The organism is Nannocystis sp. RBIL2, from assembly GCF_026626745.1.
Classification (GTDB): Bacteria; Myxococcota_A; Polyangia; order Nannocystales; family Nannocystaceae; genus Nannocystis.
Window position 1 is genome coordinate 5,418,885 of sequence record NZ_JAPNJW010000002.1, and the last position, 115,343, is coordinate 5,534,227.

A 115,343-nucleotide genomic window follows, 5' to 3' on the forward strand; every position below is an offset into this window, starting at 1 on the left:
GCACAGCGGTAGGAAAATTTCCTCGAGCGAGGCGTCGAAGGTCAGCGGCGCGAACAGCAAGAAACGATCGTCGGGGCCGACGTCGAACCGCTCGCGCACTGTTTTGATGTAATTGCCGACGCCGCGATGACTGAGGACCGAGGACTTCGGCGCGCCGGTGGTGCCCGAGGTGTAGGCGAGATAGACGGGGTCGTCGGCGTGCACCGGCACGCCGACAGCGTGGCGCGGGAATTTTTGCCAGTGCTCGCGCCGCACAGAGGCGACGGCGCCGGTGAAGCCCTGCAGCTCCGCGACCGAGACGGTGAGGAGATGCCGACAACCGGCGTCGGCGAGCACGCCTCGCAGGCGCTCGTCGGGAAGCTCGAGATCGATCGGCACATAGAGCGCGCCGAGCTTCAAGACAGCGAGGATCGCCAGGATGATGCTCGCGTCGTGTCGCGCCTCCACGCCGACCGGATCGCCGGCGCGAATACCTCTCGACGCCAGATGATGGGCGAGCTGGTTGGTGGCGTGGTCGAGCTCGAGGTAGCTGAAGCGCTCCTCGGCCGAGGCCAGCGCGAGCTCCGAGGGCTGCATCGCGACCTGCAGCGCGAACTGGGCGAGCAGGGTCTCCGCGCCGCGCTTGCGTCCCGCGGCGCGCGGGGGCGTGACGGCTGGCCGCTGCGGCGGCGCGAACGGCAAGCCGTGCACGGGCCGCTCCATGTCGGCGACCGCGGCCTCGAGCAACGCGCGGAAGCCCTGCCCCCACGCCGCGATCGCCTCGGCGTCGAACAGTTCTGCGCGGAAGGTGCACGACCACACGAGCCCGTCCTCGCCCTCGGCGAGGGTCACTGCGAGGTCGGCCATCGGCGCGTCGACGTGCTGGGCGAGGGTTTTGATAACGAGGTCGCCGCGCTCGGCGGCGAGAGTCGGCCGCTGCCGCAGATCGAACATGGTCCGATAAAGCGGCTCGTCGCCAGCGACGGTGTGCTCGGCGATCCGCTCGAAGGACAGCTCGTGATGCCGATGGACTGCAGCGAGGTTGTCCCGCACTTGCGCGAGCAGCTCGCGGAAGCTCGAGGCGCGGTTGAAGCGGATGCGGATCGGCAGGGTGTTGACGAAGAAGCCGACGACATCCGCGAGCTCGGGCCGACCGCGCTGATGCATGGGCGTGCCGACGATCAGGTCGGTTGTCCGCGTCAGTTGATACAGCCAGGCGACGTGCGCGGCGAACAGAATTGTCAGGAGCGACAGGCCCTCGTCGCGGGCCCGGGCACGCACGCGGGTCGACAGCGCCTCGCCGAGCGCGAGCGAGCGAGTCTGGCCCGCCCCACACTCGACCCCCGGCCGGGCGTTGCGCGGCAGCGAGGCGGGCGTCGGCCGATCGCGCAAATACTCGATCCAGAAGGCCAGCAGCGCGTCCTCGCGGGAGTGCAGCCTCCGGGTGGCCCACGCGCTGTAATCCGCGTAGTCGACGGACAGCTCGCGCAGCTCGGGGGCCTGTCCGCGCCGCGACGCGTGATAGAACGCGAGCAGGTCGCGCTGCAGCACCGCCATCGACCACTCGTCGACGACGATGTGATGCACCGCCACCGTCAACACGACACGATCGTCGGCGAGCGCGAGGCCACCGAGCCGCAGCAGCGGGCCGCGCTGCAGATCGAAGCGCTCGCGCGCCAGCCCAGCGATCGTGTCCGCGAGGCGGGCGTCCTGCTCGGCGCGAGCCATCCCGCGGAAGTCGTCCCAGGTCCACACGCGCGCGACGAAAACCTCGTCCGCGTCCATCACCAACTGACAGGGCTCGCCGTCGATCACCTCGATGCGGCTGCGCAGCGCGCCGTGCCGCGCGAGCAACTCCGCGACGGCCCGCCACAGGGCAGGCAGGTCGATGACGCCGGCGAGCTCGAGCGCTCCGACGACGTTGTAGGCGACGCTCTCGGGCTCGAACTGCTGGATCAGCCACAGCCGTCGCTGCAGCGGCGAGAGCGGGACTCGCTCGCCCGGCGTCATCCGCGGGATCGGCAGATACGCCGCCTCCGCGTCGATCGCCGCCGCCAGCTCGGCCAGCGTCGCCGCTGTGAAAAAGGTCTGCAGCGGGCATTCCCGCCCGAGCTCGGCCTCGATCGCCGCTGCCGCCCGGGCCGCGAGCAACGAGTGGCCTCCCAACGCGAAGAAGTTGGCGCTCGCGTCTTCCACCGCAGCGCCGAGGAGCTGCGACCAGATCGCTGCGAGCGATCGCTCCGTCGCAGTGGCGAGCGGACGCACTGCCGGCCCCGCGTCCCAGCTCGGCAACGGCAGCCGCTCGACGTCGACCTTGCCGTTGCTCGTCAGCGGCAAGCCTTCGAGCACGAGGATGAAGGTGGGCACCATGAAGCCGGGCAGCGAGCGGACCAGGGCGTCGCGCAGCTCGGCGACGTCGATCGTCTCGCCGGGCCGGGCGACGACGTAGGCGGCCAGGTGCAGGCCCGTCGCCGGATGCTCGACGGGTCGCACCACCGCGCTCTGCACTTTCGGCTGCGCGCTCAGCCTGGCGACGATCTCGCCCGGCTCGATGCGGAAGCCGCGAATTTTTAACTGCTCGTCGGCGCGACCGACGAACTCGAGCTCGTCGGCGTCGTTCCAGGCCACGCGATCGCCGGTGCGGTACAGCCATTCACCGGGCGCGAACGGGTCGGCGATTCGCAGCCGCCGCGTCGCCTCCGGATCGTTGCGATACCCGAGGAACAGCGACGCGCCGCCGAGGTAGAGCTCGCCGACGATCCCCGGCGGCAGCAGCTGGCCGTCGCGGCCGAGCACCCGCGCCGCGACGTTGTCGATCGGCCGACCGATCGCCGGGGAGCGCGTCCCATTCAGCGCGACGGCGTCGGCGGTCGCTACCACAGTGTTCTCCGAGGGGCCGTAGTGATTGACGAGTCGGTACCTCGCGCCCGCGAGCGCCCGGCTCGTCAGTCGCTCGCCGCCAGTGAGAATGAACTCGAGGTCGCTCGATCCACACCAGCCGTCGCCGAGCAGCTCGTGCGCCAGCGGCGTGGCCACGAACGCGTGCGTCACTCGAGTCTCGGTCAACCACCGCGCCAGCGCTCGCGAATCAGTGCGCACCGCGTCGGGTGCGAACCACACGCTCGCGCCGGTCAGCAGGTACGGCCAGAGCTCCCACACCGCGGCGTCGAAGCCGATGCCCGCCGTCTGAGCGGCGCGGATCGCTTCGCCGCGCTCGAGGCCGTAGGTGCGCGCGTGCCAGTGGCACAGATTGACGAGGCCCCGCTGCGGGATCACGACGCCCTTCGGCGCGCCGGTGGTGCCCGAGGTGTAGACGACGTAGACGGGCGCCTCGGCGTCGGTGCGGACGCCGAGCGGCGCGTCGGAGCAGGCCGGCATGCGAGCTGCGAGGCCGGACCACCCGTCCTCGGTGATGACGATCGGCGCGCGGCAGTCGGCGACGATCGCCTGCCTGCGCTCGCTCGGATAGCGCGGATCGATCGGCGCATAGGCAGCGCCGAGCTTGAGGATCGCCAGCGCCGAGAGCACGAAGCGCGGGCCCGGCGGCAGGCAGATCGCCGCGACGTCGCCCGCCTTCACGCCTGCCTCGCGGAGCGCCCGCGCCAGTCGGTTGGCGCTCGCGTCGAGCGCCCGATAGCTGAGCCGCTCGCCGTCAGCCGAGACCAGCGCGGGGCGCTCGGGGTGTGCGCGCACGCCGGCCTCGAAGCGCTCGACGAGCGAGCCGGCCGGGAGCGCGTGCTCGGGGCCCACGCCGCGGCGGAGGAGCTCGGCCGCGGTCGCGTCGTCGACGAGGCGCAGCGCCGCGAGCGGGACCGCGGGGTCGACGAGGACCTGGCGCAGCAGCGCGACGTAGGCCGCGAGCAGGCCCTCGATCACGACGCTGCCGTAAATCTTCCGGCGATAGTTGCAGGCGATCGTCGGCTCGTCGCCGCCGATCCGGCAGCGGAAGGTGAGATCGAACTTGGCAGTGCTGTCGTGCCGCGCGACGACGACTGCGTCGACGCCGTCGAGCTCGAGGCGCTCCGGGGTGAACTGTTCGAAGTCGAACATCACCTGGACCAACTCCGACGCGGCGCCGTCGCCTCGCGGGCGAGCCAGCTGCACGATGTCCTCGTAGCTCGCGTCGCTGTGCGCCATCGCCTGCGTCAGGTGGCGCCGCACGCGAGCGAGCAACGCGTCGAAGCCCTCGTCCGTCGCCATCTCGGCGAGGATCGGCAGGACATTGACGAAGAAGCCCACCGCGCCCTGCAGCTCGGCCCGGTCTCGGCCCTCGTAGGCGATGCCGAGCAAGAGCCGCGGCTCGCCGCTGGTCTTGCCGAGCAGCAGCGCGAGAGTCGCCAGGTAGATCGAGAACTCGGTGGTCTTCCACGCCATCGCGCGGGTGCGGACCTGATCCACCAGCGCGAGCGGCAACGGTCGCCGCAGCTCGCCGCCGTCGCGCTCGTCGCTCCCGGGCGGCAGCGACGGGACGGACAGCTTGGGCGGCAGCGACGTCAGGTGCTGCTGCCAATACGCGCGCGCAGCCGACTGACGCGCGCGCGCCTCCTCGCCGAGACTCGCCAGCGCGTGGTCGACGTATTGCGCGACCGGTGCGAGCTCGCCGATCTCCTGCCCGGCCCTCGCGGCGCGGTAGAACGCGGCCAGCTCGGCGAGCAAGATCTGCAGCGAGCGCCCGTCGGCGACGATGTGATGCACGCTGAGAAACAGCAGGCCCTCGTCGGGCGCGAGCGCGAGAAAGCGGGTCCGCAGCAAGGGCCCCTCGGCGAGCGCGAAGGGCTCGGCCTCCCACGCTCGCAGGATGCGCTCCACGGCCGCGTCGCGCTCCTCGTCCTCGCGCGAATCGAGATGCACGCATTCGAGCGAGACGGTCCCGTGCGCCAGCACCTCCTGGTACGGCTCGCCCTCGTGCTCGGGGAAGCGCGTCCGCAGCGCGCCGTGCCTGGCGACCACCTTTGCGAAGGCACCCTCGAGCGCCGCGAGATCGAGCTCGCCGCGGACGCGGACGACCCCGGTCATGTTGTAGTCGGTCGAGCGCGGATTCAGCCGCTGCAGGAACCACAGCCGCCGCTGCGCAGGGCTCAGCGGCACTCGTTGCAGATCGGGCCCAAGCACCGCCGGCTCGGTCGTCCCGCCACGCGCCAACAAGAACGCCGCAAGCGCGTGGACCCGCGAATTATTAAAAATGTCGGCGATGCTGATGCGGAGCCCCAGGCGCTCGCGCACCCGCTGGACCAGACGGCCCGCCAGCAACGAGTGACCGCCGAGCGCGAAGAAGTCGTCGTCGCGGCCGACCTCCGCCGCGCCGATCAACTCGGCGAACAGCAGCGCGACCTCCTGCTCGAGCGGACCGTGGAACGGCGTCGGCGCCGACCGCTCGGCGCTCGGCTCGGCGATCGGCGGCAGCTGCTTGCGATCGATCTTGCCGTTGGCATCGACCGGCAGCGCGTCGAGCCAGCGAAACGCGCCCGGCACCATGTAAGCGGGCAGCCGCTCGTGCAACCACGTCCGCAGGTCCGCCTCGAGCTCGGGTCCGTTGCCGCTCGGCGCGCTCACGTACGCCGCGATCCAGGGACCTATCGCCGCCGACGACTGCAGCGTCACCTTGCACTGAGAGATCTGCGGGTGACGCAGCAGGACCGCCTCGAGCTCGCCGAGCTCGACCCGATGGCCGCGGATCTTCACCTGGTCGTCGTTGCGCGCCACGAAGTGAATGCGGCCCGCGCCGTCGAGACGCACCACGTCGCCGCTCGCGTACATGCGGCCGCCCGGCACGAACGGGTCGGGTACGAAGCGCTCCGCGGTGCGCACCGGTTGGCGGTGGTACTCGCGCGCCAGCCCCTCGCCGCTGATGTGCAGCTCGCCGAGCACGCCGAGCGGCGCCTCGTTGCCGTGGCGATCGAGGATGTAAAGCTCCTGACCGGCGATGGGCTCGCCGATGTCGGGCAGGCCGTCGCCGTCGGGCTCGACGCGACCTGCGGTGGTGATCACCGAGTTCTCGGTCGGGCCGTAGGCATTGATGCAATGGAACGACTGCCCGGGCCGCGGCCGCACGCGCAGGCGATCGCCGGCGGTGAGCAGGTAGCGCAGCGCGCCGAGGTCGAGCGAGAGATCTTCGAGCATCAGCTCGACCAGCGCGGTCGGCACGAAGCTGTGCGTCAGGCGTTGCTCGCGGATCCACCGCGCCAGCTCGGGCGCCGCAGCCTTGATCGCCTCGGGCGGCTCGAGCAGCGCGCCGCCGGTGCAGAGATACGGCCAGACCTCCCAGACCGCGACGTCGAAGGCCGGGCCGGCGAGGAGCGACGCGCGAGCCGAGGCGTCGACGGCGAAGCTCGCCACGTGCCACTCGACGAGGTTCAGCAGCCCGCGGTGCGGCACCACCACGCCCTTCGGCGCGCCGGTGGAGCCGCTGGTGTAGATGCAATAGGCGAGGTCGTCGCTCGCGAGCGTTGGCAACGCGATCGAGCTCCCGCTCGCGCTCAACTGATCGAGCACCAGCACGGCAGCGCCGCTCGCCGCGATGCGCCCCGCCGAGGCCTCGTCAGCGAGGATCCACGTCGCCCCCGAGTCGCGCACGCAATGACGCAGGCGCTCGCCGGGGTGGCCGAGGTCGAGGGGCACGAACACGCCGGCCGCCTTGAGCACCGCCACCGCGGCGATCGTCTGGCGCGTGCGGTCGGCGAAGGCCAGCGCGACGAATTCCCCACGCCGCAGGCCGCGCTCGACGAGCGCCCGCGCGACGCAGTCGGTCGCGCGCTCGAGCTCGGCATAGGTGAGCGTCACGCCCGCGCCCGCCAGCGCGACCTGCTCGCCGTATCGATTCGCCGCGGCACGGAACCACTCGACGACGCTCGCGTTCGCCGACGGCCTGGCCGAGCGCCGCAAGTGCTTGCGGAGCAGCGCGCGCTCTGGGTCGCTGACGGCAGACAGCGAGCGCGTCTCACGATCGGCGGACTGGACCATCCGCTCGAGCAACGCGACGTAGTTAGCGACCAGGCGCTCGACTGTGTCCGCCTCATAAAGATCCGCGCGGACGTCGACGTGGCCGTGCAGCTCCCCGTCGCGCTCCATGAGCGTGCACGCCAGATCGAACTGCGCCTCCCGCCGCTCGTGCGCGCACGAATGCAGCGTCGCGGCGCCGAGCCGCAGCCGTCCCCCGGCAGTGCCGAGGACGAACGGCGCGAGCTCACCGCGGCCGGCGAGCTGCGACGACAGCAGCGAGAACGAGGTCTGCACCCAGCTCGCGCCCCCGCCGAGCGCCTCGACCAGCCGCGCGAACGGGATCGCCTGGTGACGCTGACATCCCTCGAGGCTCCGCTTCGTCTGCCGCAGCAAGCCGCGGACGTCGGTGTTCTCTACACCTCGCACACGCACCGGCGCCAGGTTGACGAAGTAGCCGAGGTCGCGCAGAGAATCACCGTGGACGCGCCCGAGCAGCGGCGTACCGATCACCAGGTCGTCCTGCCCGGTGTACTTGCTCAGCAGCAGGAAGAACCCGCCCAGCAGCACCTGAAACAGGGTGAGCTCCTCCGCGCGAGCGAAGCCCTGCAGCGCCGCCAGCGACGCTCTCGACACCACGAAGCGCTGCCGCCTCGCCCCGCGAGCCCGCGTCGCGTTCGCGGCCGGAAACCGCGACGTCGGCGGCGCCCCTGCCAGCGCCTCTCGCCAGTAGCCGAGGTCGCGCTGGCCCGCGGCCGACGCGAGGTGCTCCTCCTGAGTGCGCGCCCGCTCGAGCCACGCCGCCCCCTGCTCGACTGCCGGCAACGGCAGCGGCTGATCCGCCACGCACGCGCCGTAGATCGCCCCGAGCTCCGCGAGGAACACCCCGAACGACCACATGTCGAACACGATGTGGTGGACCGCAAAGGCGAGGTAGCTGCCCTCCGGGCCATGAATCACGCGCCAGCGCCAGGCCTCGCGCTCCAGCTCGAACGGCGCGTCGAGCACGGCGCGCCCGGACGCCAGCGCCTGCTCCGTCGACGCGGCCGACTCGACCTGCAGCTCGACCGCGGACGCTGGCGCGACGCGCTGCCAGAGCTGCCCGTCGCATTCTTCAAACGTGGTGCGCAGAGCCGGATGACGCCGCGTCAGAACCTCGAGGCTCGCACGCAGCGCCGCCAGATCGATCGGCCCCTCGACGCGCGCCATTAGCCCCTCGTTGTAGGCAGTGGCGTCCCGCTCGCGCTGCTGGATCGCCCACAAGATCGTCTGCGAAGTCGTCGCCGCGAACCGCCCCGAGCTCGGCGCCGAGGACCTCGCCTCGCCCCGCTCCTCGTCCCGCGACATCCTTTTAAAAATCTCGGAGGCCAGCGTCGCGATCGTCGTCTCGGCGAACAGCAGCTCCGCCGGCAGCTCGATCGGCAGCTCGGCCTCGACGCGGTCCTTCAGCTGGACCAGCGCGAGCGAGTCGAGCCCGAGCGCCGTCACGCTCTTGTGACGCGACAGGCGGTGTAGCGGCAGCCCGAGCTGCTCGGCGAGCAGGCCGAGCAAGAAGCCGCCGAGGATCTCCTGCCCGTCGTTCTCGTCCGCCGCCTCGAGCAAGCGCTGCAGCTCCGTCGCGCCGGCGCTGACGTGGACCACGTGGAGCTCGTCGGCCGCGAGCGCGCGCCGCGTCTCGCCGCGCTGGATCTTCCCGCTCGAGGTCCTGGGCAGCGTGCGCTCCTTGACGAGCACCACGCGCTCGACCTGGAGGCCGTACGTCTCGGACACCGCGGCCACGATCGCCGCCTCGAGCGCCAGCGGCTGCGTCGCGTCCTTGCGCAGCTCCGCGACCACGCACAGCCGCTCGTCGGCGTCGACGAACGCAGCGGCGCCGCCGGCGACCAACTGCGGGTGGGAGGCCGTCGCAGTCGCCTCGATGTCGTTGGGATAATAGTTGGCCCCGCGGACGATGATGAGATCCTTGATCCGCCCCGACACCACCAGCTCGTCGTCGTCGAGGTAGCCCAGGTCGCCGGTGCGCAAGAACCCGCCCTCGCCCTCGCCAGTGACCGCGCCGAAGGTCTCGCGCGTGGCGGCCGGGTCGTTCCAGTAGCCGGCGGCGACGTGCTCGCCGCGCACCCAGATCTCGCCGACATGTCCCGCAGGACATGTCCTTCCGCGCTCGTCGACGACGCGCACCTCGCAGCCGTCGACCGGCAGCCCGCAGGCGATCCGCGCGACCTCGCGGCCCGCCTCGCTCAGGACCTGCGTCGTGATGCGCGGCGCCCCGCCGGGGCGACGGCCGGTCACCAGCAAGGTCGCCTCCGCCAGCCCGTAGGACGGGAAGAACGCGCTGCGACGAAAACCGCAGGCCGCGAAGCGGCGTGCGAACGCGTCGAGGTTGGCGGGCGAGACCGGCTCTGCGCCGTCGATCGCGGTCACCAGCGACGACAGGTCGAGCTGGGCCAGCTGCTCGTCGCGGATCTTCTCGACGCACAGGCGATAGGCGAAGTCGGGCGCGGCGGTGGTCGTGCCGCGCAGCTCGGTGATCGCCTCGAGCCAGCGCAGCGGCCGGGTGAGGAACTCGAGCGGGCTCAGCAGATGCGACGAGTAGCCGCTGTACACGCCCTGGATCAGGCTGACGAGCCCCATGTCGTGGAACAGCGGCAGCCACAGCACCGCGGTCGTGTCGGGCCCGTGGCCGAACGCGCGCCGGATCATCGCCTGATTGGCGAGCATGTTGCGGTGCGAGACCATCACGCCGCGCGGCGCCTTCACCGAGCCGGAGGTGTACTGCAGCAGCGCGAGGTCGTCGGGCTCGATCGCCGGCGGTACCCAGGCGTCCGCGGTCGCCTCGTCGCTCGCCGGGTCGTCGACCACGATCCAGCGCAGCGAGGCCAGCATCCCCTGCTTCTCGTCGATGCTGCGCACCGCCCGGAGCTGCCGGCTGGACAGCAGGACCACCCGCGCCTGCGCGCTCTCGACGATCGTCTTGAGGCGCTCCGCGTGATGGCTGTTGCGCGGCGCGTAAGCCGGCACCGCGATCAGGCCGCTGTAGATGCAGCCCCACAGCGCGGTCACGTAGTCCATGCCTTGCGGGCAGATGATCAGCGCCCGATCGCCGCGCGCGCCGACCTGCTGCAGCCGCGCCGCCAGCCCCACCGCCGCGTCGCGCAGCGCCGCGAAGCTCAGGGCCTGCGCGTCGCCGCCGTCGCGCAAATAGCGGTAGGCGAGCTTGTCGCCGTGGCGCTCGCGGCTGGCCTCGCAGACCTCGACAAGGTGCTTGTGTTCGTGCATCGAGGGCTCCTCGGCGCAGCGCTAGCGGTGGGCTCCGGCCGACAAGATCGAGCGGACCGCGGCGGCGGCGGCCTTGACGTCCTCGTCGCCGATCATGTAGTGGACGACGGCCCGGACCACGCCGTCGCGCAGGGTCCCCATTCGCACGCCGCGGCGCGACAGCAGTGCCAGGAAGTCCGCGGTCGACAGGTCGTCGCGCTCGACGCGAAAGAAGAGCATGTTGGTCTCGATCACCGGCGGCGTGAGGCGGACGCCGGGGACCTCGCGCAGCAGCTCTGCCAACCGGGCCGCGCGCCGATGGTCCTCCGCCAGCCGCTCGACCATCGTCGAGAGCGCGACGATCCCCGCGCTCGCCATGACTCCGGCCTGGCGCAGGCCGCCGCCGAGCAGCTTGCGGTAGCGCTTGACCCGATCGATGAAGGCCCGGCGGCCGCACACCATCGAGCCGAACGGCGCCGCCAGCCCCTTCGACAGGCAGAACTGCACCGAATCGGCGTCGCGGGCCAGCTCCGCCGCGCTGCGCCCCGTCGCTACCGCGGCGTTGAACAGGCGCGCCCCGTCGAGGTGAATCGGCAGGCCGTGCTCGTCTGCCAGCGCCCGCACTGCTGCGACGTAGGCCGCCGGCAGCACGCGCCCGCCCATCTGGCAGTGCGGGTTCTCGAGCACGAGCACCCCCGCCGGCGCGCATTGATGATCCGAGCGATCGCGGATCGCCGCCCGCAGATCGGCCAGCGCCAGGGTCCCGTCGAGCTGCGTGGCGACCGGGTGCAGCGGCAGGCCGCCGACGACCGAGACGCTGCCGGCCTCGAAGTCGTAGAGATCGGTGCGGTCGCCGAGGATGACCTCGTGGCCGCGCGGGCAGTGGGCGAGCAGCGCGGTCAGGTTGCCCTGCGTCCCGCTGCACACCAGCGCCGCGTCCTCCTTGCCGAGCATCTCCGCCGCCAGCGCCTCGAGCCGCGTCACGGTCGGGTCCTCGCCGTAACAGGCGTCGCCGACCTCGGCGTTGAACATCGCCTGGCGCATCGCCGCGGTCGGCTGGGTCACCGTGTCGCTGAGCATGTCAATCATCGGATCCTCCCGCGCCCGGGTCAGTGACTCGCGCGATCAAGGCCTGGACCGCCGCGCTGCGCCGGCGCTCCGCGACGCTCCAGCTCGAGCTCCGCCGGTGAAACTCGTCGGCGTCCCGCCGCAGCGCGCCGCGAGCCTCGCCGAGCTGCTCGCCGACCACGCCCGGGCCGCCGCCGTGACGCAGCGCCCGGGCCGCGGCGCCGACGTCGGCGAATGTCTCTTGGGTCAGCCCCGCCAGCGCCGCCAGCGGATCGCCGCCATCGTCGATGGCGCCGGCGATGCGCGAGCCGACCGCGCGATGAGCCTCGTGAAACGTCATCTGTCCCGCGCGCACCAGGGCGTTGGCGACCTGGGTCGCTACCACCACGCCGCGCCGCGCGAGCGCCTCGCCGCGACCCGGCCGCGGCGTCAGGCCCTCGATCATCAGGCGCAGCAGATCGCAGCTGTCCGCCAGCGCAGTCGCCGACGCTCCGCACTGCGACACGCCCTCGGTGCCGACCTCGATCGCGTTGCTGAAGGGCGTCTTCTGCATCGCGTGCAGCGCGAAGCCCAGCGCGCTCGGCAGCGCCACCAGCTTGCCCTTGACGATCTCGAGCAGGTACGGGTTCTTCTTCTGCGGCATCAGCGACGAGCCGCCGGCCAGCTCGTCCGGCAGCCCGAACAGGCCGACGTCCGCCATTGTCCAGAGCTGCAGGTCCTGGGCGAGGCGGCTGAGGTTCGTGCTGCACACCGCCCAGGCGCCGAGCAGGCGCAGGGCGAGGTCGCGGCTGGCGACTGCATCGAGCGCGCTGCGGTGGCTCGCCGAGAAGCCGAGCAGCTCCGCAGTGACCTGCGGGCGGATGGGAAAGTCGGTCCCCGCCCCGGCGCCTGCCCCCAACGGGCACACCTGCAGATCGTCGAAGAGCTGCGCGAGCGCCTGCTGGTCGCGCGCCAGCGCGGCGTCCAGCGACCACAAGTAATACGCGAGCACCCCGGGCTGGCCCGGCTGGAATTGGCTATACACCGGCAGGACCACGTCCAACGTGTCCGCGGCCTTGGCCAGCAGCGCGGCCCGCAGGCGCCACAGCGCGCGGAAGGTGTGCGTCAACCACTCGCGCGCCTCGAGCTTGAACAGGCACGCGTGGATGTCGTTGCGCGAGCGCGCTGTGTGGACTGCGCCGGCGACCTGCGGCCCGAGCCGGGCGATCAGCGCCTGCTCGTACAGCGAATAGATGCCCCGCGGCGCCTGCCGGTCGACGAGCTCCGCGAAGCGAGCGGCCCGCATCGCCGCGATCTCCGTCAACACCGGCGCGACCGCGGCCGCGTCGAGGATGCTCGCCTCGACCAGCATGAGCAGGTGCGCCTCGTCGATGGCCGCGAGGCGCTCGAGCTCGGCGATGCGCTCGGTCGGCGGCGGCAGCTTGCGGACGATCTCGAGCGCCTCGGGCGTGAGCAGCTTGCGGATGCGACCTCGTCGCCCGCTCGCGGCGCGCTCAGCTGCACCACCTCGTGCGCGAGCATCGACCGCAGCGCCTGGTCCAGCACCTCCGGGCGCTCGCTGGCGGCGATGACGTAGGCCAGGCGGTCGCGGAAGTCGCCCTGCGGCTCGACGTGCGTCCCGACCGGCTTGAGCGCGGCGAACACCGCCTCCACGTCGTCGGTCCGCGGCTCGCCGAGCGGCGAGTGCAGCGCCTCGACCACGCCCGCTCGCTCGGCGGCGAAGAAGCGGATCGCAGCGCAGCGCTCGCGCACCGGCGTCAGCTCGACCTCGCGGCCGGCGAAGAAGTCGACGACCGCGCCCAGGAGGTCGACGCCGATCGCCATCTCGACGACCTTCGGGATCATCCCGCCGGCCAGGCGCGGGTTGATCTCGATGATCGCGGGCCGACCGTCGCTGCCCAAGCGGCACTCGACGTGGGACGGGCCCGCGCGGTAGCCGACGGCGCGCAGCGCCTCCGTCACCAATGATTGCAGCGCGCGCCCGGTCGCCGGGCCGACGCGAGCGGGGAAGTCGTGGCCCATCTCGACGAAGAACGGCGCTGCCCCGAGGTGCTTCTTGGTGATGCCGACGACGTGGTCGCGACCGCCGACGCTGAACACCTCGACGGAGAATTCCTCGCCGGGTAGAAACGCCTGGATCAGGATGTCCGGCGGCACCGCGATGCCGCGTTCGTTGCGCGGCTCGCCCAGCATCTTCCTGCCCACTGCCAGCAGCTCGGCCGCGGTGGCCACCAGGCGCACGCCGACGCTGCCGGAGCCGAAGATCGGCTTGACCACCACCGGGAACTTCAGCTTCGGCGCCAGCTGCTCGAGCAGCGCCGGCGCGTCGACCTGGAAGGTCTCGGGCGCGTTCACGCCGGCCCGCTCGAGCGCTCGCGCGAGCCGGCCCTTGTCGCGACAGTTGCGCACGCCCTCGACGTCCGGCCCCGGGAGCGACAGGCGAGCGGCGACCTGCGCCGCGGTCTCGATGAAGTACTCCGACGTCGACATCACCCCGACGACGTCGCCCTGCTGCGCGAGCAGGCGGCAGATCGCCGCGACGTCGCCGGTGTCGACCACGTGCGGGGCCACCATCTCCGCCGACAAATAGGGGTAGAGCTCCGGCCGCGCGCTCAGGAACAGCACGCGAAAGCCCCGCTCGCGCGCGCGTCGCAGGCACAGCTGCCCCGTGCCCGTGGTGTTGCTCTCGATGAAAACGAAGCTCCCGTTCTCACCGCGCGAGGGCGTCGCGCTCACCACGAGGGCCTCCGACCGAGCTGCTCCATCACCGGGACCACGAGGTGAGGCTGACCGGTCACCTCCGCCAGAGTCCGCCGATCCCACTCGATATAGGCCCACGGCCCGCTCGCCTGCGCCGGGTGGCTCACCCGCGTCGGCGCCTCGGTCGGCACCACGCGGTCGAACTCGTTGGCGGCCAACCACTGCCGATTGAACACAGTGTCCATGTAGCGATAGCCCTCGTCCGGCGCGAGGAACACCACGGTCTTCCCGGGCGCGTGCAGCCACCGCGCCACCTGATACGCCGCGCCCGAGGTCGGGCCGCAGAACAGGCCGAACTCGCTGTGGAGCCGGCGCGTCCACGCGAACGCATCACCGGCCGAGACCCAGTGGACCTCGTCGAAGCACGAGTGATCGAGGTTGCCCGGGTGGATCGAATTACCCAAGCCACGCAGCTTGCGCTTGCCCACCGGCAGGCCGAACAGCACGCTGCCGAACGTGTCGACCCCGACCAGCTTGATCGACGGATCGATCTCTCGCAGCGTCTTGATCGTCCCGCACGACGACCCGCCCGAGCCGACGGTCGCCACCACCACGATGTCGGTGCCGAGCGTGTTCAGCAGCTGCTCGGCGAACTCGCGGTAGGCCCGCTGGTTGTCGAGGTTGTCGTACTGTCGCGTCCAGAACGTGCGCGGGTTGTCGCGGATGAGCTCCTGCAGCGCCTCGAGGCGCATCACCTGGATGTTGTTGTCGGTGCCGAGCCCCGAGCCGACGATCTGCACCTTGCCGCCGAGGTGTTGCAGCAGCTCCTCGAGCCGGTCGTCGATCGCCGCGTCGCTGACGATGTGGAACGGGATCCCCTTCTCCGCGCAGACGATCCCGATCCCCAGCGCGAACGTCCCGCTCGAGCTCTCCACGATCGGCACGTCGCGGTGGATCTCCCCGCGCGCGATCCCGCGTTCGATGATGTACTTGGCCGGCAGGATCTTCATCAGGCGAAACGACGCCACCACCAGGTTCGGCCCCAGGCCGATCAGCGACGGGTCGCACAGCGAGCTCGACCTGTTGTCAAAGATCTTGGCGTTCATGTGCTGACCCTCCGCGAACGGTCGCGCCGGCGGATCTCGGCGAGGAAGGCGTCGATCCTCGGGCTCAGCCCCGCGCACTTGCGGGTCATCTCGCCCCATTCGGCCTCGGTGAACGGATCGGGCTCGCCGAGCAGCGCGCGCTGGTAGTCCCACTCGAGGCCGCGCTCGACGAGCGTCGCCATCTCGGCGGCGAACTTGCTGCGATCGAGGGTGTGACGCGGGAACGACTGGAACGACGCGGCGTCGCGTTCGGGGCGCTCGCACACCTCGTCGAGGTGGAGCTGGCCGTGGTCGCACTTGCGGATCCGCAGATAATGGCGGCGGCCGCCCGGCGCCTGGATCGCCAGCGAATACAGCCCCGGCTCGACCCGCCCGCCCCCGCCGATCCGGGCCCCCGGCAGCCGGTAATAGCCGATCTCGTCCGGAGTGACGTGGACGACCTCGAGCTCCGAGTATTTGACCATCGAGCGGTGGCGGAAGCTCGACACCAGATATTCGCGCGCGTCGAGCCGATGCACCCAGTAGAGGATCACGGGGTGCAGGCGGACCACGCAGGCGAAGGCTTCGAACAGCGCGGTCAGCTCGGGCGGATCGAGCACGTCGAAGGCGTCCTCGCGGTAGAACAGCCGGCGCAGGAACGGACGCTGGCGCCGCTTGCCCGCGAACGGAGACGCGTGTGCCTCAGGTCCGGTCAAAGCTGCTCCAGTCCAGAGTGCTCGGCGGCCGCATCGGCGCCTTGAGGGCCGTGTAGACCTCGACCTGCCCGTAGGGCCGCAATTCCGCCTGGGCCCGCTCGCAGCGCGCCGCGTGGTCGGCCTCGGTGCGGTCGTACAGGATCCCGAGGCACGTCCCGCTGTGCGTGGTGATGAGGCCCGCGCCGCCGGTCTGCTCGCACACCGCATGCATCAAATCGAGGTACTTCTTGCGGTTGAACCGCTGATTGACGTACGCGCTGGTGGTCGACACCTCGCCCACCGCGTGCAGGTCACCGCGCTGGAACCCGCGGCGGATCCGGTCGAGCATCTCGCGGAACCGTCGCTTCTCTTCGAGCGAATAGTGAGCGGCGCCGCGCCGGTGGTACTCGAGGGTCTCGATCTGCCCGCCCTCGTCGAGCGACAGCACCTCGACCTGCGGCAGAAAGCCGAGCCGCTCGAGCAGCGCCCCCTTGACGTGGAAGTAGGCCACCGACTCCGAGAACATCACCCCGTCGGTCGGCTCGACCTCGCTGAGGCTGCGGCACAGCTCGTCGACCGGCAGCTCGAAGCCGAGGTGGGCCTCGATCGCCCGCGCGGTGGCGACGAGGTCGGCCGACGAGCTGCTGAGGCCCTTGCCGCACGGGATCTCGCTGGCCAGGAACAGCTGGCCGCCGCCGCTCTCGCCGTACTTGCGCAGCAGGCTCTGGGCCAGCCGCTGCGATTTGGTCTTCCAGCGCGGGCACACCTCGAGCGTCTCGCTCTCGTCGGAGCGGTAGAAGTGGGCCACCGCGTGGCGCTCGATCGGCAGCGTGACGAGGAAGTCCTCGCCGTCAGGCAAAGCCCCCTGCAGCAGCTCCCCGAAGGAACCAAAGGAGACGCCGGAAGCTGCGGTTCCCTCGGGTAGCGACCAAGACACGTTCGGCTCCGATCGAATGGCAAGGGTGAATGGGCGCGCTCTCAACCTGCGTCGCGCCCCCGTCGTGATTCGTAGTCGTCGAGCAGCTCCCCGAGCTCCTGCAGCAGGGCCGGCAGGGCGGCGTCGCCGCAGGAGCCGACGGAGTTCTTCTTCGCGGCGATCTCGCGGACGCTCATCGCCTGGATGTCCTCGTCGAACAGCTCGCTGGCGTCGCGCAGGACGTCGAGCGGGAGCTCCGAGACGTCGACGCCGTCGGCTTCCGCCCGCTTGACCAGCCCGCCGACGAGGCGGTGAGCGTCGCGGAAGGGCAGGCCCTTCTTGACCAGATAATTGGCGTACTCGGTGGCGAGGATGTGCCCGCTGCGGGTCGCGGCGGTCATGCGCTCGGCCGACGGCGTCATCGTCTGGACGACGTCGCCGATGAGCGCCAGCGAGGACATGCAGTTGTCGAGCGCGGAGAACCACGCCGTCTTGTCCTCCTGCAGGTCCTTGTTGTAGCCGAGCGGCAGCGACTTGCAGATCACCAGCAGGCTCGTCGCGTTGCCGACGACGACGCCGGACTTGCCGCGGACGAGCTCGAGCACGTCCGGGTTCTTCTTCTGCGGCATGATCGAGCTGCCGGTGCACAGCGCGTCGTCGAGCGCGAGGAACCCGAACTCCTGGCTGCTGAAGGTGATGATCTCCTCGGACAGCCGCGACAGCGTGATCATCAGGATCGCCGCGTGATTGACGAACTCGAGCAGGTAGTCGCGGTTGGAGACGGCGTCGATGCTGCTGCGGGTCGGCCGCGAGAAGCCGAGCAGGCGGGCCGACAGGCGCCGGTCGATGCCGAGGCTGGTCCCCGTCGAGGCGCAGGCGCCCAGCGGGCACTCGTCGGCCCGCCGCAGGGCGTCCTCGAAGCGGCTGCGGTCGCGCTCGAGCATGACGACGTAGGTCGCCAGCCAGTGCGCATAATGGGTGAACTCCGCCCGCTGCAGGTGCGTGTACGACGGCATGATCAGGTCGGCGTGCCGCCGGCAATGGGCGTACAGCTCGACCTGGCAGGCGTGGATCGCGTCGATCAGCGCGCGCGTCGAGCGGCGGAAATACAGCCGCTGCGCGGTGGCCTGCTGGTCGTTGCGGCTGCGCGCCGAATGGGTCTTCTTGCCGAGCTGGCCGACCTTGTCGACCAGCAGCGCCTCGAGGTTCATGTGGATGTCCTCGAGCCGCGGCGCCAGCTTGATCGCGCCGGCGCGCCACTCCGCGAGGACCTCGTCGAGCGCCTGCTGCAGCGCCCGGTGCTCGCCGTCGTCGAGCAGGCCCACCGCGTTCAGCATGCTGACGTGCGCCTTGGTGCCCTCGACGTCGCACTCGAACAGCCGCTCCTCGATCGGCAGGCTGGTGTTGAACGCGGTCAGCCGCGCCGACATGCCGCGGGCGAAGCGGCCCGACCAGGGGTTCTCGTGCGAGCGGTCTGCCGGGTCCATCGCTACCTCACCCCTTCCGCGTCGCCTCGAGGCGGACCCGCATGCTGATGGTGTTGAGGAACCCGGTGGCGTCCTCGCCGCGGATGTCCTCGCCGCGGTGCAGCGTCACCATGTCGCGCGAGTACAGCGAGCGCTCCGAGGCCACCCGCGTGGCCCGGTGCGAGCCCTTGTAGAGGTCGACCCACACGTCGCCGCTGACGAACCGCTGGCTGGCGTCGATGAGCGCCTGCATCACCCGCCGCTCCTCGCTGAACCACAGCCCGCGGTAGACCACGTCGCCGTAATCGTCGGTCAGCAGGTTGCGCAGGCGCTCGACGTCGCGGCCCAGAGTGACCTTCTCGAGGTGCTCGTGGCTGGTGTGGAGGAGGACGAGCGCCGGGTTCTCGAAGATGCCGCGGACCTTGAGCCCGTTGATGCGGTTCTCGACGATGTCCTGCAGGCCGACCCCGTTGCGCCCGCCGATCTCGTTGAGCCGGCGGACGAGCTCGACCGGGCCGAGCTCGTCGCCGTTGACGGCCGCGGGCACGCCCTCGCGGTAGGTGATCCGCACGGTCTCGACGCGGTCGGGGGCCTCGGTCGGCGGGGTGATCCACGCCGCGTGCTCCCAGCGGAACGGGTTCTCGACGTGCTCGAGGTAGCCGCCCTCGGTGGTCCGGTGGGCCAGGTTCTCGTCGTGGCTCAGCAGGTCGCCGGCGCTGTGCTCGAGCGGGACGCGGTGCCGCTCGCAGTACTCGAGCAGGTCCTCGCGCGACTTGAGCGACCACATCCGCCACGGCGCGACTGTCCGCAGCTCGGGCGCGAGCGACTGCGCGGCCAGCTCGAAGCGCACCTGGTCGTTGCCCTTCTGCGTGCAGCCGTGGGCGAGGACGTCGACGCCGTGGTCACGCGCATAGCCGACGAGGCCCTGGACGATCGCCGGCCGCGCCAGCGGCGTGCCCAGCAGGTAGGTCCGCTCGTACCGCGCGTTGGCCTTGAGCGCCGGAAACACGAAGTCGCGGATGAAGGTCTCCTTGAGGTCGGCGAGCACGAACTGGTCGGCGCCGGCGGCCAGAGCCCGCTCGTGGATCCGCGCCCAGTCCTCTTTTTGCCCGAGGTCCGCGCAGTAGGCGGTCACCTTGCAATCGAAGTGCTGCTTGAGGAAGTGGAGCCCCGCCGAGGTGTCGAGCCCTCCGGAGTAGGCGAGGAGAATGTGCTTCGGCTTCATGTTCGTCACCTCGATGTCTTGGTCCTGAGGGGCTCCCGCGTGCCGGGAATGACCACGGTCTGCTCGCCGACCTCGTTCAGGCTCACGGCCACGCTGTAGCGCTTGCCGTCGAGCTCGATCGTGCAGCCGCCGCGCTCCCCGAAGGTGAACACGCGCAGCAGGTCGACGAACTCCCGCGCCGTGTAGCGCTGCTCCGGGTCGAGCTCGCGGATCGCGTTGGCCTGCGCGATCTTCTTGAAGGTGCCTTTGTGCCGCTGCGGGAACACGTGGTACGACTGGTCCTCCAGCGACGGCCAGGTCGCCTGAAACAGCCGGATCGACTCCTGCAGGTGCTTGTCGTAGATGACGACGCCGGTGTCGGCCTTGTCGACGCGCACGCGGCTCTGACTGATGATAGGCCCGGCGTCGACCTCGGAGACCATGCGGTGGATGCTGACCCCCGCCGGCGTACCGTCGAGCTCGGCCCAGGCGTAGTAATAGAAGCCCTTGTTGTAGGGCAGATAACCGGGGTGGAGGTTGATCGAGTCGCGCCTGGCGACCTGCAGGAAGCGCGCGTCGAGGATGTAGTCGAAGTAGATCGAGACGACGAAGTCCGGCGCGAGCGGACGGATCCGGGCGTCGAACTCCGCCCGCGCCGTCTGGATGTCGATCATCTCGACGCCGTGCTCGCCGCACAGCGCCGCGATCTCCTCGCCGCACACGACGTTGTGCGCGGGGTGGACGATGACCGCCGGCACCCGCACCTTTTCGCGCCCAAGCAGGTAGCGGAGCGCCTCCAGCCCCGGCACGTTGTCGATGCAGGGAAGCACGATGATCGGCGTCGCGTCTGGCATGATTCAGCGCTCCTTCCTGGCTACTCCGCGGCGGGCTTGAGGACGTAACAGATGCCGAACCCGGTCGGGTCCGCCTTGGCGCTCGTGACCTCGCGGATGACGATCTCGTAGCCAGACTCGGCGAAGATCTCGTCCCAGCGCTGTTTGGGCAGCAGCAGCTGATTCGTGAAGGGGTGGAGCAGAAAGTACGGGTTGTAGTAACCGAGCCCCACCGGCGACTGCATGGCCTCGCGGTTGTCGATGTCGTAATCGACCTCCATCACCATGAGGTAGCTGCGGGCGAACTTGGTCCGCATGCGGCGGAGATAGGCGACGAGCGCGTCGTGACCGATCTGGGCGATGATCTCCTGCAGCACGAAGCCCATGAGGATGAAGTCGGGCTCCTCCTCGATCTCGTAGTCGAGGGCGTCGACGTTGACGAGCCGCACCTGCCCCTCGAGCCCGAAGTCGGCGATCTTCTGCAGTCCCGCCTGGTAGGCGTCGCGGTCGGGCTCGATGCCGACGGCCCGGATGCCGCCGAGCTCGCGCGCCAAAGTGCACAGATACAGGGCGTTGCCGCAGCCGAAGTCGACGATGTCGGTGGCGTCGGGCTTGACGCGCCGGATGAAGTCCTTGGTGATGGGGATGGTGTCGTACTGGGAGATCTCGCAGCTCCCGGTGCCGACCCACTTGCCGTTGCGCGCGTAGGCCCCGGCCCCCTTTCGCAACATCGCGCCGACGTTGGCGAAGATGTTCTCGTAGCCGCCGACGAGGATCTTGAACCAACCCTCGTAGTGCTCGAACCGCTCGCCGTACTCGGAGAGGCGAAAGCTCGGCGCGTCCGCGGGCCCGTCCTTGTTCAAGATGCCCTCGACCGCGAGGTACTCGAACACGGTGCGCAGGAGGTAGGCGTCGAAGCCGCGCTGGGCCGCGATCTCCTCCAGGCTCCGCTGCTCCCGGAGGTCGTCGAAGACGCCCTCCTGCATCATCTGCCAGATCACCTTGGCCCCGACGAAGCCGCGGATGTAATCGAGGGTCTTGCCGAGCCCCGGCTGGAACCAGGGGGCGTCGAGCAGCTCGGCGATCGACGGTGTTGCACCTGCAGTCATGGCTCGCGCCCTCCCGCGTATTCGCTCATCGCCGCCAGCAATCGGTCGTTGTCGGCCGTCAGCCCGACGCTGATGCGGACGTGGCCTGCGAGGCCGAAGCGCTCGGTGTTCGAGACGCGGATCCGCCGCTCGCGGAGGAATGCGTCGATGGGGTGATCGGGTCTGTTCTTCACCAACACGAAGTTCCCGGCCGAGGGGTAGACGCGCAGGCCGAGGCGCGCGAGGCCCTCGCGGATGCGCTCGCGCTCGGCCACGGTGCGCTCGACGTGCCGCGCGCGCAGGCCGTCGTGGGCGAGCGCCGCCTCGAGCGCGTGCAGCTCGAGCACGCCGACGTTGCAGTACCACTGCTTGCGCTTGATGGAGGCGATGACATCGGCCTCGCCGAACACCGCCCCGAGCCGCGCACCGGCGAGGCCGAACGACTTGGAGAACGAGCGGAACACGAACAGGCCGCCGCCGAACGCGGGGCAGCCGGCGCTCTTGCCGGCGTAGTCGACGTAGGTCTCGTCGATGCAGACCTTGCCGGCCCGCGCCCGGATCGTCGCCAGCTCGTCGGAGGACAGCGGCCGCCCGGTCGGATTCGACGGATCGGCGAGGAACACGAAGTCGTCCGAAGTCAGCCGCTCGAGGTCCTCCGGGTGCAGCGCGAACTCCTCGGTGAGGCGGATCTCGAGGTGGCGACAGCCGTGGATCCGGATCCGTCCGATGTACCCGTCAAACCCCGGCCAGGCGGTGGCGTATCGCATGGCCGGGAATTCGTGGCTCAGCCGGTCGAAGGCCTCGTCGATCCCCCGCACCAGCGCCAGGTTCGCCGGCGAGCACTCGTAATAGCGCGCCAGCGCGGCGAGGACGCGCGCCTCGGAGTCGAAGGGGTAGCGGTTGACGAGCTCGGCCCCGGCCTGAATACCCGCCTGGATCGGCTGGGCGACCGGCTCGGGGTTCTCGTTGAACGCCAACATCAGATGTCGTGGATCTGCGCTCATGTTCGGCCGTCGGCGTTTCGCGGCGGGGCGTTGACCCCGGCGCGCTCGTTGACTTGATCCCAGCCCCGCCCGGCGCGCAGCCGGCTCCACGTGTCGCTCACGTACTCCGGCAGCAGCTTGAACAGCTGGCCGTAGGTGATGAAAAACGACGAGATCGAGATCGAGATGTCCAGCGACCGCACCGCGTGCCCCCAATTGCGCGGGATGTGCAACATCTCGCCGGGCTCGATGACCGTGCGGTACGGCGTACAATCGCGGTAGTTCGGCCAGGCGTCCAGATCCGGCGCCTCGACGTCGACCGGGCTGAACGACGGTCGCTCGAACTGGCCGATATAGAGGTTCTTCCGCGCCTGCTCCGGCGGGAACAGGTACACCAGCTTGCGACCCGTCAGCTGGATCAGGAAGTTCGGCATCGGGTCCTGGTGGAGCGGCGTCATCGTCCCCCTGGGCCCGATCCACAGGTACGAGTCCATGTGGGCGCCGGGGATGTACTTGATGCAGTGCCGGAGGTACGGGTTCTCGTGGATGTCGGCGCGCAGCCCCTTGAAGCACCGTCGAAACGGGTGCTGGGCCATGTAGTACATGTGATCGGGCTTCTCCTTGAGGATCCGGATCAGCTCGCCGACCTTCATGTCCTGGAATTTGAGGTGCTTGACGTACTCCTGGGGGCTGTTCTTGCCCTCTCCCCGCTCCCCAGGCTCGAAGCGCTCGATGCCCACGGTCTCGTGGCCGAAGTTGGCCGCGAAGAAATCGAGCGTCCACTTGTTGTGCTTGAAAGCGGGCCAATCGTCGATGGCCCCGGAGATCTTCACGGGCACCTGCGGGCCCAAGAACCGGGCGCGAAAATCCGCCAGGCTCGGCCGTTGCAGCGCCTCGATCTCGAGATACTCATTGTAGGGCATGGAATCCTCCCCGAGGCGATTGCGCGGACGCTGCGCGCCCGTCCCCTCGCCACCACCCGCGACGCCGGCCCAATGGAGCGCCGTCCTTCATCGCTGATCACGACAAAGAACGGATCCGCACCTGACCGATTTGACGTACTGCGTTCCACCAGACACGCTCGAAAATGTGGCTAGCCGAATCGCCCGACCCAATGGAGGTCAGACGCCGGTAGGACCGACGATGACGACGACGCCCCCGGGAGGGCGTGTATCGTTCACGGTGCCGTGATACACGTCTAAAATATGCGAAGCAAGTGCAAAGACGCCCGAATGGCGATTACCGCCCCCAATCATGTGTGAGGTTACACAGTCCAACTGACCACTGTTATTCGCGCATTGCGTGCTCTCGACTCTCTTTAAATTGAACATCGAGGTCGAATGGCCTCATTGGCCATATCTGCGCCGCGCGATCGAATGCCGGCGAACCAGCGGAAATCATCCTCTCGCGCCGCTGGTGCCGAGAGGCCACCATGCCGCGGACGGGCCCCAGGCGCGAATACGCGGTCGCCGAATATGACGTCGGGTTCATCGAGTCCGCCGATTCGGCGCGCGCCGAATCGATCGATCGCAATGCGCGAAGATTCGCTTCGCTTGCGAATCGCAATACGCATTCCGGGAATCGCTGTTCCACCGCGTGGGCGACGGCCCGGCCGCGAAAGCCGCGGCGTGCCCTCCGCGCGGGGCGGAAGCGCCCGCCGCGCCCGGGTGCACGACCGGGCCGCGGTGATACCCTCCCGGCCATGCCTCGCGCCGCCCTCGCGCTGGTCCTGCTCCTCGCCGCCTGCAAGCACGGCGCCTCGACGGCGTCCTCGCACCCGCCGCCGCCCGAGGTGCCGCCGGCCTTCTTCGCCGCCGGCTCGAACATCATCACCTTCGACGACCGGCCCATGGTCCAGCAGGCCGCGGAGGAGCTCGGCAAGCACCCGGACGTCCACGTCCTGCTGATCGGCCGCACCGATTCGCGCGGCAAGGCCGAGCAGAACATGGAACTCGGCCTGCAGCGCGCCCGCGAGATGCGCGAGGCGATCCTCCTCAAGGGGGAGGGCAAGATCGACGCCGCCCGCGTCCACATCGGCTCGCGCGGCCAGGCCGAGCCGACCGGCAACAACGACACGGAGGAGGGCCGCGCCGCCAACCGCCGGGTCGAGTTCTACTTCTATTATCCGGACGGCACCCCGCTGAAGTCGCGCTTCACGGCGCCGATCGTCATCGAGGGCGAGGAGCCATGAAGCTGGCTCTCAAGGCATGTCTCAAGGGACATGCCAGGACCTCGGTTCAGAAGAACACCTGCAAGCCGAGGCTCCAGCCGATCGTGTAGTCGCGGAGCCGCGTGAACGGCACCTGGACCGAGCCGACCAGCGAGCCGCGGCGGTGGAAGTTGTACGAGACCGCCATCAGGCCGGTGCCGCGGGCCGTGCCGAGGTCGCGGTACAGCTCGCCGGCGCGGTTGCCGGGGCAGAACTCGCGGCCGCCCTCCGGCAGGGTGCAGAAGGCCGCGAGGCGGGTGTCGAGCAGCAGGCCGACGCCGAGGTTGACCTTGCCCTTGGCCAGCTTGGCCCCGACCTGGCCGCTGGCGCCGAAGTCGACCGCCACGCCGGCGCGGCGGATGTCGACCGTCGAGATCGCCAGCACCTGCCAGTACCAGGTCATGTACGTGCGCGTGAACACCACGTAGGGCGCGACCGCCACGATCGGCCCCGGGTCGACGGTGAACCGCACCGTCCGCGTCGGCAGCGAGGCGTTGAGCCCGGCCGTCAGCACGCGGTGGATCAGCTTGCTCGCGTGCGGCGTGACGCGCACCTGCACGCGCGTGTCGCCGTAGCCGACCCGCGTCTCGCCCTGGGTGTCGGCCGCGCGGAACATCAGCAGCGGCGCCTGCAGGGCGAACGACAGCCACGGCCGCGGCGCGTACTCGCCGACCAGCGACAGCGAGTCCATCGTGCCCGGGTTGAGGCCGAAGCCGGTGTAGACGAACTCGTTGATCAGCAGCAGCCGCGTGTTGGCCCGCCCGCCGGCGCCGTTGAGGCTGTTGATCGTGCGCACGCCCTCGGAGGCGCCGTGGCCCGGCACGTGATGGGCGCGCGCGGCCGCGGGCGCCAGCGCCAGCCCGGCGGCCAGGAGCCACGCTGCGCCTCGCCCGCGCGCGCGGCTCACCGCGTCCCCTTGATCGCGTGACAGTCGACGCAGCCGCGGCGGTCCTTGGCCATCCAGTCGGCCACCAGCGGCGGGCGGATGACCTTGTTCATCTCGACCATGTGGTGCTCGAGCGTCGCCGGGTCCATGCCGCGCATCCGCCTGGCCATGTGCGACTCGAGCTCGTGGCACTTGAGGCAGGCGCCGCGGGTCGACTGCGACGTCATGGCCTCGTGGTGCTCCTCGCGGCGGATGTTCGGGGCGTAGGCGGTGATGCAGCCTGCGGTCGAGCCCGCCAGCGCCGCGGCCAACAGCAGGGCCGCGGAGACCCCGCCGAGCCCGAAAGGGCCGGCTCCCTGCCGTGGACTGCGGCGAGACATCACCATCTCGCGTGTAGCCGATCCAGCGCCGCGTCGGGCCGGCAAAGCGGCCCGCTGCGACATCGGGTCGCATCGCCGCGGTCCACGCCGCGTGCGACAGGCCGACGCATGTACACGGCCGCGACACCGCGCCTATGTTGTCGGTCCTCGTCATGACCCGCGCCGTCCGCTCGTCCTCCTTCGCCCTGCTCTCCGTCCTCCTCTCGGCCGCCGCCTGCACCAGCGAGAACAGCAAGATCGGCAGCCCCTGCGACAACGCCGAGCAGTGCGGCGGCGACCTGATCTGCGACGTCCACGACGGCAAGGGCACCTGCCAGGAGCCGCACGACCACGGGACCGCTGGCGAGGAGACCGAGGCGCACGAGACCGAGGCGCACGAGACCGAGGCGCACGAGACCGAGGCGCACGAGACCGAGGCGCACGAGACCGACGACCACGGGACCGAGAGCACCAGCCCCACCGAGGCGACCACCGAGCACGGCGAGACCGAGCACGACCACACCAGCACGACCGCCGACACGACGTCTTCGACCGGCTGAGCGCCCGCTCCATCGGACATGTTTTATCGAGCATGTCCGTCGGGCAATGTTCTTTTGGACATGCCTTGAAAGGCATACCCTCGAGCGTCAGCAGCGCGCCGACAGCTGCGCCGCCTGACCCCGAGCCCGGCGCCTCCGCCCCCCGCGCTCGCGCGAAAATCGCGGCAGCCGGCGAGCGGGGGTATGCTGCGAGACCGTGCCGTCCGTCCGCGTCCTCGCCCTCGGCCTCCTGGCCGCGCTCTGCGTGGCCTTCCCGGCCCGCGCCCACGACTACTGGCTCGAGTTCTCGCCGCTGTCGCCGGCCGCTGGAGGCGCGCTCGCGCTCAGCTTGTGGGTCGGCGAGGACTTCGCGGCCGAGGCGCAGAAGGCGATGGAGCGCCGGCGCCTGGTCTCGCTGCGGCAGGTCACCGCCCTGGGCGAGCTCGACCTGCTGGCGCAGGCGCGCGACGGGGCCACGCCGTTCCTCGACCTGCGGCTCGGCGGCCCTGGCGGCTACCTGTTCGGCCTCGAGCGCGACGCGTCGCACATCGAGCTCAAGCCGCTGAAGTTCAACCGCTACCTCCGCCACGAGGGCCTGGACGGCGCCCTCGCCGAGCGCAAGCGGGCCGGCGAGCGCTGGCAGCCCGGGCGCGAGCGCTACACCCGCTACCTCAAGAGCTTCGTGCAGGTCGGCGACGCGGTCGACGGCGTCTCGACCCGCGTCCTCGGCCACCGCCTCGAGCTCGTCCCCGACCGCGACCTCGCCGAGGTGCGCCCGGGCGACCGCCTCGGCGTCCAGCTGCGCTTCGGAGGCGAACCGCTGGCCGGCGCCAGGGTCGAGGCGTTCACCCGCGACCGCGACGGCCGGGTCGCCGAGCAAGCCGCCACCACCGACGCCGACGGCCGCGTCACGTTCACCGTCGCCGCCGCAGGGCCGTGGCTCCTGCGCGCGGTCCACATGCAGCGCTGCGCCGGCTGCAAGGACGCCGACTGGGACAGCTCCTGGAGCTCCTACGGCTTCGCGGTCCGCTGAGACATGTCAGCTCCGACATGTCCCTGGAGACATGTCCCGAATCACATGTCCTGAAGCGCGACCCGCTCAGCCGCCGGCGCGCCAGCCGCGGAGCAGCGGCGGGTGGCCGCAGGTGGCCCGCGAGCGGTAGCGCAGCTTGCCGGCCACCCCGGCGATGGCCGTCTTGTGCGCCTCGTAGTCGCCGGCCGCCAGCAGCAGGCCGACCTGGCGCTCGCCCTGCGAGCGGACCTCGCCGAGCAGCAGCGAGCCGAGCGGCCCGCTCAGGGCGGTCCGCAGCTCGGGCGTGCCGACCTCCGGGCTGTCCTCGGAGACAGTGTACAAATGGACATAAACTTGGGGACAGGTCGCATCGCCGGCCCGCGGGCTGCGACGCGGCAGCAGGTCCTGCTGGGCCGCGTGGACCTGGCCGTCGTCGTACAGCGCCAGCGAGCCCGCCGCGCCGTTGCTGCGCAGGACCGCGTGGTGCGGCGAGGCTGTCCCATCGGCCAGGAGCAGGCGCGCGCTGAGCCACAGCGACCCGGCGGCGTCGCGGCCGATCGCCCGCGGAGACGGCACCAGGCCGGCCACCGGCCCCGGCTCCGAGGCCCACGCGCCGGCCTGCGGGTCCCAGAACCAGCTCGCGGCCACCTGCACCGGCGGCAGCTCGACGCGCTCCCACACGTCCCAATCGCCGCTGGCGTGGATGATCCGCCACAGACTGTCGGCGGGCCCCGCCTCGTCGACGACGGCCAGCAGCGCCGGCTCGGGGGTCTCGACCAGCGACACCACCGAGCCGCGGGCTGGCGGCGGGTCGAGCAGGCGCCACGACGTGCCGTCGAAGCCGGCCACGTACGGCACCACCTCCTCGTCGATCTCCACCCCGTCGCCGATCAGCACCTGCCCGCCGCTCTCGACCAAAGTCGCGACCTGCTTCGGCGCCCGCGACTGGAGCCCCGGCAGCGGCGCGAAGATCCCCTTCGTGTCGCTCGGGCCCCAGCGCAGCATCCCGGACTGCAGCCCCGGCAGCCCCTCCGCGCCGGCCGGACCGGCCGCGACCGACGCGAACAGCTCGCCGGTCGTCAGCCCCGCCAGCCGGGTCGGCCGCGGCGGCGACTGCAGGCCCGCGACCTCGAGCTGCGGCCGGGCCGGGCGCGCGCCGTCGTCGTCGAGCAACACCAGCGCGGCTCGCCCGTCGCCGTCGCTGCGCAGCGCGATCGCATGGCCCTCGGGCCATGTCGCATAGTCCTGGTAGTAAGCCCCCGGAGCGTCGGGGTCGGGCTCGTGGGCGGTCCATGTATTCTCACGCCGCCGGTACACGCGGTGCGCGGGATCGTCCCCGCCCCGCGCGACCGTCAGCCACAAGTCGTCGTCGCGCCCGCCGAGCGCGTGGATCGCCCAGTCCGCGCCCGGCTCGGCCGCGTGCAGGCCGCTGAGCCAGTCTGTCTCTTGGGCCAGGTTGCCGTCGGCTCCGGCGCGCGCCAGCATCACGCCGCCGGCCAGCACGACCTCGCCGTCGCCGAGGCGGTGCAGCGCGATCGGGCCGCGGCGGGTGGCCACGGCCTGCAGATCGAGCTTGACGGTGCGCGGCGACGGTGGGCCGTCGTCGATCGCTTCGGCGGGCTTCGCCGCGGCGGTCGGGCTGGAGGTCGGGGCGGCGGCCTTGGCCGTCGCCGGCGCGTGGGAGTCACAGGCGCACAGGCCGATGGCGAGCAGGGAGGATCGCGCGAGGTGCGGGAGTGACTGGGCAGGCATCTTCGCTCCCGCCCATCGTACCGAAAAAACTCGCCCGCGCGCGCCGCCGGGCCGGGGCTTCGGCGCGCGGACGCACTCAGTCGGCGTGGAGCACCACGCGCTCCCAGTCCGCGCTGCTGTTGAGAAAGTCGGTGCTCCCGCAGCGGAAGCCGCCGTTGATCTGCCCGCCGCCGGTGTGGAAGCACAGCCGCCGCTCCGGATTCACAGCGCCGGTGTCGCAGCTGTTGCGAGAGATCGGGTCGCCCTCGACCGCGAAGCCCCACGAGAACGCGTCGCTGAAGTACCAGCCGGTCCCGTTGGCGTTGGTGGGCGTGTTGCTCTGGCCGGTGTCGGCAGTCACCTGCGCGCGCGCGGCGTGGGCCAGCAGCGAGTACGTCCCGCTGCCGCTCGGGCGGCACGCCAGCATCAGGTTGGCCTTGCCGCACTGCTGGAGGATCTGCGCCACCGACGTGCCCGCGTGGCCGAACTGGTCGACGTAGCAGACCTCCCAGCCGACCAGCGACGCGCCCTGCACGTTCTGCTGCGGGCCGAACGCGGTGTACTTGTTGATCACCGTCTTCTTGCAGTCGGGCTCGCAGCCGTCGCCGGCGATCTGGTTGCCGTCCTCGCACTCCTCGGTGCCGATCCACAGGATGCCGTCGCCGCACACCGCGTTCTTGCAGCTCGCGGTGCAGGCGTCGGTGTTCTCGGCGTTGGCGTCGTCGCACTCCTCGACGCCCATCATCACGATGCCGTCGCCGCAGCCGGCGAGGGCGCACTGGCTGGTGCAGGCGTCGGCGTCGTCGGGGTTGCCGTCGTCGCACGCCTCGAGGCCGACGTGGACGACCCCGTCGCCGCACGTGGCCCCCGTGCACATGTTGGTGCAGTCGTCGCCGTCGATCGGATTGCCGTCGTCGCACTCCTCGGTGCCCGCCAGCACGAAGCCGTCGCCGCAGGCCGCGAACTTGCACGAGTTGGTGCACGCGTCGTTGTTGAGCACGTTGCCGTCGTCGCACAGCTCGCCGGGGTCGAGCTGACCGTCGCCGCACTTGGGCCCTTCGGTGGTGTTCTGGCTGCCGGTCGCGTCGGTCGCGTCGGTCGTCGAGGGGTCCTCCGCGGTCGTCGAGGTGCCGGTCGTCGTCGTCGTCGCGGTCGCCTCGGTGGTCGTCGCCTCGGTGGTCGTCGTCGACGTCGGGCCCGAGGTCTCGCTCACCGTGCCTCCGGTGTCGAGCGCGCTCCCCTTCGCGCAACCTCCCGCCGCCGCCGCGCCGATCAGCAGCGCCCCAAGCCGTGCCCTTCGCATGGCCCAACTAGACCATCCGCGCTCCGGCTTGACAACGTTCGTCGGCGCGCGTGCTCGCGCGCAGGCGCGCAATCATATGTCCCGAGGGACAGCCGCTACCACAACCCGGCCGCGCGCAGGAGCTGCAGGGCCCGCTGCAGCACCTCTTCGGGCGGTCCGCCGCCGTCGATCTCCGCGGCGATCGCCGCGTGCTCGGGGCGCAGCGGCTGCCACGCGGCCCGCGCCTGCAGGTACACCGACACGTCGGCGTCCGAGACGTCTCCTGTCCTGCGGGACAGGCGCTCGCGGATCGTCGGATCGTCGGCGGTGCACACGAGGATCTGCGCCGGCACGCCGAGATCGGCGGCCAGCTCGACGAACGGCGCGCGCTGCGAGTCCTGCTTGAAGTTGGCGTCGACGACCACGCGCTCGCCCTCGGACAGGCGGGCCTCGGTCAGCTCGCGGCAGACCGCGTAGGTGCGCTCGTTCCAGGCCGGCGTGTACACCGACGGGTCGGCCGGGGCCTCGCTGGGCAGGTTGGCGAGCTGCTTGCGGACCGCGTCGGAGCGGACCCACGAGAAGCCCTCGCCGGCCAGGGCGCGGGCCAGCGTCGACTTGCCGGTCCCGGGCAGGCCCATCACCAGCAGCAGGCACGGGGCCAGGGCCGGGGCCTGCAGCTCGCGCAGCGCCAGCAGCAGGTACCGGCGCGCGCGCGCCTGGGCCGCGCGGGCCTCGGCCTCGGGCACCTCCGGCTCGCGCGCCTTGAACGCCTCGACCTTGGCCCGCACCGTCGCGCGGTAGGCGACGTACAGCGGCAGCAGCGCCCGGCCCTCGCTCGCCTCGTCGTCGGGCGTGACCGCGAAGTAGCCCTCGACCAGCGCGTCGGCCAGGTCGCGTCGGCCGGCCTCGCGCAGGTCCATCACCAGGAACGCCAGGTCGGCCACCGGGTCGGCGCAGCGGAACTGCTCGCCGAACTCGATGCAGTCGATCACCAGCAGGTCGTCCGGCCCCTCGCGCTCGGGGAACCAGTACACGTGCTCGAGCCGCAGGTCGCCGTGGGTGTCGCGCGGCACGTGCCGGCGCGCGCGCCCGTCGATCGCCGCGTGCCCGCGCGCCAGCGCCTCCTCGGTGGCCCGCTCGACGCGCGTGAGCAGCTGCTCCGTCACCACCCCGAGCCCGGCCAGCTGCACGAAGTTCTGGCGGCAGTTGCCGGCCACCGCCGCGAACGTCGCCCACGCCGACACCGCCGGCCCGCGCCGCGCCCGCGCGTGGAAGCCGGCGATCGTCGCGCCGAGCCGCTGCATCAAGGCCCCGTCGGCCTCGCCGGCGGCCACGCGCGCGCCGAGCCGCGCCGCGTCGGGCAGCCGCCGCATGTGGACCACCCAGTCGATCACCTCGAGGTCGCCGCCCTCGTCGAGCTCGCGGCCGACCCGCACCTGCTCGTCGACCTGTACGACGGGCAATGTCCCAAAGTACACGTCGGGCGCCAGCCGGCGGTTGAGCTCCACCTCGAGCTGACAGAAGTGACGGCGGCGCGACAGCGTCGAGTAGTCGAGGAACTCGAGGTCGACCGGCTTCTTCAGCTTGTAGACGTCGCCCTCGACCAGGAACACCACCGAGACGTGGGTCTGGACCACCTCGACGCGGACCCCCTCGGCGCGCCCGAAAGCGCGGGGGTCCGAGAGGGCGGCGATCAGCGCGACGAGCTCCATGGCGTCCTCGAAGGCTGCCACGGCCGGGCCCCGCCCGTCCATGTGCGAGTGTCACGATCGCGCCACGGTCGCGATCGCGTATCACCCGATGCCGGCGGCCTCACGCGCGCCGCGCCCGGGGCCTGGCGACGCCTGCGCCCCCGACGCCGCGACGTCACGGCAACAGGCGCAGCGCCTGGATCCGCCGCACCACCCGTTGATTGACGTCGGGCACGAAGCAGGTCGAGTGCTCGTGCGCCCCGACGTCCTCGGCGAGCGCGAGCCGCGGCGGCCCGGCGCCGGCCCACTGTCCGCTCACGCCGGCGTCGAGGCCCTGGGCGCTGACGATCGGCACCGTGCCGTCGCCGCCGCCGGCCACCGGCACCGCGCGGCGCCCGGGCGGCAGGTCCCAGCGGTACGCGGTCTCGGTCGCCATCCCCGCGGCGTACAGCATGAAGGTCCGCGGATGCGCGTAGCCGGCCAGCATGCCGTGCAGCGCCTGCGCGCACGCGACCCCCGACCGCAGCGTCGCGCGATAGGCGTCCCAGCGCCCGAGCGCCCGGGCGGCGCGAGCCCGGTCGGCGCGCAGCCGCATCTCGTGGAACTCGGGGAAGCGGCCGTTCCACTCGTCGTCGAGCTGGACGAGGCGCGCCTCCGAGGCCCGCGTCAACGCGTCGGGCGAATCGCCGAAGCCCTCGCCCAGCAGCGTCTGCAGGTCGGCGACCGGCAGCTCGGGCACCACGCTGCGCGGCCCGCCGTCGAGGTACTCGCCGTAGATGCCGGCCGCGGGGCTCACCTGTCCCGAAGGACCGGTGAGCCAGCCCTCGTAGACCTGGTTCGGCATCAGCTGCAGCGGCCCCTCGGTGCCGCTCATGATCATCGTGTAACCCCACCAGGTCCCGCCGAGGATGCCGGCGAAGATCTTGCCCTCGAGCCCGGTCGCCTTCTCGTTGCCGAGGCCCTCGACGAACCGGCGGTAGGCCACCACCGCGCCGTTGCACGGCTGGACCACGTGGACCACGCCCTTGACCAGGTTCGCCACCCCGCAGCCGGCAGGCGCGCAGGCGTAGCGGGCCACCAGGCCGCCCATGCTGTGCGTCACCAGCACGACCTTGTCGACGCCGTGCTTGTCGAGGACGTGGCGGATCCGCCGGGCCAGCAGGGTCGCGCCGTTGGAGACCGTGCGCCGCCAGTCGTAGCCGAACGCGTACACCGGGTGCTCGCCGGGCGAAAAGGCCCCGCTGTTGAACGCGACCTCGAGCGCCTTGAGGATCTCGTAGTAATAGCCCTGCGACACCCCGCCCCAGCCGCGCTGACGGCCGTAGAAGCCGGGGTCGCCGTTCGGGTCGACCGCGCGCCAGATCTTCTCGAGGTCCTTGTCCCACGCGATCGGGTCGCTGAGGATCTCCGCCATCCCCGTGCGGACGCTGAGCAGCTCGGCGGCCCGCTCGGCCGAGCGCATCGACCAGCCGATCAGGTTCTTCTTGCTGTCGGGGTCCCACAGCTCGTTGTGCGCGACGAGCCGCATGCGCGAGCCCATCACCCCCGGCACGAACACGATCGGCAGCGGCTTGCCGGAGCGCAGCGTGTTCTCCTTGCCCTGCTCGAAGATCCGCGCGGCCTCGATCTCGCGCACCGTCAGCTGGTCCTCCGCCATCCTCCCCTCCTCAGTGCCGCGCCACGCTGGCGACCATCGCCGAAAAGCCCGCGCCGCCGATCGCCTCGATCTCCCGCTCGACCACCACGAGCCGCAGCGACAGCCCCGGCGCCGCCGCCACCCGCGCGAACGTCGAACCCAGCACCGTGCCGTACGGGTCGCAGCGGTCGAGCCGCCACTGGCCCCACGTCGCCTCCGCGCCGGCCAGCGCGGCCGTCCCGGCGCCGAGCGGGTGGACCACCAGCAGCTCGCCCGGGGCCGGCGAGCCCCACGCCTCGAACTCTGTCTCTCCGGGCATGTCCGAAGTGCCCTGGTCCAAGATACATGTCACGCGCTCGTCGGCGGTCGCGAACCGGTACACCCGCGGCGGCCGCAGCCAGGTCGGCAGGGCCAGCGGGACCCCGTGGGCCCGCCGCCCGGCCCAGCCCGGCGGCAGCGAGCCGCCGCCGATGGCCGCGACGAGCGCCAGGAACACGGTGTCGGCCCACTCGCGCGCGCTCTCGAAGCGCAGCGTCCACATCCGCCCGCGATCGTCGCGCAGCGCCGCCACCCACACCCCGCCGACGATCTCCGGGTCGGTGATCGCCAGGGTGTGGGCCGGCCCGAGCCCGGTCATGACCTGTCCTTCGGGCCATCCCGGGTCGCCGCCCAGCGCCCGCGCCGCGCTCTTGCGGTTGGCCGCGATCAGGTCGGCCGGGCGCACGTCGGCCGGCAGCTCCTCGACCTCGATCACCAGGCGGTCGGCCTCGCCGCCGCCGGCCTCCTCGAACACGTAGCCGGTGCGGTCGGCCAGGTCGTCGGGGACCTCCACTGCATACGGGTCACACAGGCGCAGCACGCGTCCACCTCACATCCCGTAGAGCTCGCGCAGCTTGGCCTGCGTCGCCGCGTCGAGCTCGCCGGTCGCCGGCAGGCCCTCGCGCAGCTGCAGCCCCCACAGCGCCAGCGCGGTCGCGTCGTCGAGCTCGCCGCTGACGCGCCCGTGATAAAAGCCGAGCTGGCCGAGCCGCGCCTGCGCCCCCGACACCTCGCCCACCGGGTCGAGGTGCCCGAGGCGCAGCCGGTACATCAACTTGCGCTCGGGGAACTCGACCACCGCCTCCGTCGCGTCGCTGCCGATCGCCTCGACCAGCCGGCCGTCGCCGTCGGTCTTGCCCTCGCGGACAGGTTCTTCCATACCTGTCACAAAGAACCTGTACGAAGCGCCAGCCACCGGCGCGTCGCCCTCGACGAAGCGCAGCCGCACCTCCGCGGCCGCGGGCGCCAGCTTGAACTTGTGCGAGGCGCCGGTCGCCCGCGCCTCCCACTTGGCCGCCGGCTCCGGCACGAACAGCGCGTCGCCCGGCAGCAGCGCGCTCGGGTCGCGCGCCCGCTCGCGCAGCGCCGCGTTGTTCGGGTGGTCCCAGACCTCCCGCCAGTCGACGCCCCGGCGCGCCGCGATGCTGCCGACGCACTCCCCCTGCGCCACCCGGTGACTCGCCATCGCCCCGCCACGGTATCCGCCCGCCCGGGCCGACGACAAGCCGAACCGGCCCGCGCGCGCCCGTGCGCCTGGGCCCACCCGCGCGAGCGCCTCCGCGCCCGGCGAAACCGCGCGACCCACCGCGGGAATTTCACTTCTGTCCCAATAAACATGTCTCCAAAGACATCTCGCGAGACCGCCGCGGCCTTGCGAGATCTCTCGACCCTCGCGTCGCTTGCAGCCGGCGGTCGTGAAGACATCCGCGGCCGCGACGAACCGCTCTTCGCGCTCGCGGCCGAGCTCGCCGCGGGCGCGGCCATTGCGAGCTAGCGACCGCGTGCGCCGCGCGCCCCTGCCGTCAATCGCACGCGGCGCTCGTGCTCACATTCGCCGCCCGCGAGCCGGCGCGACCTATCCACGATCGCCGTCCCCTGCTGCCCACAATCACTCGGCCGCGGACCACATGTTCGCGCCGCGCCGCGGGAAGGTGACCTTGCACGTCCCCGCGGGCAGGCCGCGCACGACCGCCTTGCCGTCGACGCCGAGCGAGCCGCGCAGTTGTCTCCCGTCGGGCAGCTCGATCACGTAGGGCTCCCACGCCACCACCGCGCCGTTCGCGTCGACCAGCTCGAGGCCGATCCAGTCGGTGTCGACGAGCTGCGTGTCGGCCTCTTCGTGCGTCGGTTCGGCTGCGCCGCGGCCCGCCTGACCGGACTCGCGCGCCGGCGCCTCGCGTTCGTGGGCCAGCTGCCCGCGCGTCAGCAGATCGACCAGCACGCGCCGCAGCCCCGCGCGCTCCAGCCGTGACGCGTCGATCGCCGCGGTCGCGTACAGCAGCCCGCGCAGCGCCGCGGCTGTGTCCGGTGTCAGGGCCAGCGCGTCGACCGTGCGCTCCGCAGTCTCGCGCGACACACCCACGCCGCGGCCGGCCGAGAACCACCACTGCTCGCCGAAGCGCCCTGCGATCGCCACTCGTCGCGCCACGCTCGCGAATCTACACCAGCCGCGGATCGACACCAGTCGCGTCGTGCCCGCCGCGATCGAGACCGCGCCGCGCTCTCGCGCGCCTCACTTCGGCTCGCCGGCCGCTCGCCCGCGTGCAACACTGCTGCCGCGCCGCGATGAACGACCACGCCTCGGACGACCGCAGCGGCCTGCTCGCCGCAACGCGCTACAGCTTCACGTGCAAGGGCACCCAGGGGGTCGTCTGGCACGTCCGCCGCTTCGACCTCGTCGAGTCGCTGTCCGAGCCGTACCGCCTGCACCTCGAGATCGTCACCGACGATCTTTCCGTCGATCCGAGCCAGCTCCTCGGGGCCGAGTGCGACTTCTTCATCGAGCGCGACGTCGCCGCGCGGGCCGTCTACGGCGTGGTCGCCCGCATGCAGGAGCTCGGCGTCGTCACCGACCGCCTCGTCCTCGGCATCGACGTGGTGCCCGCGCTCGCGCTGCTCGGCCAGGTCGTCAACACCCGCTTCTTCCAGGAGCAGAACGTCCCCGACATCCTCCGCCAGGTATTGGAGCCCGGCCTCGAGCTCGAGGGTCGGCGCCTGCGCTTCGACCTCGACGCCGCCGCCTACGAGCCGCGCGAGTACTGCGTCCAGTTCCGCGAGACCGACCTCGAATTCGCCGCGCGCCTCATGCAAGAGGAGGGCATCCTCTACTACTTCGAACACCCGGTGAACGGCGGGCCCGAGGTCCTCGTGCTGGCCGGCGAGAGCGACCGCTGCAAGCCGCTGCCGCTCGAGGGCGGCCGCGACAAGGTCGACTACCTCGCGCGTCAGACCGGCACCGCCCTGCGCCAGGCCGTCGACAGCCTCACCCCGACCTGGTCGCTGCGCACCACCTCGATCGCCCAGCGCGACTTCGACTGGCTGCACCCCAGCGATTCGCCGTACCAGCGCGAGCGGCGGTCGAAGGACCTCCGCGGCCGCGACCGCGAGGTGTTCGACCACGACGAATTGCGGCTCCACCGCGACGACGGCGTCAAGCGAGCCAAGCGCAAGCTCGAGCAGCAGGCCGCCCAGACCCGCGTGTACTTGGGGACAGGTGACGTCACCGAGCTGACGCCCGGCTACACCTTCCCGCTGGTCGGCCACCCGCAGGCGCAGCTCGACCGCGAGTACCTGCTCGTGCGCGTGCGCCACCGCGGCGCCGCGCCCGAAGAGGACATGTACGCGAGCACGCGCGGCGAGAGCCGCTACGACAACGAGTTCGAGGCGATCCCCGCCGACGTGCCGTGGCGGCCGGAGCCGACGCTCACGCGGCCGCGGGCCCACGGTCCGCAGACCGCCATCGTCGTCGGCCCGGCCGGCGAAGAGGTCCACACCGACGAGCACGGGCGGATCAAGGTCCACTTCCACTGGGACCGGATCTCCCCGTTCGACGACACCGCCTCGTGCTGGATCCGCGTCACTCAGAAGTGGGCCGGCCCCTCGTGGGGCGCGGTCTTCATCCCGCGCGTCGGCATGGAGGTCCTCGTCGAATTCCTCGACGGCGACCCCGACCGCCCCGTCGTCACCGGTTGCGTCTACAACGGCCAGAACCGGCCGCCCTACGACCTGCCGCTCGAGAAGACCAAGAGCACGATCAAGACCGAGACCAGCCCGGGCGGCGGTGGGTCGAACGAGATCCGCTTCGAGGACGCGGCCGGGGCCGAGGAGATCTTCATCCACGGCCAGCAGGACATGAACACCGACGTCATCCGCGACACCACGCGCAAGAGCGGGCGCGACGACTCGAGCAACGTCGGCCGCCACCAGAAGGACGACGTCGGCGTCGACCGCACCGCGAGCGTCGGCAACAACGAGTCGCTGACCGTCGGCGTCGACCAGACGCTCACCGTCGGCAACAACCAGACGATCTCGGTCGGCACCAATCAGACCCTCACCGTCGGGACGATGCAGAACGAGACAGTCGGCGCCAACCAGACGATCTCGGTCGGCGCCAATCAATCGTCGACCATCGGCGCCAATCAATCGACCACCGTCGGCGGCAGCATGACCCTCAGCGTGGCCGGGGCCATGAGCGTCACCGGCGGCGGCAGCAGCACCACCAGCGTGGGTGGCAGCAGCACCACCACCGTCGGCGCGAGCAGCACCACCAACATCGGCGGCAGCAGCACCACCAACGTCGGCGGCGCGACCACCATGACCTTCTCCGCCTCGCACGACCTCAACGTCGGCGCCGCGCGGACCACCAACATCGGCGGCGGCGACACGCTCAACGTCGCCGGCACGCTGTCGATCACCGCGGCCTCGATCACCCTGTCCGCCGGCGGCTCGACCGTCGAGATCGGCCCCGGCGGCATCACGATCTCCGCCGGTGCGATCGTCTCGATCACCGGCGCGATGGTCAACGTCAACACCTGACGCCGCGACCGGGCCATGTCGGCCCTCTCTCGCTCGTTCTCGCCGCGCTGGCCGCCTCGCTCGTCGGGCACGCATTGCCCGACAATCCATACGACCGCCCGCAGAACGCCCCGAGCCCCGGCCCCCTGTTCCTGGCCCAGATCGGCGTTCTGCGGGAGGATCGGTTCGCCCTCCTGACCCCTCCAAGCGAATCGCAGACGGCGTCGCTATTGCCTCGTCGCGGCCGCTGAAGTGCAGATAGGAGGGGGGCGGCTCATCCCGGTGCGCGCGACGGTGTCGCTCACCGACTTCGTCGGCGGTGATGGGGCGATCGAGCTGCAGCGGACCTGACATTGACGAGGCGGGATATGATGGCGGTCGACGGCGGCCGGTATTCGACCGGCTGCCGCGCGCCACGGAGGAGATCCATGTTCGATCGATATCGATTCACGAGCATCCACCATCGCCAACACAAAAAGCGTATTCCCGCGCTCGTCTGCGCGGCATGCACGATCCTGGCCGCGCTGCCGAGCTGCAACGCGCCCGTCGAGACGCCCCCGCTCATCACTAGCAGTGCGCCTTCCACATCCAACAGCCCGTCTTCCGCGCTCGGCACCTGCGCGCCCTCCGATACACCGTGGTACACGCCGCCCCCGAGCCAGGCAGAGCGCCCGGTGGACCTCGTTCCGCTACCTCTACCGCCCTGGGACTCCGGCCGCGTGCCACCGCCCGCGCCGCCGCCTGACGAGCAGGTGGACGAACGTTCCCCCGCCCGCCGCTCGCCGAGGAGGGTGCCATGAGCTGGTCTCGATGGTTGGGTCGCATGCTGAGCGCGGCCGTGCTCGTCTCGGCCGCAGACGCGCACGCCGGCTTCACGCCGAGCTTCACGCCGAACACGGGCGGCGGACAGACCGCCTCGTCGGGGACGGCCGACACCAAACAGGGGGGTGAAGACCGCCGCGCCATCGGCACCGCTCGAGAGGGCGCAGTCATGTCGTCGGGCGCCTACGCTCGCTCGATCCCGATCGAGGTCCCACCGTTTCACGGGATCGAACCCGCGCTGTCTCTCGCCTATGATTCGAGGCAAGGGAACGGCATCGCGGGGGTCGGCTGGTCGCTGGTCGGCGGCTCCGCGATCGCGCGAGTCACCCCGGGACGCGGGCTGCCCTCGCTTTCTCCCACGGACATCTTCACGCTCGATGGTGAGGAGCTTGTCCCGTGCAAGCCCGGAACGCCGGGCCCGGGGTGCGAGCTCGCGGTGCCTCTTCCGGGCCGCGCCTACTTCACGACCCGCGTCGAGCGCGGAATTCAGGTCATCCACGACACGACCGGGCCCGCGGAGATGTGGATCGTGCGGTACCCGAGCGGCGTGCGCTGGACATACAGCACAGTCTCGCTGGCCGCCGGCGGACAGAGCCTCTCCTGGCTCCTCACCCGCGTCGAGGACACGTCGGGCAACGTCGTAAGCTACGAGTATACTCCGGAGTCCGACCCGGTCCGCTACCTCTCGCGGATCAGCTACAACGACCAGGCCATCAGGTTCTACTACGAGTTGCGCGACGATCCGGTGGTCCACGCCTTCGGCGCCGGGACGACGGGCAGCAGCCGGTACCGGCTCCGCACGATCGTCGTGGGCACGTGCGGCACGGACGACACCTCGGTCGGGAAGGCATATACGCTTGGCTACCGGCTTAGCGGGGCGACGCGGCGCTCTTTGCTGGCGAGAGTGGACGTGTTCGGCCGCGACGCGCACGTGAACGCGCTCGGCGTCGTCGTCAATGCGGCCACCGCATCGCGGCTGCCTCCGACCACGTTCAGCTACCAGAGCGAAGCTGATTACGGCAACCTGACCTACGTCGCGGGGAAGGAGGTCTATTCAAAGTCGTCGCCCACGGATCTGAGCCTCGAAGGGCCCTTGACGGCGTCGGGCGTCGTGAATGGGGACACCGCGTCGCCACACCTCGCCGTCCAGTGGAATGAAAACATCTCCGCGGCGATTCGCTGGCAAGGGTACAAAGCGAGCACGCTCGGCTGGTCACGCGACTGGCGCGAAGGAGATCACCTCGTCCACCTCCGGCTCGACTGGAACGGTGACGGGCGGGACGACCACGCAATCGTCACGTTCGAGGACCCGAAAGAGACCCGGATTCGCTACTTCCTCGCAAAGCCGAACGGGACGTACGACATGGCCACGAGCTCCGTCGCTCACGCGGCCATCGACAAGCGCGCGAGCGCCGCGACCGTGGCCGACGTCGACGGCGATCAACGGCCCGAGATCGTGCTCGTCCTCCCCGACCCCGGGAGCGATGCGTGGAAGACGGTCCGGATCGCCGCCGTGGGCTGGGACACGCTCCTCGCGAAGACTCGAGTCTTCGGCGAGGTCTCGCTGCCCGGCATGCTCACGTGGGAAGCCAGCGAGGAGAAGCGCCGCACGCACCTCCTGTTCGGAGACGTGAACGGCGACGGGCGGATCGACGTGGTCGGCGCGGACGGCCGCGACGACTTCTACACGTACCGCGTCGCGCTGGGCCGCGGCGACGGAACGTTCGGCGCGACCCTCTCGCAGCTCACGCCGTATCGCCCCAGCAACGCGGACGAGGTCTTCGTCTCGGATCACGACGGCGACGGGCGCGACGACGTCATGCTCGCCGGCTCCACGCACGTCACCAAGAGCGGTGACATCGCCTCGGAGGGCAAGCTCAAGCTGTACCTTGCGCGCTCGCGCTCGGACGCTTCTCCCGTGCTCGCGGCCGCGCCCTTCACGTTCACGCCCACCGTGTTCGACAGTATCCCTGCGGACACCGCCCTGCGCACCGACGACGCCCCGTATCGCAAGTGGCTGACCGGCGACTTCAACGGGGACGGTCGTGCGGATATCGTGAACGTGCTCGCCACCGAGGCCCGCTTCTTCTACTCCGACGCCTTCGGACAGGTCTGGCAGGGGACGAATGCCGTCCTGCCCGCGACGTATCCGGAGAAGAAGAGCAACGATACCGTCATCTTCTCGATGCGCGCGGAGGACGTGAACCGGGACGGACGCAGCGATCTGGTCGCGTATCACCGCCGCTCGGGCGGACAGGCCGCGTTCCCCCACAGTCTGTTCGAGTCCGCCGTCGCCACCGTGCTCCTGGCGCAGGGACAGAAGGGCACCTGGAACGTCCGGTTCCGGGAGGACAAGCGATACTCGAGCAGTTTCTTTCTCGAGAGCTCGCCCACGTGCGACGTGATCCCCGTCCCGCCGTCCTTCATTGTCGTGACGTCTTGCCCCCAGCCGCCGATCACGACGCTCGAGCTCGCCGACGTCGACGGCGACGGTCAGCGGGAATGGGTCGCGTGGAGCGCCAGCAAGGTGCGGGGCCTCCACGCCGACAACACGCCCTGCGATTACAGCGAAACGAACAAGGGCAACGCGAGAACCTGCGACGTCTTCGAGACGTCGTTCCGCGCCGACGTCTCGCCGGTGGAGAGGCAGGTGACAGGAGCCGAGGAGTGGCTGCGGGGCGACGTGGACGGCGACGGCCGCCAGGACCTGGTCGTCCCATTGGCCATCCAGGGCTTTCCGCTGCGCGTGGAGACGCGACTCGCCACTGCGGGAGGCTATGTCGCCAACAAGGCCCCGAACCTCCTCAAGGCGCCTGTGTGGACCCGCGCCCCGCTCGGCCGCCTCGTCGATCTCGACGCCGACGGACGCGACGAACTGGTGTTCATCGCGCTGGACCGCGACCCGCTGGATAACCGGAGATCGAACATCCGGATCTTCTCCTTGAAATTCCGTCCGGGGACTGGCGGCGACGCCGGCGCATGGGAGGACTTCGGTAACTATGCGGTCGGCCTCCCCGACGCGACCGAGGAGATCCGTCGGTGGCATTTCGTCGACGCCAACGGGGACGGCCGCATGGACGTCGCCCATCTCGTGCCCGGCAGCGGGGCTGCCACCCTGGATGTGTTCCTGTCGCGGGGAGATGGCCTGTTCGACCAGAGGCCGCGGAGCACGTTCGCCTCCGCCACGCTCCGGCCGACGACCACGGTGTGGAACGTCGCGGACGTCAACGCGGACGGGGCTACCGATTTGGTGAGCATGGCGCAGGATACGGCCGGACTGCTTCAGGCAAATACCTTGTTTGCCTCGCGCGACGGCGGTTACCGGCTCGTGGAGAGACCGCACGGCGATCTGGGGTTCGCCGTGCATCCGGCCCGCATGCGCCCCGCGGATGTGAATGGGGACGGCGTCGTGGACTTCGTCATCCTACGCGGCGCGCACGAGCAGCCTTCGCTCTATCTTACCGATACTCGCCTCCGCGTCGAGCTCCTCGCCGGCGTGGGCGACGGAACGTGGCGTGCCCGTCTGAGCCCACTCACCATCCTCGAGCCGGGCAACTACACCAACCTCGCGGAGTGGAAGCTGGCCGACGCCAACGGCGACGGGCGCACGGACCTCATGGGCACGCTCGCCAGCCTGGCATCCCCCGGAGACGCAGCAGGGCTGTTCGGTTTCTATTCTTTCGAGGCCACGGTGACGCAGCCGGACCTCCCGCTCTTCCGCCCGCGCGAGCTGTGGGCCGTCGCCAAGAAGGCGGCTCCGTACCCGACACCGCGCCTCTGGCAGGCGGGCGACACCGATGGCGATGGACGGTCCGATCTCACGAACCTGGAGTTCGATCCCGCGTCGAAATCCTTCCAGGTGCGCACCGTCCGGCAGAAGCCGGGTGTCGATCTCTTGAGCTCGTCCACGAGCCCGCTGGGAGGCACGGAGTCGGTCAGCTACCGCCCCCTCCTCGGGACGAGCCCCGCCATCGTCGACGGCGAGCTCTGCACCCTTCCACCGCACCGGGGCCACGTGGTGGCCGAGGTCGTCCGCGACGCCCGGTTCGGCAGCAGCGGCGATATTGAGAGACGCGATTACTCGTGCCCCGGTGGTCGCCGCCGGAGCGTACGTTCCTGGGCTGGTCGCAGGTGACGGCAACCGAGCTGCCCGCATATCCGGTGAAGTGCGGCACGGACCCCTGCTTTCCGAACCGGCCTCTGGTGCAGCGTCGCGCGACGTACGAGCTCTCCGACGCCTGCTTCGCGCAGCGCTCGAAGGAGGAAATCTTCGAATACACGCCTTCGCTCCTGCTCGCCCGCGAGACCTCGACGTTCGAATACAACAATCCGAAGAAGCAGGCCCCGTTCGACTGCGCGGTGGCAGCGATGCAGCGAACGGTGCATGACTCCGCGGGGACTCCAGCGCTGCGTACGCGCACCGAGCTGCGCTACGACAGGACGCACGAGCCCGAGTGGCGCATCGAGCTGGGAGACCTGGACGCGGTCGGCGACGAGCGCGCCCACAGGGTCACGCGTGCGCTTCTCTCCGAGCCGTACATGATCGCGGCGGCTTCAGAGGAGCTGTTTGCGTGGGACGTCGCCGCCGGCAAGGAGGGCGAGCGGCTCCGAGCCATGCACTACTGTTACGACATGCCCGCAGTGTTCGACGACGCCGATCGCACCAAGGCCAAAAAGTTGTCCGGGTGCTTCGCGCCCACCTCGCGGGGGCTCCGCACGGCCACGCTCGCATGCACCGACGTCGCGAAGTGCGAGACCTCGACCAGCCCCGACCACGACATCACGGGCGGGCTGTGGCTGGTGGACACCTTCGAATACGACAGCTGGGGTAACCGCACCGCCACCATCGACGCCCGCGGTCAAAGAACGGCCACCGAGTACGTGAACCCTTATCCAATACCCGTGTTGCCGACGAAGATCACGAACGCCGCGGGGCACGAGCTCAAGAAGAGCTGGGACTGGCTCCTCTCATCGCCCACGACCACCGAGGACGCGAACGGCGTCACGGTCGCCACGACCTACGACTCGCTAGGACGTGTCACGCACGAGGAGACGCGCTTCACCGACCTGGACGGCACCGCCGTCATCACCAATGTCACGGACTGGGTCCGATCCTCCGAGGGAATCCCGGGCAGCCAGACCCTGGAGGAGACGACCTCCGACGGGACCGTGAAGGTCTGGACAAGGACGACGTTTGATGGCCTCGGCCGCACGGTTCGCATCGCCCGGCGCGGCAGCCCCAACGCCTCCGGAACGCTGCAAGACGCGGAACAGACCGCCTCGTACACGGACACATCCCGCCGCGAACACCGCATCTCGGGCTGGTCCCTCGTCGGCGGCACGACCACGCACTTCACGACATCGAGCTACGACCACGCAGGCCGGCTCGTCCGGACAGTGCGCCCCGACGGCGCTGTGTCGGCGATCTCTTACGGAGTGGACGCCCCCGGAAAGCGCGGCGCCCCGGACGCCCGCCCGTATCGCTACTTCATCACGACCGTCACCGACGAGCGCGGCGACCGGCAGGCCTCGGTCACCGACGTGCATGGCGCGAAGGTGCGCACCGATCAGGTACATGAGGGTGCGAGCCTCGCGATGATCTACGACGTCGATCTCGCGGGTGAGCGCGTCCGTGTCGAGGACCCCTCGCAGAACGTGACCACCTACAAGAGGAACAGCCTCGGCTGGTTGCTCGAAGAGAATGATCCGGACCGTGGAAACTTCACCTACACACGCGACCTCGCGGGCAACGAGACGCTGGTCGTGAACGCCGAGAAGACGAGCGTCGAGACGGAATACGACGTCCTCGGCCGGCCGAGCCTCCGTCGGTACGAGCGCGCCACCGGGGAGTCGCGGAAGGTCGCGTACACGTACGACGAGGTCGACGCCTCGCACGGCGCGGGGCGCGGGCGCCTCACGACAGTGCAAGACTCCTCGGTGAAGCCATGCACGGACAGCGGAGGTAGCGCCACCATCCCCGCGCTCAGCTACAAGTACGAGCCGCGCGGGAACGTCGTGTCCACGACCGAATGCACCGAGGGCGATCTGGCCGTCACGATCGGCGCGAGCTACGACGCGCTCGGCCGCCTCGCGGCGACGATCTACCCGGACGGCGAGCAGGTCGACTACGCGTACGACGAGGGCGGCAGGCTACGGAGCGTCAAGAACACGGCCGACGGCGTGACGTACGTCGAGCTCATGGGCTACACGCTCGACGGCGACCTCCGCGAGGTCAAGCTCGGCAACGGCACCGGGGAGTCGTTCACGTACACCCCCGAGCGCCGCTTCCTGTCGAGCGCGAAGATCGTCGAGAAGGGCGGCGGGGCGGTCTACGAGGCCACGTATCACCATTATGCCGACGGCCTGGTGAAGGACGACACCGCCACGGGGCCGTACGCCTTCTCTCACGGGTACCAGTACGACGGGCAGGATCGGCTCGTCCGCGTGACCGGCAGCAACCCCGAGGTGTTCGCTTTCGATCGCATCGGAAATCTGGTGAAGACGTCGGCGCATGCACTCACTCCGTATCCTTCCGGGCCCGGCAAGCGCAACGTGCATGCCCTCCTGAGCGCAGGGCCCGGCACGTCTTTCACGTACGACGACGCCGGCTTCCTCAAGAGCGCCACGCTGGGGGGCGTCACGCGCACGTACGCCTGGAACGAGCTCGACCTGCTCGCTAGCGTGTCGTTCGCGGGAGAGACGACGTCGTTCGTCTACGACGCGACTGGCGCTCGCGTCCAGAAGAAGACGTCCAAGGGGACGCTCTACTCGTTCTCCCCGTTCTACGAGGTGACCGAGAAGGCCGCAGTCCGGACTCCCGTCAAACATTATCTTGGAGGCGCGCGCCGCGTCGCGCACCGCGAGGGCTCGGGGGTTGTCGGGGCGCTCACATTTCATCATCAGGACCGCCTCGGATCGGTCGTCGCACTCACCGACGACAAGGGCGTGGCGATGGCGGACTCGCTCTATCAATACAGCGCCTACGGCGTGTCCCTCGGGGTGCCTGCCAAGGCGAAGCCCGAGCACGCGCGAGGCTTCCAGTTCACGGGACAGCGGCAGGATGTCGAAACCTCGCCTGACCCCGGCGCTGGCCTCGTCTACCTCTCGGTGCGGTACCTCGACCCGGCGCTGGCCAGGTTCCACGCACCGGACAGCGTGGTTCCTCAGGACACCATCATGGGTTTCAATCGCTATGCGTACGCGTCGGGCAATCCGATCTCACGGGTGGACCCCGGAGGGAACGCCGACAAGGACGTATCGCCGCAGGGCGCGTACACTGCGCCTGTGTCGACGCCCAATCAAAGCATCCATGTCGGGCCGCGGCCGCTCACTCCGGCGGAGACGGACGCGCTGGACGCTGCCTTGCAGCAGCAGCGAGCTCTGGGCTCGTACGTAGGAGCCGAGCGGGGCGGAGACTTCTTCGCCAAGCTCACGCCGGATTACCTGAGCGCGCAGTTCTCGTTCGGGTTCTTCTCGTTCGGCTTCACGGCGACGCACGGTCAGGCCTACGTGAACTTCGGTCTTTCCAATGGCGTGAGCAGCATGGTCAACCTCGCGAACGGCGCGAAAGCGGCGCGGGACGCCAAAGGCGGGCTGAGTTCCCTGACGGCCTTCTCGCGGGAGAACGTGGGCATCTCGCTCACTGCCGGACGACTGCTCAACGCAGCTCCGACACGACAGAACGTCGAGAATTTCCTCGGAGGCTCGGGGCAAGGTGTCTCGCTTGGCGGGGTCTACGCGGGCATCGGCGGCGCCCTCAACCTCCAGCAATCCGGCTCGCTGACCGCTGGCGAGCTCAGCTTGTCGCTCGGCACAGGCGCGGGGCGCGGCTCGCCGGTGACCGCGGACGGAAGCGTGGGCTACAGCATGCTCTTGCGGGACACGGGCGAGGCGCGCGTGGTGCCGGTGAACCTCGTCTTCTCCTCGGGGGCGACGGTCCCGGCGTTCATGCTGGATCCCAAAGAGACCCCTCGATACATCTCCCGGGAGGACATCGCGTCCGTCTTTCGCTGACGCCGCATTCCCATCCCGCCATCCACCGCTGCGCGCGCACCGAGCTCCTCGCCGAGGCGGTGCGCGTCCGCGGGCGCGAGGTCCGCCTCGTGATTGCCCGAGACGCGCCCTCCTCGCGCTTTTGACGTCGACCTTGACGATCGCTACGCCAGACAGGGTCGCTATGCCGGTCGCGGCATGGGCTGCCTCGCCTGAGAGCGATGGCTCGGGCACCACGGCCTCGGAGGTCGCCGCCTCCGGCGAATCGGCGACCCGTTCGAGCAGGACCTCATCCGTACGCCCGCGACGACTCGGTCGTCATCCGGGGATTCGCAACCGCGGGCAGAGGTTGAGCATTCCCATCGAATCGGCCCCTCGTCCCTCCGCTCGAGGCGCTGCTCGCAGGTGTCCATGCCTGTGCGACCGCCTCGGTGCAAATGTCCTGCGAAACAGGTCGGGCCGTCGCTCGCGGCCGCCGGAGCGCGGCCCTGTTTGCGCGGCCGCGGGTCGGCGCGTATCGTTGCCGCATGTTTTTAAAGGCGAAGCGCTTTTTAATAATAGGTATCGGTGGCTTGTTGGCGTGCGATCCGCAGGGCGGCGGCACGACTGCGACGGCCGGTGAGACCGCGGCCTCGACGGGCGAGGCCTCGACGGCCGGTGAGACCGGGGCCTCGACCGACAGTGCGACCGAGGCGACGACGGGTAGCAGCGAGGCGTCGACCGACGCGCCCACGACGACCGGCGGGACCGGCGACGCGCTCGGCTGCGGCGACGTGCGGTGGGCCTACGACGTGGCCAAGTTCCACGCGGTCGGAGACTTGGCAGTCGACTCGCGCGGGCACGTGCGCGCGACCGCGGGCGACGCCGAGGTGTTCCGCGTGCTCGACCTCGACGCGAACGGGGTCGAGGTCGGCGCGCTCGAGGTCGCGACCATGGGCAACTTCGTCCGCTGGGGCGGGGTCGACGGCGAGGGCAACGTCGTGGTGCAGGTGCAGGAGAACGGCCCGCAGTGGCCGCGCGACTGGGTCCGCAAGTTCTCGCTCGCCGGGGCGCTGCTGTGGGAGGTCGAGTTCGACTCGAAGACCGAGTGGTTCCCGATCGGCACACCGGTCCCCGGCCCCGATGGTTCGGTCCTGGTCACGCGCTCGGCGTCGCTCCACAAATTCGCCGACGACGGGCCCGTGGCGTGGGAACAGGCCAACCCCGACTTCATGCAGCCTTTCGCGGTCAACGCGGCCGGCGTCAGCGTCGGGTGGTTGGCCGCGACCAAGTGGGTGCGCACCCTGGGGCCCGACGGCGCGCCGCTGTGGGAGGTCGAGTGGGGTCAGCAGGCGTTCGCCGACCGCTTCTTCACCATCGACGGCGCCGGCGGGGTCGTCGTCGGCGAGAAGTACCACGGCCTGGTGCGGTTCTCCGGCGACGGCACCGTCGAGTGGGAGAAGAGCGAGGCGGAGCTCGGGCTGCAGATCGCCGGGCTCGCCATGAACGAGGCCGGGCAGCTCGCAGTGCTCGGGAGACCGGACGAGGGCCAGACCGGCGTCGCGTTGCTCGGGCCCGACGGCGCCGAGGTCCGCCGCCACACCTGCCCCCAGTTCTACGGCGATCTGGTGGCGATCGACGCGGCCGGCCAGGTGACGGTGGCCGGCTACGACTTCATCCCGGAGAACGGCCAGTTCGACTGGTGGGTGCTCGCGCTCGGCGAGTGACATGTCCCCGGCGACATGTCCTTTAAAACATGCCCCCGGCGACTCACTAGCGGACGGCGGCGGACGCGCGGCGCTCCGCCGCACCGGGCATGACCTTCAGGACATGTCCGAAGGTGCCTGCAGCGTGCTCAGCAGTTCGCGCCAGGCGGGCAGCTCGGGGCGGCCGGGTTTGCGCTCGCCGAACAGCAGGGCGATGTTGTCGCCCTGGGCGTCGAACAGCTCGAGCGAGGTGACCACGCCGTCGTCGGTCGGCTTGTCGACGACGAAGGCGCGGGCGACCTGGTCGCGGCGCAGGTGCAGGTTGAAGCCCGGGTCGAGGACGTTGATCCACGGGCCCATGGGCACGATCTTGCGCACCGGGCCGGTGTGGATCTGGATGCACCCGGGGTTGCCGACGAAGATCATGATCGGCAGCTCGCTGGCGGCCGCGGCGTTCAGGATCGTGTCGATGCTGTCGTTAGCCACCGGGCGGACGAAGCCCTCGGGGGCGAGGCGCATCGCCTGCAGGCGCGACACGCCGTGCTTGCGCAGCAGGCCGAAGAACTCGTGGGTGTCGCGCAGGCCACGCCAACCGGCCTGAAGCGCGGCGACGTCGATCTCCGCGTCGGGCGTATCCGCCTTGCGGGCCGGCCGCGGGGTCAGCTGGATCGTCGGCCGCTGGTCCTCCGCGCGGAAGATGTCGACCAGCATGCGGTACTCGGCCAGCTCGGTCTTCTCCTTCGCATAGACCTTGTGGACGGCGTCGCCGTGGGCGTCGAAGAAGTGCAGGCTCTGCTTGCCGTCCTCGTCGACCGCGAACCCGTGGGCCCACTTGGACAGGAAGATCCGCAGGTCGATCGGGCCCTCGGCGGCGTGGACGATCCCGTGCGGGCCCGAGATCTCGGGCTCGGTGTACTCGCCGATCTTCTCGTGGACGGCGCTCTCGTTGCGGGTCAGGGCCATGACCTCGCCGAGCAGCGGCAGCCGGCGCAGGATGGCCGGCCAGTCGTCGACGAGGCGGATCGTGGTGGTGCCGCACTCGGTCGCGCGCAGCTCGGCCTCGCTGACGCCGAGGCGGGCCGCGGCGTCGCGGATCCGCAGCTTCGGCTCGCTGTCGCGGAGGTCACGCCAGGCGTGGGCGAGGGAGGTCGAGGGGGTCTGGGTGGCAGGTTGCATGGCGAGTCCGTCGCAGGCTGTCGGAGTATGGATCGGGTTCACGCGGCGGGCAGCGCGGCCCAGCGGAAGCTGACGTACCCGGGGGTGCCGGCCTCGTCGTAGAAGCCCAGCATCTCGAGCTTGTAGTGATTGCCCTCGGGCGTGCGGACGACGTACACGCGGTCGGCCTTGGGCGCGAGGGTGTGGTCCATGATGTTGTAGTCGAACCAGTTGTCGAAGGCGTAGCCGGGTTCGACGTTGGCCATCTCGCCGCCGGTGCCGGGGCCCTGGGCGTCGTCGCTGATCCAGCCGTCGGTCGGCACGGCCGTGACCGCCTCGAAGCTGGTGCCGTCGAGGATCGCCACCTCGACGCCGCCCTTGCCCGAGGTGCCGCCGTTCGACTTGACGTTGAAGCGCAGCGCCGCGAGGTCCCACACCTGGTCGTCGGCGAAGTCGGCGGGCTCGACGTTGCCCTTCGACTCGAAGTCGAAGTAGGTCCACGCCTCCTCGCTGGTCGAGTCGATGACCGACTCGTAGCTGCCGTCGCCGAGGTCCTCGGTGACGACGGGGCCGTCGGTCGGCAGCTCGTCGCCGTCGCTCGTGTCGGACGACGAGCTCTCGGTGCAGGCGGGGAGGAAGGCGGCGAGCGCCAGGCTGAGCAGCAGGGGGCGGGTCATGGCTTACGTGTCCTTTTGGGCAGGTCGGTGCGGAGCCGGGCCGAGATCCCGCCGTAGAACAGGCGGGGTACGAGCGGCAAATAGGCGGCGTCGCCGGCGTTGAGAAGGTTGTCGACGCCGGCGAAGAAGGTGAGCTTGCCGCCGAGGATGTCCTGGGCGACGCGCAGGTCGACGTTGGCGTACGGCGCCACGCGCAGCGGCTCCTCGACGCCGTCGCCGTCGTTGTCGGCGTAATAGAACTGCTTGCCGAACACCGCGGCGCGGACCTGAGCCGAGGTGCCCCAGCTCGGGTGCTTCCAGCGCAGGCGGGCGCTCGAGTGGTGCGCCGGTCGCCCGGGCAGGCGCCGCTTGAGCTCGAGATCGCGGGCGTCGGTGAACGTGTAGCTGACCTCGGCGTCGATCACGTCGGTGAACTTGATCGCCAGCGCAGTCTCGACGCCCTGGCTGCGGGCGGCGCCGACGTTGATGTACTGGAAGGCGTTGTCGGAGCCGAGCATCAGGGTGGTCGCGTCGAGGGCGATCAGGTCCTTGAGCCGGTGGTGGAAGTAATCGAGGGTGAGGGTGCGGCCAGGGGAGATCCGCCAGGCCACGCCGGCGGTGGCGCTGCGCGCAGTCTCGGCCTTGAGGTCGGGGTTGCCGGCGACGCGGTAGCCGGCGGCCGGGTTGGCGAAGGCGAGGTAGAGCTCGCGGAAGGCCGGGGCGCGGAAGCCGAGGCCGGCGCTGGCCCGCAGCGTGAGGCGCTCGGCCGGGTCGATGCGGAAGGCCAGGCGCGGCGAGCCGTAGCCGCCGAACTGCGAGTCGAGGTCGAGGCGCGCGCCGGGGACGATGATGACGAGCGGCTTGAGGGCGACCTTCCACTCGTCCTGGGCGTAGAGCGCGAACCGCTGGCGGTCGGACGATTCGGTGGCGAGCCGCGGGGTCGAGAGGTACTCGAGCTGGGTCTCGATGCCGGCGCTGAACAAATGCCGGCCGGCGATCATATGATCATACTGGGCGCCGAGCTGGCCGAGAGTGTCCTTGGTGCGCTGGGCCTGGTCGAGCGCGTTCGACTTGCGCTGGTCGAGGACGTAATGGTCGTCGAAATAAGCGAGGTGAGCGACGAGCCGCAGCCGCGCCGGCGCGGACCAGGTGATCTCGGGGATGAAGCTGACGGACGCGGTCTGGGTCAGGTTGCTGCGGTCGAAGATCGCGCCGGCGGCGTTGCTGTCGACGCCGTGGAGGTCGCGCCGCTGAAAGTCGGCGGTGAGGCCGAGGTTGACGTCGCGGCGCACGCGGAACTCGGTCCGCTGCGAGGCGTTGAAGGAATGGCCGGCGTTGCCGGTGGTCGACGGGGTGCTGCGGTCGCGGTCGAAGCCGGCGGTGTAGTGCCAGCCGCCGCTCCAGCGGGTGCTCCAGCGCCCGCGCGCGCCGCCGATGGTGGTGCTGAGGTCGGAGGTGTGGAAGCTGCCGTAGCGGGCCCGCGCGTCGAGCTCGAGCTTCCGCGACGCCCGTCGCGTGATGATGTTGATGACGCCGGCGATCGCGTCGGCGCCGTACAGCGAGCTGCCCGGCCCCTTGACGATCTCGACCTGGGCGATGTCCTCGGCCGGGAAGCGCGCGAGGTCGATGACGCCGCCGACCCTGCCCGTCGCTCGCTGGCCGTCGATCAGGATCAGCACGTACTTGGCGTCGAGGCCCTGCATCTGGATCCCGACCCCGCCGGCACCCGCGAAGCTGCGCAAGATCTGGAGGCCGGGCTGCTCCTCGAGGATGCCCGCCAGGCTCTCCGCACCCGAGGCCTCGATCGCGGCGCGGTCGACCACCCGCGTCGAGACCGCGACGTCGCCGATCGCCTGCTCGGTCCGCGCCGAGGTCACCACGACCGTCTTGGTCTCCTTCGGCGGCCGCACGTCAGGCCGCCGCTCGCGGCGCGGCGGGGCCGCGTGAACGGTGGTCGCGGAGGTCGCAGTGGTCGCGGTCAGCAGCATGGCGAGGAGCAGCGGCGCCGATGGAAATTGAAAACTGATTTCAAATTGATCGACAGCCGCGCCTAAGGCGTCAAGAGCGCGCGCCGTGATGTTTCTCCGCATTGAAAATCATTATCATTTGAGGGAAGAACCACCACGTGGCCGGAGACGCGGCGACGCAGTCGGGGGCGCGCTGGGAACGGGGCTTCGTGCTCAGCCTGGCCGGGCTCATGCTGGTGGTGCCACCCATCGTACGCGAGCTTTATCCCTTCTCGCTGCCGTCGATGTTCTCGCGGGCGATCGACCGGCTGGCGGTCTACGAGGCGAAGGATCCGCGCGGAGCGCCGGTGCCGCTGGAGCGCCTGCGCCTGCACGTCCCGGAGTGGCACGACCCGCCCGTGCGCACGCTCGGCCGCGCGGGCTACGGCCGCAAGAAGCCGGCCAGCGCGCACGTGCTCGGCGAGGTCGCCAGCGCGGCCGAGGTGCAGCGCGCGGTCCGCTGGGCCCTGCGCCGCGACCCGTCGCTGCCGGCGTCGGTGACCGTGACGCAGACAGTGCTCGGCCGCGGTGACGACGGCGCGCTGGCGGTGCTGTCGCGCGCGGAGTGGACGATCGCGCGGTGAGGGCCCAGGCGAGATCCATCGACTTAGAGACATGTCTTTTAAAACATGTCTCTTGGGGCACGCCGGAGGGTGCTGCCGAGCGCATTGGCCGGCTCCACGTCGCCTATCACTCGCCCTTCGGGCCGCTCGCCGGCGCCAGCAGCCTGGTGCTCGCGCCGCTGTGGCTGACGGTCACCGCGATCGGCGTGGTCCAGATCCGGCAGCGCCGCGTCGCGGACCACCGGCGGTGGATGATCCGCAGCTTCGCGCTGACGATGTCGATCGTGATCAACCGCCTCGTCGGCGTGCCGATCTTCGTCGCCCTGTACCTGCTGCTCGGCACGAGCGACGAGCAGACGCTGCAGCGGATCGGCGCGCCGATCGTGGCCTGGTCGAGCTGGATCCTCGCGGTCGTGCTGGTCGAGCGCTGCCTGCGGCGCGAGTCGGCCGGGCCGCCGCAGAGCGAGAAGCTCGCCGAACCGCCGCCCGGCTGAGACGCGGCTGGCGAGCGCGCGCGCAGCCGCGGTATATTTTTAAGAAGGACGTGCGAACCGGAGCGACAGGGGCGTGAGCGAGACGCCGATGATCGCGCTGGAACAGGTCCGCAAGACCTACGGGGCGGTGACGGCGATCGCCGACGTCTCGCTCGAGGTGGCCGAGGGCGAGCTGCTGGTGCTGCTCGGCGGCTCGGGCTCGGGCAAGACGACCGCGCTCAAGACGATCAACCGCCTGGTCGAGCCGACGTCGGGCCGCGTGTCGGTGGCCGGCGAAGACGTGCGGACGCTGCCGGGGCCGCTGCTGCGCCGCCGCGTGGGCTACGTGTTCCAGCGCCTGGGGCTGTTCCCGCACATGACCGTGGCGGAGAACATCGGCGTGACGCCGTCGCTGCTCGGGTGGCCCCGCGCGCGGATCGACGCACGCGTCGACGAGCTGCTGGCCATGGTGGAGCTCGACCCGGCGGAGTTCCGCGAGCGCGATCCGGCGGCCCTGTCCGGCGGGCAGGCGCAGCGCGTGGCGGTCGCGCGGGCGCTGGCCGCCGAGCCGCGGGTGATGCTGCTCGACGAGCCGTTCGGCGCGCTCGACCCGCGCACGCGCGGGCACCTGCAGGCGGCGTTGATGAACATCCGCGCGCGGCTCGGCCTGACGATCGTGTTCGTGACGCACGACGTGGTCGAGGCGCTGCTGCTCGGCGACCGGATCGCGGTGATGCGCGCCGGCCGGGTGGTGCAGGTCGGCAGCGGCCGCGAGCTGGCCCATACGCCAGCCGACGCGGAGGTGCGCGCGCTGCTGACCGAACCGCTCGAGCTGGCCGCGGCGGCCCGGGCCCGCTTGCTGGCGGAGGCGCCGTGAAGCACTGGATTTTTCTCTGGCCGGCACGAGCTCCGGACGGCTCGCAGCCGCGGCGCGGCGCTACGTGGTCCTGTGATTCGCCATCGCCAGGGCAGATTCATCGGCAATACCAGGCCGCAACGGCTGCGGAGGAAGAGCGCCACGATTCGCCCGCGCTGCGTCGCGCCCAATGGCCACACTATTCAAAACCTGCGGAGGCGCGATGAACGAGCTGCTGCCGACCCTGCCGGACTACGCGGCGGCGCACCTGCAGCTCAGCCTGGTCGCGCTGCTCGCCGGCGTGCTCGTCAGCGTGCCGCTGGGGATCTGGGCCTCGCGCCACCCGCGGGCGGCGCGGCCGGTGCTGGCCGTGGCGAGCGCGCTGCAGACGGTGCCGAGCCTGGCCCTGCTGGCGTTCATGGTCCCGGCATTGGCGGCAGTCGGGGCGCCGAGCATCGGCTGGTTGCCGGCGGCGCTCGGGCTGTTCGTGTACAGCTTGCTGCCGATCTTGCACAACACCGCGGTCGGCATGGCGACGATCGACGCGTCGATCCTCGAGGCCGCCGACGGCGTCGGCATGACGGCAGGTGAACGGCTGCGCCGGGTCGAGCTGCCGCTGGCGCTGCCGGTGATCCTCGCCGGCATCCGCACCGCCGCGGTCTGGACTGTCGGCACTGCCACGCTGGCGACACCGGTCGGCGCCAGGAGCCTCGGCTACTACATCTTCGGCGGGCTGCAGACCCGCAACTACGCCGCGATCCTGCTCGGCTGCGCGGCCGCGGCGGCGCTAGCGTTGCTGCTCGACGCGCTCGTCGGCCTGCTCGAGCGCGGCGTCCGCCGGCGCCGGCGCGGCCTGGTCCGCGCCGGGGCGCTCGGGCTGCTGGCGCTCGCGCTCGCGGCCTCGCTGCCGCCGCTCCTCGGCCTGCTGCGCGCCGAAGCCCGACCGCTGGTGGTCGGCGCCAAGCCCTTCACCGAGCAGTACGTGCTGAGCCGGATCGTCGCCGGCCAACTCGAGCGCGCCACCGCCACGCCGACGACCACCCTCGAGTCGCTCGGCTCGACTGTGGTGTTCGACGGCCTGCGCAGCGGCGAGATCGACGTCTACGTCGATTACGTCGGCACCTTGCGCGCGATGCTCCTCGGGCGCACCGACCGGGCCGCCTCGCGTGCCGCGGCCCTGGCGGAGGTCCGCGAGGCGCTGGCCCGCGACGGGGTGACTGTCGCCGCGACGCTTGGTTTTGAAAACACCTACGTGCTGGCGTTGCCGCGCGCCCAGGCCGAGGCGCTCGGGCTGGCGCGGATCGGCGACCTCGCGGGCCACGCCCCGGGCTGGACGATCGGCGGCGACTACGAGCTGTTCCACCGCCCCGAGTGGCAGGCGCTCACTACTACCTACGGGCTGCGGTTCGCCGAGCAGCGCAGCATGGACCCGTCCCTGCTGTACGAGGCGGCCCGCACCGGCGAGGTGCAGGTGATCGCGGCCTACTCGACCGACGGCCGGCTCGACGCCTACGACCTGACGCCTCTGGTCGACGACCGCGCCGCGCTGCCGCCCTACGACGCGCTGGTGCTCGCCGGTCCCCGCCTCGTCGCCGAGCACCCCGCCGCGCTGGCCGCCCTGCAGGCGCTGGCTGGGCGCATCGACGCGGCCGCGATGCGGCGCATGAACGCGGCAGTCGACCGTGACGGCCAGTCCCCGGCCGCCGTCGCGGACGCGTTCCTCGCCGAGCTGGCGCAGTGACACCGGAGTAAACCTGTCCCTCAAAACAGGTCGCCATCCGTGGGGTGAACCAAACGACAATGCGCGTTTTTGCGCATATATCCCACCTTAACTAACCGTCGTTTTATTTCTTTTGCAATTTTTAACCGGATAAAATGCCGGAATGATGAGTTTGAGCGTTCTTCGCGACGCCGCCCGCTCCCGCCTCCCGCCTCCCGCCTACGCTCGCCCGGCATGCCTCTCAGGTCATGTCCTTAAAAACATATCCCATGGGACATACCTCGCCCTCGCGTGGCTGATCCTGGTCGGCTGCACCTCGCGACCCGTCGACTCCGACACCAGCGCCACCGAGACCGACGACTCCGCCAGCGACACGCTCGGCACCACGTCGGCGCCCGGCACCACCACGACGACCACGAGCGCGACGACGCCGAGCCCGACCAGCGGCCCGGGCGACGACGTCACCTCGACGACCACCGGCGTCGACCCGTCGGGCACGGACAGCGACACCGCGGACTTCATCGCGCCGAGCGACGGCGGCGGCATCGGCGTCGAATGCGACCAGTGGGTTCAGGACTGTCCCGAAGGCCAGAAGTGCAACGCCTACTCGGGCGACGGCGACTTCTCGTGGGAGAGCCTCAAGTGCGTCGACGTGGTGCCCGACCCCGACGGGCTGTACGAGCCGTGCGAGGTGTTCGGCTCGGCGGTCAGCGGCGAGGACAGCTGCGACGTGGGCCTCATGTGCTGGGACGTGGTCGACGGCGAGGGCACGTGCATCGCCTACTGCACCGGAAGCCCCGACAAGCCGAGCTGCGCCGACCCGGACGCGTCCTGCATCCTCAACGCCGAGGGCGTGATCACCCTGTGCCTGCCGAAATGCGACCCGCTGCAACAGGACTGCCCGGACGGGGACGTGTGCATCCCGAACCACATCGACTCGTTCGGGTTCATCTGCGTCGTCGACGCCAGCCAGGACGAGGGTCAGGCGCTCGACCCGTGCGAGTACGCCAACGCGTGCGACCCCGGCCTCTACTGCCTGGCCCCGCAGCTGGCCAGCGAGTGCGACCCGCAGTTCATCGGCTGCTGCCTGCCGTTCTGCGACACCTCGCTGCCGAACACCTGCCCCGGCCAGGGCCAGGAGTGCCTGTCGTGGTGGGGGGACGAACCTCCCGCGCCCGGGCTCGAGAACCTCGGCGTGTGCGGCCTGCCCATGTGAACATGTCCCTTCGTACATGTTACGAATTTTAAAAACAGAGGACATCTGCCATGTCGCCCCGTCCGCTCCCGCTCCTCCTCCTCGCCGCCTGCGCCCTGCGCCCGCCCGGCGACTACCAGACGACCGAGACCACCACCGACACCTCGGCGGCCGCGACCACCGTGGGCGACGGCGCGACCACCGTCCCCGAGCCGGCCACCAGCAGCACGACGTCGCCGCCGCTGCCGACCACCATGGGCCCGTCACCGACCGGCGGCACGGACACCTCCGCCTCCGCCGGCGACGACACGGGCGCGACGTTCCTCGTGCCGTTCGACGAGCCCGGGCCCGGCTGCGATCCGTGGACCGAGGATTGCCCCCCGGGCGAGAAGTGCATGCCGTACGCGAGCGACGGCGGCAATGCGTGGAACAACACCAAGTGCTCCCCGATCGCGCCGAACCCCGCCGGCGTCGGCGAACCGTGCCAGCCGACCGGCGCCTGGACCAGCGGCGAGGACACCTGCGACAAGCACATGATGTGCTGGCCCGGAGATATCGACGAGCTCACGGGCACCTGCGTCGCCTTCTGCGACGGCTCGCCGGAAGCGCCGTCGTGTGCGCCGCCGAAGACCACCTGCCACGTGTCCGGCTCCAGCGTGCTTCTGCTGTGCCTGCCGATGTGCGACCCGATCTTGCAAGACTGTCCGGGCGGCCACCTGTGCCTCGCCGGGTCGAACCCCGTGGACGGCTTCATCTGTGTCATCGACGCCAGCGGCGAGGAAGGCCAGGCGTTCGACCCGTGCCAGTACATCAACGCCTGCGACCCCGGCCTCTTCTGCACGCTGCCAGAGCTGGCGACCGAGTGCGACCCGATCCAGGACGGCTGCTGCCTGCCGGTCTGCGACCTGAACGCGCCGAACACCTGCCCCGGCGCGGGTCAGGAGTGTCTCCCCTGGTCCGAAGAGGGCCAGGCGACGCCGGGCTTCGAGCACGTGGGCATCTGCGGCCTGCCGATGCCTTGAGGCCGTGAACTTTTATATGTCCGAAGGGACATGTCCACGCATGGACGACGCCGCGGCGTGGATGCGGCCGTTTTCGAAACATGTCTTCGAGGACATGTCGGAGGCCGGAATCAACCGCGTCGCTTCGCCGCCTTCTTCGCGGCCCCCGCCTGCTTCGCGGCGCCCTGCTTCGCTGCCGCCTTCTTCGCCCCCGCACCGGCCTTGGCCGCCCTCGCCGCGGGAACGGTCTCCTTCGCGGTTGCGCCCTTCTTCGCTCCCGCCTTCGCGAGGGCGGGCTCCTTCACGGTTGTGCCCTTCTTCGTCCCGGCCTTCTTCGCGGGGATGAGCTCCTTCGCGGCTGCGCCCTTCTTCACCCCGGCCTTCTTCGCGGTGGCGGGCTCCTTCGCGGTCGCGCCCTTCTTCGCCCCCGCTTTCTTTGCGGGGACGGGCGCGGCCGCGGCCTTCTTCGCCCGGGCCTTCGCCCCGCGCTCCGAACCTTCCCCTTCGGCCATGCCCTTACGCCCAGGTCCATTCGCACCTGTCTTTTTAAACATGCCCTTCGGGCCACCCGGCTCGACCAGCGCCGACAGCTTCTTCGGCGCCACCGCGCGGTAGCTCTCCTCCAGCCACTCCGCGAGCAGCCCGATCGGCAGCGGCGCGCCCGTCGGAAAGCTCGCGGTCACCCAGCCGCTCTTGCCCAGCCCGTAGCCGGTCGGCGACGCGAACGGCAGCAGCAGCGCCGCGCCGTGCGACGCCGGCAGCTTGACCGACAGCGTCAGCGTGCCGCCCTCGCCGCCCATGAACAGGAACGCCTTGCCACCGACCTTCACGGCAGTGTGGCCCCACGGGAACTCCTCGACCGTCTGGGGATACGCGAGCGCCAGCGCCCGCACCTGCTCCGCCCCGGCTCCGACCGCTTGCTTCGTCATGATCGCCTCGCGCGCGTTTTCACCCCTGAGGTCTCACGCGCCGCGCACCCTGTCAAGCGCCCGCAATTCGCTACCATCCGCGGCGAACGGTCCGCCATGCGCCCGAAGCACAAGTTTTACATCGACACCCACAAGGGCGCCAACGCCCTCGCCGTCCTGGCCCTCATCGCCGGGTACGACGCCTGGCACAACGAGACCGCGTGGCTCTACCTCGCCCTGCACGGCACCTACGGCCTCTTGTGGATCTGGAAGAGCCTCCGCTTCCCCGACAAGCAATGGGAGCAGGAGGTCACCCTCGGCTACGGCCTCTTGACGTGGTTCACGCTCACGCTCTACTGGGTCGGCCCGTGGATCATCGTCCGCGACGACCTCCACGCCGCGCCGTGGCTGCTCGCGCTGTGCGTGGCGATGTGGGGCGTCGGCGTGTTCCTCCACTTCGGCGCCGACATGCAGAAGCACATGCACCTGAAGCTCGCGCCCGGCACCCTGCTCACCGACGGCCTGTGGGCGCGCTCGCGCAACCCCAACTACCTCGGCGAGCTGCTCATCTACGCCGGCTTCTGCCTGCTCTCGCGCCACTGGGCGCCGATGCTCGTGCTCGGCGCCATGTTCTTCGGCGTGTGGCTGCCCAACATGCTGAAGAAGGACGCCTCGCTGGCCCGCTACCCCGAGTTCGCCGCCTGGAAGGCGCGCACCAGCCTCATCATTCCCGGCCTGCTGTGACCGCCGAGCCCGGCGACTGCTATCATTCGCCGCAACCCGCGAATGCGAACACCGGGCCGCCCTCACGGTCGGCCCGGTCCATGAAAACCGCCCGCGTCCGCGCGCCGCTTACGGATCGACCGGCAGCCCGCTCGGCACGCTGGCGGGGATCAGGTGCGAGAAGTCGGCCCCGTTGTCGTCGCTGAGCGCGTGCAGGAACTGCACCAGGTTGTCGAGCGCCAGCGGCCCGCCGATGTTCACGGTGTAGAGCAGCGGGTCGACGCCGGCGGCGATGATCGCCTGCCGGTTCTCGAGGAACTGCGAGTGCATCGCCACCTCGTCCACGCTCTCGGTGATGTCGTAGCCGAGCAGCGACAGCACCGGCAGGCGGTAGTGGCGGAGGAAGTCCTTGATGTCGTTGTAATGGCTCTGCCGGCCCCACGGCCCGGTCAGCATCACGTTGCGCAGCGGCGGCGTGCGCCACGCGTACTTGTCGGCCGGGTTACCGCTCAGCCGCATGCGCCCGTAATCGTCGAGCCCGCCCGGCCCGTCGCCGCCCGGCACAGTGTCGCCCGGCCCGAACTGCGGCTGCAGCGTCTTGTGAAAGTCTTCGTCGGTGAACGCGTTGCCCGCGTGACACGACGTGCAATTGCCGAGGCCGGGGTCGAGGAAGCGGCGCGCGCCCGCCAGCTGCTGCAGCGTCAGCGCGTCGTCGTCGCCGGGGGTGACGGCGCCGGTGGTCGGGTCGAAGCGGCCGACGAACCGGTCCCACGGCGTATCGTCGGAGAAGAACGCGCGGAACTCGTAGGCCGCGATCGCGTTGCCGGCGTAGGCGAAGTGCATGTCCTCGAAGTCCACCCCCGGATAGGCGGCCTCGAACATCTCGACGTACTCGGGGATCGAGCCGAGGCGCCCCATCATCTTCCCCCAGGCGCACAGCATCAACCCGAACGGCGGGTCGTCCTGCGGGCATTCGCTGGTGAAGTCGTTGTCGCCGGGGAAGCCGAGCATCTCCTGGTCGGTCACCTCCGGCATCATCGCCTGCCCCGCCGCCGCCTTCATGTCGGGGTCGAAGGCGTCGTCCTGCCACGCGAGTGGGATGAACGGCCCGCCGAGCGGATACACGTAGCCGTCGGCGGCGAGCGGGACCTTGTGGTCGACCGCCAGGCCCTTCTGCAGCTTGTGCAGGTTCCACAGCGGCTGCGTCGTGCGCCCGCCCACGGCCGCGCCGACCCGCTGCGGCCCGATCCCGACCCCGTAGACCCCGCGGTTCATCGTCAGCCGATCGGTGGTGCCGAGCCGCGGGTGGTGACACGTCGAGCACGACACGTCGCGGTTGCCGCTCAAGATCTTGTCGTAAAAGAGCGCCTCGCCGAGCTCGAACAGCTCGTCCGACACCGGCGGCGGCGGCTCGAGCGGCTCGATCCCGTTCTCCTCGATCAGGTCGCGCACCTCCGCGACCAGCAGCTTCTTCAGCAACGCGCTCGGCGTCAGCCCGCTGCGCGGCTCGTCGGCGTCGTCCAGCTCGACGTCGGCCACCACCCCCGCCGGTTCGGACACGTCCTCCACGTCGCACGCGAAAGCAGTGACCATCGACACCCCCCAGACCGCCACAACACGATGCTTCAGCATGACACTCCCCAAGCAGATTCGGTCGCGTCGACCCATTCCCGCAGGCCGACGCGCCGAGGTTCTCGTCCGACAATGTGCCACCCGCACGCGAGGAGACCCCCCCGCGCGACCTCACGCGTCACGACTCACGATTCATCGCACACCCTCGCAGCGGCCGCCTCCGCCCCGTCCCCCCGCTCGCGCGAGCCCCCGCGGCCGCTTGTGAGATCGACTCCTCAGCATCTCACGATGACCCCTCCCCGTCAAGGCACGCCCCCCGCAGTGCTCACAATATTTAATCTACTTAAAAAAGGGGCGAGTCCTTACCGCGAGTCCTTACCGCCAGTCCTTACCGCCAGTCCCTTCCCGAGACCCCTTCATGCCGCCTTCTATTAAATCCTTCACCCGAACTTTTATGTAATCTACGGCCGCTCGCGCATTGCCTACATTGCCCCTGATAGTCCGCTCGCTCGCTCGCCCGTCCGCGAGTTCGCCGACCACCCTCGTGACGTCCATTCGCTGCCCACGGGGCTCGCCCGCGGCCGCGGCGGTGCTGCGTCGTCCGGGCCGGCGAGGCCTGGCTTCGGATGGACGTCCCCATCCGCTCGCCTGCTCTCGTTCGGGCGCGTCTTCATGTCATGTTCAGGCACGACACTGCTTGTATTCGTGACGCGACCTGTGTTTCGCTCGCACCCGTCGGATGCACGATCCACAAATGATGGCATGACGTCCGGCCTGGACCGTCACCCGCGCCTCACCGTCTCTGGCAACGTCGCATTGGCGTCCCGAATCGCCGAACGGATCTCGAAAAAATCACTCCGCCCACTCGGCTCACCGGCGTGAGCCGTCGCCTCCTCACTTCCGGCGTCCGTGCCGGTCCCAGGCTCGATTCTCGCCCCCGCCGCGACGCGAGCCGCTGCGCTGGCCCTCCGGCGCACATCCGCACCCCACATCGTTTCGCCGGCAGCTTGTCTCGCGCCTGACGGCCGCGCCACTCGCGTCGCTCAGGTATCATCGTTATCCCCGCGGCATCGCCCGCGAACGACGTTCGACTCGCATGACGGGCCCGTCACTTTGCGATCGCGCGACCCGCGTTCCGCATCGCCTGAGCGGCCTCGGCCGCGCTGTCGGACTCAGGGCTCGAGGTCGCTATGCGTGAAGCGTCGCTTGCCGGGGCCGTAATCGGAGGCCACCTGACCGTGGCCGCGCAGCAGCCAGCGGTAGGTCAGCAGGCCTTCGGCGCCGACCGGCCCGCGAGCATGCAGTTTACCGGTCGAGATACCGACCTCCGCGCCGAGCCCGAAGCGATAGCCGTCGGCGAAGCGGGTGCTCGCGTTCCAGAACACGTCGGCGGCGTCGACCGCCGCGAGGAACCTCTCGGCTGCTGCCGGGTCGGCCGCCACGATCGCCTCGGTGTGCTTCGACCCGTATCGGTCGATGTGGGCGAGCGCGTCCGCTTCGTCGTCGACGTGCCGGATCGCCAGCACCAGCGCCCCGTACTCGTGGCCCCAATCCTGCTCGCTCGCGGCCGCCAGCTCGGGGTGACGCGCGCGGGTCCGATCGCACCCGCGCAGCTCCACCCCGCGCTCGCGCAGCGCCGCCACGCAGGCGCCCAGCGCCGCCTCGGCCCCGCCCGTCCACAGCAGCGCCTCGATCGCGTTGCAGGCCGCCGGATAGCCGCACTTCGCGTCGACCGCGATCGTCGCCGCCATCGTCGGCTCGGCCGACGCGTGCAAGAAGAGGTGGCACACGCCCTCGGCGTGGCCCATCACCGCGATCCGGGTGCTGCGCTGCACGTGGCGCACGAACTCGTGCCCGCCGCGGGCGATCACCAGGTCGAGCACGCCGTCGAGCGCCAGCATCGCCGTGATGTCCTCGCGCTGCTCGAGCAACGTGATCGCCGCCGGCGCGACCCCGTGGCGCTGCAGCGCTCGCTGCATCAATTCGACCAGCGCGCGGTTGCTCTCGCGCGCCTCGCTGCCGCCTTTCAACAGCGCCGCGTTGCCGCTCTTCAGGCACAGCCCGCCGATCTGCGGCGCCGCGTCGGGCCGGGCCTCGAACACCACCCCGACCAGCCCCAGCGGGCACGGCACCTGCTCGAGCACCAGGCCGTCGTCGAGCTCGCGGCGCAGGCGAGGCCGACCGAGCAGCTCCGGCATCGCTGCCAGCTGACCGAGCCCGTCGGCCACGCTGTCGAGCTTGGCGGCGTCGAGGCCGAGCCGCTTGAGCCGCGCCGGGTCGAGCTCGCCCGCCGCCGCGGCCGCCTTGGCCGCCGCCACGTCGCGCGCGTTGGCGGCCAGCAGGCGCTCGCGCTCGGCCGGGTCGGCGAGCGCCGCCGCCACGTCGCGCAGCAGCGCCGCGCGGGCCGGCCCGGTCAGCGCCGCCAGCTGGCGCCCGGCCGCGCGGGCCGCCAGCGCCAGTCCGCGCACTCGCTCTTCCGTCTGTCCCTCGTGACCTGTCGCCTGCGTCATGTCCTATCGACCCTGTTCTGGGGAACATGCCCCGATCGACCTGTCCTCTCGGTCATCCTCAGACCTCGGACAGCGCCAGGTTGTCGCGCCCGACCACCGCGTCGTAGCCGCAGAACCCGAGGATGCTGGCGATCTCGCTGCTGTGGCGGCCGACCAGCCGGCGGCACTCCTCGGACGAGTAGTTGACGAGCCCGCGCCCGTGCACGCGCCCGCTGCCGTCGCGCAGCTCCACCAGCTCGCCGCGGGCGAACTCGCCGTCGACGCGCACGAGGCCGATCGGCAGCAGCGAGGCCTTGCGCTCGCGCAGCGCCGCGATCGCCCCCTCGTTGACGATGAGGCCGCCGCGCGCCGGCCCGCCCGAGGCGATCTGGCGCCGGTGGGCCGAGCGCCGCTGGGCCGGCGGCACGTAGGTCCCGCGGTCCTCGCCGCCGAGCGCCGCCACCAGCGCGCCGGGCAGGTGCCCGCTGGTGATCAGCACGCCGATGCCGGCCTTGCTCGCCAGTCGCGCCGCCTCGAGCTTGCTCGTCATCCCGCCGGTGCCGCCGGCCGACGTCCCGGCGGTGCGCGCGAGCGCCTCCTCGCTCACGTCGGCGAGCTCGCCGATCCGCCGCGCCTCGGGGTCGGTGCGCGGGTTGGCGGTGTAGAGCCCGTCGACGTCGGTCAAGATGACCAACAGGTCAGCGTCGATCGCCACTGCCACGCGGGCCGACAAGCCGTCGTTGTCGCCGAACTCGAGCCCCGGCCCGGCCGCACCTTGGTTGCGGCGGTACTCGATCAGCTCGCGCACGCTGACGCTGTCGTTCTCGTTGAGGATCGGCACCACCCCGAGCTCGAGCAGGCGCATCAGCGTGGTGCGCACGCACAGGGCGCGGTCGCGGTCGGCCAGGTCCTCCTGGATCAGCAACACCTGGGCCGCCTTGACCCCGAGCTGGCCGAACAGCTGGGTGTAGAGCGCCATCAAGTGACCCTGCCCGACCGCCGCGCAGGCCTGGCGCAGCCCCAGCGAATCGGGCCGCTGGTTCAAGCCGAGCACCCGCTGGCCCATCCCGACCGCGCCGCTGCTGACCACGATCACCTCGCGGCCCTGGCGGTGCAGGTCGCACGCCGCCTCGACCAGGCTCGACAGCCGCCCGAGCGCCAGGCCGGCCTCCGGATGGGTCACGACCCCGGTCCCGAGCTTGATCACGATTCGCCGCGCCGCGGCCACGTCCCGACGATTCATCGCACCGCCCTCTCGCGCCTCGCGCCTACGCCGACAATGATCATAGCTCCGGCGCGGCCCACGAGGCGCTGTCCCGTCATCGCCGGCGGACGGTACCACAGCGGACGCACCCCCGGCCACCGGCGACCGCGAGCGCGCGACGCAACTCACGGCAGTGCACGCCCGTCGCGCCGCCCCACGAGTCGGAGCGCGCCTCGACTCGCCGGCTCGCCCCGCGAAATTGCCGAAAATTCCCCCCTCTCCGCGCGCGTTCGTGCCGCTCGCCTTCGGGCTCGCCGGCGGTAGCAGGCCCGGCACCGGGGCGTCACGGACGCCGCCCTCGACCGGCCGCGGCGCCGGCGAAGCGCACCACGCCCCGCCGGTGGTGACGAGACGAGCGGCGACACCGGCACCCTCCTCGAGACCCCTGTCGAGTCGAGCGACCTTACAAACGCAGTATCATCATTCCACTCCCTCGATGAATCACACGAGCTGCTCTCGCCGTCACGCCTCGCGCCCGACGCTCACCTCCGTCCGACGTCCGCCCCCACGCGACCTGCTGCCTTCTCAATCAAGGGTCGCCCGCCGACGCCGCTCCGTCCCCCGAAGCCACCTGTCACCGATCGCTCGTTCCGCCGCCTCGTCCCCCTGCCGCCGATCCACATCACCAGGTCGTCCGCCGACGTCGTCCGCGTCGACGCCCAGCGGCCACTGCGCAGACCGCTTCGCGCATCCGCAAGGACCGCGGCCGAGCCGAGCGGCGCGACCTCAGTGATCGCGGCCTCACCTGGGCTCCGGCCCGGAGCGGACCGCCCGGGCCCACGCCCCCGCCACGCCTGTTTTTGGGCCCCGGAGCCGCCGGAACGGCGCCCCTGCTCGGCGAGCCTGCGCTGGCGGATCGCCGCGCCGGGCATCGGGGCTGTCCGATCGACCTCGATAGTGACACCGAGCAGGCGAACGGCGGAGCCCGCTGGCCTCCTGACAGCCCGCAATGGTGGCGGGAACGCGAGGCCCCGGGGCCTGCGGCTCGCTGTTCCCTGCACATACAATCCCTGCACAGAGATTTCCCTGCACATGCAATCAGCCTGTACATTGAGCAGTGCTGTCAGACGTGTGACAGGCGTCATTACCCGTTGAAATTTGTGTTAGCTACTTCACAATACAACAACGTAAACCCAGCCCATTCCCGCCGATTGTAAGACCCAAAGCCGCCCGCCTGGGGTTTCACAGTTTGTGTTGACATGCAGCGGACGGGCAGGCTATGTGCGTGCGTGACCACCGACTTGGGTGTACGTACAAGCGTAGCCTCTCGATAACACTGTCAACCGCAGCCACGGGCCCCCATCGGGTCCGCGCCGGTGACGTTTGAATTTCGCGGCCGAATCGCGGCTAACCCGGGGCAAGAGGGCAAAATGCGCAGGAGTGCTTGGATCACCATTTTAGGTGCCGTGGCTGCACAGGCGGCGGTCGTTTCGACGGCCCAGGCCGGCCCGAGCGATGCGGTGCTCGTCGGCGTCGTCCGCGACGCGAGCACGGGCGAGGGCATCGAGGGGGCGCTCGTCATCGTCACGGGCGAGAAGATCCAGGGCGAGCGCACGATGACGACCAACGTCAGCGGCCTCTACCGTATTCCCAACTTGCCGCCCGGCACCTACGACGTGACCGTGTTCGCCAAGGACTACGGCGCGGGCAACAAGCGGACGGGCCTGCAGCTGCGCGCCGGCGTCACGATCCGCGTCGACGTCTCGCTGGTTCGTTCGGGCGCGCGCGAGGTCATCGAGGTCTCGGTGCCGGCGCCGACGGTCGACGTCGGCAGCAGCGCCACCGGTCTATCGGTCGACCGCGAGATGGCGCAGCGGGTGCCGATCGCCATTCCGACCGGCAAGGGCGCCGCCAATCGTTCGTTCGAGGCCATCGCCGAGGCGACCCCGGGCGCCCGCAACGACACTTACGGTACGAGCATCGCCGGCACCACCTCGCCGGAGAACAAGTACTACGTCGACGGCCTGTCGGTGAACGACCCCGGCTTCGGCCTCAACGGCACCGGGCTTTCGATGGAGTTCCTCGAAGAGGTACGCATCGAGGCCGGCGGATACATGCCGGAGCACGGGCGGTCGACCGGCGGTGTCATCAACGCGGTCACCAAGAGCGGCTCCAATCAGTTCCATGGCAACGTCTGGGCCTACTACACCCCGGGCCAGCTCGAGGGCCGGCGCGAGATCGCCCGCCGCGAGGGTGACGCGATCGTCACCGAGCGCAACCTCAACTGGATCGGCGACGCCGGCTTCGACCTCGGCGGGCGCCTCATCAAGGACAAGCTGTGGTTCTACGGCGGCGTCAGCATCGCCCGCACCGTCTATGACCTGACCAGTTCGTGGAACCGCGTCGCCCTCGACCCCGGCGGCAACGCGCTGATCGACCCCGAGACCAAGTTCACGGTCACCGAACGCATCGCCGGCACCACCCAGCGCTTCAAGGCCCAGGGCACCACGGTCCAGGCGATCGGCAAGCTGACCTACTCGCCGAACAAGCGCAACACGCTCGAGCTGCTGGCGATCTACGCCCCGAGCCTGTCGGGCGGCAACGGCACCTTCGGCATGAACGCCCAGACGGGCCAGCCCGAGGTCTTGAACCTCGTCGGCGACTACGGCGCGCTGGCCCGCAAGTACCGCGACAACTCCACCGACCTGCAGTTCAAGTGGAACTGGCGCGACGACGAGGGCAAGTGGAACTTCGACACGATCCTCGGCTGGCACCATCAGCTCAACCAGCGCAACGCCGTCGACGGCAGCCGCGTCGGCGACACCACCGGCCTGGCCGGCACGCCGAGCGTCGTCTATCGCCAGACCAATAACTTCTACGGCGCCGACGGCTCGCTGCTCGAGCCCGGCATGCCCGGCTACCGCGAGGTCCACTCGCTCACCGACCTCACGCCCATGCCGTCGGGCGCCCCCGCGGGCGCGTGCGACCCGATGATGTACGGCTACACGGACCCGACGACGATGGACGCCCAGACGCGCTCCGTCATCTGTCCGATCCGCCAGTGGACCTCGGGCGGCCCCGGCCTCCTCTACGACCGCCGGCTCGACCGCCTGCAGGCGCGCGAGATCGTCACCCGCCTGGCCCGCGGCGCCGGTCACCACGTCATCAAGTTCGGCGTCGACTTCGAGTACACGCAGTACAACAGCAACCGCGGCTACAGCGGCAACCAGATCTACCGCGAGTCGACGAACGGCACCAACTTCGCCGACTTCCGCATGTACTCGTTCCTCAGCGGGCCGGACGATGCCAACGTCATCCGCAACCTGAACTGGAACGTCATGTCGACCACGATCGGCGGCTTCATTCAGGACAGCTGGTCGATCATGGACAAGGTCACGCTGAACGCGGGCCTCCGCTACGACGCCCAGCACTTGTTCAGCGGCGACCGCTCTCTGGCGATGGCCCTGCCGAACCAGTTCTCGCCGCGCGTCGGCCTGATCTGGGACCCGACCTACAGCGGCAAGGCCAAGCTGTTCGTCAACTACGCCCGCTTCTACCAGAGCGTCCCGCTCAACCTGGCCGACCGCGCCGGCACCGGCGAGCCCGGCTTGCAGTCGTTCCACAACGCAGTCGGTCCCGGCGCGTGCAACGACCCGCTGGCCCCCGGCGCCAACGAGCCCGGCGGCGCCTGTACGACCGACGCCAACCGCATCCCGATCGGCGGCCCCGCCGATCCCGATCAGCGGTGGGCGCTCGCCAGCGCCGGCAAGACCCCGATCGACCCGCGGCTCAAGCCGCAGTCGAGCGACGAGATCGTCGCCGGCGGCGAGTACGAGATCATCACCGACACCCGCCTCGGCGTGCAGTACACCCACCGCTGGCTGCACCGCGCGATCGAGGACATGAGCCGCGACGAGGCGGCCACCTACTTCATCGGCAACCCCGGCTACGGCGTCGCCAAGGACTTCCCCAAGGCCAAGCGCGTCTACGACGCCGCGACCCTGTTCATCGAGAAGCGGTTCGCCAAGCACTGGATGATCACCGGCAGCTACACCCTGTCGTGGCTGCGCGGCAACCTCGCCGGCCTGTTCCGTCCGGAGACCGGCCAGCTCGACCCGAACACCACCTCCGACTTCGACCTGATCTCGCTGCTCGAGAACCGGTCCGGCTACCTGCCCGGCGACACCCGCCACTCCTTCAAGATCTTCGCCGCCGGCGAGATCGTGCTCGGCAACGGCCAGTTCCTGCGGCTCGGCGGCGCGTTCCGGGCCCGTTCGGGCGGCCCCACCAACTTCCTGGCCTCGCACGTCCTCTACGGCTTCGACGAGTCGTTCATCCTCCCGCGCGGCACCGGCGAGCGCCTGCCGTGGAACTTCTCGATCGACCCGACCATCGGCTACACTAAGATCCTGCGCAAGGACCTGCGCCTCACCATCTCGATGGACGTGTTCAACGTCGCCAACTTCCAGCAGATCCTGGCCATCGACGAGCGCTACACCTTCGACGAGGTCAACCCGATCAAGGGCGGCACCTCCGCAGATCTGGCGAACGCCACCACCACCGGCGGCACCCCGATCACGGTCAACCCGAACTTCGGCAACCCGACCCTCTACCAGCAGCCGCGGCAGTTCCGCTTCGGCGTCCGCCTGTCCTTCTGAGCGATGAGGTCTTCGATGCAGCCCAGCAAGCGCCCGTTCCTCCGCGCCCTCGTCCCCGGCGCGCTCCTCCTCGTCGCCGGAAGCAGCTGCAAGCAGCCGACGATGAACTGCACCACCGCGCACCTCTATTACGCGGCCAAATACGAGCTCACCTCGGGCAACCCGGATTCGCCGTGCGCCCAGCAGAAGGGCGACATCCTCGGCATGCAGACGTACTTCGCGACCGGCGGCATCAACGGCACCGCGAAGTTCGACGAGCCGACGGCGGCGATCCGTCCGCAGTACGCCGGCCTCCTGGTCGTCGAGGCCCAGGAGTACCCCGTCGAGGTGCCCGGCTTCACCGGCGAGAAGGGCGTCGAGCACTGGCCCAACGCGGTCGGCGACTTCGAGAGCGGCTTCCCCGACGGCGAGGACCTGTGTCACGTCCCCGAGCTCGTGTCCAAGTTCACCCGCCCCGAGCTGCCGGCGATCGCCGACGACCCGATGACCCCCGACGTCGACGAGACGGCCGAAGCCACCCCGCCGGTCGCCGTATCGTACGAGTGGACCGACGCCCGCTGGCTCAACACCCCGGACGCCCAGGGCACGCAATTCGAGGCCAACCTCAAGTTCACCCAGGACGACTGCACCGCCGAATTCCACGTGGTCGCCGTCTCGCCCGCCGTCCTCTGTGTCACCGACGACGACTGCACCCTCACCGGCAACGGCATCAACCCGGACTTCGCGGTCGAGTGCGACAACAGCATCGACGACCCGCTGAACCCGGACGTCGCCGACGACCCCATGACGCCCGAGGACGAGACCGTCGACTTCGGCCTGTGCATCCTCGCCAAGCCGATCCCCTCCTACGAATAGCGAACGCGGAGCGACCACCATGCGACGTCCGTCGAATCACAGCACGATGCGCTGCCTCCAGATCGCCGCCACCGCGACCGCCCTGTTGGTCGCCCAGGCCCCCGCGTTCGCCCAGGCCCCGCCGACGCCCGCGCCGACCAGCCCGGCCCCGCCCTCGCCCCCGCCGGCCGCGCCCGCAGCCTCCCCCGGGCCCGCCCCCGCGCCGCCCGGCCCCGGCCCGACCTCGCCGGGCCCCGCTCCCGCCCCCGTGACGAGCCCGAGCCCGGCCTCGCCCGCCCCCGCGCCGGAGCCCGGTCCCAGCCCCGACCCGGGCGCGTGGAACCCCACCGGCGAGCCCCCGCCCGTCGAGGCCGCCCCGCCGACCGAGCCCGCCCCGCCGACCGAGCCCGCCCCGCCGGAGCCCGAGACCGCCGCCCCGCCGCCCGCCAGCCCGCCGCCGCCGGCGCTGACCCCGGCCGACACTGCGCAGGCCAAGAAGATGCGCAACGCCGGCGCCGGCACGATGATCGCGGGCGGCGTCGTCGCCCTGGCCGGCTTCGCAGTGACCCTCGGCTTCACCCTGCGCGGCAACAAGCTCGAGAAGGACCTGGTCGGGGCCGAGGACGCCTATCAGCTCGGTGATTGCGGCCGCGTCGACTCCGGCGATTGCCCCTCGCTGACCGCGAATCGCAACGAGATCCGCCAGGGCATCCTCGACGCCGATCGCATGACCGCGGTGGGCGGGGGCATCCTCGCCGGCGGCATCCTCGTCACCGCGATCGGCGGAATCATCTATCGCGTCGGCGTCAAGCGCCTGACCAACGCCGACGTCGCGCGCGTGCGCGTCAGCCCGACCTTCGGCGGCCTGTCGATCTCCGGCCGCTTCTGAGCCGAGCGAGCGTCCGCACACGCGGGTACGCGCGGGCGCGGTCGCGCGCCCGAGCGCCGGAGCGGGCATACTCGCGCCGTGCTCTACGCCATCCTTTGCTACAACGACGAGAAGGTCGTCACCTCGTGGACCCAGGCCGAGGACGACGCAGTCATGGCTCGACTCGCGGTGGTGCATGACCGACTCACCGCCGAGGGCAAGCTCGGCCCGGCGGTCCGCCTGAGGCCGACCGGCGCGGCGAAGACCCTGCGCAAGGTCCAGCCGCCGGTCATCCTCGACGGCCCGTTCGCCGAGACCAAGGAGCAGCTGCTCGGCTTCTACGTCGTCGACTGCGAGTCCCACGACGAGGCGCTCGCCATCTCGGGCGAGCTGGCGGTGGCCAACCCGGGCGGTTCGTACGAGGTGCGGCCGATCTCGCTGTTCGTGCCGGGCCACCCGGTGAGCTGAACGCAGTCCTCGCATTCAGTCACTGCCGACACCCACTGCCGCACCGAGCCCCCAGCTGCCAACAATGCGCGCGGGCTGGGCTGGGCGCGCCGCATCGCCTACAGTGCGGGGGCAAGCGGCGCATGGAAGACGGCACCCCGCCCGTTCGGGACGACCTGACGATCTGCGAGCAGCCGCCGACCCGCGGCGGCGAACGCCACGACGCCACGCCGGTGCAGATCGGCCGCTACCTGGTGACTCGCAAGCTGGGCCAGGGCGGCATGGCGATCGTCTACGCCGCCTACGATCCGCAGCTCGACCGCCGCGTCGCCATCAAGCTGCTGCGCAGCGGGATCAAGGGCAGGAGCCTCAGCGTCGGCCAAGCCCGCCTGCAGCGCGAGGCCCAGACCCTCGCCCGCCTGTCGCACCCCAACGTGGTCCAGGTCTACGAGGTCGGCCGCTACGGCGACGACGTGTTCATCGCCATGGAGCTGGTCCCTGGCAAGACCCTTCGGACATGGCTCAAGAGCCAGGCTCCGACGTGGCGCCAGGTCGTCCGCGTGTTCCGCCAGGCCGGCGAGGGCCTGGCCGCCGCGCACGCCTACGGCATCGTCCACCGCGACTTCAAGCCGGAGAACGTGCTCGTCGGCGAGGACGGCCGCGTGCGCGTGGTCGACTTCGGCCTCGCGCGCCTCGAGGAGCCGGACGCCGAGGCCGAGGAGCACCCCTCGCTCGGCGACCTCGGCGTCACCGAGTCGCCCCTCACGCGCGCCGGCGTGCTGGTCGGCACGCCCGCGTACATGGCCCCCGAACAGTTCCTGCGCATGGCGCTGACCACCCGCACCGACCAGTTCAGCTTCTGCATCGCGCTCTACGAGGCGCTGTACGGCGCGCGCCCGTTCGACGGCAACACCGTCGATACGATCCGCGAGAACGTCCTGCTCGGCCGCGTGCGCGAGCAGCCGCGCAACCCCGTGCCGGCGTGGGTGCGGCGGATCGTCGCCCGCGGCCTGCAGGTCTCGTCCGACGACCGCTTCCCCGACATGCGCGCGCTGCTCGACGCGCTCGGCCGCGACCCCGCGGTCCAGCGCCGACGCTGGGCGATCGCCGGCGGCGTGGTGATCGCCCTGATCGGCCTCGTCGGCCTCTACACCCGCCTGCTCGCGCAGCAGGCGGCCCGCTGCACCGGCGCCGAGGCCAACCTGGCGGGGATCTGGGACGCGCCGCGCCAGCATCAGATCGAGCAGGCGCTGCTGGCCACCGAGGCCGCGTTCGCGCCGGCCACGTGGGCCGCGGTCAAGCGCCGCCTCGACGCCTACAGCGGCCAGTGGGTCCGGCGCACCGAGGCCGCGTGCGTGGCCACCCACGTGCGCGGCGAGACCTCGGCCGAGCGGCTCGACCAGCGCCACGCCTGCCTCAACAGCCGCCTCGTCGAGCTGCGCGCGCTGTCGGAGGTGCTCGCGCGCGCCGGCCCGACCACCGTCGAGCAGGCCAGCGCCGCCGTCGACGCCCTGCCGCCGCTCGCCCCGTGCGACGACGACCGCTACCTCGACGCCCGCGTCAAGCCGCCGACCTCGCCCAACCTCGCGCTGATGGTCGCCGCGGTGCGCGAGCAGCTGGCCCACGGCAAGGCCCTGCTCGACGCCGGCGACATCGCCGGCAGCGAGCGCACCACCGGGGCCGCCGCCCGCGCCGCCGAGGGGCTCGACTACCCGCCGCTGTGGGCCGAGGCCCAGCACCGCCGCGGCGTCGTCCGCCGCGAGCAGGCCGACTTCCGCGGCGCGATGACCGACCTGACCGAGGCCTTTCATCTGGCCAGCGAGCTCGGTCAGGACGACCTGGTCTTTCAGTCAGGTCTCGACCTGGCCGCCACCGCCCTCACCAGCGACTTCGCCGACGCCGCCCAGTGGGCGCGCCACGCCGAGGACGCATTGCGCCGGACCGGCAGCGACCCCGCGCGCGAGGTGCGATTGATGCAGGTGCGCGCCAAGCTCCGCACCGCCGAGGGCCACGCCGACCTCGCCGAGCGCCTGCTCGGCGACGCCATCACCCTCGTCGAGCGCATCGACGACCCCGAGCACGGCGAGCTCGCCTCCCTCGAGTTCGACCTCGGTCACTGCCTCTACCGCCTCGGCCGCCACGACGACGCCCTCGCCCACCTCGACCGCGCCCGCGAGCTGCTGGCCGACCTCGTCGGCACCAGCCACCCGCGCTACGCCGCAGTTCTCAACGTCCGCGCCGCCGTCCTCGTCAGCCTGACCCGCCACGAGGCCGCTCACGCCCTCTACGAGGAGGTCCTGGCGATCTACCAGCGCGCCTACGGCGAGCACCACCCGCTGGTCGCGCGCACCCTCAACAACATCGGCTACGTGCTGCTCGCCCAGCACCGCGTCGACGAGGCCGCCCAGCGGTTCGAGCGCGCCTTCAAGATCCTCGAGCACGTCCACGGCGACGACCACCCGCAGCTGGTGATCGCGCTGACCAACCTCGCCAACGTCGCTACCGAGCGCGGCGACCACGAGACCGCGATCGCCCGCTACCTGCGCGCCAAGTCGATCGGCGAGCGCCGCCTCGGCCCCGACCACCCCGACCTCGCCGCCGTGCTCAGCAACCTGGGCTCGCTCTACGTGCGCCAGGGCCGGCTCGCCGAGGCGGAGCCGCTGCTGCAGCGCGCCATCGCCAACACGGAGCGCAACCGCGGCGACGACGAGATCTTGCGCGCCGAGGACCTGACGCGCCTGGGCGAGCTGCGGGCCCGCCAGGGCCGTCACCACGAGTCGCAGGTGCTGCACCAGCGCGCGCTGGCGCTGCTCGGCCGCTCGCTGCCGCCCGATCACCCGTTCCTCGCCCTCCCGCTGCTCGGCAGCGGCACCGCCCAGCTCGCCCTCGGCGACCCGCTCGCAGCCCTGGCCCCGCTCGAGCGCGCGCTGCGACTGATGCTGCTCGACCCCGCGGCCCGCCCGACCGAGGTCGCCATGGCCCGCTTCACCCTCGCCCGCGCCCTGGTCGCCTCGCAGCAAGAGCCCGACCGCGCCCGCGAGCTCGCCCGCACCGCCCGCGAGCTGTTCGCGGCCGATCCGCTGGAGACGACCCAGGTCGCCGCAGTCGACGCCTGGCTGACCGCCCAGACCCGCCCGCACCGCCGCGGCGCCCCTTGAGAACGAATCACCGGGCTATGATCATAGCCCGAGTTTCATAGCACCGCGATTGCCATCCCCACGGGCCTCGCCATTCGTCGTACTTCGACGTCACGTCAGCGAGCGCGCCCGCCGCCGCGCGCGATATCGCTCCGAGCCCGGACCGCCGCCAGCGCCTCGCGCCGCGCTTCCTCTGATAAAAATCGTCCGTCGCTCATGCCGCGCTACCTCGTCACCGCCGATCCGGTCGCCAGCTTTCAGCCGCGCTTCGACACCACCCTGCGGCTCATGGCGGAGCTGCTGGCGCGCGGCGTCGAGGTCGACTACTGCGACCTGTTCACGACCGACATGTCCCTCGGGACAGATGCGTGGCTGGCCGCCCTGCCGGTCCGCAAGGTGCTGTGGAGCGACCCGACGCGGCCGCCGTACGTCGGCACCGGCGACGTGCGGCCGGCCGCCGCCCTCGACTACGACGTCCTCGTCCACCGCAAGGACCCGCCGGTCGACGCCCGCTACCGCGGCTGGGCCGAGCGGTTCGCCGCGCTCGACGGCCACCTGCTGCAGCTCAACGAGCCGGCCGAGGTGCTGCGGCACTCCGAGCACCTGCTGCCGACGCGCTTCCCCGAGTACGCGATCCCCACCGCCCACTGCCGCGAGTTCGCCGAGCTGCGCGAGACGGTGCGCATGCAGCCGGTCGAAGCCGTGGTCAAGCCGATCGGCGAGTGCAGCGGGATCGGCATCGCCTTCTTCCGCCCCGACGCTCCCGAACCTGCCCTTTGGGACTGGTGGCAACAATACGGCGAGGCCGTCGTGCAGCCGTACCAGGACGCCGTCACCACCCGCGGCGACCTGCGGATCTTGACGATCGGCCGGCGGATCCTCGGCAGCGTCACCCGCCTCCCGCGCCCCGGCTCGCGGCTCGCCAACCTCCACCAGGGGGCCTCGTTCCACGCCTTCGACCCGACCCCGCGCCAGCTCGAAGCGGTCGCGGCCGTGACCGCCGACCTCGTGCCGCGCGGCCTCTACCTGCTCGGCCTCGACTTCATCGGCGACCTGCTGTCCGAGGTCAACTTCACGAGCCCATCGGCGATGGTCCAGATCGGCGAGGTCATGCACAAGCGCCCCGAGGTCGAGCTCGTCAACGAGATCGAGGCGCTCCGCCGCGACTTCGTCGCCCGCGCCTGAGGCCAGCCGCCGTGGTCAACCGGCCTCGATCGACGCCGCGAGCGGCGGCAGATCGGCGCGGCTCCCCGGCCGCGAGCGTCGGCGCCCTCGTTGCAGCGGACCAGGTCGCTGCGGATCAGCCGCCCTCGATCCGCGCCTCGAGCGTCGGCCCCCTCGTTGCAGCGGACCAGGTCGCTGCGGATCAGCCGCCCTCGATCTACGCCTCCACCGTCGGCGCCCTCGCTGCGGCGGAGCAGGTCGCCGCGGATCAGCCGCCCTGCTCGACGCCTCGAGCTTCGGCGCCCTCGTTGACACGGAGCAGATCGCTGCGGATCAGCCGGCCTCGATCAACGCCTCGAGCCTCGGCGCCCTCGCTGTCACGGAGCAGGTCGCTGCGGATCGGCCGGCCTGGCTCGACGCCTCGAGCCTCGGCGCCCTCGCTGTCACGGAGCAGGTCGCTGCGGATCAGCCGGCCTCGATCAACGCCTCGAGCGTCGGCACGTGGCCCTCGCTGCGTCGGAGCAGGTCGCTGCGGATCATCGCCTTGACCCCGGGAGTCAGCGCCGGGTCGGACAGCGCGCGCCGGTAGGCCTCGACCTGGCGCGCCTCGCCGTCGCGGAGCGCGTGGACTGTGGCGGCCAGCTCGTCGTCGCCGCGTACGTCAATGTCGGACTCGCGGCCGGCGCTCGCGGCCGGTGCGGTCTCGCCGTGACGCAAGAGCAGCCCGCGCAGCACCTGGACGGAACGGCTGTGGTCGACGCAGATCTGCCGCAATTGTGCGCCCACTGCCTGGCCGTCGAGCCGCTCCAGCGCACCGCGGTAGGTCTCGACAGCCGACAGTTCGGCCCGCAACAGGCTGGTCAACGTCTCCGGCGGGCCAACGCGCACGAGGTTCGTCGATAACGCCATGGCGATGCATTAGCGCCCGGCGAAGGAATGTCAAGACCGCGCGCAAGAACGTCGATTGGCGGGCGCGACGGCCCCGAGCGACCGGTCGCGTCCGCCTGCTGCGATCAGCCCTCGACGATCACGCCGAGCGTGGCACGGCGCGCGACGACGATGGCGACCGGTCGTGTCCGCCGGCTGCGATCAGCCGTCGACGATCACGCCGAGCGTGGCACAGCGCGCGACGTCGATGAAGACCAGCCCGTCGTCCTCGTGCGGGGCGTCCCCGGGATACACCGGACTCTCATCGGGCGTCGTCCCGCCGGGTTCGGTCGGCGTCGTCCCGCCGGGTTCGGTCGGCGTCGTCCCGCCGGGTTCGGCCGTGCCCCCGCCGGGTTCGGTCGGCGGCGTCCCGCCGGGCTCGGTCGGCGGCGTACCGGGCTTGCTCGGCTTTTTGCCCGGCTTCTTGCCCGGCTTGTAGCGGGTCGCGCAGAACAGCGCGCCCTCGTCGGTGCAGGCACTGCGACACGCGGCCACATCGTCCGCACCCCAGTCACACGCGGCCAGACAGACCTCGCCGATCTGCAGGTCGCACGCGCGGTCCTCGGCCAGCCCCTTGGCCGTGGCGCAGAAGTCGAGCTCGAGCTCACGAGAGTCGGTGGATTCGTCCCCGGTGCCCGTACCGGGTTGCCCACCAGGCTGTTCACCAGGCTGTTCACCGGGCTGTTCACCAGGCCCCGCTCCGGGCTGCCCACCAGGCTGCCCCGGCTTCTTGCCCGGCTTCTTGCCCGGCTTCTTGCCCGGCTTGTACGAGGACTCCTCGACCTGCGAGGTCAGCGGTTTCGCGGCGGCGACGACCGGCAATGCGAGCGCGACCGCAGGGAACAACACGAGAAGATTACGCAACATGGGAGGTTCCTTTCTCCTGTGAGGCGCGACGACAGGCCAATCCCGCCGCGCGCGTCGTGTGCAATCTTGGGTGTCCCGCGGGAGTATGCAATGACACCACGCGCCGACAATCGTCGTTGTCGTCCGGCATCCTGCCGAGCGCGCCAGCCGACGACCGTGTGCGCGGGAGAATACCGGCGGAGGCCCGGCAGCGAACGAGCGACCCGCGGCCGCGGCGAACCTGCGAATCGAGCGTGCGGCCGGCGAGGGCCTGCGACGTATCATGAGCGAACCAGGCGATGCGTCGGCTCGGACGAGCCGGCGAGCAGGTGCAATGCGCTGCCTTTCCGGCGAACAGGCGCGAGGCGTGCGCTTCCGCGGAGACGCAACCCGTCCGGCTTCCGGCGAGCCGCCGAGCAGGCACAATGTGGTTACTTCTACGGCGAGCACGCGCAGCGCGACGAGCCGGCAATGCACCCTCCGGCTGGCCTCCGCTTCACGGCGAGCCGCCGAGCAAGCGCAATGCGCCCACGTCCGATCGGCGAGCCGGCGATACGCCCGCTTTCACGCCAAGCCAGCGAGCCGCCGAGCCGGCGCAATGCACCCTCGTCCTATCGGGGGCCGGCGATACGTCCGGTTTCACGCCAAGCCGCCGAGCCGCCGAGCAGCCGAGCAGCCGCAATGCGCCCACGTCCTATCGGGAGCTGCCGAGCCGTCCGCTTTCACGCCGAGCCAGCGAGCCGCCGAGCAGCCGAGCAACCGCAATACACTCACGCCCCATCGGAGCTGCCGAGCCGTCCGCTTTCACGCCGAGCAAGCGAGCAGCCGAGCAGCCGAGCAGCCGCAACGCACCCACGTCCTATCGGGAGCTGCCGAGCCGTCCGCTTCACGCCGAGCCAGCGAGCCGCCGAGCCGGCGCAACGCACCCACGTCCTATCGGAAGCTGCCGAGCCGTCCGCTTTCACGCCGAACCAGCGAGCCGCCGAGCCGCCGCAATGCCCTCAATTCCGCTCGACGAGCCGGCGAGCGAGCGAGCCGGCGCGATCGCCCGTCGCCGTCGATCGCGCCGGAGTCGCCCGCGCAGACCGTCGCGGCGCCTCGCAACATTCGCCGGTGGCATGCCCGATCGCCGCGCCCACGCGCATCGCTTGCACACCCGGCCCAGCGCGTCATGACCTTGCGAGGGCCGGAGTACGCCGCTTCGCGTCGACCCACGATGCGTCCGGCCGACGCCGCGGCGTACTCCTGAAGTGTCTCTTCTTTCGTCTTCCTTCTTTTTCGTTTAGGAAGAATTCCTCGATCGGGCACGCGCCGAACTCTCGGCGGCGCGTGCCTCGCCCGGCGGGGCGCTGAACGAGCGTCTCCGCCGCCTGCTCCCTGACGCACCCTCCCAGACGGCCAGAGAGACAGGCGGCGGAGACGACTTTTTTCCTCGACGGCAGGCCGATGGACACGCCTCTCTTGACGCAGAGGCCGGCCTGACGCGGCCGGGGCGACCGTTCGCTCCCGACCCCTTCTCCGGGTGCCGCGCGTGATGGACCGTTCTCCGCCGGCGCGGCGGCGCCGGTCGCAGCGGCTCCATCACGAGCGAGCGCGGTCAGATCTCGTTGAGATTGAGCTCGAGGCAGGTCTGGGTGTCGACGAACAACGTCTCCTCCGGGTCGAAATCACCCGGGTCGAAGCCATGGTCGAAGTCGTCGTCGTCGTCGTCGTCATCCCAGTTGCCCCCGCGGGTCTTCAGGTCGCTGGGGGCGCAGAACATCGCGCCGGCGCCGTCGCACTGACTGCGACAGGTCTGCAGGGCCTCGCCGGCGACGTTGTCGCAGCTCGCGAGGCAGCTCGGGCCGGCCAGAGTGTCGCAGTCGTAAGCCCGGTCGTCCTGCCCGGTCTGGACGAAGATCTGGGTCTGGGTGCAGACCGCCAGCAGCAGGTCGTCGCCGAAGTCGCCGCAGTCGTCTCCGCCCCAGCACCACTCCGCCGGCTGGGCCGGGATGGTCAGCGGGCGCGCCATCGACGAAGTGGCCGCGATGAACGGCAGCGCGAACGCGAGGGCGGGGCAGAGCATCAGGATCTTGCGCAACATGGGAATCCTTTCGTCTTCTCTCGGAGCGCCGCGGGTCGTCCCCGCGACGCTTGGAATATTCAGTGAGCCCCGAACCGACGCAATGCCGGATTGTGGCGAATCGCATCGACGAGCTCGTCTCGAACGGCCGTATAGCGGGCTCCAAAGCGGCTCAGATCGGCAAATTCGGGGTTTTCCCCGGTCTGCGCGCCCGTCCGGCGGCAGCGGCGATGATAGCGATTCGCCGCCCTCGCTCGCAGAAATTCGGCGCCGCCCGCCGCGCGAATGATTGTTCATAGCGCGCCCGACCGCGACGACGAGCCCGCCGTCTCCCACGCGATTGCGCAAGTGCATATCATCATTGACGTTGCGTCGCGCCCGCGGCGTCTCGACGGAGGAGTCCGCGCACCGACGCGCGGGCGAATGCCCGGACCATCGCCGAACTATGTACATATGTCCATTCCACCGCACATCGTCGCAGCGAATGCGACTCGCGGCGGAGGCAACAGGACTGCAGGCCGGCGAGCGGCCCCTCCGCGCGACCGCCCCGCCCGCCGCGGAGATAGATCGATCCCACGGGACATGTCCTATTGGACACGATGATGATGAGTCGAGCGCGCCACGCCCGCGGCGCCCCAAGGACCGCAGCGTCCGCCGCGACCCGGCGCTCACTCCGGCCCGATAAGGCTCCGTTCCCGGCCGTTCACCGCACCCCGACCCAAATCCTCGCGTCGAGCGCAGCGCCTCCCCCCGAGCAAACCTTCTCCCTCGCAGATCGGTCGGCGCCGGTTACCCGCGCCGACCGCAGCGCCGTCTCATGACGGCGACCTGTTCTCCGCATCGCTGTCGAGTCTCCGCCCGCACTTGCGCGGGCGCGGCACTCCCCTCGAACAGGCCTTTTCCGCACATCACGTGCCCGCGAATTCGAGCCGGTTCGCCGGCAGGTAGGCCCGGCCGCGCACGGCGTCCTCGGCGAGCGATGTGGGTCAGGTACAGGGCGATCCCGAGGTCCAGCGCGAACGGGCTGGCCAGCGGGTCGCGGGCGCCGATCACCCCGCACATTATCAGGCCGACGGCCCCGGCGACCTGGTAGCCGTGGCGCAGCAGCCCGGCGTCGTCGGCCAGCGCCATCGGACCCGCGTCGGCGCGCACGCCGGAGATCAGCTCATGGGCCAGCTGCAGCGGCACGCCCCAGCCGACCAGCAGGTCGCTAGCAGGCCTTTCCTCCCGCTTCCCTGCCCCGCCTCTCCGCGTCGCGGATGCAGCCTCCCCACGAACAAGCTTTCCTATACACCGCGAATCCGACTGCGCCGGCACCCGCGCCGAACGCAGCGCCTCCCCACGAACAGGCTTTCCTCCACACCGCAAATCCGACTGCGCCACCACCCGCGCCGAGCGCAGCGCCTTCCACGAGCAGGCCTGTCCTCTGCATTCCTGCCTCGAGTTTCGCGGGTCGTCCGCGCCGAGCGCAGCGCTTCCCCACGAGAGCAAGCCTTGAGTGGTGAGGGGCGAGAGGTGTAGCGGCGCGCTTCGGCATGATCGACGGACCGTCGCGGGCGCGAGAGCGCAGACCGGGGTCGACGCCGGAGCGACGGAGCGGGCACACCGCGCACGCACCTCCTCGCCGAGACCAGGTCGCCGCCCGTCTCCATGCATCTTTCATTTTTTTAGAAAGAAGCTCGACGCGGCGGAGCCGACCCATGAATCGCCGCAGCCGCCGAGCTGCGCCGACGCCGGCCGCGCCTCCGTTCCGACGAATCATGGCCATCGCCGGAGCCGGCCACGCCGCGGAACATTCGCCGCCGCGGCGATTCATGCCCGCGCCAACGCCGACCGCGCCCCGCGGAATGCAGGGTTGTTTCGCAGCGCCGTTCCACGCCTCGGAGCCGGCTGCGCCGCCCGATTGACAGCACTCACCGTCCCTGGCGGAGGCACGCGCTCCAGCTCGCGTCGCGACGATCGTCGCTTGCATGGCCGGGTCACCCACCTCATAGCAGGTAGGTGTCGGATGCAGGCCTTCCCGCGTCGACCCACGACCTCTCCGGCCCACACGCCGGCGAGCTCGCGTCCGACACCTCGCATGCGGGATCGCGAACCTCGCATGCGAATCGGCCCGCGTCGAACTCTCGGCGACGCGGGCCACGCCCGGCGGGGCGTCCACGAGCGTCTCCGCCGCCTGCTCCCCTGACGCACCCTCCCAGACGGCCAGGAGAGACAGGCGGCGGAGACGACCCTTCGATTCCGGCGGACCTCTTTTTTCCTTTTTTAGAAAGACCTCCGATGGACGCGGAGGTCGGCCGCCGCGGCCGGGGCATCTCGCCCCGCGCCCCTTCCTCGTCGCTCGGCGCCGCGATCGGCTGCGTCCCCTGGCCGGCGTGACCGCGCCGGACGCAACAGTCCCGATCGGGGCCCGGCGCGCTCACAGATCGTTCAGATTGAGCTCCAGGCACGTCTCGGTGTTGATGAACACGAGATCGTCCTGGTCGTTGTCGTTGTCGTGGTCATCGTCGTCATCGTCGTCGTCGTTCCACCCGCCCCAGCGCGTCTTCAGATCGCTGGGCGCGCAGAACAGGGCGCCGCCGCCGTCGCACTGGCTGCGGCACGAGTCGCCGTCCTCGCCGGCGCAGCTGGCGAGACAGGTCGGACCGGTCAAGGTGTCGCACTCGTAAGCGCGGTCGTCCTGGCCGGTCTGCACGAAGATCTGGGTCTGCACGCACACCGCGAGCAGCAAGTCGTCACCGAAGTCGCCGCAGTCGTCACCGCCCCAGCACCACTCCGCCGGCTGGGCGGGGAGCGAGAGTGGCCGCGCCTGCGACGGGCCGGCCGCGATGAGCGGCAGCGCGAACGCGAGGGCGGGGCAGAGCATCAGGATCTTGCGAAGCATTGGATCTCCTCTCTTCGGTCTCGATGGCGTCGCGGGCTCATTCCCGCGGCGTTCGCTTGGGAATATTCAGTGAGCCCGCGCGGAGGCAATGCCGGACTGTGGCGAATCGCATCGGCGGGCGCGGCCGACCTCGCCGCGAAACCGCCGACGGACCGCCGACGGTCGCCCAGATCGGCAAAGTTCGACGAACTCGCCCGCCAGCCGGCGCCCGCGGCGATTCGGCGACTCCGCCCGCATTCATGGGCGCCGCCCGCCGCGCTCGCCGAACTCCATCCTGCGCCGCCCCGGCCGGCGATCCGGACGCCCCGGGCAAGTACGTATCATCGTTGGCAATCCAGCGCGGGCGCGGCGACGCCGGCGGAGCCGTCCGCGCACCGACGGCCGCACGACGCCGACGCTCCCCTCACTACCACGATTGTCTTCCGGGCGCACACGTAGCATTCGCTGCGACATTCGTGGCACCATACGTCGTGGCCCTCCGGCCCCTGCGACGCGTTCGCCCCGCCCGCGCGCCGGAATCACATGTCCCCAAGGACATTCTTCTCTTAAAAAAAGAGAGAACCTCGGCCGCGCGAGCTGCCCGCCGGGCGACCGGGCCGCACGCCAGCGGGCGCCCCCCGCGGCGCACACAGCATTCGCTGCGACATTCTCGGCACGATACGCCGGAAGCCCCCCGGCCGCCCCGCGACGCGTTCGCCCCGCCAGCGCGCCAGATCCGCGTCTTTTTTAATCACATGTCCCCAAGGACATTCGGCCGGAGGGCTGCCCGCCGGGCGACCGGGCCGCACGCCAGCGGGCGACCTGCGCGGCGCACATAGCATTCGCTGCGACGTTCGCGGCACGATACGCCGGAGGTCCCGAAGATCTCCTTCTGAAAAATAATCTCGGCCCGCGCGAGTTCCCGCCGGGCGAGCGGACCGCACGCCGGCGGCCTCCACGGCGCATGTCCAAATGAACATGTCGCGTTTCGCAGTGTTCGGCGCGCGAGCGCTACGGCTCGGGCGAACGGACCGCCCGCCGCGCCAGAGCTCCACAAGCACATGTTTCCATGAACATGTCCCACAAGACATCGTTGCGGGTCCGCCACCGCCACGCCTGAGACGTCGTGGCTGCCGCCGACCGGCACGATGAAGTCTTCAGCGCACACGACCTCGCAGGGGAGGCCGGCGATGTTCCGCCCCGGCGATCGAGCTGTCCAGGGTCAAGCGGGCCAGAACGAGGCCACCGGCTCGATGCACGAGAAGATAAACGCGCTCGAGAACATCGAGCGCGCGCTGTCGACGTGCCGCGTCCGGTCTCGCAGGTGCTGCGGCGAGAACAGCAGTAACGGCGCACACGCATCACTCTCACGGGCTTCATCCACCGGAGCTCCCGGCGATCCAGCGCCCCGGCAGCTCCCGCAGTGACCCGCTCGCGCGGACGCACCATCGGTTCACCGACGTCGCGCCGCAATCGCCGTGAACCACGGCGCAACGGCCCGCGAGGCGCCGGCGTGGAGCGCCGAGCGACCTGCGAGCCCTGCTGGCGGCGGTCTCCCTCGTCCGCGGCCCTGAGGCACCCCTCCCAGGACGGCCAGGGCCGACGGACGATGGAGACGACCGCTGATTGCGACGACCCGCTCGCGCCGTCCGGATTCGACGCGGACGCGGATCATTCGGGCGACGAATCGCCGGTCCCCCCGCTTTGCGGGCAGATGCGGCGCTCACGGGCCGGCGCGGCGGCGCCGGAGACCGGAGCGCAAATCAGGCCTTCACGCCTCGTTCAGGTCGAGCTGGAGGCAGGTCTGGGTGTCGATGAACACGACCTCCTCGATGGGGACGGGGTCGATATGATCGATCGGGTCGAAGCCCCACCCGGGCCCGAAGCCCCACCCGGGCCCGAAGCCGGGGCGGTTCCAGGGGCCCAGGCCGCCCCACCGCGCCACGAGGTCGCTGGGCGCACAGAACAGCGCGCCGCCGTCCTCGCACTGGCTGTTGCAGGTCGCCGCGCGGTCCTCGAGCTCGTCGGCGCATTGCGCGAGGCAAGCCGCGCCGGTCAGGGTGTCGCAGTCGTACGAGCGATTGTCGGTGCCCGTGCCGACGAAGAGCTGGGTCTGCACGCAGGCGCTCAGCAGCACGTCGGCGCCGCCGATGCCCTGCTCCCACAGGCCCTGGTCCGGACGATCATCGGGGCCGATCTGGCCCCACTGACCCGGGCCGTCCGCCTGCTCCGGCTGAGCGGTGAGCGGGCTCGCCATCGTCGGGCCGGCCACGAGGGACGCCACGACCAGGACGGGACAAACCATCAGGATAGTACGCAACATTGGGGAGTTCCTTTCTTCTCTTCTCTCGGGCGCGGCGTGGGATGATTCCCCCGGTCGCGCTGTGTGGGAATATTCAGCCCACCCAGAACGTGGGCAATGTCGAGTTGTGGCGAATCGCATACTCGACCGCGGACGGAATCGGCGTAAACGCGGGCGTGCGCCGGCGCATCGCCGTGAATTCGAGGCTTCGCCAGGATCGGGCAGAAACCCGGCGGTGGCGGCGTCTGCGGCGGTTTGGCGGTCTCCGTGGGCCAATATCGCCGTCGCCCGCCGCGCTCCTACATTGCACATACCGATGCGCCCGAGTCGGGCAACATCGGGGCCGCAGGACCAACCGCCCAAGCGCCTATCATCATTGACGGTGCGGCGCGGTCGCGGCGGCCTGCGGAGGGCTCCGCGCACCTACGAGTGGCCGACGCCCGCGGGAGGCCCTCGAGAAATATACATATAGCATTTCCCCGTACAAGTCGCGTCTATCACGACACCGACGATTGAATCACAGCTCGTCGTGCGCGCCGGCGCGACGAGCCGCCCGCCGCTCGGCCGGCCCGCCGCGCCGAGACTGACCTGTCTCAAAGGACATTGGATGCTCTGCAGATCGAATCGCCGGACCCGCCGCGCACCCGCGCGGGCGCACGAGCTCCGGTCGCCGCGGCGCGCTCGCTGCGAACCACGGGAAGGCGCTCGCGCTCCTGCTGCTCACGTACCTCGCCGGGCCGCTCCTGCGCGAGCCCGTGACCCGCCGTCGACCTGCTGCGGGTACCCGCTCCGCGGAGCCGGCCGAGGCCCCCGCCGCCGGGCCCGCCCCGCCGTTCAACACGAACTCCGGCAGGGCGGTGTTCCTGCTCTTCATCGTCGCCGGCCTCGCCGGCGCCTTCGACTTCGCCCGATCGCCGGTCGGCTCGCAACACGCTCGACGTTGGTGAATCTGGCGCCTCGGCTGGCGACCGCCGGGAGCATCGTAGCGGTCGACCATGCGCTCGGCGGTTCGCCCGCCTTGGCGTGCAGAACCAGCTCGACGTCCTCGGCCTGCCGCCGGTGGGGAGTTTCGCGCATCGACTGGTGATCGCCGGAGCTCACCGTCGTTGCCGGTCACGAGCTCGGCGGAGCGCCCGCGTCGGAGCGCGACGTCCTCGGCCTGCCGCCCGTGGGGAGCCCGCGCATCGACTGGTGATCGCCGGAGCTCACCGTCGTTGTCGGTCACCAGCTCGGCGGATCGCCCGCGCCATCGCTCGACGTCTCCGCCCGCCGCCGGTGGCAGCCTCGCGCATCGCCTGGTGATCGCCGGAGCTCACCGTCGTTGTCGGTCACGAGCTCGGCGGAGCGCCCGCCTCGTCGCTCGACGTCCTCGGCCTGCCGCCCGTGGGGAGTCCCGCGCATCGGCTGGCGATCGCCACATACATCGTCGCTTCCGGCTACGCACTCGGCGGAGCGCCCTCCTCGTCGCTCGACGTCCTCGGCCTCCCGCCCGTGGGGAGCCCCGCGCATCGGCTGGCAATCGTCGAGTCATCGTCGGTTACGAGCTCGGCGGCTCGCCCGCGTCGTCGTGTAGGCGCAGCCTGCATCGACGGCTTCGTCGGCTGTCTCTTGCGACATGTCCTCGTAGACATGTCACTCGTTGTCTGGCGATGGACCGCGACGTTCGCGACCTGCTGGCGGTCCGGGCGATCGAGGGCGAGGCCAGGCCGGCGCGGGCCCCCTGGCTCGGCGAGTCGGCGCCCTTCACCGTGCTGATGTCGCCGTCACAAAACTTTCGCCATCTCGGAGGTGTTGCTCGCGTTCGGCCTGCTGTTCGGCGAGGCGCCCGCGACTTCGCCGGATTCGTCCCCGGCACGCCCGGCCGGTCGCACCCGGCGCGCCGTGGCCCGAGGTCGCTATCCCACGGCGGCCCGCTCGGCCCCGCCGGCAGCACCCGGTCCCCCGACCGCCGCCGAGCCCATGATGACGGACATGCCCCTTCAGTCATGTCCGAAAGACCATGCGCACCTAGCGCGGCAGGCTCGACTGCGAGCGACCGTGCCGGTCGCCTCGTTCCCGCGTCTCGCCATGCGAGGTTCGGGGCCCCCGACCGATTCGCCGACTCGTGGCCGTTCCACGGGTCCGGGCTCGCTCGTGGGAATGCGCCGGGTGAGCTTTGGGGGCCCTCGCCCACTGGCGCGCGTCCGGGACCGCGCCCATAGTTCCGCCCGCTCAACCAGGAATCGACACGATGTACGCCAGCCCGAGCCACCTGCCCCAAGAAGCACGTCAGAAGATCTCCGCCGCCCTCCAGGGGGTGCTGGCTGATGGCCTCGACCTGCACAGCCAGATCAAGGTCGCCCACTGGAACATCAAGGGCATGCACTTCGCCTCGCTGCACCCGCTGTTCGAGACCTTCGCCGTCAGCCTCGCCAACCACAACGACACGGTGGCCGAGCGCGCGGTGACCCTCGGGGCGCAGATCCACGGCACCGCCCGCCACGTCGCCAAGACCTCGCGCCTGCCCGAGTACCCGCAGGACACCACCCGCGACCTCGACCACGTGCGCCTTCTCGCCGAGCGCATCGAGACCTATCTGACCGGCCTGCAGGAGGGCCGCAAGGTCGCCGACCAGCAGGGCGATGTCGACAGCGTCGACATGCTCACGGCGATCATCAGCGAGTTCGAGAAGCACGGGTGGTTCCTCCGCGCCCACCTCGACCGCTGACCCCTCGCGTCGCCTGACGCCCGCACCCGAGCGCTTCGGCCCGGCGACACCGTCGCCGAGCCGGCCGCTCGCATCGTGCCCGCGACGCGAGTCGCCCCCGCGCTACTCGCCGATCTCGATGTTGTACTTCACCGTCATCGGCGGGCCGTTGTAGGTCGGGAACTGGTGGTTGGCGATCGCCTTGCGCACGCACGGGACGATGCCGAACACCTGCAGGTCGGGCCCCGCGGTCACCGACACGGCGTCGGCGCGACCTGTCTTTCCGACCAGGCTGATGATGAGATCGATCCGCCCGCCCTTGAGGCTGCCGCCGTTGTAGCAGGCGGCCACCGCCAGGCACTCGTTGATCGCGTACTCGACCTCGCGCATGTTGGCGTTGAGCACCGGCTCGTTGAGCTGCTCGTCGCCGGCGCTCCAGTCGAGGGTGCGGGTGCGGTTGGGGTCGTACTGGGGGATCGACTTGTCGTCGACCGGGACGAACTTCTTCGGCAGCTGGTTGCGATCGAGCGTGCATTCGCCCCACGAGGTGATCGGCGGGCGCATCGGCACCTCTTCCTCGATCACCGCCTGCGAAGTACAGATGTCCTGCGAGTAATCGACGACGCACGCCTTGCCGTCGCAGCGGGTGCCGCGGCCGCACATTCCGCCGCATTCGCCCGAGGGGGCGTTGGAATCGCTGTTCTTCTTGCACGCGGCGGCGGGAGCCAGCGAGAGGCCGAGGAGTCCGGCCACGATCAGGGTCGTACGCATCGCCGGTGAGCGTATCACCTCGGCCCGCGCGCGCGAGCCGTCGGCGCGACCGACTATTTTCGCGCTGTCGGCCGGTCTGCTCGTTGGGACAGGTCCACCGCCGGCCCCCACAGCCGGCCGAGCCCGGCGCCTTGAAAAGAATTTCGAGCGGCATCCCGGGCCCGGCAAACGGCGAGGCCCCGCGACCCGCCGCGACACGGTGTTCCTGCGCCGCTCCGGACGGCGACCACCAGCGCCGAGGCGAAGTCCAGACCACCGCATGCCGGCGCGGCTCGGCCCGACCATGCGCCCGCCGGTGGCGGCATGCCGCTGAACGCCGCCCACCGGCTCGGCGCCAAGGGCTCACGTCGGGCGAAGCGCCCTGCGAGCTCGCGCGGAGGCGGTTGTCGTACACCCCCGCATAGTCGAAGTGATTGCGCGGCCCTTCGCTCGCGCGACCCGGTCAGGCCGCGCTCTGTCGCGCCACGCGGGTGCGCAGGCTGACCGGCAAGGCGGTGATCGCCTGCACCAATTCGTGGAGCTGCGGGTCGCCGTGGCCCAGCGGGACGTCGACCAGCAGCAGGCCGATCGAGGCGACAGTCGCCAGGCTCTGGCCGGTGATGTTGACCTGCGAGTCGCCGAGCACGCGGTTGATCTTCGAGAGCACGCCGGGGACGTTGCGGTGGACGTTGACGATCCGGCTGCCGGAGCGCACGGGGCCGGCGTCGAGCAGCGGCAGGGTGACGCCGCCGAGGGTGGCGCCGGTGTCGAGGAAGTGCGACAGCGAGACCGCGACCTCGCGGCCGATGCTGGCCTGCGCCTCCTCGGTCGAGCCGCCGATGTGGGGCGTCAAGATCACGCTGTCGAGGCCGCGCAGCGGGCTGTCGAACACGTCGCCGACGCGCGACGGCTCGCTGGGGAACACGTCGATCGCCGCCCCGCCGAGGTGACCGGCCACCAGCGCGTCGCGCAGCGCGTCGATGTCGACCACGCCGCCGCGCGAGGCGTTGATCAGCGCCGCGCCGCGCCGCATCGCCGCGATCTCGTCGCTGCCGATCATGCCGCGCGTGTGCTCGGTGTCCGGCACGTGCAGGCTGACGAAGTCGCTGAGCGACAGCAGCTCGATCAGGCTGACGCACGGCTGGGCGTTGCCGAGCGGCAATTTGGAGAGAACGTCGTAGTAGCGGACCTTCATGCCCAGCGACTCGGCGAGCACGCTGAGCTGGCTGCCGATGTGGCCGTAGCCGACGATCCCGAGCGTCTTGCCGCGGACCTCGTGGCTGCCCTCGGCGCTCTTGTGCCACAGACCGCGGTGGCAGGCCGCGCTGCGGGCGAAGGTCTGGCGCGCCAGCATGATCACCTCGCCGAGCACCAGCTCGGCGACCGAGCGGGTGTTGCTGAACGGCGCGTTGAACACCGCGACCCCGCTGGCCTGCGCGGCGGCCAGCTCGATCTGGTCGGTGCCGATACAAAAAGCGCCGACCGCCTCGAGCTGCGGCACCGCGGCGAACACCCCCGCCGGCACCCGCGTCTTGCTGCGGATCCCCAGGATCAGCGGGCCGTCCTGCGGCAGCGCCCGCAACGCCTCGATCAGCTGCGCCTCGCCCAGCGCCCCGGGCACCGCGTGGACGACGACGCCGCGCCGGGCGAACTCCTCGTGCGCTGTGGTGTGGATGTTCTCGAGCAGCAGGGCGTGCGGGCTGTTCACGGCGCGCACGATGCCCCAGGCCCGCGAGGCCCGCAACTCGCCGCCGCGGGGCGCAGGCACCGTCGATTTTTCTTTTTAAAGAATGAGCGCCTCGCCGGCGCTCCAGCGGGCGTCGATGATGCGGCCGAGCGCCGATGGATGCGGGTCGAGAGATCGCCACGGCGATCGTGTCTGCGAGGACGGCCGCGCGTCGTGCCTTCGGCCTCGCTCGCGCTGCAGCAGATCGTCGGCGATCGCCCTCGACGGGGCGCAGAGCATCACTCGCACGACATCGCCGCAGCGACGGCGAAGCGATCTCCGGGGCGCAAACTCGCGGTCCGGCGCGCCGAGGGAGCCTGGCGTCGCGCACACGTCTTTGCTACCCCTGTCCGCCTCTTGCTCGACAAAGGCAAGCTTCAGCGGCTGCAGCGTGCGCTCAAGCCTCACCTCGCGCACGGATGGGAGCGGGCGGTCTTCGCCGCGCCGCAGACCGAGGATGGCAACGCGCGCGCGGAGCGAGTGCTCGCCGGGCCGGGCGTCGGTGTCGCGCCGAGCGCGGCGCAGGTCGACGCGCTGCTCGCCGCCGCCGCCGAGGCCGCCGGGGCCGGCTTGTGGAAGCAGACCCTCGTGCTCGATGCGCGTCGGCGCGTGCAGGTCGACGCGCGCCACGGCCGCGCCACCACGCGCACCCTCGACGAGGACACCGCGCTCAAGGTCATGGGCGGCAAGGAGCGCGCGCTGCGACCCGACACCAGCGCGGCGCTGCTGCGCGAGATCGGGATCATGAACGCCGACGGCAGCATCTCGGCGACGCACGCCCGCAAGTACAAGCAGATCTGCCACCTGGCGACGCTGTGCGAGCCGGTGATCGATCGCCTGGCAGCCACGCGCTCCATCAGTCCGGCGGCGCCGCTGCGCGCGCTCGACCTCGCGTGCGGCAACGCCTACCTGAGCTTCGTGCTCGCCGAGGTCCTGCGCCTGCGCGGCGTGCCGCTGCGACTGCACGGCGTCGACGTGCGCGCCGACGTGGTCGCCCGCAGCATCGACCGGGCCCGCGCCCTCGGCCTCGCAGCGCTCGAAGAGGCTGCGCCTGGGGCCGAGGTCGCCCGGGACGGCGCCCGCGAGGATCGTGCCGTCCGCCTCGCTTCGTCCGAGGAAGCGACCGGAGCCGCGGTCGCTCGAGCTGCCGCTCGCGAAGATCGTGCCGCCCGCCTCGCGCCGTCCGAGGAAGCGACCGCGCCCGGAGCCGCGGTCGCCCGAGGTGCCGCCCGCGAAGAGCCTGCCGCCCGCCTCACTCCCTCCGAGGAAGCGACCGAGCCCGGAGCCGCCGGAGCCGAGACCGAGAGAGGCGGGGCGCCCGGCGCAAGTCGTGCCACCCGCCTCGCCGGCGAAGCGACCGAGCCTGGTGCGGACGGACAGGCGCCCGGGCTCGTCGGCGAGTCGGTAGTCGGGTTGTCGTTCGCGCAGGCCGACATCGCCGGCGCGGCGCGGACCGCTCCGACCCGGCTCGGGGGCGTGCCCGACCTGGTGCTCGCGCTGCACGCCTGCGACACGGCGACCGACGAGGCGATCGCCCTGGCGATCGAGCTCGGCGTGCCGGCCCTGCTCAGCGTGCCGTGCTGCCAGGCCGAGCTGGCCGCTCAGCTGGCCCGCGCCGCCGCGACCGCCCAGCCCCTGGCAGCGATGGTCGACCACGGCCTGCTGCGGCGCGCCTACGCCGATGTCCTGACGGACAGCCTCCGGGTCGCCGCCCTCGAGGCGTGTGGCTACGACGTGACGGTGCTCGAGTTCGTCGGCGGCGAGCACACCCCGAAGAACCTGCTGATCAAGGGCCACCGCCGGCACCCGCGCGCGCCCGTGGAGCCGCACCGCTGGCGTCTCGAGCCGCTCCAGGCCCGCTGCGCGGCGCTGGGCGTCCAGCCCGACCTGCTGCGCCGGCTCGCGGCGATCCAGGCGGCCTCTCCAACGCGCGGATGATTTTTCGACCGCCGGTCGAAAATGCCGCCGGCCGGGAAGCGAGCCGCGCGGGCTGGAGAGCCCGAAGCCCCGGTGAGCCGTGCTCGCCGAGGACTCAGTCGAGCCCCGCGTGGGCCCTGACTGCCAGTAAACCGTCTTTCAGGCATCCCGGGGGGTCCCCGGCTGCTGCTCGGGGCCCGCTCTCCCCTCCCCGGCCTGCGCTGGCTCCGAGGGCCCACTCTCCGCGAGCGAATTCGAGCATCCATCGAGCGCGAATTGGTCTTTTGATCGCTCGTGATCGGATTCGAATTATTTTCGACGATCGGTCCACAAACAGAACCTTGGACGAATCATCGATCGCTCGCCGGCCCGGCACGCGCTCCGGGGCCGCCGAAGGCCGCCCCGAAAATGACTGGATCCGCCGCAAATCCGCCGCCGTCGACCGCCTGGGCTGAGCTCCCGCAGCGAAGGGCAGAGGTAGCGGCGCCGGAGGCGCCGAAGCCGCGAATAGGGCACGAAATCGACCGCGCGCCCTTTCGGCAATGGCTCCGCAAAGCCTCGCGCCGCTGGCCGACCGGGATGAGTCCGGCCCGCCGACAGCGACCCGGACCGCCGACCCGCGTCGGCCCGCTGCCCGGCAGGATGGCCTTCAGCGACCCGAGTCGCCCAACCCGCGGCCCTTCGCCCACGTCACCACCGCCCCCGCGTCCGCGAACGGCTGCAGCACCACGCGCGCCAGCCCCCCGAGCACGGGCTCGCTAGCCACCGCCGCCGCCAGCGGCGGGCTGTGGGCGTAGTAGAAGCGGATCAAGTCCACCCCCGTCGCCGACTCTTTTAAAAAAAAGTCGCGGAAGGCTCGCAGGGCTGCCACCTGAGCCGTCCAGGGGGCGCCGTAAGCGGCGGTGGCGAGGAAGCAGAAGCCCTCGACCGTCTGGAACCGCTGCGGCTCGGTCGTGAAGCCGAGCGTCGCCAACGCGCTGCGCTGCGCGCAGCCGTCGGTGTAGACCACCCCGAACTGGTACGTGTAGTCGCCCCACAGCTCGCGCACCGTCACGGTGCTGTGCTGGCCCGGCGGCGCCAGCGAATCGAGGGCCACGGGGATCTCCTGGGCCGAGCCGAGCATGTCCGGCGTGAGCGGCTGGTCGCCGGTGATCTGATACACCCGCACGTCGGCCAGCTCGAACGTCGGGTCGCCCTGCGCGGGAATTTCAAAATTCAGCTCGATCTCGTCGAAGGCCACCGACCGCGCCGCCAGGCCCGTCACCGGCGCCAGCACGCGCGGCGTGCAGTGGTGCCCCCAGCCGTCGCCCGGGTCGGGATCACGGCCGTCGCCGTATGAAAACACGCCCCAGCGGAACGCATCGCCGTTGAGCGTCACCACCCGCAGCCGGTCGGCGCCGCTGCCGTCGGATTCGCTGATCGTCGCGTCCGGCGGGTGCAGCGTGCCCGTGGCGCCGTCCCAGTCGCCGTAGCCGGCGTACTCGGCGGTGCCGTGGAACCCGCGCCGCAGCGGATCGAACTCGACGCGGTACACCACTGACGGCTGGCCGAGGTACTCGATGCCGTAGCGAGACAGCCGCGGGTCGACGAAGTGATCGGTCTCGCGGTCGAAGTCCCAGTGGCTGTTCTCGTCGTGCTCGCGGTTGATCTCGACGAACGCGGTCAGCCGGCCGTGCGCCAGCACCTCCGGGCTCAGCACCATCACCACGAACTCGGGCCCCTCGCCGCTCGGGGTCGCCGCAGTCACCGCGTCGAGGTCGTTGAGAGCCGCGAACACGCCCACGTCCTCCGAGTCGAGGTCGTCGCGGTGGAGCAGGTCGTTGCGCGGCGGATACACGCTGGTCGTCCCCGCCGCCGCGAACGCCCCCTTGTCCGTCTTAAAACTCTTGGGCGACGGGCAGGTCTTGGTATCGACCGCGACCATCTCCTGCTCCCACTCCTCGAGCGGGCGGCAGAAGTAGTTCTCGGGGCTGCTGGTGTTCTCGTGCCAGCCGAGCGAGTCCTGGTCGCCGGGGTCGTCGTAGAACACCACGCGCGGGTAGGACTTGCCGCGTCGGTGGGCCCAGACCGGCAGCACCGAGACCCGCGGACCGTACGGCGCGCGCCAGCTCGACAAGAAATTCCAGTGGCCCGGTCGGTTGGCGATCCCCAGCTTCCCCGTGGCCTGGGTGACCAGCGCGTCCGCCACGTGCCGGCCCGCCTGGTCTTCGAGCCAGATCGCCACCTGCGCCTCGGGCACCGGCTGAAAGTGGAACTCGACCCGCACCGGCGCCGCCGCGCGCGCATCCCCGGCCGCCAGCACGGCCGCCGCGGCCAGGGCTCGCACGGGCACGCGCACGGCTCTCGAGCATGACACCGCGCCCGCGACGGGCCGCGCGCCGCCCACGCCCGGCCGTGGTCGCGCGAGGGAAGGCGCGACAGACCCGGCGTGGCAGATCCGCGCCCACGCCTGCGCAGCGCCCGTCCTCTCGAACAACTTTTAAAGTAAAGCCGGGCGGCCCCGACCGTTGCCACCTGTTCTTTCGGACAGTTCGAGTCGGGCGCATGCCGGCGGGCTCTTCGCGTGTCGCGCCACGCCGCGGCGCACTCGCTACTGCTCGAGCTCGAGGGCGGCCCCGACTTTGTGGCCCCCGGCACGAACCTCCGGCTCGGCGATCGGCGTCGAGCTGCCCGGCTCGAGGATCGTCAATCCGCCTTGCAGGGCGTCCCCGGCCGAGGGCTCGGAGCGCTCGACGATCTTTCGGATGGCGGAGAGATCGGCCGCGATCTGCTGAAGAAGCTTGTTCTGCTGCTCGATCGCGGCGGCGATGGACTGAGATTCGTCGCTCATGGAGCAGTCATAAAAACACATGCTCCGCGCGGGCGGGCAACTCGCTCGTCCCACGCCTGTGAGCGCGGACTCGGTCTCACGGACACGCGAACGCGTCGTCGGCGAAGCCCACCGACAGCGTCGCGCCGGACGCATCATCTGTCCCTTCGGACAGCCTCAGCTCGGCCGCTGCGCCAGCAGCACTTCGGACAGCGGCCGGCGCGGCGTCGGCGGGCTGTCGGCGCCGCCGCCGAGGCGGGCCAGGGCTTGAGCGTGGCCGGTCGCGCCGACCAGGCGCGCCAGCTGCTTGCGGCCGGCGGCCTCGGCCAGCGGCAGGTGGAGGAAGCTGCCCCACGCGTGGTCGACGCGGGCGCGCAGCAGCACGCGCATGAGCGCCTGGCCGGCGCGCAGCCACTCGGCCGGCTCGTCGGCGGCGGTGGTGACGATCACGAAGACCGGCGCCCCGTCGGCGATCGCCGGGCCGCGGGCCTCGGCCCCGTCGGGCCCCTCGAAGCTGACCCCGGCTTCCCCGGCGGCCGCGCGGGCGGCGGCCCGGGCGCTCGGCTCGCCGGCGATGGCCGCCTCGACGGCCGCGCCGATGACTTGCTTTCGGGCCATGTCCTCGACGACATGTAACTCCGCACCTGTCCCATCGACCATGGCCCCGAGGCGCTTCGACAGCGCCCGCGACAGCGGCCCGTGGGCCATCACTGCGCGGAAAGTGCGGCGCTTCGGCGCCGCCTGGTACAGCCACTGCTCCTCGGGCAGCGGGCTGGCGCGGCCGCCGACGGCCACACGCGCGAGCAGGTCGGGGTGACCGCCGGGCAGCAGCACCGTCTGCTCCGCCAGCCCGAGCGCGCGCAGGGCCACGCGCAGGGCCCCGAGCCCCGCGCCGCAGGCCAGCGCCGTCGCCTGGCCGTCGGGGTCGGCGCCGGCCGACGCGCGCGCCGGGTCGCGGTACAGCTCGATCACCTCGCCGCCGGCGAACCACCGCCACGGCTGGCAGTTGCCCGGCGACGGGGCGGTCAGCGCGGTGTGCAGCGCGAGCTCGATGCGCGCGCGCGGGCCCGCCTCTGGCGCCAGGGCCGAGCCGGCGAGGGTCCACGGGTCGGCGTCGCGATCGAGGTCGGGCAGCTGCATCACGTACTCTCCTCTTCCGCGCGCAGGCGCGCGATCTCGGCGGCGAAGATCCGGCGCACGATCGCGGTGGCGCACGCCGAGGTGCTCTCGACCCCGAAGTACGACAGGCTCTTCGACAGCAGGCTCTGGCGCCGCGAGTACGGCGTGTCGGACGCGTAGTGAAGCACCCCGACGTCGAAGCCCACCGAGTTGGAGAGGTGGACGATCTCGTCGTTCGGGTGGCGCTGCGGGTTGCACAGCTCGTACACCGCCGACAGGTACGGCCCCGCCTCCATCTCGAGCACCGTGTAGCCCTCGCGGTAGAACACGCTCATGTACTCGCGGTTCTGCAAGAAAGCGCCGCGGACGGTCAGCGCCTTTTGGTTGTCGAGCACGGTGCCGACGCGGATGTAGGGCTGGACGTCGGCGGCGACGAAGCTGTTGCGGAACAGGTAGGTGTTGCGCGAGTGCTCGTCCTGGACGACCGACGAGATCATGACGTCGCCGACGCGGCCGTTGAGGGTCGCGGCCTTGCCCATCACGTAGACGCCGCGGATCTCGTTGGAGCCCTGGCCCGCGCGCGACAGGTGGTGGTACGCCGCCATGCCGAGCGGGTAGTCGATGTTGAGGATCACCGCGTCGCTGCGGGCGAGCAGGTGCAGGTCGGGCACGCGCACGCGCGGGTCGAGGCGCTCGGGCCGGACCTGCGAGAGGTCGAAGATCTGGGCGTTGACGTCGATCTTGCCCGGCACGTCGATCGAGGTGACGCCGGCCTCGGCCTCGAACTGCTGGACCTCGGCCAGACGGGACGGATCTTGGTGGAGGAACGCGCGCAGCAGGTAGTAGCTGAGGTTGTTGACCTCGGCCTCGTCGCCGCCCTCGAGCGCGCGGCTGAAGTGGCTCGCCAGGTCCTCGGGGTTGCGGCGGCGGGCGAAGTCGAGGATCGCCTCGCGGTGCTGGCGGGCGTAGCCGCCGACGAGGTTGAGCAGCGAGTGCGTGTTCGACGAGACGAAGTAGATCGGCGGGCGCCGCGGCTTGCGCTCGCGGACCAGGCTCGGCTCGATGCCCGACCACCAGCGCTGGACCGAGCGCTGGTACTGCGAATAGGAGCCCGTCAGCACCCGCATCGACAGGTCGCACGGGCTCTGGGCGATCGTCCGCAGGGCCGCGAACCAGCCGGAGTCGAGCGCGGCGATCAGGGTGCGCACGCCGTCGGGGTCGAGGTCGAGCACGCGCGCGAGCTCGGCGTGGTCGACCTCATCGGCGGTGAGCGTGTCGTCCTCGCGCAGGCGCCGGCCGAGCTCCGCGTTGCCGAGCAGGGCGTGCATCTGGTTCCACACGATCTGGTAGGTCGTGACGATCGGGACCAGGTCGTCGATGTCGCTGGTGCTCGAGATGAACGCGCACAGCGTCCTCGCCCCGTCGAAGCGCAGCGGCCGGCGGCGCCCGCGGGTCTGGACCCGCTGCCACGCGCTGACGTCGAAGCCGTTGGCCTCGAAGGTCTCGTGCGACTGGCCGAGCACGATCTTCTGCACCTGCGGCATGCAGGCCGGCAGGCGCGCGGCGCTGTAGGCGAACGCGGCGACGTCGGGCACGCCCGTGCGCGCCCCCGGGTGCAGGCTCGAGTCGCTGAACGCGTGCGCCTCCTCGAACGCGCGCACCCACACCTCACCGGAGCTGCGCAGCAGCGAGTAATAGGTGCGGATGTAGAGGTCGATCTCGTCGCTGGTGGTGCGGGGCCGCTGGCGGTCCATGGCTCGAACTTCCTTATCCGTGGCCGAGCGCGCCGTCGACGGCGTCGAGCACGAGCGGCACCTCGTCGGGGTGGTTGGGCCAGTGCGGCGAGAACCGCAGCAGGCCGTCGGGGGTGGAGCAGGCGACGCTGCGCTCGGCGAGCTCGCGCTGGAGGCCGAGCACGTCGCCGGGGTTCGGCGGCAGGACGCTGAGGATGCACGAGCGCGCCGCCGGGTCGCGCGAGCGCAGGCTGACGAAGCCGCGGGCGATGAGGCCGGCCTCGAGCACGTCGAGGTAGGCCTGCACGTGGGCCCACACCGCCGCCGGCCCGAGCTGGGCGATGAGGCCGATCGACGCCTCGAGCGCGGCGCAGCCGACGGTGTTGGCGGCGCCGCCCTCGATGAAGTCGACGCTGCGGCGGATCGGCCGGTCGTAGCGCAAGTGACCTGCCCCTTCGAGCAGGAACCGAAGGCCACCTTCATGGCTCAACCAGCCGGCCACGCGCGGGCGCAGCTCGGCCAGCCGCTCGGGCCGGACGTAGAGGAAGCCGAGGCCCTCGCAGCCCATGAGCCACTTGTGACCGCCGGTGCTGAGGTAGTCGATGCGGGCCTCGCGGACGTCGAGCGGCACGGCGCCGACAGCCTGGATGCCGTCGACGAACAGCTCGGCGCCGACGGCGTGACAGGCGTCGGCCATGGCCGCGAGCGGCATGCGCAGGCCGCTCTGGAACTGCACCGCCGACACGGCGACCAGGCGGACGCCGCCGGCGGCGAGGGCGACCTGCAGGGCGGCGAGGCCGTCGGCCGGCGAGCGGGCGAAGTCGGCGAGCGGCAGCATCTCGACCGACAGACCGAACATCTCGGCCGCCTGCTGCCACGGGGTGACGTTGGCCGGGAACTCGCCCTGGAACAGCAGCACGCGCTCACCTGGCCTCCAGGACAGGCACAAAGCGACATCCGTGATACCGCGGGTGGTGTTGTTGATCAGCGCGATGTCGGTCGGCTCGGCGCCGATGAGGCCGGCGATCGCCCCGCGCAGGCGGGCGCGCTGCTGAATCCACGTCGGGACCACGCCCGCGCCGCGGCGGGCGTAGTCGGCCGACACCTCCGCCACGGCCGCCTGCACCGGCACCGACCACGGCGACACCGCGGCGTGGTTGAGGTACACCCGCGGCTGCAGGTCGGGGAACAGGCTGCGGTCGCCGAGGCGCGCGGTGGGCTGGTTCGGGGTCGTCAAGGGCCGCGTGACGGTACCAGACGCCCGCGGCCGTGGCGACCCCGGGGCTTCTCCCGGGGCGCGCGGCCTCGACTAGACCCGAAAGACAGGTCGAAGCAGCGCCGACTCCGGGGCTCGCGCGGTCGCCCGGGCGAGCGTCGACGCCCGCCCCCGGCCGCGCGGGCCCGGCCCGTCAGTGCCAGTGCTTGCCCTTGCCCTTGCCCTTGTGCTTGTGCTTGTGCTTGTGGTGGTGCTTGCAGTGGCCGGGCGGCCAGCAACCGTCGTGGTGGACGTCGATGACGACCGTCGGCGCGTCCCACACGATCACCCCGACGTAGGCCGGGCGCGGCGCGTACAGCCAGCCGTAGAAGCCGACCCCGCCGGTGACGACCACCACGTCGTTCTTGACCACGATCGGCACGTTGTAGTCGTACACGATCGTGTCGTAGCCGATGAAGCAGGGCGCGTAGGTGGCCTTCACGACCAGGACGTTGGTGGTCTTGTCGGCCGTGAAGTTCACGTAGCCGACGATCACGAAGTTGTCCTTGTCCTTTTTGCCCGACGGGAACGCGTGCAGCTCGAAGATGATGGTGTCGCCCTGCTTGACCTCGACGATCTGGATCTTGTCGAGCTTGCCGTCGCCGTCGATGTCGATGCTGTGCAGCTTCTCTTTCGGGTTGTTGAGCTTCTTCTCGAGCGCGTCGGCGTCCTTGACCTTGCCCTTCTTGACCAGGTACGTGACGGTCTCGAGGTCGAGGGCTTCGGGCTTGAGCTCGACCTTGACGTCGACGTCGGCGACGACCTTGGCGTCGCCATTCTTGGCCGGCACGGCCTCGCCGGCCACCACGGCCTCGCCGCCGGCCTCGGCCTTGACCGCCACGTCGGCCTCGGCCTCGGCCTCGGCGGCCGCGCGCTGGTTGGCGATGATGGCGGCGTCGCAGCCGGCGAGGGCGAGGAGGAACGAGAGGGACAGGATCGGTGATTTCACGGTCGACCTCGAAGGGGGAGCATCCGCGCGTTGGACCGGCCCACGCGGCGTCGTTCCAGGACTATCGGACCCGGGGCCCCCCGGGTCAAGCCCGCGCGGATTCCCCGCCCGCGGCCCCGCAGCCCCACGGTGCGACGAGGTCGGACAGGCGGCGACAGGCGCGGTCCCGGGCGCGCGAACGAGGTTCCGAGGTTAACGTCAGGACATGTCCTCGGGGCCAGGTACTTTCGGACATGCCCCGAAGCGCTGGTCGAAGTCGGCCAGCAGGCCGGCGGCCGCGGCCGTGGGGTCGAGGCACGGGCCGACGCTGGCGCGGCCCAGCCACGGCGCGTCGGGGAAGCGGGCGGCCAGGGCGGCCGCCAGCGCGGCGACGTCGGCGGCGCCCGCGTAGTGGATCATCGCGCTCTTGCCCCGCGGGTAGCGGACGAGGCCCTCGCGCACGCGGACCTGCAGCACGCCCGGCGCGGCGGGCAAACGGTCCGCCGCCTCGGACAGCGGGTACCAGGGGCCGAACTTCATCGTTCCCGCAGGATAGCGGACCGCGGCGCCGGGGGGCGGGCGAGGACTTGCCGACCGGCGAGGCCCGGCCGTAGGGTGTGGCATGTCCTGGCGCGCCCCCGGTGTGTTCTCGGTCTCGCTCATCCTCGCGGCCTGCGGCGACGCCGGCGGCAGCACCCAGGGCGGCACCAGCGACGGCACCAGCGGCGACGCCGGGGGCGCGACCGCGGACCCGAGCTCGGGGGCCGCGAGCGAGGCGAGCGAGACGAGCGAGACGAGCGACGACGCCAGCGGCAGCGCGTCCGCGCCGACCACCACCGGCGACGGCACCGGCGACGGCACCAGCAGCAGCGGCACCACCGGCGAAGACGGCTTCGGTCCCGGCCCGTGGGACCAGGGCGTGTACATCCCCGACGAGCCGCAGAAGGACGGCGACCCCGCGCTCGGCTACGAGGCGCTGCTCACCAAGGGCTACGTGTCTTGCGGGGTCCCGTGGGGCCTGTGGCCGCTCGTCAAGCCGTTCATCGGCGGCTGGGCCGATCGGCCGCCGCTGCCCGGGCGCACCGGCAAGAACGCCGAGGTCCCGTACCACTGGAACGTCCACAGCAAGAACGGCGCCGACATCGTCAGCCAGAACTGCCTGCAGTGCCACGCCGGCTCGTTCAACGGCCAGCTGATCGTCGGCCTCGGCACCGCCGACTTCGACTTCACCGACGACATCAGCCAGATGTTCGCCAACGTGTGGATCCCCGACATCCCGATCCCCGGCCTCGAGGAGTTCACCCGCTTCCTCAACCGCACCAAGGCGCTCGGCCCCGCGACCGTCATGCACACCGTCGGCACCAACCCGGCCGAGATCATCGCCGTGACTCTGGTGGCGCACCGCGACAGGCACACCCTCGAGTGGTACGACGAGCTGCAGTACCCGCTGCCCGAGATGGTCGTCGCCTCCGACCCGCCGCCGTGGTGGCGGGCCAAGAAGAAGCACGCGCTGTTCTACAACGGCATGGCCCGCGGCGATCACCGCGGCACGATGATGCTGGCCTCCGCGCTGTGCACCGACTCGGTCGCGGAGGCCGAGCAGATCGACGGCTACTTCCACCACATCCAGGCGTTCATCCGCTCGGTGCAGGCGCCGAAGTACCCGCTGGCGATCGACGCGGCGCTGGCGAGCGCGGGCGAGAGCCTGTTCCTGGCCAACTGCGCCGGCTGCCACGGCACCTACGCCGACGACGACGCGCAGGACACGTACCCCAACCTGCTGTTCCCGCTCGACGTCGTCGGCACCGACCCGGTGGTGGCCGAGGCCGGCACCCAGTACGCGCCCTACCTGGTCGACTGGTACAACGAGAGCTGGTTCGGCCAGATCACCCGCATGGAGCCCGGCGAGCCGTTCCCCGGCTACATGGCCCCGCCGCTCGACGGCGTGTGGGCGACCGGCCCGTTCCTTCACAACGGCTCGGTGCCGACCATCGAGCTGGTCCTCGACAGCACGAGGCGCCCCAAGTACTGGAAGCGCGTCGACTACGACTCGACCCACTTCGACGAGGACGCGCTCGGCTGGCCGTTCGTCGAGCTGCCCTACGGCCAGATCGGCGCCCCCGAGGACGAGCGCAAGTTCATCTACGACACGACGTACCTGGCCCACGGCAACGCGGGCCACACCTTCGGCGACCACCTCACGCCGGAGCAGCGCCGCGCGGTGCTCGAGTACCTCAAGACGCTGTGAAGCCGAACGCCGGCTCGCGGCCGTCGAGCGTGCCGGCCGCGGCGACGGCGGCGAAGCGGAAGAACAGGTCCTCGGCGAACCATCGCCGGGCCAGCGCCGCGCGGGCCGCTGCCTGGTGGTTCGAGCCGGCCCACGCGAACTGCTCGAGGCTCGCGGCGTCGTCCCACACGCTGAACGTGACCGGGCGGATCCACGGCAGCTCGCCGATCCCCAGCGCCGCCCGCAGGCCGGACGCGCGGACCAGGCGGCGGTTGATCGCCGGCACCCGGGCCCAGAAATTCAAGAAGCCGCGCAGGCGCAGGCGGGCGCGGGTGATCGCGACCACGGGTAGCCCTTCGGGAAGGTCCGAAAGGACAGGTCCGAACGGACAGGTACCGCCCCAGCTGCCGCGACCGCGCACCGTCAGCAGCGCGATCGTCCACGCCTCGCTGGCATGCGCGAAGTAGTCGGCGAACAGCGGGCTGCGAGCGAAGAAGTCCTCGAGGACATGCTCCGAAGACCAGGTCGCGACCAGGGCGTAGCGCGACAGGTCGGGCCGGGCGGAGAAGCCGAGGCCGCCGCCGCTGCCGCACAGGCGCCAGAACGAAAGGCCCGGGATGGCGGCCAGCGGGGCGCGGGCGCGGCCCATCTGCTGGAAGGCCCACAGCCGCTGGCCCGGCGGGAAGCGCAGGACGGTGACCGTGGTGATCGGCGCGCCGGGCGGCGGGCGGTGGACCCACCGCAGAGCGGGCGCGACCGGCAAGCGCTCACGACCCCGGCAGGAACTGCACCGCGTGTTGCGGGATCGCCGTGGCCGCGCCGACCAGCACCTGGTCGCCCCAGCGCTCGACCCACAGCGCGCGGTCGGCCGCAGCGCGGTAGACGTAGGTGGCCACCCGCGGCAGCGCCGGGCGCCCGTGCATGCCGACGCCGGCGGCGCTGGCCTGGCCGCGCCGCTCGAGCGCGTAGGTGTGCTCCTGGTGCGGGATGTGGCGCGGCGGCTCGCCGGACAGGCCGTGGCCGCGGACCGGCTCGGCGAGCAACCACCGCTCCTGATCGGGCGAGCCGATCAGCCAACGATGGCGGTCGGCGTCGGTCATCACCGCGATGACGGTGGCCGTCGCGCCCTCCTTGAGGTTGACCACGCCGTCGACCAGGTAGTCGCCGTCGAGGTTGGGGTCGCCGGTCTCGACGACGACGACGTCGCCCTGGCGCAGCGCGGTGAGGGTGAGCTCGGGCCCGTCGGGGGTGTCGGGCGCGAGGCGAGGCGCGGGCGCGGGCTGGAGGCGGCCCTGGAGGCGCTGGGCGACGCGGGCGCGGATCTTCTGGCTCACGGGGTCGCCGGGGATCGATCCCGAAGTGGTCGACACGGAAGCGGCGGCGGCGAGGGCGAGCTGCGGATGCGGACCATCGCCCTCGGTGAGCTGCCGCCGGTCGCCCCAGTCGCGGAGCCGCCGGGCGGCGAGGATGCCGACCCAAAAAGCGCCGGCGATGGTCATGGCGGCGAGCAAGGAGGCGAGCGTCAACATGCGGGAGCGGTAGCCCTCGACGCTTGCTTGTAGCACGCCGCCCGGGCCCGCGGGAGGCCGCGCCCGCCAGGACCGCCGCCTCCGCGCCTGGCCGTGCGCCCGCGCCGGCTCGTTCGCCGCCCGCGCGAGGTGCGAACCACCGGCCCGGTCCGCCGCAGGCCCGACGCCAGCGCTCCAGCCTCGGACCTGCGCGCGCGCCGGCGCGCCTCGCGGCAGTCCGAAGAGACATGTCCGTTCCGACACCTTTTAAAAAGTTCCGCGCGCCGGCCCGAAGCGGGAATGACGGGTTCTTCCGGACATGTCTCGAAGGACATGTCGATGGCGAGGCCGCGCTCAGTGCATCCTGTCACATGTCTCGAAGGACAGCTCGTCCGATCACCTCCGCGGCGTCGGCGGCGCCGCGGTGCGTGGGTCTTCCGGCCACGAGTGCCGGGGATAGCGGCGCATCAGCGCCTTGCGGACCTCCGGGTAGTGGCGGTCCCAGAAGCCGGCGAGGTCGGTGGTGACCTGCTCGGCGCGGCCGTTGGGGGCCAGCAGGTGGAGCACCAGCGGGACCTTGCCGCCGGCGATGTGCGGCCCGCGGCTCATCCCGAAGAAATCTTGCAGGCGCGACGCCAGCCACGGCGGCTTGTCGGGCTCGTAGTGGACGGCAGCGCGGCGGCCCCCGGGCAGCTGCACGTGTGTCGGCGCCAGCCGCTCGAGCCCGCCGCCGCCGGCCACGCGACCCAGCAGCTGGCCGAACAGGTCGGCCGCGCGCAGCTCCGCGAAGCTCGACCGCCCCTCGCACAGCTCGGCCAGCACCTCGCGCGCGACCGCCTCGGTGATCACCGGCGCACCCGGCACGTGCGCCGCCACGAACGCCGAGCGCGCCATCAACCCGCGCAGCGCCTCGGCATCGCCGACGAACCGCTCCGGCCCGGCCGCCTGCGCCTGCGCGCGCAGCAGCTCGCTGGCCGCGGGCGGCAGCTGCTTGCGGACCGTGCGCTCGAGCAGGAGCCCCATGTACCGCAGCTCGCGCGCCCCCTCGACCCGCTCGCGCGCCGCGTTCCACTGCAGCTCGTCGCGCTCCTCGATCTCGTCGAGCAGCTGGTCGATCAGCCACTCCGGCTCGATCGCGCAGGCGCTGCGCACCAGCACCTGCGCCCCGCGGTCGGCCTCGCGCCGCTGCTCGACCTCCAGCGCCAAAAGCCACGGCGCAGTGCGCACCACCGACCCCGGCCCCAGCCGCGCCGCCCCGCCGCCGGCCAGCGCCAGCGCGCGGAAGCCCCCGACGTCCTCGCGCGCCTGCGCCACCCGCTCGGGGAAGGCCGCCAGCAGGGCCATGCGCAGCCTGTCCTCTCGTTCCTGTTCCTTGATACCTAGCTCTTTGGACCTGTCCCGTGAGTCATGCGGCAGCGCGCGCAGCAGCTGGTCGCGGACCTGCAGCGCGCGGCGGGCCGGACCGGCCAGCAGGCCGCGCTCGTCGCCGCGGCGGCGCAGCTTCTCGAGGTCGGCGAGGTCGACCAGGACGTCGGCGTCGGCGTCGCACGAGGCGAGCGCGCCGGCCGGGCGGATCGATCGCTCCGACAGCAGCGCCGCGGCGCCGCAGGCGAGCCCCGGCACCCCGCGGTCGATGCCCTCGCACAGCAGCCGTCCGAGCCGCGGGTGGAGCGGGAACGCCAGGATGCGCCGGCCCAGCGCGGTGACCCGGCCCGCGGGATCGATCGTCCCGAGCCGCCGCAGCAGCGCCTCGCCGGCCTGCAGCGCCGCCGTCGGCGGGGCCTCGAACCACGCGAACCCGGCCGGGTCGGCGACCGCGAACGCGTGCAGGTCGAGCAGCGCGCCCGCCAGGTCGACGCGGTGGATCTCCGGCGGCGTGTGCTCCGGCCGGCGGTCGTGGTCGACCTGCGCGTACAGCCGCAGGCACCGGCCCGCCCGCGTGCGCCCGGCTCGCCCCGCCCGCTGGGCCGCCGAGGCGCGCGAGATCTTGGCGAGCTGCAGCGTCGGGATGCCGGTCCACGGATCGTGCGCGGCCACCCGCGCCAGGCCGCCGTCGATCACCGCCGCGATCCCGTCGATCGTCACCGACGTCTCGGCGACGTTGGTGCTGAGGATCAGCTTCCTCTTGGGACATGGCCGCACGGCCAGGTCCTGCTCGGCCGGCGGCAGCTCGCCGTGGAGCGGGAGCACCTGCATCCCGTGGTGGGCCGCGAACCCGGCGCAGGTCTCGGCGGCGCGGGCGATCTCGCGGGCCCCGGGCAGGAACACCAGGACGTCGCCGTCGAGCCCCTCGTCGACCAGCTTGGCCAGGGCCCGCAGCACCCCCGAGTGGAGCTCGTTCGGCTCGCCGAGGTGCTCGATCGCCACCGGGTACATGCGGCCGGCGCTGGTGATCCGGGCGCACGGCGTGGCTGCCCCTTCGGACAGGTAATTCGCGACCGCGGCGCCGTCGAGGGTCGCCGACATGACCACGATCTTGAGGTCCGGCCGGGCCCCGCGCTGCAGCTGGCGCAGCAGGGCGAGCCCCATGTCGCCGTCGATGTGGCGCTCGTGGAACTCGTCGAGCACGACCGCGCCGACGTCGCGCAGCTCGGGATCGGCGTGCAGCTTGCGCCCGAGCAGGCCCTCGGTGATGAAGCGGAGGCGCGTCTCGGGGCCGACCGCGGATTCGAACCGGACCTGGTAGCCGACGGTCGCGCCGAGCGGCTCGCCGAGGCTCTCGGCCACGCGGGCGGCGGTCATGCGCGCGGCCAGGCGGCGCGGCTGCAGCACCAGGATCTCGCGCCCGCCCGCCAGCCCGGCCTGCAGCAGCGCCAGCGGCACGCGCGTGGTCTTGCCGGCCCCGGGCGGGGCCTCGATCACCGCGCACGGGGAGCGCTGCAGCGCCGCGACGATGTCGCCGAGGACCTCGTCGATCGGGAGCTGCGAGGGTGCGCGCGTCGCCACGACGGGGCAGCATAGCGGCCCGTCGCGGTCGCGCCCGCTCGCCCGTTTGCGCCTGGTCGCGTGAGTTTTCCGAGCGCCTCGGCCGGCCGCGTGAGCTGTCCTCTGAGTCATCTCTCCCGCAGACCTGTCCCGAACGGCAGGCGGCGGGTGGACGTCGCACGCCGCGCTTGACCGCGTGCGGGGCCCGGCGCCAAGCTCCCTCGACGGTGGCCTTCAACCTGTCGCAGCTCGAGCTCGGCGCACGCGCCCGCGTGACCCTCGTCGGAGGCGCAGGGCCGCTGGCGTTGCGGCTGCTCGAGATGGGCTTCACGCCGGGCACCGTGGTGGTGCTGGTCAAGCGGGCGCCGTTCGGCGATCCGCTCGAGCTGCAGGTCCGCGGCTGTCACGTGTCGCTGCGCAAGGCCGAGGCCGCGCGGATCGAGGCGGTGCTGCTGTGACTCCCCTGCGCGTCGCATTGGCCGGCAACCCCAACGTCGGCAAGACCAGCCTCTTCAACGAGCTGACCGGCGCGCGCCACAAGGTCGGCAACTACGCCGGCGTCACCGTCGAGACCCGCGCCGGCGCCGTCGTGCCGCGCCTGTCGCCGACCCGGCCGATCACGGTCCTCGACCTGCCCGGCACCTACAGCCTCACTCCGATCGCCGAGGACGAGGCCGTCGCGTTCCGCTGCCTCACCGGCGCCGAGAGCGAGCCGCCCGACGTCGTCGCCCTCGTGCTCGACGCCGCCAACCTGGCCCGCAACCTCTACCTCGCGGTCCAGCTGCTCGAGCTCGGCCGCCCGCTGGTGGTCGCCCTCAACATGATGGACGTCGCCGCCGAGGCCGGCACGCCCGTCGACCCCGACGCCCTCTCGCGCGCCCTCGGCGTGCCGGTGGTGCCGACGGTCGCGCGCACCGGCGAGGGCATGGCGCGCCTGGTCGAAGCGCTAGGTTCCATCGAACATGTCCCTCAGGCCATCTCACCGCTGCGCGCGCGCCTGCTGGCGGGCGACGACGCCCTGCCCGCGCCGCCGGTGATCGAGGCCGCGCGCTGGCGCTGGCTGGTGTCGGCGGCCGCGGCCGGCACCCTCGAGCTGGCCGGCCCGACCGCCGAGGAGCAGGCCGCCCTCGCCGCCCACCCCGCCGCGGCCCTGACCGCGGCCGCGCACGCGCGGGTGATCGCCCGCTACCGCGAGGTCGACGCCCTGCTGGCCGAGATCGGCTTCACCGCCGCCCAGCGCGAGCGGGCGCCGGCGATGAGCCGCTCGGCGGCGATCGACCGCGTCCTGACCCACCGCGTGTGGGGCCTCGTGATCTTCGTCGGCGTCATGGCGACGATCTTCAGCTCGATCTTCACCTGGGCCGAGCCGCTGATGGGCGCGATCGAGGCGCTCATCGGCTGGCTCTCGGAGCAGGTCAGCGCCGCTCTCGGCCCCGGGGTCTTCACCGACCTCCTGACCCAGGGCGTGCTCGCGGGCGCCGGCAACGTGCTGGTGTTCGTGCCGCAGATCGCCCTGCTGTTCCTGCTGCTCGGCATCCTCGAGGACTCGGGCTACATGGCGCGGGCGGCGTTCCTCGTCGACCGCCTGATGGCCCGCGTCGGCCTGCACGGGCGCGCCTTCGTCCCGCTGCTCAGCGGCTACGCCTGCGCGATCCCGGCGATCCTCGGCACTCGCACGATCACCGACCCGCGCGACCGCCTGGCCACCATCCTCATGATCCCGTTCATGAGCTGCAGCGCGCGCCTGCCGATCTACGTCCTCTTCATCAGCGCGCTGTTCCCCGCCGAAGAACGCGTCGGCCCGTTCACCGTCGGCAGCCTCATGCTGGTCGGCTTCTACGCGCTGTCGACCGTCTCGGCCCTGGCCGCCGGCGCGATCTGGAAGCGCACCGCCCTGCGCGGGCCGACCCCGCCGTTCGTGCTCGAGCTGCCGCCGTACCGCCTGCCGCGGCTGCGCAACACCCTGCTCCACGTCTACGACCGCACCGCCGACTTCGTCCGCCAGGCCGGCACGGTCATCCTCGCGGTCACCGTCGTGCTGTGGGTGCTGCTCAGCTTCCCGCGCCCGCCTGACGCGCCGGACAGCGGGCGCGCGGTCGCCGAGGCCGTCCAGGTCGACCCGGCCGCGCGTGCCCCGGAGGACATGTCCGCGGAGACAGCCTCGGCTGACCCGAAGGACACCTCGCCGTCCGACGACGACTCCCCGATCATCCACTCGATCGGCGGCCGCATCGGCAAGGCCATGGAGCCGGTGCTGCAGCCGATGGGCCAGGACTTCCGCATGGGCATCGCCATCCTCGGCAGCTTCGCCGCGCGCGAGGTCATGATCAGCACGCTCGGCCTGGTCTACGGCATCGAGGCCGACGACGAGAACCAGACCCCGCTGCGCGACAAGCTCCGCGAGGCCCGCGAGCCCGACGGCTCGCGCCGGCACACCCCGCTGAAGGGCCTGGCGGCGATGGTCTTCTTCGTCTACGCCTGCCAGTGCATGTCGACGCTGGCGGTGGTGCGCCGCGAGACCCGCTCGTGGAAGTGGCCGCTGGTGATGTTCGTCAGCATGTCGGCGCTGGCCTACGCGCTGGCGGTGCTGGTGTACCAGGTCGGCCTCGCGCTCGGGTACACCTGACCTGAACGCGAGGGCATGTCCGAACGGACAGGCGCCGTCAGAGCGGCCCGGAGCGGGCCTTGAGGAGGTCGCGGATCTCCATCAGCAGCTTCTCTTGCGACGACGGCTCCGCCGCGGCCTGCTCCTCCTTCTCGGTCATGCGCTCCTTGGCCCGGTGGATCGCCGACACCAGCAGGTAGACGGCGAACGCGACGATCAGGAACGTGATGACGAAGTTGAGGAACACGCCGTAGCGGACGGTCACGGCCCCCGCCTCGTTGGCCGCCACCAGCGAGAGGTAGGGCCCCGGGACCTTGCCGTCCTTCAGCACCAGGAACAGGTTGCTGAAGTCGACGCCGCCGAGGGCGAGGCCGATGGGAGGCATGATCACGTCGTCGACCAGCGACTTGACGATCGCGCCGAACGCTGCGCCGAGGATGATGCCGGAAGCCATGTCGATGAGGCTTCCGCGCATGGCGAACTTCCTGAACCCGCTGAGCATCGCGGCGCATTTTATTGTCCAGGACAGACAAAGTCGCCAGCGAACGGCGAGGGGCGAAGTGCGATCCGCGACTCCTCCGCCGCCGAGCCCGATCGGGGCCCCCCTCTACAGCTTGTCGGAGGCGATGCCGACCGAGCCGACGCCGGCGTCGTGCGCCGCGGCCATCAGGCGGATGACCTCGCCGTACTTCACCCCGGGGGCGGCGTCGATCGCCAGCTTGCCGTCGTTCTGGACCTTCTGGTTGGCCTTGAGCGCCGCGATCACGCTGTCGGTGTCACTGGCGACCACCTGGGTGCCGAGCTTGACGACCCCGCCGGCGTCGATCGACAGCAGCAAGGTGGCGTTCGGATCGGCCGCACCCTGCACCTTCGACTGGGTGGGGATGTCGAGCGGCATCTGCGTGTTGGTGGCGGGCGGCGCCGACACCATGAAGATGATCAGGAGGCACAGGAGGACGTCGACCAGCGGGGTCACGTTGATCTCGTTGAGGGCGTCGCCCTCGTCACCGCCGACGCTGACTGCCATGGTGCGACCACGCTAGCGGGCCGCGGCCGCCGCGTAAAGTCCAGGGCCGATCGCCGGGGCCCGCGCCGGGGTTTCCGCGATATCCTGCGGCATGCTCCGCGCCGCCCTCGTCCTCGCTCTCGCGCTCGCCGGGACCGCCTGCAACGCGCCCGCGCCCGCGCCTGCCGCCAAGCCCGAGGCCGCCAAGCCGGCCCCGCCCGCGAAGGCCGAGCCCGCGCCCGCGTCCGCGCCCGCCGCGAAGGCCCGCGATCCGCTGTGTGACGCCGCCGCCGCGCCGCTCGCGGCCCTGCGCGCGCATCAGGGCGACGCGCCGATCGCCTACGCGGACACGCCGCTGCAAGCGTGGGTGAAGGCCAGCGACGCGGCGACCGGCCGTCACGACGACGCCGCGATCGCCGCGGTGCTCGTCGACACCTCCCCCGCCGGCTTCGCCTTCCTCCGCGCCCGCATCGAGGGCTCGATCGCCCAGTGGATGCGCGACCGCCTGAAGCACGCCGCCGAGGCCAAGGAGGGCCGCGACGCGGCCTGGGGAGCCGCACGCTGCGCCTGGGAGGTCGCCCTGAAGCCGCTGGCGGCCGAGGTCGCTGGCGCCGAACCCGGCCTCGCCGAGGAGATCGACGCCGCCTTCACGGCCGGCGAGGCGGCGCTGGCGAGCGGCGACCCGACCGCGATCGACAAGGCCCTGCTGCCCGGGCACGAGGTCGTCGAGAAGTCGTGGTTCCGCCTGGCGCACCGCCGGCTGACGAGCGCCCTCGCCGAGGCCAAAGAGAAGAGCGACCCGGTACCGCTGGCGCGCGCCCGCGGCGTGTTCGAGGACCTGCGCGACCGCCTGAAGGACCGTAACACCCCCGGCATCGCCGTCGTCGACATGGCCCTCACGGCCGCCCCCGACAAGGTCGACGCCGAAACGATCGAGCGCGAGATCGCCCTGGCCCTGGTCAAGCGCGCCCGCAAGTACTGCGACGAGGCCCTGACCCCCGCGGCCAAGGGCCCGCTCGGCAGCGCGGCGGCGATGGCCACCGCGGCCGAGGGCGTGGCCTACACGCGAGTTGTCCTTCCGGACATGTCCGAAAAGCTCAAAGACCAGGGCTTCGACGAGGCCGCGCACCTGCAGGCCTGGCAGAGCTACGGCGAGGCGGTCGCGGAGGGCGACGCCGACGAGGCCAAGCGGCTGAGCGCCGAGCTCGTACAATGGAACTGCGCCTACCAGCGCGCCCTGGCGATCCGCGAGTGCACGTCGTCGGCCGACGAGGTGTCGGCGAAGGCGCAGTGAGGTCGACCGAGCATGCTACCCCTGACGCGGGCGCGACGTCCAGTGCCTGCGGTCACCCGCGCCACGCGCAGCGGCGATGCGACCCGCGCAGCGGTGATGCGGCCCGCGCCGCGCCGGGTCTTTCGACCGCGTCACGCGACGTCGTCATGCGCCGTCTACGTGCCTCACGGCGGCCCTTTGCGACGTATCGTGGACCTCCCGACGGTGCCGCATCGTCATGCGACGTCGAGTGTGTCTGCAGCGACACCCATCGCGCTCGATCGGGCTCAAAAGGGCCGTTACAGCGGGATTCTCGACCATCACGGCCACATTGATGCCGCCTTGATTTGACGTTCCGGGGCCCTCGCCAATGGTTTCAGCATGCGCCACACAGGACTCGCCGCCCGCATGATTTTCGCCGAACGCTTCACGGCCGCCGTCATCGATCGGCCGTTTTACGCCGGCCTGAAGATGGTCGCCACGCGCCCGCGCGTGATCGAGCCGACCATCGTCGTGCCCGCCGAGCCCGAGCCGGCCGTGTCCGCGCCGATGCCGCGCGCCGCCTAGCCAGTCGGACCTCGGTCCGGCGCGCTGGTCGGCGCGCCGCGCGTCGCACCGTCTCTCCACCCTCACGTCTCAACCTACCTCAAAGGACATGTCCCTTGGAGCATGCGCTCAGGGCCATGTCCTTTCGCCGTCCCCGGCGCTCGCTCACTCGTGCAGCGCGGGGATCACGAGGACCGGGCAGATCGCCTCGCGGATGACGCGGTCGGCGGTGCTGCCGACGAAGAAGCGGGCCACCCGCGAGCGACCGCTCGCGGCCAGCACGATCAGGTCGGCGCCCTTCTTCTCCGACTCCTCGATGATCACGCTGACGGCCACGCCGGGCCGGGCCTCGATGACGACCTGGACCCCGCCGCAGTGGCGCTGGGCGATCACGTCGAGCGCGGCCCTGGACGTCTTCTGCGCCGCCTCGTGGACGTCGGTCAACACCTGCGACGACAGGCCGACGCTGAGGTTACCGGCGTACATCGTGCTGTAGTTGAGCGCCGGCGTGACGTGGAGGAGGATCACGGTGCCGAGGCTGGCGCGGGCGAGGTCGGCCGCGAGGACGACGCTGCGCACGGAGCTGGGCGAGAACTCGATGTACTGGCCGTCGACCTCGACCGCCTGGCCGGCGGCGATGTGCTCGTCGCTCGCCGGTGAGAAGTCGACCGGTACCAGGATCTTGGTGAAGGGGGCGCGCGCGGGAGTCATGCCCGTATTGTAGTACACCCCCCATCGGGTGGAAGGTGGACGCATGTCACGCCTCGTGCCCGGCCCGCGCATCGCCCCGCTCGCCGCCTATCGCTTCGCGGTCGACCCCTACGGCTTCTTCGCCGCGTGCCAGCGACGCTACGGCGACCCGTTCGCGTTCGACCTCGGGGGCAAGCGGCTGGTCGTCACCGGTCAGCCCGAGCTCGCCAGGGTCATCTTCACGATGGACCCGGACGCCACCCGCTCGTTCGGCACCGAACAACTCGCCGCGGTGCTCGGCCGGCACTCGCTGATCGTCGTCAGCGGCGAGCGTCACCGCCGCGACCGCAAACTGCTGACCCCGCCGTTCCACGGCGCCCGCATGCGCTCGTACGGAGCGATCATCCGCGAGGCGACGCGGCGTCACGCCGCCGCGTGGCGGGTCGGCGAGCCGTTCGTCATGCAGGCCACGACCCAGGCGATCTCGCTCGAGGTGATCGTGCGCGCGGTGTTCGGCGTCACCGACCCCGACCGTATCGCCGAGGTGGGCGCGGCGCTGGTCGGGGTGATCGAGGCCCTGCACCCGGTGCTGCTGTTCTCGCGTCACGCCCAGCGCGACCTCGGGCCGCTGACCCCGTGGCGCCGCTTCGCCGCCGCCCAGGCGCGCGCCGGGGCGCTCACGCGCTCGCAGATCGCCGCGCGCCGGGCCGAGCCGGCCGACGACATCCTCAGCCTCATGCTCGCGGTGCGCGACGAGGACGGCCGGGCGCTCGGCGACGACGAGCTCGTCGACGAGCTGCACACGCTGCTGTTCGCCGGCCACGAGACCACCGCGATCGCGCTGGCGTGGGCCTACTCGTGGCTGCTGCGCGCGCCGACGGTGTTCGCCCGGCTGCGCGCCGAGTTGGTCGCGCTCGGCCCGGACCCCGACTACGAGGCCGTCGCGGCCCTGCCGTACCTCGACGCGGTGTGCCACGAGGTCCTGCGCCTGTGGCCGATCCTTCCCATGGCGCCGCGCACCCTCGTGCGGCCGCTGCGGCTCGGACCCTACGAGCTGCCGCCGGGCACCGGGATCGCAGTGGGCACCGCGCTGCTCCACCAGGACCCGACGCTCTACCCCGACCCACACGTGTTCCGGCCCGAGCGGTTCCTCGGCCGCAAGGTCTCGCCGTTCGAGTTTACGCCGTTCGGCGGCGGCCACCGGCGCTGCATCGGCGCCGCCTTCGCCCTCTACGAGATGAAGCAGGCCCTCGCGGTGCTGGTGCCCGAGTACGACCTGCGGCTGGTCGACACCACGCCGCCGCGGCCGGTCCGGCGCAACCTCTCGCTCGGCCCCGCGGGCGGCGTGCACGTCGTGCGGGCCTCCTGACCGGCGCCCCTACCCGCGCGCCCGGCCCCGGCGTATCCTGAGCGGCGATGGAAGACCGACCCCGATCTCCTCGCTCCTCGCGACCTGCTCGCGCGCCGCGGTCGGGCGATCTTTAAAATGTCTTTTAGGGCATGTCCTTGAGCACAGGAACTAAAGTATATGGATCAGCGTAGCAAGATCCCCGGGCTCGCCCTGTTGGCCCTGAGCTTCACCCAGTGTACCGGCCGCGAGCCGGCGCCCGACCCGATCATCGGCGACTGGCGGGCGATCCAGGTCGACGGTGAGAAGCACCCCCATTCTCACCCCTATGACGCGCAAACGCTGGTCGGCGAGCAGCTCCGCATCGGCGACGACCTCGCCGGCGAGCTGGCCCTCTACCAGCAGGGCGAGTACAACGGCCTCGAGTACGACGCCGAGCGAGTGTCCGACCTGGTGGTCGACGCCTCGGAGGCGCCGAAGTACCGCATCGAGGTCGCGCACGACTTCTTCGAGGTCGGGCAGGAGCCCTACGAGCCGCCCTACTACGACGTCGGGGGCTACGACGACACCGGCGACGCCGACACCGGCGCCGACACCGGCACCGACGACACCGGCGCGCCCGCGGAGGAGGGCGACGACCTCGCGGGTCTGCGGCCGCTGAAGCTGCCGAGCGCTCCGGAGCTGGCGCCCGGGAGCACCGCGTTCGCCTGCACCCTCGAGCGCGACACCTTGACCTGCGACCGCGAGGACGCGGACCAGCTCAAGCACTGGGTGT

Annotated in this window: 81 protein-coding genes (2 of these 81 cut by a window edge); 30 read left to right on the top strand and 51 right to left on the bottom strand. The window is 71.2% G+C overall.

The annotated features are described in order from the left end of the window. The 13 genes in view from OV090_RS46390 to OV090_RS46450 are tightly spaced (at most 41 nt apart) and all read right to left on the bottom strand, a layout consistent with a single transcriptional unit that may run on beyond the window. Positions 1-10,194, bottom strand: the 5' portion of a protein-coding gene (locus OV090_RS46390; RefSeq protein ID WP_267711474.1) for a non-ribosomal peptide synthetase. The gene continues 8,325 nt to the left of window position 1, outside the view; only the first 10,194 of its 18,519 coding nucleotides appear in the window; it begins with the start codon at positions 10,192-10,194; its stop codon lies beyond the left edge, outside the window. A gap of 21 nt (positions 10,195-10,215) precedes the next feature. Then, positions 10,216-11,262, bottom strand: coding sequence for a GntG family PLP-dependent aldolase (locus OV090_RS46395; protein ID WP_346660421.1), 1,047 nt, complete (start codon positions 11,260-11,262; stop codon positions 10,216-10,218). Continuing rightward, positions 11,255-12,592, bottom strand: coding sequence for a lyase family protein (locus tag OV090_RS46400; RefSeq protein ID WP_267711477.1), 1,338 nt, complete (start codon positions 12,590-12,592; stop codon positions 11,255-11,257). The genes OV090_RS46395 and OV090_RS46400 overlap by 8 nt, the downstream gene beginning before the upstream one ends. Further along, the gene (locus OV090_RS46405; RefSeq protein ID WP_267711478.1) at positions 12,541-13,977 is read right to left on the bottom strand and encodes an ATP-grasp domain-containing protein; all 1,437 of its coding nucleotides are present in this window, start codon (positions 13,975-13,977) and stop codon (positions 12,541-12,543) included. The genes OV090_RS46400 and OV090_RS46405 overlap by 52 nt, the downstream gene beginning before the upstream one ends. Further along, positions 13,974-15,047, bottom strand: a complete 1,074-nt coding sequence (locus OV090_RS46410; protein WP_267711479.1) for a cysteine synthase family protein — start codon at positions 15,045-15,047, stop codon at positions 13,974-13,976. The genes OV090_RS46405 and OV090_RS46410 overlap by 4 nt, the downstream gene beginning before the upstream one ends. Then, on the bottom strand, positions 15,044-15,742 hold the full coding sequence (locus OV090_RS46415; RefSeq protein ID WP_267711480.1) for a hypothetical protein: 699 nt from the start codon (positions 15,740-15,742) through the stop codon (positions 15,044-15,046). Before OV090_RS46415 ends, OV090_RS46410 begins: the two co-directional genes overlap by 4 nt. Then, positions 15,729-16,658 carry a hypothetical protein gene (locus OV090_RS46420; RefSeq protein ID WP_267711481.1) on the bottom strand — a complete coding sequence of 310 codons (930 nt, stop codon included), beginning with the start codon at positions 16,656-16,658 and terminating at the stop codon, positions 15,729-15,731. The genes OV090_RS46415 and OV090_RS46420 overlap by 14 nt, the downstream gene beginning before the upstream one ends. Before the next feature lie 41 nt (positions 16,659-16,699). Continuing rightward, a complete protein-coding gene (gene argH, locus OV090_RS46425; RefSeq protein ID WP_267711482.1) occupies positions 16,700-18,124 on the bottom strand; it encodes an argininosuccinate lyase in 1,425 nt (474 codons plus the stop codon). A gap of 7 nt (positions 18,125-18,131) precedes the next feature. Continuing rightward, complete coding sequence (locus tag OV090_RS46430; RefSeq protein WP_267711483.1) at positions 18,132-19,328, bottom strand: argininosuccinate synthase; 1,197 nt, start codon at positions 19,326-19,328, stop codon at positions 18,132-18,134. Positions 19,329-19,333: 5 nt separating this feature from the next. Next, positions 19,334-20,161 carry a formyltransferase family protein gene (locus OV090_RS46435; protein ID WP_267711484.1) on the bottom strand — a complete coding sequence of 276 codons (828 nt, stop codon included), beginning with the start codon at positions 20,159-20,161 and terminating at the stop codon, positions 19,334-19,336. A 20-nt stretch (positions 20,162-20,181) separates the two neighbouring features. After that, positions 20,182-21,249: a hypothetical protein gene (locus OV090_RS46440; RefSeq protein ID WP_267711485.1), complete on the bottom strand. Its 1,068-nt coding sequence runs from the start codon at positions 21,247-21,249 to the stop codon at positions 20,182-20,184. Continuing rightward, the gene (locus tag OV090_RS46445; RefSeq protein WP_267711486.1) at positions 21,246-22,208 is read right to left on the bottom strand and encodes a histidinol-phosphate transaminase; all 963 of its coding nucleotides are present in this window, start codon (positions 22,206-22,208) and stop codon (positions 21,246-21,248) included. Before OV090_RS46445 ends, OV090_RS46440 begins: the two co-directional genes overlap by 4 nt. 20 nt (positions 22,209-22,228) lie before the next feature. Then, positions 22,229-23,134, bottom strand: coding sequence for a cupin-like domain-containing protein (locus OV090_RS46450; protein WP_267711487.1), 906 nt, complete (start codon positions 23,132-23,134; stop codon positions 22,229-22,231). Between the two features lie 779 nt (positions 23,135-23,913). Between OV090_RS46450 and OV090_RS46455 the strand changes: the two genes are divergently transcribed. Next, the gene (locus OV090_RS46455; protein ID WP_267711488.1) at positions 23,914-24,402 is read left to right on the top strand and encodes an OmpA family protein; all 489 of its coding nucleotides are present in this window, start codon (positions 23,914-23,916) and stop codon (positions 24,400-24,402) included. Between the two features lie 46 nt (positions 24,403-24,448). On the opposite strand, the gene OV090_RS46460 is transcribed toward OV090_RS46455, so the two are convergent. Further along, complete coding sequence (locus tag OV090_RS46460) at positions 24,449-25,327, bottom strand: hypothetical protein (RefSeq protein ID WP_267711489.1); 879 nt, start codon at positions 25,325-25,327, stop codon at positions 24,449-24,451. Continuing rightward, on the bottom strand, positions 25,324-25,686 hold the full coding sequence (locus tag OV090_RS46465) for a hypothetical protein (RefSeq protein WP_267711490.1): 363 nt from the start codon (positions 25,684-25,686) through the stop codon (positions 25,324-25,326). Before OV090_RS46465 ends, OV090_RS46460 begins: the two co-directional genes overlap by 4 nt. A 152-nt stretch (positions 25,687-25,838) precedes the next feature. On the opposite strand from OV090_RS46465, the gene OV090_RS46470 reads away from it, so the two are divergent. Both OV090_RS46470 and OV090_RS46475 read left to right on the top strand, forming a co-directional pair. Further along, positions 25,839-26,225 carry a hypothetical protein gene (locus OV090_RS46470; RefSeq protein ID WP_267711491.1) on the top strand — a complete coding sequence of 129 codons (387 nt, stop codon included), beginning with the start codon at positions 25,839-25,841 and terminating at the stop codon, positions 26,223-26,225. A gap of 196 nt (positions 26,226-26,421) precedes the next feature. Then, complete coding sequence (locus OV090_RS46475) at positions 26,422-27,237, top strand: DUF4198 domain-containing protein (RefSeq protein WP_267711492.1); 816 nt, start codon at positions 26,422-26,424, stop codon at positions 27,235-27,237. A gap of 66 nt (positions 27,238-27,303) precedes the next feature. On the opposite strand, the gene OV090_RS46480 is transcribed toward OV090_RS46475, so the two are convergent. The 7 genes from OV090_RS46480 to OV090_RS46510 all read right to left on the bottom strand — a co-directional run bounded on the left by OV090_RS46480 (position 27,304) and on the right by OV090_RS46510 (position 36,023). Continuing rightward, the gene (locus tag OV090_RS46480; RefSeq protein WP_267711493.1) at positions 27,304-28,968 is read right to left on the bottom strand and encodes a hypothetical protein; all 1,665 of its coding nucleotides are present in this window, start codon (positions 28,966-28,968) and stop codon (positions 27,304-27,306) included. Positions 28,969-29,044: 76 nt separating this feature from the next. Continuing rightward, complete coding sequence (locus tag OV090_RS46485) at positions 29,045-30,250, bottom strand: DUF4215 domain-containing protein (protein WP_267711495.1); 1,206 nt, start codon at positions 30,248-30,250, stop codon at positions 29,045-29,047. Between the two features lie 95 nt (positions 30,251-30,345). Further along, positions 30,346-31,962, bottom strand: coding sequence for an AAA family ATPase (locus OV090_RS46490; protein ID WP_267711496.1), 1,617 nt, complete (start codon positions 31,960-31,962; stop codon positions 30,346-30,348). Between the two features lie 133 nt (positions 31,963-32,095). Next, the gene (locus OV090_RS46495) at positions 32,096-33,577 is read right to left on the bottom strand and encodes an alpha/beta hydrolase (protein WP_267711497.1); all 1,482 of its coding nucleotides are present in this window, start codon (positions 33,575-33,577) and stop codon (positions 32,096-32,098) included. A 10-nt stretch (positions 33,578-33,587) separates the two neighbouring features. Further along, on the bottom strand, positions 33,588-34,415 hold the full coding sequence (locus OV090_RS46500; protein ID WP_267711498.1) for a hypothetical protein: 828 nt from the start codon (positions 34,413-34,415) through the stop codon (positions 33,588-33,590). Between the two features lie 9 nt (positions 34,416-34,424). Further along, the gene (locus OV090_RS46505; RefSeq protein ID WP_267711500.1) at positions 34,425-35,060 is read right to left on the bottom strand and encodes a peptidoglycan-binding domain-containing protein; all 636 of its coding nucleotides are present in this window, start codon (positions 35,058-35,060) and stop codon (positions 34,425-34,427) included. A 423-nt stretch (positions 35,061-35,483) separates the two neighbouring features. After that, complete coding sequence (locus tag OV090_RS46510) at positions 35,484-36,023, bottom strand: hypothetical protein (RefSeq protein WP_267711501.1); 540 nt, start codon at positions 36,021-36,023, stop codon at positions 35,484-35,486. Between the two features lie 137 nt (positions 36,024-36,160). On the opposite strand from OV090_RS46510, the gene tssI reads away from it, so the two are divergent. The 4 genes from tssI (at position 36,161) to OV090_RS46530 (ending at position 48,909) form a co-directional block, all read left to right on the top strand. Next, positions 36,161-38,410 (top strand): type VI secretion system tip protein TssI/VgrG, encoded by a 2,250-nt coding sequence (gene tssI / locus OV090_RS46515; RefSeq protein ID WP_267711502.1) that lies wholly within the window; start codon positions 36,161-36,163, stop codon positions 38,408-38,410. Between the two features lie 802 nt (positions 38,411-39,212). Further along, positions 39,213-43,346 (top strand): FG-GAP-like repeat-containing protein, encoded by a 4,134-nt coding sequence (locus OV090_RS46520; protein ID WP_267711503.1) that lies wholly within the window; start codon positions 39,213-39,215, stop codon positions 43,344-43,346. Continuing rightward, a complete protein-coding gene (locus OV090_RS51370) occupies positions 43,343-47,224 on the top strand; it encodes an RHS repeat-associated core domain-containing protein (protein WP_267711504.1) in 3,882 nt (1,293 codons plus the stop codon). Before OV090_RS46520 ends, OV090_RS51370 begins: the two co-directional genes overlap by 4 nt. 506 nt (positions 47,225-47,730) lie before the next feature. Then, a complete protein-coding gene (locus tag OV090_RS46530; RefSeq protein ID WP_267711505.1) occupies positions 47,731-48,909 on the top strand; it encodes a hypothetical protein in 1,179 nt (392 codons plus the stop codon). Between the two features lie 96 nt (positions 48,910-49,005). On the opposite strand, the gene OV090_RS46535 is transcribed toward OV090_RS46530, so the two are convergent. From OV090_RS46535 to OV090_RS46545, 3 genes are read right to left on the bottom strand one after another with little or no spacing between them, the layout of a single operon-like run. Then, complete coding sequence (locus OV090_RS46535) at positions 49,006-50,064, bottom strand: ChuX/HutX family heme-like substrate-binding protein (protein WP_267711506.1); 1,059 nt, start codon at positions 50,062-50,064, stop codon at positions 49,006-49,008. 38 nt (positions 50,065-50,102) lie between these two features. Next, positions 50,103-50,720 carry an HmuY family protein gene (locus OV090_RS46540; protein WP_267711507.1) on the bottom strand — a complete coding sequence of 206 codons (618 nt, stop codon included), beginning with the start codon at positions 50,718-50,720 and terminating at the stop codon, positions 50,103-50,105. Beyond that, positions 50,717-52,687, bottom strand: coding sequence for a TonB-dependent receptor (locus OV090_RS46545; RefSeq protein ID WP_267711508.1), 1,971 nt, complete (start codon positions 52,685-52,687; stop codon positions 50,717-50,719). Before OV090_RS46545 ends, OV090_RS46540 begins: the two co-directional genes overlap by 4 nt. Positions 52,688-52,824: 137 nt before the next feature. Here OV090_RS46545 and OV090_RS46550 point away from each other — a divergent pair, with 137 nt between their 5' ends. From OV090_RS46550 to OV090_RS46575, 6 genes are all read left to right on the top strand, one after another. Continuing rightward, positions 52,825-53,289: a hypothetical protein gene (locus OV090_RS46550; RefSeq protein WP_267711510.1), complete on the top strand. Its 465-nt coding sequence runs from the start codon at positions 52,825-52,827 to the stop codon at positions 53,287-53,289. Next, positions 53,271-53,762 carry a DUF2306 domain-containing protein gene (locus OV090_RS46555; RefSeq protein WP_267711512.1) on the top strand — a complete coding sequence of 164 codons (492 nt, stop codon included), beginning with the start codon at positions 53,271-53,273 and terminating at the stop codon, positions 53,760-53,762. Before OV090_RS46550 ends, OV090_RS46555 begins: the two co-directional genes overlap by 19 nt. A 73-nt stretch (positions 53,763-53,835) precedes the next feature. Beyond that, on the top strand, positions 53,836-54,618 hold the full coding sequence (locus tag OV090_RS46560; RefSeq protein WP_267711513.1) for an ATP-binding cassette domain-containing protein: 783 nt from the start codon (positions 53,836-53,838) through the stop codon (positions 54,616-54,618). Positions 54,619-54,820: 202 nt separating this feature from the next. Continuing rightward, positions 54,821-56,338, top strand: coding sequence for an ABC transporter permease/substrate-binding protein (locus OV090_RS46565; protein ID WP_267711514.1), 1,518 nt, complete (start codon positions 54,821-54,823; stop codon positions 56,336-56,338). A 142-nt stretch (positions 56,339-56,480) separates the two neighbouring features. Further along, entirely contained in the window at positions 56,481-57,533 is a 1,053-nt protein-coding gene (locus tag OV090_RS46570) for a hypothetical protein (protein ID WP_267711515.1), read from the top strand. 50 nt (positions 57,534-57,583) lie between these two features. After that, entirely contained in the window at positions 57,584-58,534 is a 951-nt protein-coding gene (locus OV090_RS46575; RefSeq protein WP_267711516.1) for a hypothetical protein, read from the top strand. A 110-nt stretch (positions 58,535-58,644) separates the two neighbouring features. On the opposite strand, the gene OV090_RS46580 is transcribed toward OV090_RS46575, so the two are convergent. Beyond that, positions 58,645-59,442, bottom strand: coding sequence for an MmcQ/YjbR family DNA-binding protein (locus OV090_RS46580; RefSeq protein ID WP_267711517.1), 798 nt, complete (start codon positions 59,440-59,442; stop codon positions 58,645-58,647). 96 nt (positions 59,443-59,538) lie between these two features. Here OV090_RS46580 and OV090_RS46585 point away from each other — a divergent pair, with 96 nt between their 5' ends. Continuing rightward, positions 59,539-60,165, top strand: coding sequence for a DUF1295 domain-containing protein (locus OV090_RS46585; protein ID WP_267711518.1), 627 nt, complete (start codon positions 59,539-59,541; stop codon positions 60,163-60,165). A 108-nt stretch (positions 60,166-60,273) separates the two neighbouring features. Here OV090_RS46585 and OV090_RS46590 read toward each other — a convergent pair whose 3' ends face one another. From OV090_RS46590 to proB, 3 genes are all read right to left on the bottom strand, one after another. Further along, on the bottom strand, positions 60,274-61,776 hold the full coding sequence (locus tag OV090_RS46590; protein WP_267711521.1) for a cytochrome-c peroxidase: 1,503 nt from the start codon (positions 61,774-61,776) through the stop codon (positions 60,274-60,276). Between the two features lie 1,112 nt (positions 61,777-62,888). Then, positions 62,889-64,226, bottom strand: coding sequence for a glutamate-5-semialdehyde dehydrogenase (locus OV090_RS46595; protein ID WP_267711522.1), 1,338 nt, complete (start codon positions 64,224-64,226; stop codon positions 62,889-62,891). A gap of 58 nt (positions 64,227-64,284) precedes the next feature. Then, positions 64,285-65,448, bottom strand: a complete 1,164-nt coding sequence (proB, locus tag OV090_RS46600; RefSeq protein WP_267711523.1) for a glutamate 5-kinase — start codon at positions 65,446-65,448, stop codon at positions 64,285-64,287. A 1,427-nt stretch (positions 65,449-66,875) separates the two neighbouring features. On the opposite strand from proB, the gene OV090_RS46605 reads away from it, so the two are divergent. The 6 genes from OV090_RS46605 to OV090_RS46630 all read left to right on the top strand — a co-directional run bounded on the left by OV090_RS46605 (position 66,876) and on the right by OV090_RS46630 (position 76,538). Beyond that, the gene (locus OV090_RS46605; protein ID WP_267711524.1) at positions 66,876-70,067 is read left to right on the top strand and encodes a TonB-dependent receptor; all 3,192 of its coding nucleotides are present in this window, start codon (positions 66,876-66,878) and stop codon (positions 70,065-70,067) included. A gap of 15 nt (positions 70,068-70,082) precedes the next feature. Further along, complete coding sequence (locus tag OV090_RS46610; RefSeq protein WP_267711525.1) at positions 70,083-70,922, top strand: hypothetical protein; 840 nt, start codon at positions 70,083-70,085, stop codon at positions 70,920-70,922. A 19-nt stretch (positions 70,923-70,941) separates the two neighbouring features. Continuing rightward, a complete protein-coding gene (locus OV090_RS46615; RefSeq protein WP_267711526.1) occupies positions 70,942-71,790 on the top strand; it encodes a hypothetical protein in 849 nt (282 codons plus the stop codon). 78 nt (positions 71,791-71,868) lie between these two features. After that, on the top strand, positions 71,869-72,237 hold the full coding sequence (locus tag OV090_RS46620; protein ID WP_267711527.1) for a YciI family protein: 369 nt from the start codon (positions 71,869-71,871) through the stop codon (positions 72,235-72,237). A gap of 122 nt (positions 72,238-72,359) precedes the next feature. Beyond that, positions 72,360-75,374, top strand: a complete 3,015-nt coding sequence (locus tag OV090_RS46625) for a serine/threonine-protein kinase (RefSeq protein ID WP_267711528.1) — start codon at positions 72,360-72,362, stop codon at positions 75,372-75,374. 195 nt (positions 75,375-75,569) lie between these two features. Then, entirely contained in the window at positions 75,570-76,538 is a 969-nt protein-coding gene (locus tag OV090_RS46630; protein ID WP_267711529.1) for a hypothetical protein, read from the top strand. Positions 76,539-76,982: 444 nt separating this feature from the next. Here OV090_RS46630 and OV090_RS46635 read toward each other — a convergent pair whose 3' ends face one another. From OV090_RS46635 to OV090_RS46660, 6 genes are all read right to left on the bottom strand, one after another. Next, positions 76,983-77,426 (bottom strand): hypothetical protein, encoded by a 444-nt coding sequence (locus OV090_RS46635; RefSeq protein WP_267711530.1) that lies wholly within the window; start codon positions 77,424-77,426, stop codon positions 76,983-76,985. Between the two features lie 180 nt (positions 77,427-77,606). Continuing rightward, positions 77,607-78,311, bottom strand: coding sequence for a hypothetical protein (locus tag OV090_RS46640; protein WP_267711531.1), 705 nt, complete (start codon positions 78,309-78,311; stop codon positions 77,607-77,609). Positions 78,312-79,887: 1,576 nt separating this feature from the next. After that, positions 79,888-80,373: a hypothetical protein gene (locus tag OV090_RS46645; RefSeq protein ID WP_267711532.1), complete on the bottom strand. Its 486-nt coding sequence runs from the start codon at positions 80,371-80,373 to the stop codon at positions 79,888-79,890. 768 nt (positions 80,374-81,141) lie between these two features. Then, positions 81,142-81,540: a squalene/phytoene synthase family protein gene (locus OV090_RS51375; RefSeq protein WP_267711533.1), complete on the bottom strand. Its 399-nt coding sequence runs from the start codon at positions 81,538-81,540 to the stop codon at positions 81,142-81,144. Between the two features lie 1,231 nt (positions 81,541-82,771). Next, positions 82,772-83,236 (bottom strand): hypothetical protein, encoded by a 465-nt coding sequence (locus OV090_RS46655; RefSeq protein WP_267711534.1) that lies wholly within the window; start codon positions 83,234-83,236, stop codon positions 82,772-82,774. Between the two features lie 1,750 nt (positions 83,237-84,986). Beyond that, on the bottom strand, positions 84,987-85,538 hold the full coding sequence (locus OV090_RS46660) for a hypothetical protein (RefSeq protein WP_267711536.1): 552 nt from the start codon (positions 85,536-85,538) through the stop codon (positions 84,987-84,989). A 734-nt stretch (positions 85,539-86,272) separates the two neighbouring features. Between OV090_RS46660 and OV090_RS46665 the strand changes: the two genes are divergently transcribed. Next, positions 86,273-86,464, top strand: a complete 192-nt coding sequence (locus OV090_RS46665) for a hypothetical protein (RefSeq protein ID WP_267711538.1) — start codon at positions 86,273-86,275, stop codon at positions 86,462-86,464. Between the two features lie 1,283 nt (positions 86,465-87,747). Next, entirely contained in the window at positions 87,748-88,224 is a 477-nt protein-coding gene (dps, locus tag OV090_RS46670; RefSeq protein WP_267711539.1) for a DNA starvation/stationary phase protection protein Dps, read from the top strand. Between the two features lie 102 nt (positions 88,225-88,326). Here the strand turns inward: dps and OV090_RS46675 are convergent, their stop codons facing one another. The 3 genes from OV090_RS46675 to OV090_RS46685 form a co-directional block, all read right to left on the bottom strand. Beyond that, the gene (locus tag OV090_RS46675) at positions 88,327-88,974 is read right to left on the bottom strand and encodes a hypothetical protein (RefSeq protein WP_267711541.1); all 648 of its coding nucleotides are present in this window, start codon (positions 88,972-88,974) and stop codon (positions 88,327-88,329) included. 442 nt (positions 88,975-89,416) lie between these two features. Next, positions 89,417-90,721, bottom strand: a complete 1,305-nt coding sequence (gene serA / locus OV090_RS46680; RefSeq protein WP_267711542.1) for a phosphoglycerate dehydrogenase — start codon at positions 90,719-90,721, stop codon at positions 89,417-89,419. Between the two features lie 15 nt (positions 90,722-90,736). Beyond that, positions 90,737-91,309, bottom strand: a complete 573-nt coding sequence (locus OV090_RS46685; RefSeq protein ID WP_267711543.1) for a hypothetical protein — start codon at positions 91,307-91,309, stop codon at positions 90,737-90,739. Between OV090_RS46685 and OV090_RS46690 the strand changes: the two genes are divergently transcribed. Then, a complete protein-coding gene (locus OV090_RS46690; protein WP_267711544.1) occupies positions 91,268-92,617 on the top strand; it encodes a methyltransferase in 1,350 nt (449 codons plus the stop codon). The two genes, OV090_RS46685 and OV090_RS46690, sit on opposite strands and share 42 nt — an antisense overlap. 628 nt (positions 92,618-93,245) lie before the next feature. On the opposite strand, the gene OV090_RS46695 is transcribed toward OV090_RS46690, so the two are convergent. The 7 genes from OV090_RS46695 to OV090_RS46725 form a co-directional block, all read right to left on the bottom strand. Further along, positions 93,246-94,928 carry a CFI-box-CTERM domain-containing protein gene (locus tag OV090_RS46695; protein WP_267711545.1) on the bottom strand — a complete coding sequence of 561 codons (1,683 nt, stop codon included), beginning with the start codon at positions 94,926-94,928 and terminating at the stop codon, positions 93,246-93,248. A 258-nt stretch (positions 94,929-95,186) separates the two neighbouring features. Beyond that, positions 95,187-95,426, bottom strand: coding sequence for a hypothetical protein (locus tag OV090_RS46700; protein WP_267711546.1), 240 nt, complete (start codon positions 95,424-95,426; stop codon positions 95,187-95,189). Between the two features lie 156 nt (positions 95,427-95,582). Then, positions 95,583-96,545 carry a hypothetical protein gene (locus OV090_RS46705; RefSeq protein WP_267711547.1) on the bottom strand — a complete coding sequence of 321 codons (963 nt, stop codon included), beginning with the start codon at positions 96,543-96,545 and terminating at the stop codon, positions 95,583-95,585. Then, positions 96,545-98,278 (bottom strand): hypothetical protein, encoded by a 1,734-nt coding sequence (locus OV090_RS46710; protein WP_267711548.1) that lies wholly within the window; start codon positions 98,276-98,278, stop codon positions 96,545-96,547. Before OV090_RS46710 ends, OV090_RS46705 begins: the two co-directional genes overlap by 1 nt. A 13-nt stretch (positions 98,279-98,291) precedes the next feature. Further along, entirely contained in the window at positions 98,292-99,494 is a 1,203-nt protein-coding gene (locus tag OV090_RS46715; protein WP_267711549.1) for an aminotransferase class V-fold PLP-dependent enzyme, read from the bottom strand. Positions 99,495-99,666: 172 nt separating this feature from the next. Continuing rightward, entirely contained in the window at positions 99,667-100,461 is a 795-nt protein-coding gene (locus OV090_RS46720; RefSeq protein WP_267711550.1) for a hypothetical protein, read from the bottom strand. 198 nt (positions 100,462-100,659) lie between these two features. After that, complete coding sequence (locus OV090_RS46725; protein ID WP_267711551.1) at positions 100,660-100,980, bottom strand: hypothetical protein; 321 nt, start codon at positions 100,978-100,980, stop codon at positions 100,660-100,662. A gap of 82 nt (positions 100,981-101,062) precedes the next feature. Between OV090_RS46725 and OV090_RS46730 the strand changes: the two genes are divergently transcribed. Beyond that, positions 101,063-102,688, top strand: a complete 1,626-nt coding sequence (locus OV090_RS46730) for a hypothetical protein (protein WP_267711552.1) — start codon at positions 101,063-101,065, stop codon at positions 102,686-102,688. Here OV090_RS46730 and OV090_RS46735 read toward each other — a convergent pair. The 3 genes from OV090_RS46735 to hrpB all read right to left on the bottom strand — a co-directional run bounded on the left by OV090_RS46735 (position 102,675) and on the right by hrpB (position 107,121). Beyond that, on the bottom strand, positions 102,675-103,430 hold the full coding sequence (locus OV090_RS46735) for a hypothetical protein (RefSeq protein WP_267711553.1): 756 nt from the start codon (positions 103,428-103,430) through the stop codon (positions 102,675-102,677). The two genes, OV090_RS46730 and OV090_RS46735, sit on opposite strands and share 14 nt — an antisense overlap. Before the next feature lie 4 nt (positions 103,431-103,434). After that, positions 103,435-104,196 carry a DUF4178 domain-containing protein gene (locus OV090_RS46740; RefSeq protein WP_267711554.1) on the bottom strand — a complete coding sequence of 254 codons (762 nt, stop codon included), beginning with the start codon at positions 104,194-104,196 and terminating at the stop codon, positions 103,435-103,437. Positions 104,197-104,571: 375 nt separating this feature from the next. Further along, entirely contained in the window at positions 104,572-107,121 is a 2,550-nt protein-coding gene (gene hrpB, locus OV090_RS46745; protein WP_267711555.1) for an ATP-dependent helicase HrpB, read from the bottom strand. A gap of 206 nt (positions 107,122-107,327) precedes the next feature. Between hrpB and OV090_RS46750 the strand changes: the two genes are divergently transcribed. Both OV090_RS46750 and feoB read left to right on the top strand, forming a co-directional pair. After that, positions 107,328-107,558 carry a FeoA family protein gene (locus OV090_RS46750; RefSeq protein WP_267711556.1) on the top strand — a complete coding sequence of 77 codons (231 nt, stop codon included), beginning with the start codon at positions 107,328-107,330 and terminating at the stop codon, positions 107,556-107,558. Further along, entirely contained in the window at positions 107,555-109,726 is a 2,172-nt protein-coding gene (feoB, locus tag OV090_RS46755) for a ferrous iron transport protein B (RefSeq protein WP_267711557.1), read from the top strand. The genes OV090_RS46750 and feoB overlap by 4 nt, the downstream gene beginning before the upstream one ends. 37 nt (positions 109,727-109,763) lie before the next feature. On the opposite strand, the gene mscL is transcribed toward feoB, so the two are convergent. Together mscL and OV090_RS46765 are read right to left on the bottom strand one after the other, a co-directional pair. Beyond that, positions 109,764-110,207, bottom strand: coding sequence for a large-conductance mechanosensitive channel protein MscL (gene mscL, locus OV090_RS46760; protein WP_267711558.1), 444 nt, complete (start codon positions 110,205-110,207; stop codon positions 109,764-109,766). Positions 110,208-110,312: 105 nt separating this feature from the next. Beyond that, positions 110,313-110,732 carry a biopolymer transporter ExbD gene (locus OV090_RS46765; RefSeq protein ID WP_267711559.1) on the bottom strand — a complete coding sequence of 140 codons (420 nt, stop codon included), beginning with the start codon at positions 110,730-110,732 and terminating at the stop codon, positions 110,313-110,315. 91 nt (positions 110,733-110,823) lie between these two features. Between OV090_RS46765 and OV090_RS46770 the strand changes: the two genes are divergently transcribed. Together OV090_RS46770 and OV090_RS46775 are read left to right on the top strand one after the other, a co-directional pair. Then, positions 110,824-112,005 carry a hypothetical protein gene (locus tag OV090_RS46770; RefSeq protein WP_267711560.1) on the top strand — a complete coding sequence of 394 codons (1,182 nt, stop codon included), beginning with the start codon at positions 110,824-110,826 and terminating at the stop codon, positions 112,003-112,005. Positions 112,006-112,365: 360 nt separating this feature from the next. Then, positions 112,366-112,551, top strand: a complete 186-nt coding sequence (locus OV090_RS46775; protein ID WP_267711561.1) for a hypothetical protein — start codon at positions 112,366-112,368, stop codon at positions 112,549-112,551. Between the two features lie 144 nt (positions 112,552-112,695). Here OV090_RS46775 and OV090_RS46780 read toward each other — a convergent pair whose 3' ends face one another. Further along, complete coding sequence (locus OV090_RS46780; protein ID WP_267711562.1) at positions 112,696-113,241, bottom strand: universal stress protein; 546 nt, start codon at positions 113,239-113,241, stop codon at positions 112,696-112,698. A gap of 43 nt (positions 113,242-113,284) precedes the next feature. Here OV090_RS46780 and OV090_RS46785 point away from each other — a divergent pair, with 43 nt between their 5' ends. Both OV090_RS46785 and OV090_RS46790 read left to right on the top strand, forming a co-directional pair. After that, positions 113,285-114,589, top strand: coding sequence for a cytochrome P450 (locus tag OV090_RS46785; RefSeq protein WP_267711563.1), 1,305 nt, complete (start codon positions 113,285-113,287; stop codon positions 114,587-114,589). Positions 114,590-114,748: 159 nt separating this feature from the next. Beyond that, positions 114,749-115,343: the 5' portion of a hypothetical protein gene (locus tag OV090_RS46790; protein WP_267711564.1), read on the top strand. The gene runs 32 nt beyond the window's last position; the window shows 595 of its 627 coding nt (coding positions 1-595); the start codon lies at positions 114,749-114,751; its stop codon lies beyond the right edge, outside the window.

Excerpts from the sequence above, each read along its gene's own strand:
- OV090_RS46395 (WP_346660421.1), bottom strand. The coding sequence starts at position 11,262 with ATGATTGACATGCTCAGCGACACGGTGACCCAGCCGACCGCGGCGATG.
- OV090_RS46400 (WP_267711477.1), bottom strand. The coding sequence starts at position 12,592 with ATGCTGGTCGAGGCGAGCATCCTCGACGCGGCCGCGGTCGCGCCGGTG.
- OV090_RS46410 (WP_267711479.1), bottom strand. The coding sequence starts at position 15,047 with ATGAACGCCAAGATCTTTGACAACAGGTCGAGCTCGCTGTGCGACCCG.
- argH (WP_267711482.1), bottom strand. The coding sequence starts at position 18,124 with ATGGACCCGGCAGACCGCTCGCACGAGAACCCCTGGTCGGGCCGCTTC.
- OV090_RS46430 (WP_267711483.1), bottom strand. The coding sequence starts at position 19,328 with ATGAAGCCGAAGCACATTCTCCTCGCCTACTCCGGAGGGCTCGACACC.
- OV090_RS46435 (WP_267711484.1), bottom strand. The coding sequence starts at position 20,161 with ATGCCAGACGCGACGCCGATCATCGTGCTTCCCTGCATCGACAACGTG.
- OV090_RS46440 (WP_267711485.1), bottom strand. The coding sequence starts at position 21,249 with ATGACTGCAGGTGCAACACCGTCGATCGCCGAGCTGCTCGACGCCCCC.
- OV090_RS46445 (WP_267711486.1), bottom strand. The coding sequence starts at position 22,208 with ATGTTGGCGTTCAACGAGAACCCCGAGCCGGTCGCCCAGCCGATCCAG.
- OV090_RS46450 (WP_267711487.1), bottom strand. The coding sequence starts at position 23,134 with ATGCCCTACAATGAGTATCTCGAGATCGAGGCGCTGCAACGGCCGAGC.
- OV090_RS46455 (WP_267711488.1), top strand. The coding sequence starts at position 23,914 with ATGCCTCGCGCCGCCCTCGCGCTGGTCCTGCTCCTCGCCGCCTGCAAG.
- OV090_RS46465 (WP_267711490.1), bottom strand. The coding sequence starts at position 25,686 with ATGTCTCGCCGCAGTCCACGGCAGGGAGCCGGCCCTTTCGGGCTCGGC.
- OV090_RS46470 (WP_267711491.1), top strand. The coding sequence starts at position 25,839 with ATGACCCGCGCCGTCCGCTCGTCCTCCTTCGCCCTGCTCTCCGTCCTC.
- OV090_RS46480 (WP_267711493.1), bottom strand. The coding sequence starts at position 28,968 with ATGCCTGCCCAGTCACTCCCGCACCTCGCGCGATCCTCCCTGCTCGCC.
- OV090_RS46485 (WP_267711495.1), bottom strand. The coding sequence starts at position 30,250 with ATGCGAAGGGCACGGCTTGGGGCGCTGCTGATCGGCGCGGCGGCGGCG.
- OV090_RS46495 (WP_267711497.1), bottom strand. The coding sequence starts at position 33,577 with ATGGCGGAGGACCAGCTGACGGTGCGCGAGATCGAGGCCGCGCGGATC.
- OV090_RS46505 (WP_267711500.1), bottom strand. The coding sequence starts at position 35,060 with ATGGCGAGTCACCGGGTGGCGCAGGGGGAGTGCGTCGGCAGCATCGCG.
- tssI (WP_267711502.1), top strand. The coding sequence starts at position 36,161 with ATGAACGACCACGCCTCGGACGACCGCAGCGGCCTGCTCGCCGCAACG.
- OV090_RS46520 (WP_267711503.1), top strand. The coding sequence starts at position 39,213 with ATGCTGAGCGCGGCCGTGCTCGTCTCGGCCGCAGACGCGCACGCCGGC.
- OV090_RS46530 (WP_267711505.1), top strand. The coding sequence starts at position 47,731 with ATGTTTTTAAAGGCGAAGCGCTTTTTAATAATAGGTATCGGTGGCTTG.
- OV090_RS46535 (WP_267711506.1), bottom strand. The coding sequence starts at position 50,064 with ATGCAACCTGCCACCCAGACCCCCTCGACCTCCCTCGCCCACGCCTGG.
- OV090_RS46540 (WP_267711507.1), bottom strand. The coding sequence starts at position 50,720 with ATGACCCGCCCCCTGCTGCTCAGCCTGGCGCTCGCCGCCTTCCTCCCC.
- OV090_RS46545 (WP_267711508.1), bottom strand. The coding sequence starts at position 52,687 with ATGCTGCTGACCGCGACCACTGCGACCTCCGCGACCACCGTTCACGCG.
- OV090_RS46565 (WP_267711514.1), top strand. The coding sequence starts at position 54,821 with ATGAACGAGCTGCTGCCGACCCTGCCGGACTACGCGGCGGCGCACCTG.
- OV090_RS46570 (WP_267711515.1), top strand. The coding sequence starts at position 56,481 with ATGATGAGTTTGAGCGTTCTTCGCGACGCCGCCCGCTCCCGCCTCCCG.
- OV090_RS46575 (WP_267711516.1), top strand. The coding sequence starts at position 57,584 with ATGTCGCCCCGTCCGCTCCCGCTCCTCCTCCTCGCCGCCTGCGCCCTG.
- OV090_RS46580 (WP_267711517.1), bottom strand. The coding sequence starts at position 59,442 with ATGACGAAGCAAGCGGTCGGAGCCGGGGCGGAGCAGGTGCGGGCGCTG.
- OV090_RS46585 (WP_267711518.1), top strand. The coding sequence starts at position 59,539 with ATGCGCCCGAAGCACAAGTTTTACATCGACACCCACAAGGGCGCCAAC.
- OV090_RS46590 (WP_267711521.1), bottom strand. The coding sequence starts at position 61,776 with ATGCTGAAGCATCGTGTTGTGGCGGTCTGGGGGGTGTCGATGGTCACT.
- OV090_RS46595 (WP_267711522.1), bottom strand. The coding sequence starts at position 64,226 with ATGACGCAGGCGACAGGTCACGAGGGACAGACGGAAGAGCGAGTGCGC.
- proB (WP_267711523.1), bottom strand. The coding sequence starts at position 65,448 with ATGAATCGTCGGGACGTGGCCGCGGCGCGGCGAATCGTGATCAAGCTC.
- OV090_RS46610 (WP_267711525.1), top strand. The coding sequence starts at position 70,083 with ATGCAGCCCAGCAAGCGCCCGTTCCTCCGCGCCCTCGTCCCCGGCGCG.
- OV090_RS46615 (WP_267711526.1), top strand. The coding sequence starts at position 70,942 with ATGCGACGTCCGTCGAATCACAGCACGATGCGCTGCCTCCAGATCGCC.
- OV090_RS46625 (WP_267711528.1), top strand. The coding sequence starts at position 72,360 with ATGGAAGACGGCACCCCGCCCGTTCGGGACGACCTGACGATCTGCGAG.
- OV090_RS46630 (WP_267711529.1), top strand. The coding sequence starts at position 75,570 with ATGCCGCGCTACCTCGTCACCGCCGATCCGGTCGCCAGCTTTCAGCCG.
- OV090_RS46635 (WP_267711530.1), bottom strand. The coding sequence starts at position 77,426 with ATGGCGTTATCGACGAACCTCGTGCGCGTTGGCCCGCCGGAGACGTTG.
- OV090_RS46640 (WP_267711531.1), bottom strand. The coding sequence starts at position 78,311 with ATGTTGCGTAATCTTCTCGTGTTGTTCCCTGCGGTCGCGCTCGCATTG.
- OV090_RS46645 (WP_267711532.1), bottom strand. The coding sequence starts at position 80,373 with ATGTTGCGCAAGATCCTGATGCTCTGCCCCGCCCTCGCGTTCGCGCTG.
- OV090_RS46655 (WP_267711534.1), bottom strand. The coding sequence starts at position 83,236 with ATGCTTCGCAAGATCCTGATGCTCTGCCCCGCCCTCGCGTTCGCGCTG.
- OV090_RS46660 (WP_267711536.1), bottom strand. The coding sequence starts at position 85,538 with ATGTTGCGTACTATCCTGATGGTTTGTCCCGTCCTGGTCGTGGCGTCC.
- dps (WP_267711539.1), top strand. The coding sequence starts at position 87,748 with ATGTACGCCAGCCCGAGCCACCTGCCCCAAGAAGCACGTCAGAAGATC.
- OV090_RS46675 (WP_267711541.1), bottom strand. The coding sequence starts at position 88,974 with ATGCGTACGACCCTGATCGTGGCCGGACTCCTCGGCCTCTCGCTGGCT.
- OV090_RS46700 (WP_267711546.1), bottom strand. The coding sequence starts at position 95,426 with ATGAGCGACGAATCTCAGTCCATCGCCGCCGCGATCGAGCAGCAGAAC.
- OV090_RS46705 (WP_267711547.1), bottom strand. The coding sequence starts at position 96,545 with ATGCAGCTGCCCGACCTCGATCGCGACGCCGACCCGTGGACCCTCGCC.
- OV090_RS46710 (WP_267711548.1), bottom strand. The coding sequence starts at position 98,278 with ATGGACCGCCAGCGGCCCCGCACCACCAGCGACGAGATCGACCTCTAC.
- OV090_RS46725 (WP_267711551.1), bottom strand. The coding sequence starts at position 100,980 with ATGAAGTTCGGCCCCTGGTACCCGCTGTCCGAGGCGGCGGACCGTTTG.
- OV090_RS46730 (WP_267711552.1), top strand. The coding sequence starts at position 101,063 with ATGTCCTGGCGCGCCCCCGGTGTGTTCTCGGTCTCGCTCATCCTCGCG.
- OV090_RS46740 (WP_267711554.1), bottom strand. The coding sequence starts at position 104,196 with ATGTTGACGCTCGCCTCCTTGCTCGCCGCCATGACCATCGCCGGCGCT.
- mscL (WP_267711558.1), bottom strand. The coding sequence starts at position 110,207 with ATGCTCAGCGGGTTCAGGAAGTTCGCCATGCGCGGAAGCCTCATCGAC.
- OV090_RS46765 (WP_267711559.1), bottom strand. The coding sequence starts at position 110,732 with ATGGCAGTCAGCGTCGGCGGTGACGAGGGCGACGCCCTCAACGAGATC.
- OV090_RS46770 (WP_267711560.1), top strand. The coding sequence starts at position 110,824 with ATGCTCCGCGCCGCCCTCGTCCTCGCTCTCGCGCTCGCCGGGACCGCC.
- OV090_RS46775 (WP_267711561.1), top strand. The coding sequence starts at position 112,366 with ATGCGCCACACAGGACTCGCCGCCCGCATGATTTTCGCCGAACGCTTC.
- OV090_RS46780 (WP_267711562.1), bottom strand. The coding sequence starts at position 113,241 with ATGACTCCCGCGCGCGCCCCCTTCACCAAGATCCTGGTACCGGTCGAC.
- OV090_RS46785 (WP_267711563.1), top strand. The coding sequence starts at position 113,285 with ATGTCACGCCTCGTGCCCGGCCCGCGCATCGCCCCGCTCGCCGCCTAT.